This window comes from Adonisia turfae CCMR0081, assembly GCF_011009555.1.
Classification (GTDB): domain Bacteria; phylum Cyanobacteriota; class Cyanobacteriia; order Phormidesmidales; family Phormidesmidaceae; genus Leptothoe; species Leptothoe turfae.
On sequence record NZ_QXHD01000004.1, the window covers coordinates 3295821 to 3401074 of the forward strand.

82 protein-coding genes and 2 pseudogenes (1 of these 84 only partly in view) are annotated in these 105254 nt (G+C 47.2%); 47 read left to right on the top strand and 37 right to left on the bottom strand.

Annotated features, from left to right (window positions below):
• The 4 genes from xerA to DXZ20_RS18445 form a co-directional block, all read right to left on the bottom strand.
• Nucleotides 1-177: the start of a site-specific tyrosine recombinase/integron integrase gene (gene xerA, locus DXZ20_RS18430; protein ID WP_163699735.1), read on the bottom strand. The gene continues 945 nt to the left of window position 1, outside the view; the window shows 177 of its 1122 coding nt (coding positions 1-177); the start codon lies at nt 175-177; its stop codon lies off the left edge, out of view.
• Nucleotides 178-258: 81 nt separating this feature from the next.
• Nucleotides 259-2415, bottom strand: a complete 2157-nt coding sequence (locus tag DXZ20_RS18435; RefSeq protein WP_163699737.1) for an ATP-binding protein — start codon at nt 2413-2415, stop codon at nt 259-261.
• Nucleotides 2412-3635, bottom strand: coding sequence for a Pvc16 family protein (locus DXZ20_RS18440; protein ID WP_163699739.1), 1224 nt, complete (start codon nt 3633-3635; stop codon nt 2412-2414). Before DXZ20_RS18440 ends, DXZ20_RS18435 begins: the two co-directional genes overlap by 4 nt.
• Before the next feature lie 237 nt (nt 3636-3872).
• Complete coding sequence (locus DXZ20_RS18445) at nt 3873-4082, bottom strand: Nif11-like leader peptide family natural product precursor (protein WP_163665486.1); 210 nt, start codon at nt 4080-4082, stop codon at nt 3873-3875.
• 611 nt (nt 4083-4693) lie between these two features.
• Between DXZ20_RS18445 and DXZ20_RS18450 the strand changes: the two genes are divergently transcribed.
• The 12 genes from DXZ20_RS18450 (at nt 4694) to DXZ20_RS37585 (ending at nt 25161) form a co-directional block, all read left to right on the top strand.
• Entirely contained in the window at nt 4694-5116 is a 423-nt protein-coding gene (locus DXZ20_RS18450; RefSeq protein ID WP_163665489.1) for a GPW/gp25 family protein, read from the top strand.
• Between the two features lie 81 nt (nt 5117-5197).
• Nucleotides 5198-7447, top strand: a complete 2250-nt coding sequence (locus DXZ20_RS18455) for a putative baseplate assembly protein (protein WP_163699741.1) — start codon at nt 5198-5200, stop codon at nt 7445-7447.
• A gap of 11 nt (nt 7448-7458) precedes the next feature.
• Nucleotides 7459-8514 (top strand): phage tail protein, encoded by a 1056-nt coding sequence (locus DXZ20_RS18460; protein WP_163699743.1) that lies wholly within the window; start codon nt 7459-7461, stop codon nt 8512-8514.
• Nucleotides 8515-8595: 81 nt separating this feature from the next.
• Entirely contained in the window at nt 8596-9894 is a 1299-nt protein-coding gene (locus DXZ20_RS18465; RefSeq protein WP_163699745.1) for a hypothetical protein, read from the top strand.
• 5 nt (nt 9895-9899) lie between these two features.
• On the top strand, nt 9900-12191 hold the full coding sequence (locus DXZ20_RS18470) for a WD40 repeat domain-containing protein (protein WP_163699748.1): 2292 nt from the start codon (nt 9900-9902) through the stop codon (nt 12189-12191).
• Between the two features lie 54 nt (nt 12192-12245).
• Entirely contained in the window at nt 12246-14816 is a 2571-nt protein-coding gene (locus tag DXZ20_RS18475) for a COG1470 family protein (RefSeq protein ID WP_163699750.1), read from the top strand.
• 64 nt (nt 14817-14880) lie between these two features.
• Nucleotides 14881-16296, top strand: coding sequence for a cache domain-containing protein (locus DXZ20_RS18480; RefSeq protein ID WP_163699752.1), 1416 nt, complete (start codon nt 14881-14883; stop codon nt 16294-16296).
• 230 nt (nt 16297-16526) lie between these two features.
• Nucleotides 16527-18203, top strand: a complete 1677-nt coding sequence (locus tag DXZ20_RS18485) for a tetratricopeptide repeat protein (RefSeq protein ID WP_250565823.1) — start codon at nt 16527-16529, stop codon at nt 18201-18203.
• A 280-nt stretch (nt 18204-18483) separates the two neighbouring features.
• Nucleotides 18484-19608, top strand: a complete 1125-nt coding sequence (locus tag DXZ20_RS18490) for a hypothetical protein (RefSeq protein ID WP_163699756.1) — start codon at nt 18484-18486, stop codon at nt 19606-19608.
• Nucleotides 19609-19667: 59 nt separating this feature from the next.
• Nucleotides 19668-21587 (top strand): hypothetical protein, encoded by a 1920-nt coding sequence (locus DXZ20_RS18495; RefSeq protein WP_163699758.1) that lies wholly within the window; start codon nt 19668-19670, stop codon nt 21585-21587.
• Nucleotides 21588-22207: 620 nt separating this feature from the next.
• Nucleotides 22208-24595 carry a hypothetical protein gene (locus DXZ20_RS18500; protein WP_163699760.1) on the top strand — a complete coding sequence of 796 codons (2388 nt, stop codon included), beginning with the start codon at nt 22208-22210 and terminating at the stop codon, nt 24593-24595.
• A 278-nt stretch (nt 24596-24873) separates the two neighbouring features.
• The gene (locus tag DXZ20_RS37585; protein WP_250564996.1) at nt 24874-25161 is read left to right on the top strand and encodes a hypothetical protein; all 288 of its coding nucleotides are present in this window, start codon (nt 24874-24876) and stop codon (nt 25159-25161) included.
• Nucleotides 25162-25257: 96 nt separating this feature from the next.
• On the opposite strand, the pseudogene DXZ20_RS18510 reads toward DXZ20_RS37585, so the two are convergent.
• Nucleotides 25258-25488 (bottom strand): annotated as a pseudogene (locus DXZ20_RS18510) (AMP-binding protein); the annotation flags it as partial.
• Between the two features lie 730 nt (nt 25489-26218).
• Between DXZ20_RS18510 and DXZ20_RS18515 the strand changes: the two are divergent.
• From DXZ20_RS18515 to DXZ20_RS37590, 3 genes and pseudogenes are all read left to right on the top strand, one after another.
• Entirely contained in the window at nt 26219-26467 is a 249-nt protein-coding gene (locus tag DXZ20_RS18515; protein ID WP_163665511.1) for a hypothetical protein, read from the top strand.
• A gap of 120 nt (nt 26468-26587) precedes the next feature.
• Nucleotides 26588-26905 (top strand): LexA family protein, encoded by a 318-nt coding sequence (locus DXZ20_RS18520; protein WP_163665513.1) that lies wholly within the window; start codon nt 26588-26590, stop codon nt 26903-26905.
• 10 nt (nt 26906-26915) lie between these two features.
• Nucleotides 26916-27299, top strand: a pseudogene (locus DXZ20_RS37590) (Y-family DNA polymerase); the annotation flags it as partial.
• Here DXZ20_RS37590 and DXZ20_RS38260 read toward each other — a convergent pair.
• Nucleotides 27255-27380, bottom strand: coding sequence for a hypothetical protein (locus DXZ20_RS38260; RefSeq protein ID WP_284681762.1), 126 nt, complete (start codon nt 27378-27380; stop codon nt 27255-27257). The pseudogene DXZ20_RS37590 and the gene DXZ20_RS38260 overlap by 45 nt on opposite strands.
• A 48-nt stretch (nt 27381-27428) precedes the next feature.
• Here DXZ20_RS38260 and DXZ20_RS37595 point away from each other — a divergent pair, with 48 nt between their 5' ends.
• Nucleotides 27429-27719, top strand: a complete 291-nt coding sequence (locus DXZ20_RS37595) for a DNA polymerase Y subunit UmuC family protein (protein WP_250566266.1) — start codon at nt 27429-27431, stop codon at nt 27717-27719.
• Entirely contained in the window at nt 27716-28189 is a 474-nt protein-coding gene (locus DXZ20_RS37600; protein ID WP_250566144.1) for a DUF4113 domain-containing protein, read from the top strand. Before DXZ20_RS37595 ends, DXZ20_RS37600 begins: the two co-directional genes overlap by 4 nt.
• A gap of 178 nt (nt 28190-28367) precedes the next feature.
• Here the strand turns inward: DXZ20_RS37600 and DXZ20_RS18530 are convergent, their stop codons facing one another.
• From DXZ20_RS18530 to DXZ20_RS18540, 3 genes are all read right to left on the bottom strand, one after another.
• On the bottom strand, nt 28368-28880 hold the full coding sequence (locus tag DXZ20_RS18530; RefSeq protein ID WP_163699762.1) for a hypothetical protein: 513 nt from the start codon (nt 28878-28880) through the stop codon (nt 28368-28370).
• Between the two features lie 226 nt (nt 28881-29106).
• Nucleotides 29107-29286: a DUF4278 domain-containing protein gene (locus tag DXZ20_RS18535; protein WP_163665517.1), complete on the bottom strand. Its 180-nt coding sequence runs from the start codon at nt 29284-29286 to the stop codon at nt 29107-29109.
• Between the two features lie 322 nt (nt 29287-29608).
• On the bottom strand, nt 29609-31108 hold the full coding sequence (locus tag DXZ20_RS18540; RefSeq protein WP_163697845.1) for an ISKra4 family transposase: 1500 nt from the start codon (nt 31106-31108) through the stop codon (nt 29609-29611).
• A gap of 164 nt (nt 31109-31272) precedes the next feature.
• Between DXZ20_RS18540 and DXZ20_RS18545 the strand changes: the two genes are divergently transcribed.
• From DXZ20_RS18545 to DXZ20_RS18555, 3 genes are all read left to right on the top strand, one after another.
• Entirely contained in the window at nt 31273-32517 is a 1245-nt protein-coding gene (locus tag DXZ20_RS18545) for an AAA family ATPase (protein ID WP_163699764.1), read from the top strand.
• 71 nt (nt 32518-32588) lie between these two features.
• Nucleotides 32589-33050: a DUF4058 family protein gene (locus DXZ20_RS18550; protein WP_163699766.1), complete on the top strand. Its 462-nt coding sequence runs from the start codon at nt 32589-32591 to the stop codon at nt 33048-33050.
• Nucleotides 33051-33115: 65 nt separating this feature from the next.
• The gene (locus DXZ20_RS18555; protein ID WP_163699768.1) at nt 33116-34495 is read left to right on the top strand and encodes an IctB family putative bicarbonate transporter; all 1380 of its coding nucleotides are present in this window, start codon (nt 33116-33118) and stop codon (nt 34493-34495) included.
• Nucleotides 34496-34730: 235 nt separating this feature from the next.
• Here DXZ20_RS18555 and DXZ20_RS18560 read toward each other — a convergent pair whose 3' ends face one another.
• On the bottom strand, nt 34731-35201 hold the full coding sequence (locus tag DXZ20_RS18560; RefSeq protein ID WP_163664420.1) for a nuclear transport factor 2 family protein: 471 nt from the start codon (nt 35199-35201) through the stop codon (nt 34731-34733).
• Between the two features lie 221 nt (nt 35202-35422).
• Here DXZ20_RS18560 and DXZ20_RS18565 point away from each other — a divergent pair, with 221 nt between their 5' ends.
• The 3 genes from DXZ20_RS18565 (at nt 35423) to DXZ20_RS18575 (ending at nt 39257) form a co-directional block, all read left to right on the top strand.
• Nucleotides 35423-35965 carry an OsmC family protein gene (locus tag DXZ20_RS18565; RefSeq protein WP_163664422.1) on the top strand — a complete coding sequence of 181 codons (543 nt, stop codon included), beginning with the start codon at nt 35423-35425 and terminating at the stop codon, nt 35963-35965.
• Between the two features lie 264 nt (nt 35966-36229).
• Nucleotides 36230-37399, top strand: coding sequence for an acyl-CoA dehydrogenase family protein (locus tag DXZ20_RS18570; protein WP_163664424.1), 1170 nt, complete (start codon nt 36230-36232; stop codon nt 37397-37399).
• A gap of 241 nt (nt 37400-37640) precedes the next feature.
• A complete protein-coding gene (locus DXZ20_RS18575) occupies nt 37641-39257 on the top strand; it encodes an ABC transporter substrate-binding protein (protein ID WP_163699770.1) in 1617 nt (538 codons plus the stop codon).
• On the opposite strand, the gene DXZ20_RS18580 is transcribed toward DXZ20_RS18575, so the two are convergent.
• A complete protein-coding gene (locus DXZ20_RS18580; protein WP_163699772.1) occupies nt 39258-40523 on the bottom strand; it encodes a PAS domain-containing sensor histidine kinase in 1266 nt (421 codons plus the stop codon).
• A gap of 222 nt (nt 40524-40745) precedes the next feature.
• Between DXZ20_RS18580 and DXZ20_RS18585 the strand changes: the two genes are divergently transcribed.
• From DXZ20_RS18585 to cynS, 5 genes are all read left to right on the top strand, one after another.
• Complete coding sequence (locus DXZ20_RS18585) at nt 40746-41522, top strand: response regulator transcription factor (RefSeq protein ID WP_163699774.1); 777 nt, start codon at nt 40746-40748, stop codon at nt 41520-41522.
• Between the two features lie 249 nt (nt 41523-41771).
• Nucleotides 41772-43412, top strand: coding sequence for a CmpA/NrtA family ABC transporter substrate-binding protein (locus DXZ20_RS18590; RefSeq protein ID WP_163664432.1), 1641 nt, complete (start codon nt 41772-41774; stop codon nt 43410-43412).
• A 36-nt stretch (nt 43413-43448) separates the two neighbouring features.
• Nucleotides 43449-44288, top strand: a complete 840-nt coding sequence (gene ntrB, locus DXZ20_RS18595; RefSeq protein WP_250564935.1) for a nitrate ABC transporter permease — start codon at nt 43449-43451, stop codon at nt 44286-44288.
• Nucleotides 44285-45184 (top strand): ABC transporter ATP-binding protein, encoded by a 900-nt coding sequence (locus DXZ20_RS18600; protein WP_163699776.1) that lies wholly within the window; start codon nt 44285-44287, stop codon nt 45182-45184. The genes ntrB and DXZ20_RS18600 overlap by 4 nt, the downstream gene beginning before the upstream one ends.
• A 60-nt stretch (nt 45185-45244) precedes the next feature.
• On the top strand, nt 45245-45688 hold the full coding sequence (cynS, locus tag DXZ20_RS18605; protein ID WP_163664436.1) for a cyanase: 444 nt from the start codon (nt 45245-45247) through the stop codon (nt 45686-45688).
• Nucleotides 45689-46051: 363 nt separating this feature from the next.
• Here the strand turns inward: cynS and DXZ20_RS18610 are convergent, their stop codons facing one another.
• Entirely contained in the window at nt 46052-46735 is a 684-nt protein-coding gene (locus DXZ20_RS18610) for a TetR/AcrR family transcriptional regulator C-terminal domain-containing protein (protein WP_250565824.1), read from the bottom strand.
• A gap of 203 nt (nt 46736-46938) precedes the next feature.
• Between DXZ20_RS18610 and DXZ20_RS18615 the strand changes: the two genes are divergently transcribed.
• Both DXZ20_RS18615 and DXZ20_RS18620 read left to right on the top strand, forming a co-directional pair.
• On the top strand, nt 46939-47997 hold the full coding sequence (locus DXZ20_RS18615; protein ID WP_250565825.1) for an NAD(P)-dependent alcohol dehydrogenase: 1059 nt from the start codon (nt 46939-46941) through the stop codon (nt 47995-47997).
• Nucleotides 47979-48596 carry a gluconokinase, GntK/IdnK-type gene (locus tag DXZ20_RS18620; protein WP_163699777.1) on the top strand — a complete coding sequence of 206 codons (618 nt, stop codon included), beginning with the start codon at nt 47979-47981 and terminating at the stop codon, nt 48594-48596. The genes DXZ20_RS18615 and DXZ20_RS18620 overlap by 19 nt, the downstream gene beginning before the upstream one ends.
• 134 nt (nt 48597-48730) lie before the next feature.
• Here DXZ20_RS18620 and DXZ20_RS18625 read toward each other — a convergent pair whose 3' ends face one another.
• Nucleotides 48731-50305, bottom strand: a complete 1575-nt coding sequence (locus tag DXZ20_RS18625; protein ID WP_163699788.1) for a carotenoid oxygenase family protein — start codon at nt 50303-50305, stop codon at nt 48731-48733.
• Between the two features lie 97 nt (nt 50306-50402).
• On the opposite strand from DXZ20_RS18625, the gene DXZ20_RS18630 reads away from it, so the two are divergent.
• Nucleotides 50403-50747 (top strand): hypothetical protein, encoded by a 345-nt coding sequence (locus DXZ20_RS18630; RefSeq protein ID WP_163699790.1) that lies wholly within the window; start codon nt 50403-50405, stop codon nt 50745-50747.
• Nucleotides 50748-50751: 4 nt separating this feature from the next.
• On the opposite strand, the gene DXZ20_RS18635 is transcribed toward DXZ20_RS18630, so the two are convergent.
• The 5 genes from DXZ20_RS18635 to DXZ20_RS18655 form a co-directional block, all read right to left on the bottom strand.
• Complete coding sequence (locus DXZ20_RS18635; RefSeq protein ID WP_163699792.1) at nt 50752-51249, bottom strand: TIGR03943 family putative permease subunit; 498 nt, start codon at nt 51247-51249, stop codon at nt 50752-50754.
• Nucleotides 51250-51255: 6 nt separating this feature from the next.
• Nucleotides 51256-52062 carry an ABC transporter ATP-binding protein gene (locus DXZ20_RS18640; RefSeq protein WP_163699794.1) on the bottom strand — a complete coding sequence of 269 codons (807 nt, stop codon included), beginning with the start codon at nt 52060-52062 and terminating at the stop codon, nt 51256-51258.
• A 77-nt stretch (nt 52063-52139) separates the two neighbouring features.
• Nucleotides 52140-53009 (bottom strand): ABC transporter permease, encoded by an 870-nt coding sequence (locus DXZ20_RS18645; protein WP_250565826.1) that lies wholly within the window; start codon nt 53007-53009, stop codon nt 52140-52142.
• A 291-nt stretch (nt 53010-53300) separates the two neighbouring features.
• On the bottom strand, nt 53301-54350 hold the full coding sequence (locus DXZ20_RS18650; RefSeq protein ID WP_163699797.1) for an ABC transporter substrate-binding protein: 1050 nt from the start codon (nt 54348-54350) through the stop codon (nt 53301-53303).
• An 84-nt stretch (nt 54351-54434) separates the two neighbouring features.
• Entirely contained in the window at nt 54435-55997 is a 1563-nt protein-coding gene (locus DXZ20_RS18655; protein ID WP_163664452.1) for an amidohydrolase family protein, read from the bottom strand.
• Nucleotides 55998-56368: 371 nt separating this feature from the next.
• On the opposite strand from DXZ20_RS18655, the gene DXZ20_RS18660 reads away from it, so the two are divergent.
• The 3 genes from DXZ20_RS18660 to DXZ20_RS18670 all read left to right on the top strand — a co-directional run bounded on the left by DXZ20_RS18660 (nt 56369) and on the right by DXZ20_RS18670 (nt 64689).
• Complete coding sequence (locus tag DXZ20_RS18660; protein WP_163699799.1) at nt 56369-57847, top strand: amidase; 1479 nt, start codon at nt 56369-56371, stop codon at nt 57845-57847.
• A gap of 479 nt (nt 57848-58326) precedes the next feature.
• Nucleotides 58327-62937, top strand: a complete 4611-nt coding sequence (locus DXZ20_RS18665; protein WP_163699801.1) for a PAS domain S-box protein — start codon at nt 58327-58329, stop codon at nt 62935-62937.
• A 12-nt stretch (nt 62938-62949) separates the two neighbouring features.
• Nucleotides 62950-64689, top strand: coding sequence for a two-component system response regulator (locus tag DXZ20_RS18670; RefSeq protein ID WP_163699803.1), 1740 nt, complete (start codon nt 62950-62952; stop codon nt 64687-64689).
• A 79-nt stretch (nt 64690-64768) separates the two neighbouring features.
• Here DXZ20_RS18670 and DXZ20_RS18675 read toward each other — a convergent pair whose 3' ends face one another.
• From DXZ20_RS18675 to DXZ20_RS18700, 6 genes are all read right to left on the bottom strand, one after another.
• Entirely contained in the window at nt 64769-65902 is a 1134-nt protein-coding gene (locus DXZ20_RS18675; protein ID WP_163699805.1) for an aromatic ring-hydroxylating oxygenase subunit alpha, read from the bottom strand.
• A 147-nt stretch (nt 65903-66049) separates the two neighbouring features.
• Nucleotides 66050-67060: a fatty acid desaturase family protein gene (locus tag DXZ20_RS18680; RefSeq protein ID WP_250565827.1), complete on the bottom strand. Its 1011-nt coding sequence runs from the start codon at nt 67058-67060 to the stop codon at nt 66050-66052.
• A 188-nt stretch (nt 67061-67248) separates the two neighbouring features.
• Nucleotides 67249-67896: a transglutaminase-like domain-containing protein gene (locus tag DXZ20_RS18685; protein WP_163664462.1), complete on the bottom strand. Its 648-nt coding sequence runs from the start codon at nt 67894-67896 to the stop codon at nt 67249-67251.
• Nucleotides 67897-68046: 150 nt separating this feature from the next.
• Nucleotides 68047-68790 (bottom strand): metal ABC transporter ATP-binding protein, encoded by a 744-nt coding sequence (locus tag DXZ20_RS18690; RefSeq protein WP_163699809.1) that lies wholly within the window; start codon nt 68788-68790, stop codon nt 68047-68049.
• A 113-nt stretch (nt 68791-68903) separates the two neighbouring features.
• Nucleotides 68904-69860: an alpha-tubulin N-acetyltransferase gene (locus tag DXZ20_RS18695; RefSeq protein ID WP_163699811.1), complete on the bottom strand. Its 957-nt coding sequence runs from the start codon at nt 69858-69860 to the stop codon at nt 68904-68906.
• A gap of 402 nt (nt 69861-70262) precedes the next feature.
• A complete protein-coding gene (locus DXZ20_RS18700; RefSeq protein WP_250564939.1) occupies nt 70263-71123 on the bottom strand; it encodes a metal ABC transporter permease in 861 nt (286 codons plus the stop codon).
• Nucleotides 71124-71570: 447 nt separating this feature from the next.
• Between DXZ20_RS18700 and DXZ20_RS18705 the strand changes: the two genes are divergently transcribed.
• Nucleotides 71571-73226, top strand: a complete 1656-nt coding sequence (locus DXZ20_RS18705) for a right-handed parallel beta-helix repeat-containing protein (protein WP_163699813.1) — start codon at nt 71571-71573, stop codon at nt 73224-73226.
• 15 nt (nt 73227-73241) lie between these two features.
• Here the strand turns inward: DXZ20_RS18705 and DXZ20_RS18710 are convergent, their stop codons facing one another.
• From DXZ20_RS18710 to DXZ20_RS18730, 5 genes are all read right to left on the bottom strand, one after another.
• Nucleotides 73242-74099, bottom strand: a complete 858-nt coding sequence (locus DXZ20_RS18710; protein ID WP_163699815.1) for a transglutaminase domain-containing protein — start codon at nt 74097-74099, stop codon at nt 73242-73244.
• 111 nt (nt 74100-74210) lie between these two features.
• Nucleotides 74211-75161 (bottom strand): alpha-E domain-containing protein, encoded by a 951-nt coding sequence (locus tag DXZ20_RS18715; protein ID WP_163699817.1) that lies wholly within the window; start codon nt 75159-75161, stop codon nt 74211-74213.
• Nucleotides 75162-75224: 63 nt separating this feature from the next.
• Nucleotides 75225-76670 (bottom strand): circularly permuted type 2 ATP-grasp protein, encoded by a 1446-nt coding sequence (locus tag DXZ20_RS18720; protein WP_250564940.1) that lies wholly within the window; start codon nt 76668-76670, stop codon nt 75225-75227.
• Between the two features lie 416 nt (nt 76671-77086).
• Nucleotides 77087-77611: a zinc ribbon domain-containing protein gene (locus DXZ20_RS18725; RefSeq protein WP_163703540.1), complete on the bottom strand. Its 525-nt coding sequence runs from the start codon at nt 77609-77611 to the stop codon at nt 77087-77089.
• 124 nt (nt 77612-77735) lie between these two features.
• Nucleotides 77736-79088 carry an AAA-like domain-containing protein gene (locus DXZ20_RS18730; RefSeq protein ID WP_163664476.1) on the bottom strand — a complete coding sequence of 451 codons (1353 nt, stop codon included), beginning with the start codon at nt 79086-79088 and terminating at the stop codon, nt 77736-77738.
• A 1262-nt stretch (nt 79089-80350) separates the two neighbouring features.
• On the opposite strand from DXZ20_RS18730, the gene DXZ20_RS18735 reads away from it, so the two are divergent.
• The 6 genes from DXZ20_RS18735 to DXZ20_RS18760 all read left to right on the top strand — a co-directional run bounded on the left by DXZ20_RS18735 (nt 80351) and on the right by DXZ20_RS18760 (nt 87159).
• Entirely contained in the window at nt 80351-83443 is a 3093-nt protein-coding gene (locus DXZ20_RS18735) for a peptidase domain-containing ABC transporter (protein WP_163699819.1), read from the top strand.
• 116 nt (nt 83444-83559) lie between these two features.
• Complete coding sequence (locus DXZ20_RS18740; protein ID WP_163699821.1) at nt 83560-84894, top strand: beta-barrel domain-containing protein; 1335 nt, start codon at nt 83560-83562, stop codon at nt 84892-84894.
• Between the two features lie 152 nt (nt 84895-85046).
• Nucleotides 85047-85385, top strand: coding sequence for a HetP family heterocyst commitment protein (locus DXZ20_RS18745; RefSeq protein ID WP_163664482.1), 339 nt, complete (start codon nt 85047-85049; stop codon nt 85383-85385).
• 381 nt (nt 85386-85766) lie between these two features.
• The gene (locus tag DXZ20_RS18750; RefSeq protein WP_163699823.1) at nt 85767-86534 is read left to right on the top strand and encodes a peptidylprolyl isomerase; all 768 of its coding nucleotides are present in this window, start codon (nt 85767-85769) and stop codon (nt 86532-86534) included.
• A gap of 56 nt (nt 86535-86590) precedes the next feature.
• Nucleotides 86591-86785, top strand: a complete 195-nt coding sequence (locus tag DXZ20_RS18755; RefSeq protein ID WP_163699825.1) for a hypothetical protein — start codon at nt 86591-86593, stop codon at nt 86783-86785.
• A gap of 35 nt (nt 86786-86820) precedes the next feature.
• Nucleotides 86821-87159 carry a HetP family heterocyst commitment protein gene (locus DXZ20_RS18760; protein ID WP_163664487.1) on the top strand — a complete coding sequence of 113 codons (339 nt, stop codon included), beginning with the start codon at nt 86821-86823 and terminating at the stop codon, nt 87157-87159.
• Nucleotides 87160-87331: 172 nt separating this feature from the next.
• On the opposite strand, the gene DXZ20_RS18765 is transcribed toward DXZ20_RS18760, so the two are convergent.
• From DXZ20_RS18765 to DXZ20_RS18795, 7 genes are all read right to left on the bottom strand, one after another.
• Nucleotides 87332-89677, bottom strand: a complete 2346-nt coding sequence (locus DXZ20_RS18765; RefSeq protein ID WP_163699827.1) for a GNAT family N-acetyltransferase — start codon at nt 89675-89677, stop codon at nt 87332-87334.
• A 386-nt stretch (nt 89678-90063) separates the two neighbouring features.
• Entirely contained in the window at nt 90064-90261 is a 198-nt protein-coding gene (locus DXZ20_RS18770; protein WP_163664491.1) for a hypothetical protein, read from the bottom strand.
• A gap of 418 nt (nt 90262-90679) precedes the next feature.
• Nucleotides 90680-90955: a hypothetical protein gene (locus DXZ20_RS18775; RefSeq protein ID WP_163699829.1), complete on the bottom strand. Its 276-nt coding sequence runs from the start codon at nt 90953-90955 to the stop codon at nt 90680-90682.
• A gap of 284 nt (nt 90956-91239) precedes the next feature.
• A complete protein-coding gene (locus tag DXZ20_RS18780; protein ID WP_163664495.1) occupies nt 91240-91488 on the bottom strand; it encodes a hypothetical protein in 249 nt (82 codons plus the stop codon).
• A 318-nt stretch (nt 91489-91806) separates the two neighbouring features.
• Nucleotides 91807-92649, bottom strand: coding sequence for a hypothetical protein (locus tag DXZ20_RS18785; protein ID WP_163699831.1), 843 nt, complete (start codon nt 92647-92649; stop codon nt 91807-91809).
• A gap of 680 nt (nt 92650-93329) precedes the next feature.
• Entirely contained in the window at nt 93330-95084 is a 1755-nt protein-coding gene (locus tag DXZ20_RS18790; protein ID WP_163699833.1) for an ABC transporter ATP-binding protein/permease, read from the bottom strand.
• 64 nt (nt 95085-95148) lie between these two features.
• Nucleotides 95149-95541 (bottom strand): YybH family protein, encoded by a 393-nt coding sequence (locus DXZ20_RS18795; protein ID WP_163664501.1) that lies wholly within the window; start codon nt 95539-95541, stop codon nt 95149-95151.
• 157 nt (nt 95542-95698) lie between these two features.
• On the opposite strand from DXZ20_RS18795, the gene DXZ20_RS18800 reads away from it, so the two are divergent.
• From DXZ20_RS18800 to DXZ20_RS18820, 5 genes are all read left to right on the top strand, one after another.
• Entirely contained in the window at nt 95699-95896 is a 198-nt protein-coding gene (locus DXZ20_RS18800; protein ID WP_163696637.1) for a hypothetical protein, read from the top strand.
• A gap of 240 nt (nt 95897-96136) precedes the next feature.
• On the top strand, nt 96137-98737 hold the full coding sequence (gene amt / locus DXZ20_RS18805; protein ID WP_163699835.1) for an ammonium transporter: 2601 nt from the start codon (nt 96137-96139) through the stop codon (nt 98735-98737).
• A gap of 424 nt (nt 98738-99161) precedes the next feature.
• The gene (locus DXZ20_RS18810) at nt 99162-100649 is read left to right on the top strand and encodes a tetratricopeptide repeat protein (protein WP_163699837.1); all 1488 of its coding nucleotides are present in this window, start codon (nt 99162-99164) and stop codon (nt 100647-100649) included.
• Between the two features lie 142 nt (nt 100650-100791).
• Nucleotides 100792-100974, top strand: a complete 183-nt coding sequence (locus DXZ20_RS37605) for a hypothetical protein (protein WP_250565828.1) — start codon at nt 100792-100794, stop codon at nt 100972-100974.
• Nucleotides 100975-101256: 282 nt separating this feature from the next.
• On the top strand, nt 101257-103131 hold the full coding sequence (locus DXZ20_RS18820; protein WP_163699839.1) for a DEAD/DEAH box helicase: 1875 nt from the start codon (nt 101257-101259) through the stop codon (nt 103129-103131).
• 18 nt (nt 103132-103149) lie between these two features.
• On the opposite strand, the gene DXZ20_RS18825 is transcribed toward DXZ20_RS18820, so the two are convergent.
• Nucleotides 103150-104190, bottom strand: a complete 1041-nt coding sequence (locus DXZ20_RS18825; RefSeq protein ID WP_163696094.1) for an IS5 family transposase — start codon at nt 104188-104190, stop codon at nt 103150-103152.
• Between the two features lie 72 nt (nt 104191-104262).
• On the opposite strand from DXZ20_RS18825, the gene DXZ20_RS18830 reads away from it, so the two are divergent.
• A complete protein-coding gene (locus tag DXZ20_RS18830) occupies nt 104263-105006 on the top strand; it encodes a hypothetical protein (protein WP_163699841.1) in 744 nt (247 codons plus the stop codon).
• Nucleotides 105007-105254: the final 248 nt, after the last annotated feature.

Below are 105254 nucleotides of genomic sequence, written 5' to 3' on the forward strand. Positions count from 1 at the left end.
CAAAAATTCCAGATGATTGGCATAGTAAGGAATGTGCCAGCAACTCAGGGTCGCACTCCACCGACAGTCCCCAATCAGTCGCACCAGCCGCATCAAATCATCATCCCGATCACACAAGAGTTTCAGGCGCTGCTGATTACGATGAATCGTCTTTTCAACTCTGATGATCTTAGTCATGGTCGCTATGGCTATCATTCAACCAGTTTCTCCACTCCTAGAACCAAATAGAACAAAAAAGAATACACTGCATCGTCGGCTTCACCCAATCCTGCACCCATCGTCCTTGTGTCCATCAGAGATCACTTCCCAATCCTTTACGGCATGTTGCTGACCATTCCACTGAAAATCAGCTTTGTAGATCTGCCGCTCCAACTTCTGATACTCCGTCCTCATCGCCGCCAAAACCTGTCTCATTCCCACCTGATTACCCTGCTCCGTCGCCATAAACGCCGCATTAATCGCAACAGTATGGATCGTCCCCCCCGTAATATTAAACCGCCCTAAATGTTCGTAATCAATAACACCTGTCGGTATCCTATCCGGAAACACCTTCCGCCACAATTCCTGCCGATACGCCTGCGACGGAAACGGAAACTCCACCAAAAACCTCAGCCGCCTCAAAAACGCATCATCCAACGCCTCCCGTAAATTCGTCGCCAACACCGCCAGTCCCCGATACGCCTCTATTCTCTGCAACAAATAATTAATCTCCACATTCGCATACCGATCATGACTGTCCTTCACCTCACTGCGCTTCCCAAACAACGCATCCGCCTCATCAAAAAACAAAATCGCCCCACCTTCTTCGGCAGCATCAAACAACCTGCGCAAATTCTTCTCCGTCTCCCCAATATACTTACTCACCACCGACGACAGATCAATCCGATAAAGGTGTAGGTTCAACTCATTCGCAATCACCTCCGCCGCCATCGTCTTCCCCGTCCCACTCGGCCCCGCAAACATCGCACTCACCCCAAACCCCCGATTCATCCGCTCCCGGAAGCCCCAGTCGTCGTACACACGCGAACGCAACCGCACCTGATCCACAATCTGCCGCAGAATCCCCATCGCCTCATCCGGCAACACCAACTGATCCCAGGTAGCCTTCACATCAACCCGCTGCGCCAGGGATTCTAATCTTGGGCGAGTACGGTTGAGGCAGGCATTCCAGAGAAGGGGTGATGGGGTAATGGGGTGATGGGGTGATGGAGTATCTGAATTTTGAATTTTGAACTTTGAATTTTGAACTGTTTCCTCTTCTTTTTGAATTTTGAATTTTGTAGAGCTGTGCTCTTCTCGCAGAGTAGTTTTAATTTCCTCTCCCAACTTGTTACTTGTTACTCGATACTCGTTACTTATCTCTTCAATTTCCGACACATTCAAACAAAACTGCCCCGCCAATACCCCCGCCATCTCATCCGATCCCTCACCCAACATATCCTCCCAAACCTCTCTCTGTTCCATCGCCGTCGGCTTCCCCACCTCCTGCACGATCGCCACCCGATGCGTCGGCAACCGCACCTCCCGACTATCCACAAACACCAACCCATTACAGCCCGCCAAAAAACGGCGCAACGCCACCCGACCTGAGCTATCAGACCCCAGCTCCTGCGTATCCACATACAGCGCCACCGCCGACAAAAACGTCTCCCGTTCCCACCGCCGCAAAAACTCCGTAAACGCCGTATCTCCTGTCGGAATCAACTCTCCCATCAAACAATACAGCCCCATGCCAAAGCCCCGCGCCACCGCCCGCGCCACCAACACCTTCGTCGGCTCACTCATTCCCAACAGTTGCACCACCGGCAAAGCCTGGCCTCGCTCCGTCCTCGCCAACCGCTCACCCAGAGCTTCCACCACCGCCCGCTGGCTGGCCGACAGCCGCACCGCACCACGCCCCAAGGGCGTCACCAATCCTTCTAGCCGATGGTCCAACCCCGCCGAGCCCATAATATGATTCACCACCCGCTCATCCGCCCGCAGCATCGTCTGCGGCAACGGCTGCGGCTGGGGAGAATGCAGCTCTACTAACCGCCAGTAGCGCAGCGGCGCATCCACCGTCATCACATCCCACTGCACCTGATCAAACAAATTAAAACAAAGGGCAAACGTCGGAAACGCCCAACCCCGATTCCCCTGGGCCTGATCGCACAGGTCCGGTATCTGCGGGTCCACCTCCATGGCCACACACAGCAGCAAAATGCCCAGATCCAGGTCCGTTAAGTTAAACCGATAGCCCAGCTCCAACGCCGCCGGTTTCGGATCCATCGCCGCCGATTTTGCAATGGCCGCTTCTGCTTCCTCCAGCATTTCCGGCGTGATGGCATCTTCCCCAATGGCCCGCCGCAGCCGCAGCCGCAACCCGCGACACACCGCTAATAGATAGGCCCGATTCTGTTCCGCCCAGCTGCTCATGGCACAGTCACCCTCACCTGCTGCAATGGATCGACCCGCATCGGTACCGCCGCCACATCCACCGGCAAACTATCCACCCCATCCACCCGTAACCGCACCGGATAGTCCCCCGGCGTCATTTCTCGAATGCGAAAGGTGAGGCGAGATGCCCCTGGATTATCGTCGTCCGTGGAGATTTCATAAGGCGCAATGGTGCGATCTCGCCAGATCAACATCACCCGCTGCTCCGGATGCACCGCTGGCCTACAGCTCAACGACAGGGTTAAATTCCCCGCCGAGATTTCCAACGGATCCAATTCTGAAATGGTGGGGGCCACTGCCAAGGGAAACTCATTGCTAATTCGCATCGCACTGGACGCCCGCACCACCCCCACCGCCACGGTCCAAAACCCGGCCAGTCGGGCCTCGGGGGGCAACACAATCTCCGCCGAAGTGGGTGACACCTCAGGTACTAGCTCAATCGCCTCAGGCAACAACGGATGGCGCAGTTGCACCGTCACCGCCTCCCCGTCAAAATGTTCTCCCCGAATCATCACCCGATCCCCCAGCCGCGCACTGGGCTGTCGGTGGGGCAAAATCACCCCGGTAATCTGGGGTGGCAGTCCCGGTATGACAAAGGGACCACCCTCCACACCACTGCGGTTTAATACGGGCATTGCTCCCGCTGGCAACCCACCGGTATCAATCATAATTACGGCGACTTTAAAGGCGATACAGGGCCGATAGGGATGTTGTAACACCTGCCACACCTTCGACATATCCTCAAAGTCCAGGGCCACAGGCGTAATTTGAATCTTTTCAATCTGTCGATGTAAATCGCTATCTGGGAATTCTCTTGCGGTCGCGATTTCAATCTCGTCTGGGTGCAGGGTGATGCCATCCGCCAAAAACTGAATCACCCGCCCCAACAACCCATGGCTTTTGGCCTCGCTACCATTTTCCCCATAGGCTACCGCTAAATAATAAAGATCCAGGGCAACAGCAGTTTTCTGCGGCGTTCTCACCTTCGCCCTGGGATGGATCGGCTGTTGGTGGCCCAGCTCAAGCTTAGGCATCGCATGGTAGAGCAACAGATTCACCCGATTACTGTCACCATTGCCCTGAGACTTTTCCAGGGTCTGTGCCGTCACCGTCGCACTATCAACCACATTACGCAGACCCTGGTTAATCAGAGACTGCAATGTGGTAGTGACCGCTGCAATGGCCAACGAGTTACTCATAACAAGATAGAAAAATCACCTCGGGCTGTTTTACAACAGAACAATCCGTAGGATGGGTAACACCCATGGAACACGTTTCGGCATGGAACCAATACCAACCATTACCCACCACCAGTGACAAACAATAGCAAGAGATATTATTTGTAGGCCATATCACACGATTGATGGGTCGTGCCCACCCTTCGGGTTATTGGCCAATATTCAATGGGGGGTTAATATCACGGTTTCATGCCCGTCCTAAATCCCTGGAATCTCCGATAGCTCGCAATCAAGCTCTTCCACGGAAAACCGCATCATGTCTTGCCATTCATTCAACGTAAACGAAAAACCCCGTTGATTTGCCATCATCACAAATGACTCAGCATTGGGAGCTAAATTAAGAGAATCTCGCAAATTAGGATTCGCTTGAGCTTCACGATAAAGCTTTACAACCTGCTCTTTAGCCATATTAGAGGGGGCTCCTTTAAATATTTTAGTAAGAAAATGAGCGCAAAGCCACGATGATTTGTTCGCAACAGATGATTTGTTCGCAGTAGCTGACTGTTATACTAGCAAGCTTCATGACTATACCAACACACAAACCAGGATTCCATGATTTTTGTTGCAAATATCTGCAATATTGATCGCTCAAAGTTACAGACACTCTCCATTTTTTAACTTATCTAACAATTAACGGCTGAACGGTAATCAAATAGAGTCAATTCCAAAACATCTGTAAAAGAAATGCTAGTTATCTAAAACATGTCTATTATTAGGAAAAATCTCTAAACGAAATCAAGTAATCGCCATCCTGTAATACGTCACTGTTTTTCAGTTAGCGAGAAGTCTACATCCTTGTTCTTATCTGGTTTGGACATAACTGGTTCTCCTTGAATAAGGGGAGCCATTGCCGCCATTGCCGATGTTAATAATCTTCCAGATGTGTATATACGGTAGCTGCTTAAGGAGAGGTAGTTGTTAAACATCAATTCAAACTTTACATAACTCAGTATTATGTTTTGTACTATTCCTATTCCCTTTTGAGATATCCCATGTAATTGTTAGTGGATGCATGCCCTATGGCGTCAGTTCAAGACCCGTCACAAAAACGACGACACATCCTAGGCGAAGGCTGGGGATTTCCCATGCGATTAACCAAGCAAGGAAGTTTTCAGCTAAGTCATGACTATCGCAACCTGGAAGAATCTATCGTTATTATCTTAGGAACGCGCATCGGAGAACGACTTTATCGACCTGATTTTGGTTCTCGACTCCATGAACTTGTTTTTGCCCCCCTCAACGATGACACCTTGTTATTGGCTCAAATTTATGCCCGTGAAGCCTTACAACAATGGGAGCCCCGCATCAAAATTGATGCGGTGACGGCGGATCCTTTGCCAGATGCGTCTAGTTTACAGATTACGGTGCACTATCGTATTCGCAAAACTCACCATCGTCGCAGTTTGGTTTATCCGTTTTATCTCACTCCGGTTGAGGGGTAATAAAGTAAAAATTGAACAGTAAAAAGTAAAAATTGAAAAAAAATCTTCCTCCCCCTCTCCCCCGCCCCCTAAAGCTCTACAATGGAATTCGACTTCCTCCCAAAGCTCCCCAACTCCAACCTTGACGACCGTCAGTTCAAAGAACTGGTGGAAGAATGTTTGTTGCGCATTCCCCGCTACTGTCCGGAGTGGACCAACCATAATCCCAGTGATCCGGGGATCACCATGGTGGAGTTGTTTGGCTGGCTGACGGATCAAATGATGATGCGGTTTAACCAGGTGCCGCGACGTCACTATGTTGCTTTTTTAGAATTACTGGGCATTCGCTTACAGCCGCCGGTACCGGCGCAGACGACCCTTACCTTTTATTTATCTGCCAGTTTGCCAGAGCCCTATACCATTCCAGCCTCAGTGGCCGTGGCCACCGAACGGACGGAGACGGAAGAGGCAATTATTTTTAGTACCGACGGTCCCCTCACCGTGGGGCTACCCCATATCCGTCATCTTTTAACGGCAGAGACCGACGAACTGCAGCCGACAACACTACAGGATCGTCTGTCGGTACGCTGGACTCGCCAGCCCAACGGTCGTTGGACCGGGGCAGAGCAGGAGATTTTTAGCCCCACACCCCAACCTGGCAATTGTTTTTATGTGGTGCTTGATGCTGACCAAGCGCTAGACGGCAACGTTGTTGCGTTACAGATAGAGGGCGAGGCGGCTACACCCACCGGCCTGTTGCCCGCAGCACCGCCTCGTCGTTGGGAGGCTTGGAATGGTGAGACCTGGGTCTCTACGATATTGATGCAGGAAACTGACGATGACACCCACGGGTTTAGTTTTTACAATTCCGGCAGTGACAGTGCAGTGCAGCAGGGGGAAATTGTCTTACATTTGCCCCAACATTTTCCAGCCACAGACTTTGCTGGTCGTCGGGGAAGGTGGATTCGGTGTGTCTGCACTGAGCCGATGGTAGGAACAACGGCCTATGGCAGTTCTCCTCGCTTGATTAGTGTGGCGGCGCGGTCCACAGGGGGCACGGTCAATGCCCACCAATGTGAGACCATCCACAATGAACTGCTGGGGGAAAGTAATGGCCAGTCAGGACAAACGTTTCAGTTGCAAAGTACGCCGATTTTGCCGCGCCAGGGTTCAGAGTCTTTGGTGGCCACCTTAACCAATGGTCTACAGCAAGTGTGGCAGGAGGTATCTGACTTTGCTGAGTCGGGACCGGAAGATCTCCACTACACCTTAGATTCACTAACGGGTTTAATCCAGTTTGGTCCCTTGATCCGTGAACCGGCCCAGTTAAAAACTGCCACCCAGCTACGCGCCCACCAACAGTCTTTCCATGCTTCTGGTGCGGCGGCTGTGTTGGCCGCTTCTCCCCAATTGCTAGAACGACAGCATGGGGCTGTGCCCCCTAGAGGGGCGGTGCTGACTATGCGGGCCTATCGCACCGGCGGCGGCCAACAGGGCAATGTGCAAGCCAATACACTGCGGGTGATTAAGTCGGCTGTACCCTATGTGGCATCTGTGACCAACTATCGGGCTGCCCTCTATGGCGCTGATGCGGAATCCCTGGAGTCCGCCGTATTGCGGGTACCCAAATTGTTGCGCACTCGCGATCGCGCCGTCACCGCCGAAGATTTTGAAGCCTTGGCCTTAGAAGCAGGTGCAGGCACTGTGGCCCGAAGTCTCTGCCCCCATGCACTCAACGACAAACCTGGCATCATTACTGTTGTTGTTGTGCCCAAAACCAACCTGGGGGACCTTGACACGGGCCTAGGTATTTCCCCCGAAGCGCTGGGTCTCACGCCAGAGCTAAGCCAAACCGTGCTCAACTATCTCAACGAACGGCGTCCCCTGGGGTTGCAGGTAAAGCTTGTGTCTCCTAATTATGTGGGGGTGAGTGTGACCACCGAAGTGGCTCTGGATCCTAGCTACAGTTCACCGGAAGCGGAACAGGCCATACTACAGGAACTACAGGTGGCCCTATATCGATTCTTAAACCCATTGACTGGTGGCCCCCAGGGAGAAGGCTGGCCCTTTGGTACCCCCGTCTATCCGTCAGATATCATTACGCTATTGCAAACCATGACCGGGGTACGATATCTGGGCGCAGTGACCCTATACGAAATTCGACAACAACGTCGGCAGCAGGCCGCAGACCAGAGCACAGACCAGAGCACAGATCAGAGTACAGACCAAGAAACGGAATGGGTACGGCGGCTGGCTCCAGACAACGTCGTCACCCCCGATCTCCTGGGTCTCATCTGTTCCTGGAACGACGCTCAGCTGTCTACTGGCCATACCATTAGGGTCATTCGTTAGGGGGACGTACCATGGCACAGACCCAAACTGGACGCATGATCGACCTTGAGTTGGTGCCCTTGCAGGAACCAGATCTTGCCTCTGGCTCGGCAATTAGCTTTTCCCCCTCTAGCACATTGTCTCGCATCGCCACTCCCCGCCCCCTGCCATCCTCCCTCACAACCCAGCTACAGCTACAACCAGGAGAACCCAATGAGTTGGTGGTACGAATAAAAAATCGAGGGGAGGCGAACCTCACACTTCAGTTTACGATCATGGGAGATATTCCCTCAGGCTGGTGCCAGATTCACACAGAAGGCTCGACACTGCCTGCGCACCATCAAATGGAGACGGTATTTTACTTTGTTAGTCCAACGGATTTTTTTGAACGCCCCCTCTCCCCCAGTCAATTACCCCTACGCTTAGATTACAAAGGCCAACTTAAAGTCACCGCCAGTTCCCAACGGGGTGATGCCGAAGAACATCTCACCCCCTTTCAACTCTTAGTACGTCCCCCCAGTAAATATCTAGACCTTCTACCCGATATTTACCACCGCACCGATATTGTCGGTCGATTTCTCAAAATCTTTGAGACCACCTTTGAACCCACCGTTGATATTCTGGACCACCTGTGGGCCTATCTAGATCCACTGACCGCCCCGCGCGCAATGCTGCCGTTTTTGGCCCATTGGGTGGGTTGGTCATTTCAGGTGCCCCTGGGCCTGGAACAACAACGGATGCTAATTCGCTACGCCATGGAGATTTACCGATGGCGCGGTACCCGACGAGGATTACGGTTTTATTTACACCTGGCCAGCGGCTTGCCCCTGGATGAACATATTCCCGACGAATTCCAAAAAGCCATTGGCATCCACGAGACCTTTAGCCCAGGCCATGTATTGGGCCAAGCCGTCATCGGCACCTCAGCAATCTTAGGAGGCAGCCGTCCCTGCCACTTTTCCGTACGACTACGCCCCCCTGAGAACCATCCCCTGGATGAATCCTTAATTCGTACCATCATTGACCAGGAAAAGCCTGCCTTTTGTAGCTACGATCTTGTGATTGAAGCTGGGGTGGACAGTAGTTGAAGTAAAAGTAACAAGTAGCGAGTAGCAAATCAGACTCTCTCACTCCTACCTCTTACTTTTTACTTTTTACTTCCTCTCCCCATGCCCCTCCAACCCCTCCAACGTCTCCACGTCAACGACGGTTTACTGATTACGGCCAACCTGTGGCAGGTGGCCCACAGCTACCATCAAACCCGTCAGACCATCCACTATCAGTCGCTACACCAGGGAGGCATTGTCGATGGCCTGGGGGTGTGTGTAGCTGAGATTCCAGAGCAAGCATCCAGTCGCTATCGCCATCCGCGATGGTTGACGATTCAACCAGGGCTGGCGATAGATGGCCAGGGTAACCCCATTGTTGTCTCTTGTCCTGAGAGTTGTTATCTGTCGGCCCAGCCCACCGAAGAAACCACAATTTATATTGTGCTCAAGCATTCGGAACAGGCCTCCCAAATGGAAGCAGAAATCGTTCAGGATGCGTTTCAGATTATTGAAAAAGATGTGCCTGCTGAGGCGAATGAGGTAGAGCTTTGTCGGGTACGATTGGGGCCAGGGTTACAGACGCTCACTAACCCAGACAATGTCTTTTCCCCTGATGTTAATCAGCTAGATTTACGTCATCGCCAACCGGTTCAGGCTCGTTCATCCCTCACCTGTGGAGTCGATTTATGGTCATCCTCGTCTAACAATGTGGCTCAGTTTCAGGCGTTATTTGCCGCCTTACCGAGTCTCGCCCCCAGACTCCAGGGGCACATGGTGGATACCCCCCTAACAGGGGACCTCAGCTACATTGACTACGATGAGTTTTGTCGTACACCCCGTCCCCATCAGCACCGGCTGGCTGACTATTTGCAGCAGGGCGGGGTGTTGCTCATCGAGGCAACCGTGGATCATGACGTCTTGGACCTGTATCAGGCCGAGCTAGAACTGCAGCAGGCCATCGCCGCTACCCCCGCCCACAGTGCTCAATCATTACGAGAAAGTGCTCAAGCAGAATTAAGTACCCTGCAAACTTGCATTGCCGACGAAGTGGCTAACCTGGCCGCACCCATTCACACATTTCTAGAGATTGAAGGACTGTCAGCCACCGTTAGCACAGCAACAGCGGCGGATAGGGTGCGTCAGGGAGAGTTTTCCCTGGTGCAGACCCAGCCCTTTCACTTTAGCCATTTGCCAACGGTGCAGCGACGACCCATTGGGCTATATCACTGGGGTGGGGTGGTGCTGTTAATGGGGCCATTACTCCAGGCCTGGGGTGCCAATAATGACCTATATCTCGATCGAGAAGAGATTCGTGCGGCCCAGGAATTTGGCGTTAATCTCCTCACGTTTGCTGCCCGTCATCGTCAGCTCCACCAGTGGCTGATGGCCGATTCATCCCCTCGTTCTCAACCAGTCTAAGACCCATGGCTACCCAGATTTTGACCCAGCTATCTACCCAGTCTCTTCAAGTTGGCGACGGCCATGACCAGTTTGAGGTGATGGTCAATAATCTCAGTAATCGTTTTGCCACCTTTACCCTGGAGCTATCGGCACCTGGCATTAGGCCTAATGCCAGCCCTGATTGGTATCGCCTGACGCCGGATATCTCTGCCAAGATTCCAGCTGGGGATCAGGCTAATTTTATTGTTAATCTATTGGCCTTGCCCCCCATTGCCGGTGGCTTCACTGGCAAGATGAAGCTCAATGTGAATGTCACCTGTTTAGAACTAGGAGAAAAAGATCGACAAAGTATCAATTTAGAGGTTAAAGGCCCAGGCAGTATTCCCTTGGAAATCTCCATGGCGACAACGGAATTTCAGGGCAAACCAGGGGAGCTCATTGACATTCCGATAGTGATTAAAAACTGTCAGCGTAATACGGCCAACCTGCAAGTAGAGCTAACGGGTTTAAACCAGAACTGGTTAATTGATGGCCATAAACGACGGCTACAGCTGCCGCCCCAGGGCCGATCTGAGCTGTTATTTATCTGCCAACTGCCCGATCTCAGTGAAGCGATCCACGGAGACTATGGGTTTCAGGTGGAGGCGCGTCAAATTCAGGCTCAGCCGGTACAGCAGGCGGCTACCCTGACCGTGTTACCCGTGGGTTCTTTGCTCTTTGACTGTGACCTGGCGACGGTGAATCCCAAGCTGCATAAAGACCCTAGGGAGATGGATGAGGTCGATGACGTTGAGCTGTGGGGGGTGCGATCGCACCTCCCTTCCTCTCCCACCCATAACCCCCGATCCAGATCTACCAAAGCCTCTAAATCCAAAACCTACAGAATCACCCTGGACAACGCCAGCAATGTAGTACAGTCCGTCAGACTCAACATAAACCGCATCGATATCCCCTGGTTCAAGCGATTGCAGTCATTCCTACGACGCACCGTTCCCACCCCAGCTCGCACCACCCCCCATTGCCTGCACCTAAGACCATCTCAGGTTGATCTCAAACCTGGAGAAGTCACCACCCTAGCCTTAAACATCAAACCCAAGGTCCCCTGGTGGGGATGGCGACGCCGACAACAGTTTCAGCTCCACCCCCAACTGCAAGAAACTATCGTTGACCCTCCGGAACATCAGATTCGGCTTGCGGTCCCCCCTAGAGTTCCATTTTGGCTGCAATGTTTAGGACTGCTCTTAATGGCACTAGGTCTAAGGTGGTTCTACCAACATTTATCTGACCATAAAGGCCCCGTTAATAGCGTGCAATTTGACGGGCAAGCCAGCATGGTCATTAGCGGCTCCAATGACAATACCATTGGCCGTTGGCAGCTCTTTCGCCAACTCCGAAAGAGTCAACTCCAACGGTTAAATAAGCTGCCCCCGAACAAAGCAATGCAAGAAAAGGCGGTGCGAGTCGTTCACTACCGTCCTCGTAACAACAATATTCTGGCAGCTGGGCTAGAAAATGGAGAAATTCAACTGTGGGATTTACTCGCGGAAACCAATAAACCAATGGTCTTCCAGCCAGACGATCGCGTCTTTGACCTACAATTTAGCGCCGATTCCCGCAGTTTGTTTAGCGCCCACGGTAGTGGGCTAGTTTTACGCTGGTATCTACCAGACCTAGACAATCGCCCTAGACTTTCGACACCGGCTCAACAACAACAGTTTAACTTTGCCGTTCAGGCCATGGCCCCCACAAGCCTTGCCCCTGAGAAAGGGATCCTCTTCAATAAAACAACTGCACCGGAAGATCCCTTAGCCCTGGTCATTGGCGGTCGCCGCAATCAGCTCAAGCTATGGGATCCCCAAACTGACCAAATCAGCTCTATCCCCTATGCTACAGGTCAAGAAGACAATTACATTACCAGCCTAGACACCGCTGACAATAAGCCAACGCGCCTGGCAGTTGCCGATAACCAGGGTCGCATTAGTCTCTGGAATCTTAACCAGTGCTGGACCGACAATGCCAATTGTTCACCCACCGACCAGTGGACAGATGGTCACCAAGAGCGTCCCGTCAATGCCATCGCCCTCACCCAAGATGCCTGTTATCTCGTCAGCGGCGGTGCCGATGGTCGAGTCATCCTGTGGCGTCTCAACCCTTCAGGTTTAGTAATGGACAAAAAACAAATTGCCAAGTTTTCAAAACCCATCAACAGCGTCGATATTGCCCAAAAGGAGAACACACTAGCCATTGTCAGTGGCAACGACACCCATCAAGTCAATCTGCGCCAAACAAAAGCCGACAACCCCGCCTGCCCCTAAGATCCATACTCGTTACTCGTTACTTTTTAATATTAACTCCCCCTTCCCTCCGCCATGACTCGCTATTCTGTTCCAATGGCAGCATTGCCCACAGTCGCCCTTCAACAGGAATCTACCACCGATCCAATTGGTGTGGTAATCTCGTCATCCGGACAGGACCAGGTACTCCCAGGGAATTGTTTTGACATCAACGTTACCATTAGCAATCAAGGAGATAAAAGTGCCGTTATTGACATTTTCCTAGATGAGTTACCTGTCGCCATTCATCCCTGGTGTCCCCTTACCCAAACTCAGCTAGCCTTAGACCCAGGGGAACGAGAAGACGTCACCTTTCACTTTGATGTCCCCCCCAACGCCCTGACAGGCAGTTATCACTATTGGTTAGTGGTGGACGCACCAGCACATTATCCTGGGAAAGCGCCCCACCGTTATCAACATCATTTAAACGTGCTGCCCCCCTCCCAGGACAGCCCCCAGGAGAACACACCCACCTTTGCGGTGGAACCGGTCACCACCCACCTCAAACCCATCAAGGTGCTTCCCGGCAACCCCCTCCAGTTTCAAGTATATGTCTACAATCGTTCAGATCGGGTCGATCGGTTTCGACTGTTTTGCCCCGACCTACCCGAAGACTGGGTCACCATTAATTATCCTCAAGGATTTCGCACACCGGGCTTAGCCGTTGTTGAAACCCAGTTAGATCTCAACCCAGACATGGAAGGGGTGATTTTACTCACCCTCACGCCTCCAGTTAGGGCTCTGGCCCAAACCATGTTGGTCACCCTCCAGGTAAAATCTGAAAACAATCCTAAGCTTAAGCTACTGGATGTTCTCTATCTACAGATTGAGCCGTTTTACGAAGTAACCACCCATTTTCGTACCCTGGTCAGCCGCATTCAACAACAATCAGGGCTGTACAGCATCCAGACAACAAACCAAGGCAACACCGAGAGAACCCTGGATTTTCAGGTGATTGGGTTAGAAGGTGGAAATCTTTGCGAGTATACCCTCCGACCAGACTCCCTGACCCTCGCCCCCCAACAAACCCTGGTGAGTGAGGTCATCGTCCAACCCAAAAATCCATGGAAACAACCTCTGTTTGGTGGCGGTCGCGTCATCCAATTTGAAGTCATTGCCACAGACCCCGACAAAAAGCCATTGGTCGAGAACCCAATGCAGGGGCTACTGATGTGGGAGGCTCGCCCCTGGTGGCAGATTTTGCCCTTTATCCTGTTATTAATTGGCTCCTTTATCGGCTTAATGTGGCTGGCCTGGTGGTTGTTTATTCATCCGCCTGCCCAGGCTAAGGTACTACGCTTTGCCACCGAAAGTAGCGCCTATGAGGCCATTAATGGCGATACAGTGTCTGTGGGCTTTGAAATTAGCCACCCTGGCCGTATTCAACAGCTAGAAATTATGGGTCAGTCGGCGGAGGGGGATCTGTTGAGTGGTCCCCTAATCTATGACCTGAGTGGTAAAACCTTACCGCCAGAACTGGAATCTTTTTGCATCGAACGGAGACAGTCTCTGACCTGTCGCAATGTTCGCACCGATGCTAGACGGGCCGGAGAGTACCAATTTATTCTCAATGTGATTCCTAAACCTGGACGCAATGCCACCCCCACCCAGGCCCAGGCTCCTCTTGTTGCGATCGCACCCATCCCACGACCCAGCATCTTAGAGTTGGTGCCATCCCAAATGAACTATGTGGAAGCCCCCCCGGTTCAGCCTTCGGATAATCAGACCGCTGCCACAGCTGTTTCGAGTAATGCAGACACTGATGAAGCGACCAGTAGATCAGCTAACGAATCAGACAGTAGCGATCGCAAGCCACTACCATCGCTCGAAGAAGATCCCTATGTTGTCAGGGTAAACTGGAACATCAGCCATCCCGAACAACTTATGGGCCTGCAGCTAATTGTGCGAGATGCCCAAAAAGCCGTTGCACTGCCTCCCCAAATATTTAATTTTCAAGAGGGCATCCCCGATGAACTAGAAGATTTTTGCGACATTAACCAAAACAGTATTTTAGCGTGTAGCAACGTGCCAACAGGCCTGAAGCAAGCTGGAGCCCACACAATCGAGTTGGGTGCTATTCCCAAAACAACATCCTCCACAGAAGAACCGATTTTAGCCACCACAGATCCTATTCAAGTACAGGCAAGGCCACCTCAGGTGATTCAGTTTACCCTTAATGGAGACCCTATCCTGGCCGAGAAAGCAGACTATTTATTACCTGTTGACGAAGGGGAGGGCCTCATGGAAATTGTATTGGGGTGGGAAGTGGAAAATAATCCAGGAACTCAAGTGATGTTGATGCCCGCCCCAGGCAATGTGGAAACCCAGGGAACTTTATTTGTGCCCTTAAGTCCTGACCCCGGTAAAAATGTCTTTTCACTACAGGTAACCAATTCAGCCGGAGAATCACTAACGCGATCGCTCACCATTACCACCTATGATCCCACACCTGAAAACCCCACCATCATTGTTAATACTGGGGATGGCGACCAGGCTGCCGATGGTGCCAGCGAGGGTGGAGGAGAGGCTGGCCAGAGCAGCGGACCACCAGTACGCTCTCGCCCAGGAACCGTTTCTCCTGTGGAACTACCTCCCCAATTTGAGTGATTCTCGACTGACGTTTAACGATCTGCATTGGTCATCATAATTTATCAACATCTTTAGAAAAATCATGTCAACGTTAGAGCCATTTCCATTCGAATCCTACGGGGAATCGCCAACCCGCGCCTCCCAAGGACCGGCTATTTCCATCCGATGGATTTTGCCTTTATTGGTTGTTGCTCCAGTAATCATTGGCATTGCTCTAACGGGTTGGTTCGCCTATAGAAGTGGCCGAAGTGCCGTTGAAGAAACCGTCAACCAAATCACTACAGAGGTTGCAAATAACATCCAGACAGAAGTCATCAGCTACCTTGAAGTATCCATCGTGGCATCAAAAATGTTAGTGGCTGAGGTCAATAGTGAGGTCCTTAACATTCAAGATATGGCTACACTCACCAACTATCTTGAGGAAACTCGAGAAGTCTTCCAAACGACACAAACGAGTGAGAATATTGCCAACCTTTTTTATGCCAATGAAGCCGGAAAGCATGCCACCAGCCAGCCAGACTCCACCAGCTTCGATCGACGGGAACGCCCCTGGTATAAAGCTGCTGAAAAAGCTCGAAAAGCCATCTGGGCAGAAGTCTATAACGATAAAAAAACCTCCGAATTAGTCTTGACTCGGTCAATTCCCATTGATAATCAAGCCGGGAATCTAGAAGGTGTTTTTGGAATTGACATCAAGCTCAATTCCCTGAGTAATTTTCTTAAAGAATTAAATGTGGGCAAATCAGGTCAGGCATTTATTTTAGAAATGGTAGATGATCAGCAGTCTACAGGAGAACTTATCGCCACCCCTGAGGACGAGGATCTATTTGTAAAACAGTCGGGAAGAAATAACACCATTAGTGCTAAAGAAAGTACAAATAAGTTAGTTAGAGAAACAGCAGACTATATTCTGGATAACAACAACGGTCTTCGACACCCAAATTGTAATTCAAACAGCCTTTCTAATGAAGAAATAAATAACCTAAGAAATGACAATTGTGAATTTAATATTGATGGGAAAAAACATCTAGTTCGTGTCAACTACCTTGGAGATAAAGATATCAACATTAAGTGGCTGATTGTAGTCACCATTCCTCAGCAGGATTATATGGGGGCCATCAATGGCATTGTCCGAAAGGCACTATTAATCGGAGTTGTTATTACCGTGCTTGCCTCACTGCTGGCGTTAGTAGGCGCAATGTATATTATTCGCCCCATTAAAAAGCTAAACCAGGCTGCCGATGATATTAAACAACATCAGTTTGATCCTCAAACCCTGGCAGATGTGAGGCAGCGTCCGGATGAGTTTAGTATCCTGGCCGATGTATTTGACGATATGGCAACGGTGGTGGTGAGTCGCGAACAAAGTTTGGCAGATCAGGTAAAACAGCTGGAGACAGAGAAATTACAGTATCGGAGCACAGGAGATAAACGTTACTCTTTGGATGTAGCATTGCGCCATGCGAAACAGGTACGCAGTCGATATAGCCAGCGGTAACCCCACCCAGAACCCATCCCAAGAGGGGGAAGTAATCGATTGGTGGCATAGGGTTTGTCAACTCTTTTATTTAGTGAGAAAGATATAATTATCGTTAATAATACGCCCCTCAGCATAGCCCAGGCATTTTACAATATGTTCAAACTATAGACTTTTACCCAATGTCCAATTTACTGCAACTCAGGTTTGTAACAGGTTTGGCTACGCTTCGTAGTGCCACTTGCTGTGCAATGTCAGTGGCAGTAAGCTGTCTATGCTTATCTGTTGCTTGGGCGCAGGAATCACCATTGGGAGAAGCGATTGAAGATTTTGAATACTGGCAGGATCTTTGTCAACTCCACATTAGTGCGGCAGAGGATAAGGCTGCTGAAGAAGAAGAAAAAGAAGAATATGCTAAAGCGCTGATGGCCTGTGAACAGGCGATTGCCCTCGAACCTGAAGATGCCAACATCTGGGTGCTACATAGTAGTATATTACTCAATACTCAAAAATATCCAGAATCAATTTCATCGGCCAATCGGGCCTTACTCTTCGACCCAGAACATTCGCTAGCCATTACCTATCAGTGTGTTGCCTATAGCGCCCTCAAACAAACCGAAACTGCCTTAGATCATTGTAATCAGGCCCTGCGGATCAATGGTAACTGGGGTAATGAGAATCCGGCCCTTGCCTGGTTATATCGCGGTGTCATTCTGGCCCAAGAAGAAGAGTATGGGCGCGCACTGGTGGCTTATGAACGCACGCTACTGTTAGAACCCGAGTATTCCTTTGCTTTGGCCCGTAAATGTGACGCCCATTTTGCATTGCAACAGGCCTCTCTAGCACTAGAGTCATGCAATGCAGCATTGGGCGTCAATCAAGACTGGGGCGAAGCTAGTCCGGCTATGGTGTGGACAACCATTGGAAAAACCCATACCCAGTTGGAACTATATAATGAGGCAATTGCTGCCTATGACCAGGCCCTCAATCTGGATCCCATGAGTGCCGTAACCTGGGTGGCCCAGGGACAGGTATTAGCACAGCTCAAGCAGACTGAAGAGTCGTTAGTTTCCTTTGTGCAGGCCGTAGGTATCAAGGCAGATTTTGCAGACGCGTTGTTGGGCCAATGTATGGCTTTAAATCGGTTAGCGGTGGACGCCGAGGTGAAAGAACAAGGGAAACTATATGAACAGTCTTTAACCGCTTGCGAAGCAGCATTGGCAGGGGATAGTGACTGGGGAGAGAATAGCCCTGCTAATGCATGGCATGAGCGCAGCATTGCCTTAACGGGTACCGGTAAATACGACGAAGCCCTGGCCTCGATTAATCGGGCGGTGGGAATAGATCCGAGATATGTGGAGGCTTATAACCAACGGAGTATTGTTTATTGGTATTTAAAGGATTATGGTCGGGCTTTAGAAGCAAATCAGCAGGCTTTGGCCATTGATGCGACCTATGACCATGGTTGGTTTACCCGTGGGTTAATTTTTCGGGCACAAGAACAATATCTCCAAGCATTGGAAGCCTATAACCGGGGGTTGGGGTTAAACCCTTGGAATGATTGGGCCTGGACAAATCGCAGTTTGGTTTTGTGGGAGTTGGGGGATTATGAGGAGGCTATAGTCTCGGCAGAAGAGGCTCTAAATCTAAATGATGATTCGGTCCAGGCTTGGTATAACAGGGGAGCAGCTCAGTCGGCCTTGAAAGACTATCGTAGAGCAATTGAGAGCTACGATGAAGTTCTGGATAGGGATGAGAAATATGCCGGTGCTTTGACGGGGCGAGGGGTGGCACGGTTTCATCTAGGAGAGCATGAGGATGCGATGATGGATTTACAAATGGCGTTGGCGTTGAATCCGGAGGATGAGTTGGCGCAGGAGACTTTGGAGGCGTTGAGTCTGGAGGGACAAGGGGAAGGTGATAAGTAAAATGAATGGGTGAAAATGTTGAGAACAGGGCGTCACCGTTTAGTGACGTTGGAAATTTACACAGAATCTATGTCAACGGGAGGGAGAGCTTGAAGTTTATGCTGGAGGTGATGGAGGGAATGGGGGGTGCACATATACTCCCGATTTAGCGGTATATGTGCACCTTTTGAGTAATGACACAGTGAAAATAAACGCACTAGTGTCGTTTGTTACCAATGTTATAGGCAACTGAAGAAAGCCTATAACAATTATTAAAGCCCAAATTAAAAAGGTTTGAAATATGTATGAACAAATAGAGAAACCAAAAGAGAATAAAAGTCGGGCTGTTGCTAATTCTGTTGCTCAAAAGAAGAGTTATGGGAGGCAAGGTTTTGGGTTTGTGGATAATCGACCTGAAGCAGTTGCTCAACGGAAAATGCAAAAGATGATGAATAAAAGCTCTCGCAGGTATCAGTTAAAGGATATTCGACACAAGACAAACGACAGAGCACGAGTAAAAGCAAGACAAAAACACATTGCCAATGAAGTAATCCAACGTAAGCTTGTGTTTACTGACGATAAATCAGAGGAGACTTCGTTGAGTTCCATTTTTCAGGCAGCGCTTGAAGCTAACTATGATGCCACGGAAAAAGCGGTGGCGTATTTGGCAAGTCAAGCTAAAAGTTCAAAGGTATATACATACGCCAACTGGCAAGCTGCGGTGAATTATGCAAATGACTATATGTCCCCTACCAAACGATTCCTACGCAGTCGTATGAGAAATATGAAAAAGAAAAGTAAACCAAGAACTAAACGATTCTTATATGACTTGCAGAGTAAAAAAAACTATGGATTCGATGATCCTGTCATTAACATCGGGCGACTAAAAGGCCGTTTTCGCCCAGGGTGGGGTGGGCAGCCATTCTGGTCATCAAGTAAAGATGATTATGGCGGTTCGGTAGTCAAGTCCGACTATGACTCTCTTATTGTAGAAGTAGGCAAGGATAAGAAACATAATGAGCAAACTATTGCTAAAGACATCCTTGTATGGATTGGCGATGGGACAGAACCAAAGGGGTACAGTGAACGCATGATTCGTACAATGTCTACTTTTATACAACTAACTCAAATTATCGAACCACATGAGAAGCGCTTTCCTGGTGCAGACAAGTGGGCTCGTGCATCTTTGACCCGAATCCTCAATGGTGGGTCTAGCTTCAAGATAGAATTCAATCGAAAAAACGGGAATTTTATACCTGCTAGAGCTAAAAAGGCTGGTAGTGATTACGGGGGGCAACAAAGCATGCGAGCCTATTTAGAATTAGAAAAAAAGAAATCAGATCCGAAAGATTGGAAGGATGTCGGCAGTAAGAGTATTGAAAAAACGCTTGATGAACTGTCTGATTCATCTGATGAAGAAGACTAGGGCAACTAAATAAGTATGCCTATAACAACCACGAAAGAAAGTTAAAAAAGATTTGAGATATGTATGAGCAAGTAGTGAAGTCAAAAGAGAATAAAAACCAATCGGTGGCTAATAAGGTTTCTCAAAAGCAGAGAGGTAGTGAGTCTACTTTTCAATTTAAGGATATTCGACCTGAGGCAGCTAGCCTAAGAAATTTCCAAGAAATAGCCAATAATAGCCCACAAGCTAATCGAGCAGTTCAATTCTTCCCTGAGACATGTCTACATCAGTCCCCACTACAAGCAAAAAAAACACCCTTAAAATCTCAACCTTCAGGCAATCGAGTTATCCAAAGAATGAGTGTAAGCATTCCCACGTCGTATGACGATCTTCAAAATGGGTCGAAAAACCTTCAAAAGAGTTTCGGAGAAGAACCCAGTCATTTGTTTGATACTGATTTAAGTAGGTTACGTCCCGATGAAACACTTACCATTTTTTCGCATGGTTCACCCAACGACCTGGGTGGATATAATGCCAGTACCCTTGCCAATATTATGTTGAAATTAGGATTTAAAGGTTGTGGCATGATTCGCATAGTAGCTTGTAGCACAGGGATAAATCCTAGAGGTTTTGGTCAGCAATTAGCTACTCACTTACATTCTCTGCTTCGTATTCAGCGCGAAAATTTTAAGGAAAATCCTGTTGTTCCTATAATTCCAGTTCTAGCCGTTGGAGGAATATTATGGAATGTTAATGATAAGGATTGGGTTGTAATCCCCCCGAATCTAGAAGCTGATCCAGAAGTACTTGAGCTTCAAGAAAACATGAAGACAGAATTAGCGGCCCTAGTAGGTAGGCCAGACTCTGAGGAGAAGGCAGAGGAAGTGAAAGAAAGATTCCAAAATGTGATTGCTCATTTAAAATACAGAAAGTCGAGAAAATTGGTTAAGCCAGCTAGAGCTAGTCGAAGTATTGGCTATGGTAGAAAAGGTTTGCAATCTAAGCCAGAAGTAGAATGGGAAGATGCCTCCTTCAATGCATTTACACCTGGTATATCGTCCAATTCTAATAAGCCCCCAATAGATAGATCACAATCGGCAAGAAAAGCTACTATAATAGAGAAAATTAGAGGTTATTTTCTTAAATATCCTCCCTTGCAGAGAAAATATGCTCACATCGTAGATCACATAGAGGATTTGTCGTTAAGCTACCTCTATAGCACAGGATATGTATTGAAAGAACAGGCAGAAAGGTACGAAGAAATTTATGCGCAATTTGAAGCATGTCCTGTACTCCGAGAATTATTTGAAAGAGAATCTACATACCGATACACCGATACAGAATTGCGAGAATATAAAGCCCGAATTAGATGGGCTAAAGGGATTATTGAATTAGAGGGTAGATATAAAAAGATTAGAGGGTTAGATAGGGAATTGCCCCGAGAAGTACGCGACATATGTGATGATTTGGCAAAGTTAAAACTACTATATACTCTATTGAAAAAGACACTTCCGCTCTGCGATGAGTTAGTATGGCTTGTGTTGGAGCGAGTTGTTACATCAGAATTGTACGAAGTGGTGGTGATTAAAGCATATAAGAATGAAGATGAATTAAATAAACTAAAGCCGTTAGTAAAGCAGACTATAAGGCTTTGTAATATGATTCAAAATATCGAAGGAAGAGGAACTTTGGATGGAGACCTTGACCAGCAATTCACTCAACTTAAAGCAGAACTAACCAAACGTGCCTTTAATTATGAAGCTCTAGTCGAGTTGGAACTATCACTGAGATATTTTCAGAGAAGGGTAAGTGAATTAAGAATTGCTCAAAGTGAAGTAGCTTTGAGACGACTAATTCAGGAGATGGCGAGAGGTAATCGAGTTTTACTTGCCTTTTACGGAACAGAATTGAATCAATTGGGAGGTATGAATGAAGGTGAATTGAATGATTTGTATGGTAAAATGAGTAGGATTGAGCCGCTGCAACAACCCTTGCTTTAAAATAGATAAATAATGAGACAAAGAATAATTACAATTTACGTGCACGTCAATATATGTGTGAGATAGAAAAATAGGTATATGACCTTAAGGAAGAAGTAACAAAGAACGTGTGGCATGGAATTCATTCCATGTTGCACAGCAAGTACACTTCAACAGAGACACGAAGTGCGACATGAGTATAAACAGGGCAACAAATAGCCCATAACAAAACCTAAAAGCAACTGACGCAGCTTTTAGCCCAATTGTTACGTCGCATTTTGTCGTAGCCCGGTAGGGTTCGATACATCGCACCGCTTCAACCCATTTCGCTCCTGACGATCCTCTCCTCGCTCCACAATCAATCTCTACAACCAAAGCCCCAAACCAAATTGGTGCGTTACGCGAAGTATCGCTAACACACCCTACCCGTATCTGAAGATGGCTAAATAACTCGAATTGTTGATCCCTTATTTTGCAGGCTACCCATGATAAGTATGCGAAGTTAGAGAAACCATTAACAGATACGGAAGTGTTGGATTGGGTATAGATATTTCTTAAAAGGAGATCGATTCTATAATAAGTGCTTCTTAGGGACCCATTATCGTCTGGAACAATATCTGTTATTTACTGAGGATGGCTAAATGATCCTAAATCCTGTAGCAACCACCATTCTCCGACGCCACTTACGCAGGTTGCCGTTATCTCAGCGCATATCACAGTATCAATCCCTGATGACGGTGAGTTGGCTCCAGACCGCTCTAGAGCAGATTAAACCAGAGGTTTTACCAGAAGAACCTCTCCCCGAGAACGTGAAGATACAAGATACCATTCAACCCCTGCCACCCTACTATCGTCAATACCGCTGTACCCAAGGCGATCCCCTCACCTGTCAAGAACATATTAGCCAGCCTGGCGAACCCACTAGCCTCATCTGTACTCAATGTTACTTTCCTGCATGGCTCGCTCCAAAACAACACCTTATCGGCAAACGAGGTGAATATGAAATTATTAAACCTCTGGGTCGCCGAGGCATTAGCCGCCTTTACGAGGGCATTAACCTAGACACCGAAGATCCCATTATTATTCAAGAATTTCTTCTACCCTCACGATATTTTAATCAGGAAGAACAACGAAACTACCAAGAACAGTTCCTTGGCCTTGCTGGCATTACCCTGGCCGATGGGCGCTCCCAAGATATTAGAATTGTTGACCCTTTTGATACCATTGTCGATCAATCTGGAGATCGATGCTACTTAATCACCCTTGGCTTCAATCGTACCGCCACCCTAAATGAGTACTGCGCTCGCCATGGTCCCTTTAACGATTCCATGGTACGAGACCTGCTGAACCAGGCTCTCCAAACCCTTATCTTTTTACACCAACAACGATTCGCCGTACCTACTGGTCAGGCTCAACAGGGCGTCATTCACGGTAATCTAAATCTCAATAGTTTGCTATGGGCTGCCAATACAAATGACAGTCCTCCCCAGGGATTTGTCTATCTTACCGACTTTCATATCTGGACCAATCTGTTTGACCCGGCCAGCCTCGAACGGGGTGATTTAGGTGCCCAGGATGAACTGAGTATTCAAGATGATTTACAATCCCTTGGGAAAGTAGCATTTTGGATACTACATGGCACTACCGTAGATGATCATGGTTATCCCCTTAATCCTCGACTTAATCGCCACTGGCCTAAGTCTGTCGATAAAGAGTTAAAACAGTTTATTTGTCAGTTAATTGGCATTGAATCCACTTTTGAGAGTGCTGAGATAGCCCGTAATGAATTACTCAAACTCCCACCCAAGCCAGCCATTAATCAGATTGAGAAACGAGCAGCAGAAATATTGCCTACTCAAAAGCCATGGTACCGGCGAGTTATGCCCTGGCCCTTGCTCAGCTTTCTAGCATTAGCTGCCCTAGGTGGTCTAGTTTGGTGGTTCTTATGGCGATCTCAACGCGCACAGGTTGCACAACGTGTCCCCTCTCCCTGTTGCCTCAAAGATGTGGACGGTATTCCCTCAGGTGAGTATACCTATGCCATCCCAGATTCGGCCTATTGGCAACCACTGTTTCAACCCACACCAAATAGTCAGGACCGCACCACCATCATTGATAACACACCAGGGCTGTTAGACCAAATCACCCAACAACAATCTAAGCTCTCTTTTAAGAGATATCATCCCAAAAATGACGATGAGACCAATCTTGCAAATACATCGATAGATGATGCAATTACAGCAGTTCGAACGGATCAAGCTGACTTTGCTATCGTACCCATGCTCGCAAAATTACCTATTGATGTAACGGCTACCATCATCGCCTACGATAGCCTGGTACCCATTGTGGCATTTAGCTACTCTAAAAGAGATGACAGCTTACCAACAGCCCTGCGAGGCAAGATGACCATAGCCGAGCTAGAGAAATTATATACTAACGAAATCAATAATTGGGACAAGTTAAGTCCTGTAAACTTAGCTGTCAAACGTTATTGGCCCGACGATAAGACCAATCAAGAGATTTTTCAGCAGCTGTTTGTTGCTGATAGAGAAAATGGACCAGAGGCTAACGCATTAATTAACAAAAGCCAGTCTGCCGCCGAAACTCTGCCAATGCTGCCAATGTTCCGTCGCATTTTGCAGGATTTCGAAAGCAATGACACCGGCAGTATCGCGATCGCTCCCCTAAGCCAGGTCTTTGGTCAGTGCGCCGTATATCCTCTTGCTTTTGAGAAAAACCGTCAGGCTACAGCACCACTGATATTTGATACAGGGGCAGTTGTCACGCCGGAAAGTGATTTGTGCGATCGCAAAGGCAGTTATTTTCCCCATGAACATGTCATTCGAGAACGCACCTATCCCTTGGCCTATCCCCTGGCCATTGTTTATCCTCTAGACAACACCCGATCAGCGATCGGAAAAAGTCTGGCAAAGCTCTTATTAACCCAAGAAAGCCAAACATACCTAACAGCCTCAGGCATGGTATCCGTTTATCCACAACAAAAGTCAATCACCTCGACCTTTAGATAGTCGTCCCTGAAAAACCTCAAAGCAGGCTCCGACTGGAAACTGATTTGTTGGATTCTTGAGAAAGAAACGGACTAACTTTCGTAAATTAAACCCACACGCCTGACTGACTGACATAAATGCCTATAACCCAGCATACATAAGGGTCAGCCAGAAAATGAGCAAAGCGCATGCAAAGCTGAAAATACCAAACCATCAGCTTGAGATGCATGTCACCCTCGACCCAACTGTATGATTTACTAAAAATACTCTTTTCATATCGGGCATTAAGCTTGAGATGCATGTCACCCTCGACCCAACTGTATGATCAATTGTTAACCTTCTTACGTCAACACAGCTGTTATAAAGACTTTCGGCATTTGAAAACGTTGGCTTGGATGGTCAGTGCGCTCATCTGTAGTGGCCAACTTAACCCCGCCGCTTGGGAGCCGTATGTCCCCAGTCGGACAACTCAGGCTCAAAGCTTTGAACGTCGATGGTCTCGCTTTTTCATGAATCGAGTCATCGATATCAAGGGATTGTATCTACCTCTGGTTTTGTTAGCACTCACTCACTGGCAGTCTCATTAACTGTATCTGGCGTTGGATACGACAGTGCTGTGGAATCGCTATTGTATGATTCACCTGTCGGTGGTCTGTTGTGGACGAGCGGTACCGCTTTTATGGCAGGTCTTGGTTACGTCGGGGGGGATAGGCTGGGACTGCCACCACACCTGCATATAGACAGCCCATAAACGCGGCAATAAACTCTAACCCAGATGGGTAAAGTAACAGAGCACGATCCCCCACATTCACCCGCTGCCCCAGATAGGCTGCAATATTTTGAGCTTGTTGATCTAACTCTTGGTAGGTAAGTGTGCCGGATTCTACTTCACCGTCTTGTAACAAACATAAAGCCAACGGAGCAAGACGCCGGTTTCCATTAGTTCGACTTCGAGAGAAGTCATGAGCATAACTCTGCAGTAACTGAAATCTCACAAAGCTTGCGTTTCCATTAGTTCGACTTCGAGAGAAGTCATGAGCTTGGTTTACGCCATGTGCGCGTAACCCGAGTTAAGTTTCCATTAGTTCGACTTCGAGAGAAGTCATGAGGGCCGGGTCCTAGAACCCTTATTCTGAGAGCATTATAGACCCCACTTTTCGTAGGGGGCAAGCTCATTCCCAAATACTTAAGAATCATTGGCAATTACCACCTGTGGAAAACGTCTAAAGCTCTTATGTGCCAATGCATTCGTGGGGTTCAACCAAAAAATAAGGGTTTCAGCGATCGCCTGACCCCCACGAATCGTCAAGCAAAGTAACTCAAACCCTATAAAATCGATCAGAAATCTGTCCTAACCATTTCAGAACGCCCAAAATACCAATTTCCCTACCCCCTTGACTAGGCAGATCCTCAATGTATACCCTATGCCTAAGGTCCTCACCGACCCCACTACAGAGCACATAATTTAGCGCCACCGGCTGGTGCTGGTAACACCAAACCGGCGGCTTCACCCCCACGTTGCGGCGACAACCTGGGAGCGCAGGTTTATGGTACCTGTTGCCACCCCGGATTGCATATACACACGGGGTGGCTACTTTATGCGCTCTGGTTTCCTACCCGTTATCCATATGGAGATCAGAGCCCATGTTTATCGACCCAACCCAGGGCGCAGGTGCGCCCACCGATCCGCCTAATCGTGAAGAGCGATTACCCGAGTATCAGTACGAGGATGTACGACTGATGATGCTTGGCCCCCTAAACGCTGTGCAAAATACCATTGCTACCCTATTCAAACTCAACTATGCCGAACCCAACGACTGGAGCCGTCCTCTGGCAACCGGTCGGCCCAATGAGGTGATGGCTATTTTGACCCGTCGAGTACGAGTAGATTAGGAGCAGGGGAGCAGGGGGGCAGAGGGGCCGCAATATGCCGATCTCCCTTTCTCCCCTCTCTACCCTTGGCAGAAAGCCACTGCATTTGATACAAATGAACTATCGTCATCCATCGTTCCCATGGAATTTCCTATCCCAGGTGATGCCATCGAGCAGCGCCTTGACCTCAACCAGTACCTGATCAAACGCTCAGCCGCCAAATTTCTAATGCGAGTGGCCGACAATATGGCCACCCATGACGATGTCCAATCCGGCGATTTACTCATCGTCGAACTGACAAGTCAGCGCTTACGCTATCGCTCCCTTACCGGTCAACCCGGCACCCTAGTCGTCGCTGTCCAAGACGGCGAACTGATGGTCACCCGTTTAAGCACTGACGAATCACGTCCCATAGACCTCTGGGGTGTTGTCACATCCCTAATCCGTCAGTTCTCATGAGGGTAACAAAATGTTAGCCCTTGTAGATTGCAACGCCTTTTTCGTTTCCTGTGAAAGAGTCTTTCGGCCAGACCTGGAAGGTAAGCCAGTAGCGGTATTATCCAACAATGATGGCTGTGTTGTTGCCCGTTCTGCCGAAGCCAAAAAACTGGTTCCCATGCAGGCAACATTGTACTCCATTCGCCACCTGGTACAACAAAAATGCCTGCACGTTTTCTCATCTAACCCGGTTCTCTACAAAGACATGTCTCGCTGGGTGATCGAGACCCTACAATAATTTAGCCCTGAAGTAGAACAATACTCCATTGACGAAGCCTTTCTCGGCCTGGGTGGCTTTACCCACCTGGATTTAACCGACTATGGCCACACCATTCGCCGCACCGTCAAGCAGTGGACCAATATTCCAGTATCTGTCGGCATCGCCCCCACCAAAACCCTGGCCAAGATCGCGGCCCATGTAGCGAAGCGATCGCAAACCGCCAACGGCGTCCTTAACCTCGAAACCATAGACGATGTAGACGGCTTGCTAGCAACTATCGATGTGGGCGAAGTCTGGGGCATTGGCCGTCGCAACAAAGCGAAGCTGCTTCAGGCAGGCATTAAAACCGCACTCCAGTTAAAGCAGGCACGAGATGGCTGGATCAAAAAACGATTTGGCATTTTTGGCCTGCGGACAGTGCTGGAACTGCGGGGCACCCCCTGCTTTGCCATGGAACCCGTGGCTCCGCCCAAAAAAATGCGCATTGTGTCACGATCCTTTGGCCACTTGGTCACTGAACTGTCTGATTTGAAAGAAGCGATAGCGAAGCGCTGACTTGTCAGTTCGCCACATACACCACCCGCTGTGCCGAAAAACTTCGCCAGGATAATCTGCTAGCCGGTTACTTTACCGTCATCATGCGCACCAGCTATTACCGAAAGGAGAACCAATATTCAGCCGCGCGAACGGTGCAGCTAGACCCACCCACTAACGACACGGGCCGATTAATTCAGGTTGCTATGCAGCTGGCAGAAATGGCCTACGAGCCCGGCTATGACTATCTCAAGGCAAAGGTGATTGTGCAGGCCGATGAAGTCCAAGGTAGCCTGCTGGGTGGACCAGTCCATAATGAAAAGCGAGCCCGACTAATGGCAACGCTGGACCAGATTAATAGCAAGCTATCTCCGGACGCGGTGAAATATGGTGCAATGGGGCTGGCTCCGACATGGGGCATGCGGTCAGAGTATTTCTCCCAGTGTTACACCACCCATTGGGATGAGTTACCCCTGGTGACCATTGAGTAATGCTTTCCATTCCCACAAAAAAGCCCCTACCCTGTTGGCAGAGGCTTGGAGTATGTATGTAGGAGAGTCTGATGAGAAAAAAGGTGCCCTGAAAATAATGAAGCTTCACAGATTAACGGAGTCTGTACCGGGCACCCAAGCCTGTTAGAGCTTAGTACCGCAACAGCTCAGCAATCTGTTAGCGGATAGACTTAGTACGAGCATCCAGAGCATCTAGCCGAGCTTCCTGGATGTTGTCGATAGCTTTTGTCCGGGCATCCAACGCTTCCAAACGAGCGGCTTGAATATCCTCAACCGCTTTGGTTTGGTTGTTGAGGTGCTCAAGACGTAGCTTGTGAACGCTGTTCTTAGTGCGAGCATCCAGAGCATTTAGACGTTCAGCTTGGATATTTTCAACAGCTTTAGTACGAGCATCCAGAGCATCTAGCCGGGCTTCTTGAATGTTATCGATAGCCTTGGTGCGGGCATCAAGCGCATCCAGACGAGCGGCTTGGATATCTTCGATGGCCTTAGTCTGGTTGTTGAGATGCTCAAGGCGTAGCTTGTGGACGGAATTCTTAGTGCGACGGTCGAGTGCTTCGAGGCGGGCTTCTTGGATATTGAAGTTAGCGGGCTCAATGGCGGAGGCAACGGGTGCGATCGCAGCGGAAGCAACGAGAACAGTTAAAGCGGAAAGAAGTGTGCGTTTCATGGTTAAAGCTCCTTGGGAATCAGTGAATGAACTTCATTGATTACAAGAATGCCGGGGCTAGCTGAACGCTATCTGACCGATACCTGAAGGTTGGTTAAGGCGTTTCTGAGATTGGCTGAGTAACTGTGGTGACGGGCATCACAGGTGTCTCAAGAGCCAATAAAAAAGCCCCTGACACTGCTGTCAGAGGCCGTTCACTGTGCTGTATCGAACGTTGGAATTTGGCTTAGCCGCTGTAGCGAATGCCGCGATAGGTGAGGCTACGAGCAGCAGACTGAGCAGGCATGGCCTTGGGGGCTCTCATTTTGAAGGTGCGACCCATAAAGGACAGCTCAGTATTGGTTTCGATGGTTTCAATAGTCTGGGCAGAGGGAGTGTAGGATGCACCAAGATGAGTGAGTTTCATAGATAAAGTCCTGATAGGTGTGTGAGTGTGTCGGTGGGCGTTCGAACTCCGAGGGGGTGGATGAACGTTGTTTTGTTTGTTCTGAGTAGGGAAACAGCGGGCTGCCTATCAATTCCGATGGACGTTTTGTGATCGTTGTTACAGGTGGATGTGCGATCGCTCACTTTCGAGCCATCCCTTTTCTGCCTACGCGATACTACAGCCTCGCTTCAAATAAGAAGCCCTCCACGGACACTAAGGTTCACGGAGGGCTTCGGGTTAGATATAGAGGGTGCCTAAAATTAGGAAAGTAATAGGGTGCGGCTCTTTTTAAGTAAAGCAATTAAGATGCCAACAATCTTTCAGGATCTTGAAACTTGCTGACATGATTGCGTTTGAATTCCTGCAGTTTGTGAAACTCCCAATACTCATCGAAATCATCACTGGCCCTGAGCGCTCTAATTCTGAGGACGGCCTCAGCTCGGTCAAGTCGCCAACGAGCCCCAGTAATGGCCATGCGGTCATTAACCAAATGTCGGCAAGCCCCTTCAATCACGCCTGAGGCAATCGGATAGCCCTGCTCTAAATACTGGTCATAGTGCAGAAAGGGGCGATACTTCAACAAATAGTCGGCACATTTATCTGCGTTCTCTCTCTTCTTTTTGGATAAATTTTGCAGGGTGGCACTACGTCGAATCCCTGCTGCTACGTCACTGGCTTGGCCGTTGAGGATCCGTAAGGCTCGCTCCTGTACCCACCGTTCTGCCTCCTCACTGCCGGAGGCATGAAAGCAAAAAGCGGCTTTCCAAACATATTCCAACACATGAATGAAATCGATCACAATCGTTACCGCCACAGAGTGTTGTTTGGCGGTGGCTTTAATCGTATTCAACTGATGGAGTTCACCATCGACCAGCACGACCCAAGTTCTTTGATGCTCAGGGTCTCTACTAATGGCCTCATCAAAGGCACTGGCAATCATGCTCTTGGCATCTTGCCTAACACTAGCCCACACCCGTTTGTCACTGATAGACGGTCGCTTGGGCGGCTCTCTCTGGTCACCAATAATATCGTCAGGTTGACGGGAATAGGGGGGCACATGATAGACGGAGGCCACCATCGCCATCCGCTTGCGATTGCGTTTTTGACCGGGACTTAAGCGAGTCTGATGCGATTGTGCCGATTGTTGTGCTGCTTTAGCCGTCGCCTCTCTGAGATCATCGGGATGCATGACGATGCCTTTGCTATCGGTGGTGAGTACCAATAAATCATCCGCAGCCGCAGTCTCGGTCCCACTGCGTTGGGTATAGAAGTCCTCAAAGTCCTGAGCCACTGACACCGTCACCTCTTCGCATTGACGCTTGCCAACCTGTCCACCCGTGGTTTTGGCAATGGTTTGACTGGTTTCGGAAAACGATACTTTCGAGGCCTCTTCGGCCACACGCCGTCGCAACTCATCAGAATACTTATCAGGGGCCAAATTGAGCTTCCCGTCGCTCGGATAGAGGGCACTCACATTAGGCGTTTGCGTGCTGTAGCCCACACGGGGGACGACCACTCCACCGAACAGAGTTTCGAGTTGGCGCTGGGTCCGTTTGCGACGATGCGGTCGCTTTTCTCCATCGGTCCCATAGACTTCGCTTTGATAGCTCTCTTGTTGGTAGCGTAAGTCTAGATGTCCTTGCAATAATCGTCTGAGCAGTTCGGTGCCATGCTCATTGATATAGCGTTCTATCTCGCCATGTTCCCAGTCTTGAGCATCCTCTGAACTCAACGTCTTGATAAGCTCCTGATACTGCTCGTAGGCCTGTTCAAAGGTCTTTTGTTCTATGGTAGAAGACATGACTGATGAGAATGTTCGTAGAACAAACCAGGTTATAACCTATCTCTCAAAAAATGGATAAGTCTATACTCTGACTTCCTAATACATACCAGAACCTACTGGAGTCCATATTCTTCATGACAAAATTTTACTTTGAAAGAGCCGCACCCTATGGAGATACCTGCATGAGTAATCCCAGGGAAATTTTCAGAAAGTCTCGGGACAATATCCGCCGTCTAGGCCTAACCGAAATCCCGTTTACGGAAAGTCCCATTGACCTAGAAAGCCAAACACTAACCAAAATTTTCACGGGTAGAGAAAAGGAACTGGGTCAGGTATTTAACCAATTCCAGGGGCGTGAACGACGTCGAATTTTGATCTATGGCCGCATTGGCATTGGCAAGAGTGCATTTCTATTAGAAATCCTATCTGTGCTCAGGCAAGAACTCACCAAAACCCTCACCAGCTACATTTCATTACCCCCTGACCTCGACCTGGCCACCACTGCCCTGATTGCTCTAGCCCAGGAAATGCCTGATGATGATTGGGCACAGCAACAGCTCTATAAAATGGGTATCCCCACCGCCAAAACCCAAAAGGAACGTAGCTCTGAAGCTGGTGGCAACATGGGACTGGTGGGTAAAATCAGTGAAAAAGACCGACCCATAGAAGCACCAGAATATCCCTCTATTAGCTTGGATATTCTCTTAGATAGAGCGAAAAAGAAATATCCCAACGGGGTTGTTATTGCCATTGATGATTTAGACAAGCAAAATCCTAGCCGGATTCGCCAGCTTATGTATGACGCCCAGGGAATGCTTAAAGGTCCAGCCTGGTACCTGCTGACAGGCCACCCAATTAGTATGACCGGGGATTTATTAACGACAGAGCGGGGGCTATTTGACCTACGCCTGGAGTTGAAGGAATTGGACTTTGAGACCACCTATAAAATGCTGATCAACTATCTCAGTAGTGTGCGTATCGATAACGATTGCACTGATCCAGAAGATCCTCGCTGTGTGTTGCCGTTTTTGCCAGAAACCGCTGCTCAGTTTTGCAAAGTTTCTCTGGGGAAACCTCGGTTGTTTAACCGTCTCGGTAATATTGTGCTCTCCACCGCCGCAGATCTGGAAGCGGAGATGATTACGCCAGACATTCTGAAACAAAGTTTGCAAACGGCCCTACCTAAGTTACAGGAACGGGCTGCCCTGACATTTAAGGAAGAGCGGGTACGACTATTCTTACAACAGCGGGGCAGCATTTCTGATGAAACTATTACCCTTGACGATATGGAACAGCTCGGCGTGCGTGACTTTGCCGAACTGCTACCAATTTTAGAACGCTTAGAATCTGCCGATTTGGCCCATCAGCCTAGTCAAGACGATACCAAAACCTTTGAGCCATTGGCTTTGCCACCTGATGATGAGTAGCGTAACTGGCAGTAGCTCAAAGGCACAAGGCAATCACAAGGACTTGACCCTACGAAACAATGCTTTTTAGGATGCCTAGTAGATTGTCTACCTGCATTGAGCTACTATCACCCATCAACAAACAACCAGGGCGGGGGCGACAAACTTACGAAAATAAGCGGGAGCGGGTACTCAGTAGCTCGACTAATTTAGTCGAGATCGATTTATTGCGAGCCTATGAACCCATGCCAGTCTTTGGAGATGGCCTGCATAGTCATTACAGGGTTTTAGTCAGTCGTAGTGATTTAAGACCCCAAGTAGAACTCTATAAATTTAACGTAACGGAGCAGGTGCCATCCTTTCAGCTACCGTTACGACCAGACGATCAGGCTCCCATAGTCGATCTACAGCGGTTATTAGATGAAATTTACGAGCGCTCAGGATATGACCTAAAGCTGGATTACCAGCAAGACCCTGTGCCATCTGTAAGTGATGATGAGGCAGCTTGGTTAAATTCTTTACTTTGTGAGCAAGGATTACGCTCCCTGTCTTGAGAGAACGACCGTTGCCCGCTACTATAAGGCGCATATTTTGTGGTCGGCTCTAGGACAGTGCCTCAATGATTGACTCAGTGCTGCGTACCCTTACCTTTGGTCAGCTTTCGCTACAGCAGTGGCGAGAGGTGAGCCTTATCCATTGGCTGCTGACGCCATTACGTAAATGGCGTCAGGGTAGCGGGCTACTGCCCCATGGTGACCTGATAGCAGCTGCTATCGTAGCGGTGCTGCTGGTACTGTCTCCCTATACCTCCACCACCCTCATTGGTATTTTGCTGGTGGCCTGTGCAGCGCTGTGGTTTCTCCTCACAGTCAGCGATGAGGCCAACGGTTGGCTCACGCCTATTCATCTGGGGGTCACCCTTTACTGGGCCACCATGGTATTAGCTACGGCCCTGTCGCCGGTCAAAGCTGCCGCCGTTTCTGGGTTGATTAAGCTCACCTTGAATCTGTTGCTGTTTATGCTGCTGGCACGGATACTGCGGCAGCCAAAGTTGCGTACGGGGGTGGTCTCTGTCTATGTGCTGGCGACTTTACCCGTAGCGGTCTATGGTATGCGCCAATATTTCTTTGGAGCTGAGGCCCTGGCCACCTGGGTGGATCCGACCACTAATTTATCTGGGGCAACTCGAGTTTATAGCTATCTAAAAAATCCTAATTTGTTGGCAGCCTATCTGATGCCTGCAGTTGCCATGAGCGTTAGCGCCTTTTTTGTATGGCCCCGCTGGCTACCTAAGGTGTTGGCAGCCATTGCTTTTTTTCTAAATCTTGCCTGTTTGGTGTTGAGCTACAGCCGTGGCGGTTGGATAGGGCTGTTGGGATTATTTTTTGTGCTGGCAGTGCTGCTGGTGTACTGGTGGAGTGAACTGTTTCCATCTTTTTGGAAGAAATGGGCACTACCGATGTTGTTGGGGTTAATGGCCGGTTTGGTTGTATTTGCCGTGCTGTTTGTTGGCCCGGTGCGTGAACGGGCTATGACCATGTTTGCCGGTCGGGGAGACAGCAGCAACAACTTCCGCATTAATGTGTGGGAAGGGGTGATGGATATGATCCGGGCGCGGCCTGTCATTGGCATTGGCCCTGGTAATGAAGCTTTTAACAGAGTTTATCCGTTCTACCAGCGTCCTAACTACACTGCTTTGAGTGCCTATTCAATTTTTCTAGAAACCCTGGTTGAGGCCGGCATTATTGGCTTTACGGCTCTGTTGTGGATGTTAGGAACAACCTTATATCAAGGGTTACACCAGCTACGGCGTCTGCGGATGGATATGAATGGGCAGGGCTATTGGCTAATTGGCGCGATCGCAACCTGTTCTGGTATGTTGGTCCACGGTTTAGTCGATACCGTCTGGTATCGTCCCCAGGTCAGCACCCTCTGGTGGCTGTGCATGGCCATTATTGCCAGTTTCTATGTGCCTCGCCAGCAACGCTACGAAGAATAGGGCTACGTTATGACGTCCCCAGAGCCCATGGGCCTGAGGACGATGAAACATCCTGGATAGGATTACCGGAGGAGACTAGTTCTGTTCGTCAGATCTGTTCTCACAGTGTCTTCTTTGTGATGGGGGTGATTATTAACAATGGCAACAGAATCCCTGGTCTATGGGGAGTTCCCCTAGGAATATTGGCAGGCACCCTGCGGGGCAGTGCCCCATTATTATAGTTGGTGCGATCGCACTACTCTGGAGAATCTATCAGCCCCGGGTGATCGTCTGGACGAGGACCGGGCGCAGGCCAGAAAAAGCGACGTTCTTCTTCAGTAATGGGCTTATCGTTAATGCTCGCCTCTCGGCGACGCATTAACCCATCCTCGTCAAATTCCCAATTCTCATTACCATAGGCGCGATACCACTGACCGGCATCATCGTGCCATTCATACTGAAAGCGCACCGCAATCCGATTCTCACCAAAGGCCCACATCTCCTTAGTCAAACGATAATCCAGTTCCTTATCCCATTTTCGGGTCAAAAACTCTCGAATCGCATCTCGTCCCTGAAAAACCTCAGCCCGATTGCGCCAGTGGCTATTTTCTGAGTAAGCCATGGAAACCCGCTGTGGATCTCTACTGTTCCAGGCATCTTCTGCCATACGAACTTTTTTAACAGCAATCTCATAGGTAAATGGGGGGACCAGTTTCGAAGCTGACATGGGCAAGAATCCTGAGTAATCAGTCAAAGAGTGAATTCGGAGTTCATTCTCCCTATATATACCCCTCAGCGTGCCAGGTAGATGGGACGAACTTTTGGAAAACTAGGATTTTCTTGGGGCTCTCAGTGCTCTCTATTTTTATCAATCAATAACATTGACCTTTCACCTCCCAGGAGTTTCTTGTATCTTAAGTAGAGTGATCATTCTACTTGGATAAAATCATGGCCGAAGCAACTACCGTAACCGCTGAGGTAAAGGCACCGCTTACCCCCATTCCTCAAGACGGTCTAACAGATTTAGCCGCTAAGAATAAGGCCAACCCTGCCGATAAAACCCTAAAAGTTAAAACTGTCTGCACAGGCAAGTTTCGCAGCCTTAACTACGCCCGTGATCTGGACGCATTTGCCATTGATGAACCGCCTGTTCTTTTGGGAGATAATACCGCACCCAACCCATCTGAGATTGTGTTGGGAGCCCTGGGTTCCTGCTTGGTGGTGGGCATTCAGGCCAATGCCGCTGCAAAAGGCGTTACCTTAACTAAGCTAGAAGTTGCCCTAGAAGGCGATATCAACATTGTTAGCACCTGGGGGACTGGAGAACTGGCCAAGCCTCAGGCTGGGTTTACTGATGTCCGCGTTAAGGTAGACATCGACGGTGATGCTGACCGGGCAGTGCTAGAGGAAATGGTGACCCATGCGAATACATGGTCACCGGTGTCTGCGACATTAAGCAACCCTATGCCGGTATCGGTTTCAACGGTTTAATTGGAACTGTTGGATTAAATTTATCTAAAGTCGGAGTTTCTCACGGTAGAAACTCCGGAAACTTCTCTTTAACCTTTTCGTCTCTGGCTTAGGGCATTTCTTGCGTATATTCGTTTGGGTAATGTCGATTCTGGCAACCAATACAATATTTTGGCATCGTTAGGTCTCCATTAGGTTTTCAAGCTTCAAAAATCTAACCCAGCGATCATCACATACCGCTTTATCAGCCCAACTCAATACATCGGCCTTTTATAGAGCATCGCCATGCAAACCATTTCAAAATCATCGAATCATAAGGCATCTTCGGCAACCTTAGATTCAGATCCGGCCATTGCTAACCTACGCACTGTAATTAATCAAGTGCTGACACCTAAGGTGCAAGACATTGATCTCAAAGGAGAGTATCCGGATCAGATTATGCACCAGCTAGGGACTACCCATGCCTTTGCCCATGCAGTGTCCACCGACTACCAGGGGTCGGGTAAAGGATTGAAAACAGCGATTCAAAGCATTGAAGAAATTTCTAAAGACTGTCTTTCAACCGGATTTATTACCTGGTGTCAGGTGGCCTGCACCTGGTACTTAGAAAACACTCAGAACACGACGCTGAAAGCAGAGATGCTGCCTAAAGTCGCGACGGGTCAGGTGCTAGCCGGTACTGGGTTATCAAACCCCATGAAGCATTTTGCCGATATTGAGAAAATTGCCCTGACGGCAACGCGTGTGGACGGTGGCTACATCGTCAACGGCCTGCTGCCCTGGGTGTCTAATTTGGGGCCTGGCCACTATTTTGGGATTGCCGCCAAACTGGCTGATTCGGAAGACTACATGATGGCGCTTGTTTCCGATGCGCTAGAGGGGATGTCGCTGCGGCTTAATGCTCACTTTATTGCCCTGGAAGGGACAGGTACCTATAGCTGTGTATTCCGCGATGCCTTTGTTCCAGATGAGTGGGTTTTGGCATCTCCCTGTGAGGAGTATGTCGCCTGCATTCGCCCTGGATTTATCTTGACCCAGATGGGTATGGGGTTAGGATTAGCCGATAGCTGTATTGAGCTGATGCGTCGGTCTAATAAGCGTCTGGGTCATGTAAATTGCTATTTGGATGATCAAGTTGAAGACCTGGCTGATGCTTTGCACATGGCTCGGTTGCATACCTACAGCCTGGCTGACCAGCTGAATGAATGTACAGGGTTGGCTGATCCACAACTGGATCGCGAGATTATTCAAGCCCGGGTAACCGGTGCAGAACTCTCGTTACGGTCTGCTCAAGCGGCCATGCTGCATGCGGGAGCCAGAGCCTATGTGCATGGTAGCCCAGCAGAGCGTAAGTTGCGGGAAGCTTATTTTGTGGCGATTGTGACTCCCGCTCTCAAGCATCTGAAGAAGATGTTGGCTGATATGAAGCAGCAACCCGCTTTATCGGTTGCCTAATAGTCTCAAATTGGGAGGGTGAGAATTGATTGCCCTCCTGCAGGCTGCTTGACCGGAGGGGACATTCAAGTTTAGGCAATATAGCCTTTGAATGCATCACTTAGCCGACCTTGCAGGCAGTGGACACTGAGGGTTGTAACGAAAATCAAAGTCTGTAAAACGGTATCCGTTGATACTAAAATAAGATAGATTAACCGTTCTAATAGATGTAATCAGGCTTTAGTTCTACCCAAAAATTAATATGAAATCGGTCACGGATCAGTTCCGCCAGTGGGATAGTCTTTCTTGCCAATATGGTGGGACTAGTACCATTCCGCCACGCTGCGTTGTTTGTGGAAGTTATCATTCTACTCAGGACCACTGGCGTTTGATGGCTGAGTCGGAGATGCCCCAAAATCCGGCTGATTTGATCGATGATATGGTTAAGATGCGGCTTTATCAGCCAGAGGCCATTGAGACTGCTGATGCTATTAGTCAGGCAGAGCTACGAAAGGCTCTGTTTGTGAGTAAGGTGGGCAAGGGTAGTCCCAAGCGAGAGCGGCTGGTTCGAGATTTAATTGACCTGGCAGGCGGTTTGGATCAGGCGTTTGGTGCAGCCTTTGGGCCTAAGGCTGGAGAGTTTTTTAGTGATGCTCAGCGCATCAGTCAGGTAACTCGGCGTAAGTTTTTACAGAACATTGCTGTGGGGGCAGCTTTGGTCACTTTGGCCAACTGTGCCGATTCAGCCGAGGTTGCTGATGATCCTCAAGGGTCTGTTGCTAGTGCCCCTGCTGGCGCGTTGGAGAAAACGAGTCTGAAGCTAGCGTTTTTGCCGATTACCTGTGCGACTCCGATTATTATGTCGCAGCCGTTGGGCTTCTATGAGAAGCATGGTCTCGATGTGGAGCTGATGAAGTATGCTAGCTGGTCGGTGGTCAGGGATGCTGCGATCGCAGGTGAACTGGACGCCTACCACATGCTGGCTCCCATGCCCATTGCCATGTCCCTTGGTTTGGGTTCCACCCCCTTCTCAGTGAAGCTAGCCAGCATTGAGAACAACAACGGCCAGGGTATTGCCGTTGCCAACAAACACCTGGGCAATATCAACGGTCCTGCTGACTTTAAGGGCATGACCATCGGCATTCCCTATGATTATTCCAACCATAACCTGCTGTTACGTTACTACCTGGCCACTGGCGGGTTGGATCCAGATAACGATGTGAAGCTGTTGATTTTGCCCCCGCCAGATGCGATCGCAAAAATGGCCACCGGTCAAATCGATGCCTTTATCCTGCCCGACAACTTTACCCAGCGAGTGGTGCAGGATGACATTGGTTTCATTCATCTCTTAACCAAAGACCTGTGGGAAGGGCATCCCTGCTGTGCCTTTGTAGCTGCTCAGAATTGGATTGATGAACACCCCAACACATTCCGCGCCCTTAACAAGGCCATTATTGACGGGGCTACCTACGCCAACAATCCAGCCAACCGTAAGGAAATTGCAGCGGCTATTGCCCCTCGTGAATATCTGAACCAGCCCTTGCCAGTGCTGGAAGCTGTCATGACCGGTCAGTTTGAAGATGGTCAGGGCAACACCTTTGACATTCCCGATCGGATTTACTTTGACCCCTACCCTTGGAAGAGTTTTGCCAGCTGGATTACTACACAGCTTGTACGCTGGGATTACACGTCGGCGGATAAGATTGCCGATGGTGGTCGAGAGTTTTTCTTGACGGATCTAGCACGGGAACTCGCCCTAGAACTGGGTGTGGATTCACCCGAGGAAATCACCCGGATCGAAAAGATGAAGTTTGGCGATTTTGACCCAGACAAAGCCGATGAGTACTTGAAAGAGCAGGTTGATAAGTTTGGCGTTTAATTAACCCGGATGACGGATCTCGGAGTCTCGTCTAGGATAGACTCCGAGATCGGAGTGGGTCTCAACAACTGGCAACGACAATGGCAAAATCACCTTAAACGTTGTCCCTGTGCCCAGCTGGCTTTTGACCTGAATATTTCCCTGTTGGAAATCAACAAACTGTTTGACAATACTTAGGCCTAATCCAGTACCTGGAATGTTGCTGACATTCTTGCCTCGGTGAAATGGTTCAAATAGATGGGGATAATCTTCCGGCGGAATTCCTAGCCCGTTGTCTTTGACTACAAAAACTGCCTGTTCCTTATGGCGGAATAGAGACAAATAAACAGATCTGCCATCCAGGGTGTAGCGAACAGCATTAGACAGAATATTGGTCAAAATTGAACGCAAAAGCGTTTGATCTAGTTTCGCGATCAAAGGTTTGTGTCTGCCAGTGAATTCCAACTGCCCCGTTTGTGAGGGCAGTTCTGTCAGCAGGTTGCGACAAAAGTCGACGAGATTTAGGGGCTCAGGGTTGAGGCATAAGCGCTTGGCTTCCAATTTACCAAGCACTAAAATATCGTCGATCATCTGAGTCATGCGCTCAACATTCTCTTTAATAGTCACAAGATATTGATTTTTCTGCGACTGCGATAATTTTTCGTCATACCGATTTAAAGAGGAGACTGACAGCGCAATATTATTCATTGGATTGCGAAATTCATGGCACACCATGGAGACAAATCTGGACTTGAGGTCACTCAACTCCCGCAATCGCTCATTGGCCGCATAGAGCTCGGCTGTCCGCTTTTTTACTTTGAGTTCTAAATCTTCGTTGGTCTGTTGCAAGACCGTCTCAGCCCACTTGCGTTGGCTGATATCGCGAAAGGTCACCACCGCCCCAATCAGTTCGCCATGATCGTCGCGCATGGGCGTACTAATGTATTCCACCGGGAAACAGGTGCCATCCTTGCGCCAAAAGACTTCATCGGTAACCCTTTGCACATGCCCTTGTTGGAAAACTTCATAGATCGGACAACATTCCCTGGGATAGGGACTGCCATCAGCATGGGAATGATGGAGAACTCGATGCATCGACTGACCGATCAAATCCTCCATCTCCCAATCGATCATGGCAGCGGCAGCTGGATTCACAAAGGTAACATTGCCCTGCAGGTCTAACCCATAGACCCCCTCGCCCACGGCGTTGAGAATTAGCTGATGTTGACGACGTAGAGCCTCAAGTTCGTCATGTTCTGAAAGGCTAGCGGCATCACGTGGTTCCATAAAGCTGTTCAAGACTGTAGTGCACTACACCACGACTGGTTCCTAAAACCCTTAAACCTGTTAGTTAAGCATACAAAATACCCTCAGCAGAGGGTAGGCCCTTGCTGATTTATTGGAGCCATCGGTCTAAAATGATTGGTTAGAACGGGTTAGATTTGTTTTTCCTGGAGGTCAGCAACGGCAAGAGTATTATCTTAATTTCCATCTTAGATGGTAGGGGCCATGGTGAAAACGATTCTGGTCATTGAAGATGAGGCCCAAACAAGAGAAATTTTTCTCCGCTGTTTGAAATTTGAAAAGTTCAAAGGCATTGGCGCAGAAAATGGGTCTACTGGCGTTAGACTAGCGACAAAACATCGTCCTGATCTGGTGGTTTGCGACATTATGATGCCAGACATGAATGGCTATGAGGTGTTGACCTCCCTTAGAGAGAACGCGGTGACAGCTGCAATTCCATTGATCTTTTTAACGGCCAAGGTAACAATGGCAGACCTCCGACAGGGTATGACCTTGGGGGCAGATGACTATTTGACAAAACCCTGTACGGTAGAGACTTTTTTGGATGCGATCGCATCCCGCCTAAAGCGTCAAGATGAACTTAAACGCGGGTTACAAGCAACATCTTTTATGGATGCCCAGGGTCAGGATCAGGCTACTGCTGAAACAATCTTTCCTGAATGTCCGCGACTGAACGCTGTTTTCGAATTTATCGAAGCTCATTATCAAAAACCCATTAACTTAACCGATGTAGCTCAGGCTGTGGGCTACTCTCCTGCTTATTTAACGAATCTATCCCAAAGCCATACAGGTCGAACGGTAAAAGCTTGGATTATTGCCCGGCGCATGGCTCAAGCTCGACAATTATTGTCCAATACGGCTGAGTCCATTAAACAAATAGCCAACTATATCGGCTACACCGATGCTGGCTATTTCACTCGACAATTTCGCAAGCTCCATGGCGTGACGCCACAGGTTTGGCGGAGTGGTCCCAATTCGTAACAATCGCAACAAAACAACGCTATAAACAGCCAACAGACTTAAAAAGTCCTAGTTTTGCAAAAAATAATCCAATGTAATCCCTAGAAGTGATTGGTATAAATTTTACTATCAAATCCCGCATATAAACTTAGTTCGTGTCCAAGTGTGGAGTTCTATGGCAAAGGACATTATCCATTTTCCCTTGGACGCCGTTTAACTTACGTGGATAACCAATAGTCTCAGTCAACGCTAGTTAAGGTGAGTAATCCTATGGTTTTAACCTCCGCACAAACTGATCAAGGGTGGAACAATCTAAATTGCGATCGCGGCAATCTCACCGATTTTCAGACGGCCTGCGTCATCTGTGGTGGAGCTCATCTGACCCATTCCCATTGGGAATTCTTACAAACCATGCCCCAGGACCCAGTGGAGATGGTGGATGACCTGATGAAGATGGGGCTGTATAAGGATCAGCAGCTGCGAGCTGCCGATAATGTCAACGCCTACGAGCTCCGCAAGACTCTGTTGCTCAAAGCAGCGGGCAAAGGTGATCCAAAGCGTGAAAAATTGGTGCTGGCCCTGGCAAGACAAGCGGGCGGGATTGAAAATGCGTTTGCAGCGGCCTTTGGCCCCCAAGCCGGACTGTTCTTTACCGATGCCATTCGCAACAGCCGATTTACCCGTCGAGAGTTTCTTAAGAACTTAGCCATTGGTGCGGCACTAGTGACCCTCAGCAACTGTGGCCCTAATTCCCAGCAAGCGGCAGAAGAAGAAGATGCCGCCGCTCCGGTGGATGTCTCCAACCTGGAGAAAACGGATCTCAAGATTGGTTTTATTCCCATTACCTGTGCTACACCCATTATTATGTCCGAGCCTTTGGGCTTCTACGCCAAGTATGGGTTTAATGCCGAGGTTGTCAAGATGCCCAGTTGGGGGGCCGTACGAGACTCTGCCATTGCTGGAGAATTGGACGCTTATCATATGCTTGCACCGATGCCAATTGCCATGACCCTGGGCCTAGGGTCTGCATCCTTTGGTGTCAAACTCGCTAGCATTGAAAATATTAATGGACAGGCCATTACAGTTGCCGAACGCTATAAGGGACAGATCAACGGTCCAGCGGACTTTAAGGGCTTTACCATCGGCGTCCCGTTCCCCTATTCCATGCATAATCTGTTGCTGCGCTACTATCTAGCAACTGGGGGTATCGACCCCGATGTGGATGTTAAGATTCGCCCCGTGCCGCCACCGGATAGCATTGCCCAGTTGATTGCTGGAGATATTGACGCTTACTTAATGCCCGATCCCTTTAATCAGCGTGCCGTCTTTGAAGGGGCTGGGTTTATCTTTAAGCTGACTAAAGACCTATGGCCAGGTCATCCCTGCTGTGCGTTTGCCGCTAGCGATCAGTGGATTGATGCCAATCCCAATACCTTTAGAGCGCTGAATAAGTCCATCATTGAAGCGGCTGGCTATGCTCGTGATCCGGCGAATCGTCCTGAAATTGCTAAGGCAATCTCCGAGAGAGCATTTCTTAATCAGCCAGTTGAGGTGGTTGAGGCTGTGCTGACCGGTAACTTTGAGGATGGTCAAGGTAACACCCTGAGTGTGCCGGATCGAATTGACTTTGATCCATATCCCTGGCAGAGTTTTGCCAACTGGATTTCTTCGCAACTGGTGCGTTGGGATTTACAAGGGGATGGTAAAGCTAATCAGGTTATTACCAGCGAAACCTATAATCAGATCGGGAAAGATATTTTCTTAACTGACTTAGCTAGAGAGTTAGCTCAGGAGGTGGGGCTTAACCCACCGGAAGATATTTACCGCACTGAGACCCTTGAATTCGATACCTTTGACCCTGCTGATCCAGCAGCTTATGTCAAAGAGCAAATTGATAAAAATGGTGTTTAAGTTCAGCGGTCAGATCTTGAAGGAGGTGCAGATTACATGGCCTTAAGTAAGCCAGCTTTAAATAAAGTTAATGGCGTTGACAGTAGGTCCCCATGGCTTAATGAGAATGTCAAGGCGTTGGGACTATTTGTTATTTCGCTCATTCTTTTCTTAGTGTTTTGGGAAGTTGGTGCCAACCTGAAGTTGTTTGCTAAAGGGATGCCCACTGCTTCTAAAACGTTGCAAGAACTATGGTGGTGGACTACTCATCCCTTTTTTGATAATGGCCCCAACGATTTAGGCATTGGGTGGAATTTATTAATTAGTTTGCGACGTGTGGCAATTGGTTACATTTTAGCCTCTGCGATCGCAGTTCCCCTGGGCATTCTCATTGGCATTTCACCCATTGCCTACAAAGCCTTTAACCCTTATGTACAGCTCCTAAAACCAGTCTCGCCGCTAGCCTGGTTACCTTTAGGGCTCTACATATTTCGAGATTCCGAAAAAACGGGCGTCTTTATCATTTTGATCTCCAGTATCTGGCCAACGCTGATTAATACAGCCTTTGGTGTCGCCAATGTAAGTCCAGAGTATCTAGATGTCTCCAAAACATTGGGAGCATCAAGGTTGCGGACCATCTTTAAGGTGATTATTCCAGCTGCTCTACCCAATATTGTCTCCGGTTTACGGATCAGTATGGGCATCGCCTGGTTGGTGATTGTGGCGGCTGAAATGCTTTTAGGGACCGGGTTAGGCTACTTTATATGGAATGAATGGAATAATCTCTATATTCCGAATATTCTAGTTGCGATTTTCATCATCGGTCTGGTTGGGCTCATCTTAGACAGTATGTTTGGTGCCCTAGAAAAATTTGTTGCGTTTGGGCGTAAAGCATGAGCATTGCTTCCGTCAATTATTCCAATAATGGTGCCGTATCTCCTGAACCTGAATTTCCTTCGGCCCAGCTTTCCATTCGGAATGTTACCAAGGTGTTTGCAGGCAAACGGGATATCTTCAGTAGGTTGTCAGGTAAGACAACCCGAGATTTTGTCGCCATTGAAGACATCAGTTTAGACATAGAACCTAATACATTTGTCTCTATCATTGGTCCTTCGGGCTGTGGTAAGTCGACATTGCTCAATATGGTGGCCGGGCTATCCCCCGTTACTGGGGGTGAAATATTGCTGAATGGTCACCCCATTCAAGGGCCTGGTCCTGATCGAGGCATGGTTTTTCAGAACTATGCCCTGATGCCCTGGATGACCGTTGAAGAGAATATTCGGTTTGCGGTTGAAACCGTTTTTCCCAAGCTGTCACCCAAGCAAAGGACTCGCACCATTAAAGAGCAGATCCAGTTAGTGGGGCTGGTAGGGGCGGAGAAAAAGCATCCCCATGAACTTTCAGGAGGGATGCGGCAAAGGGTCGGCATTGCTCGTGCTTTGGCTATTAATCCTCAGATTTTACTGATGGATGAGCCCTTTGGAGCCCTGGATGCCTTAACTCGTGGCTTCCTACAGAGTGAAGTTGAGCGCATTTGGGAACAACACCGGAAGACAGTCATCATGATCACCCACAGTATTGAGGAAGCCTTACTGCTGTCGGATCGCATTGTGATGATGACTCGGGGGCCAGCTGCTCGCATTGACGAGATCCTCGAAGTCCCATTCCCCCGACCTCGCGATCGAGAAACCATCGATCAGCATCCGGCCTACCACGATCTTAAGGCCGAAATGGAACACCATCTGTTCCGTGAAACCCGTGCTGTTGAAGAGTCTCGTATCCAGGTTAAATAATTAGAGCTGCGTTAAGCGTTATTCCTGTTTAAGTTTTGCAATCAAGAGGTGATTTTTGCGATGGCTATTTCTGAAATCTCTGCCAAGTTTCTCGCAGCCAAGAAAGCCAAAGGGGTATCATTTGCCGATTTGGAAGCCAAGCTAGGCTACGACGAAGTCTGGATTGCATCAGTACTGTATCGTCAGGCTAGTGCTTCAGAAGAAGAAGCCACCAAAATTGTTGAAGCTTTGGGCCTGGGAGCAGAATATGTTGAGTATCTCACTGAGTGTCCTGTAAAAGGTGGTCTAGACCCACTTGTGCCCACTGACCCCCTGATTTATCGCTTCTATGAAATTATGCAGGTTTATGGCATGCCGGTTAAGGCAGTGGTCCATGAGAAGTTTGGTGATGGCATCATGAGTGCGATTGATTTCTCCATTGATGTGGAGAAGGAAGAAGATCCCAAGGGCGATCGGGTGAAGGTGATCATGTGTGGCAAATTCTTGCCCTACAAGAAGTGGTAAGACAAACATAAATGTTAGGGGTATACAGCTAGCTGTGCGCCCCTAACGCATGCATATTCAGCAAGAGTTGTTGTGTTAGCAGCCTTAGCTGGAGTCTTTCATGGCTTTGCCTACGGGGAAGGGATCTGATTATCATTTTGATCATCTGTTGTGATGGGCTAGTGTTGTTACCAGAGTAAATATTTCTATCCCCTCTACTCTCATTTTGCTTTCTTTCGAGGGCTGACTATTACCCAATCATAGTGGCGCTTCTCCCTGGACCAGAAGCGCCACTTTTTTAGTAGTACTAAATTAGTACTACTAACAGCAAATCTGCATTCAGTGTGTTGTTAAGCTTTCTCTAAATTCAGCAGTAACGTGTTCCTAAACTAAACTATCAGAGGTTTTACGAAAACTATCGAGGCTATTAAGCAGCAACTCTAGACCAAACTCAAAGTCATGAATGCCGTTATACCGACCATCCATGACATAATGCGTGAGCTTGTTCAAGTAAGGATAGGTGTCTACTGGGAGCATGGCAACATGCTGCTGCGCTGCCTCTACATACTCTGCTTCTTCAAAGGGAAAATTCAACTTCTGTAGGGTAAAACCATAAATATGGCTATCGATGGCATTCCACACATGATCCGCCATTTCAAATGAAAAGCCCGCCTCCACCAGGCAGCCCAGGGTGGCATCCACATAGCGCAACATTGCTGGCCCCACATTGGCCCGTGACACTATAGCCATGGTTGCCCAAGGGTGACGCAACAAGACCCTATGGGCTGATATCGCCCGACTGCGCATCGCTGTTTTCCAGTCCACTGCCACATCAGGCACCTCTATCTCACTGGCAACAATATCCACCATGCCGTCTATCAAGTCATCCTTATTGGCCACATGGTTATAGAGCGACATAGCCTTCACCCCCAGCTGCTGGGCAAGCTTTCGCATCGAAAGCGCATCGATGCCATGGTCATCGGCCAATTGCATGGCCGCTGCTAATATCCGTTCGCGGTTTAACGGAAACGATGGGGATGTATCTGTGGCATTCGTCTTTTTGCCCATTTAGCTTTTCTTTAGATCAACCCTAACCCTTCACCATTCAGCTGTTTTTAAACATTTGGCTCGATGCACATCTTGACATACTTACAGCGTAAGTTAAACTTACAGTGTAAGTTGAGAATTTGAGACACTCAGCGCTGATATTGGCTATGCAGCCTGCGCTGCGCTCATCTGCAAAACGACTCTTCGCATGGGAGAGACCCATTATGCAAACGCTAAAGACCTCTGCCTCCGTTCAAGGAAACACGTTGGAAAGTGACAAAATGAAGGCCATTGTCCAAGACGAATATGGTTCGACCGATGTCCTGCGACTAGAGGATGTGGACAAGCCAGTTCCACAGGATAATCAGGTGTTGGTCCGTGTTTATGCATCATCTGTCAATGCAGGGGACTGGCATTTGATGCGTGGCACGCCATTTTTAATCCGGTTAATGTTTGGCGGAATTTTGAAGCCCAACATTAAAACCCTTGGGGCAGATGTGGCAGGATCTGTAGAAGCCGTTGGCAATGATGTGACGCAGTTTAAGCCAGGGGATCAGGTGTTTGGAGATGTGTCCGAATATGGGTTTGGTGCGTTTGCTGAGTATGTCTGTGTGCCACAGGATGCCTTGGTGCTAAAACCCTCCACCGTACCTTTTGCCGTCGCTGCCGCCATGCCTGCTGCTGCCATGGCTGCGCTTCAAGCCCTGCGCGATTGTGGGCAGATTCAACCAGGGCAGAAGGTTTTAATCAATGGTGCGTCTGGGGGGGTGGGGTCGTTTGCGGTGCAGATTGCTAAGGCATTTGGCACTGAAGTAACGGGAGTGTGTAGTACAAGCAAGGTGGAGATGGTGCGATCGCAAGGTGCCGATCACGTCATCGACTATACCAAAACCGACTGCACCCAAGCAGAGTCTCAGTACGATCTCATTCTTGATGCTGCCGCCTATCGCTCGGTATCTGACTTTTTACCTGCCTTAAAACCGGGCGGCACCTATGTCATGATCGGGGGTGCCACCGGATCATTCTTTCAGGCAATGCTGCTGGGGCCTTGGTTAGCAAAGCGCAGGGGGTGCAATGTGAAATGTCTGGAGATGAAACCCAATCATGATGATCTGGTCACTGTGGGAGAGCTGATGGTTGCTGGCAAGATTATGCCTTTTATTGATCGTACCTTTGGCCTGGATGAGGTACCTGCCGCCATGCGTCACGTTGAACAGCGTCAGGTGCAAGGAAAAGTTGTCATTAACATCGGGGAAGAGAGCCCATGCACGACTGCCCGCTAGTCTGGATAATTATGGGTGTTGCTGGTTCGGGTAAAACGCTAGTGGGGCGGATGCTGGCTGAGCGTCTAGAAAGCGACTTTTTAGAAGGGGATCGGCGGCACCCGTTATCCAATATTCATAAAATGTCTTCGCAGCAGCCTCTCGACGATGGAGATCGTCAGCAGTGGCTGTTAGAAATTCAAGGGGATATGCACCGGGCAATTGCCAAAAACCGCGAGACCGTCATCACCTGTTCTGCGTTAAAGGTCGCCTACAGAGAACAACTTTCCGCTTTAGATCGCGTTCAGCTAGTGTGGCTTGATGTGCCCAAGGCAGAGCTAGAGCGGCGACTGCTCAGGCGGTCAAATCACTATATGAAGCCTGAAATGTTGGCGAGTCAGTTCGCGACCTTGGAACCCATTGCTCCAGACGAGACTGTAATTACGGTCGATGGCCGTTTGTTGCCCACCAGGATTGTTGACGAATTGTTGAACCAGGCCACGTGGTTGTTTCCAGATTTAGAAAAGCCTTGGTGGAAGAGAGCTGGAGGAGACGACTCAACTAATTCTGATGTGGGTGACGCTGTCATGTATTCAGACATTTATGGCGATGATTTCTAACATCTCAAGGGCGATCGCAACGGTGAGTTTTAACCTGATCGCATACGGTGCCATGTGCTCGCCCTAGGATACCCTACGCTACCCAACAACAGAATATTTCATACAGAACAGGGGGCAGGTACAAGACCGTGCCCCTACCGTGGCCCGTAATAGTTGGGTACCCATGACCCATGCAGACCTGGCACCAGTCGATGATTTAACCACAACCGACACACTGGACCGGCTGCTAAATCTTTTGCATTGAGGATCACCAACGATGAACGCTCCTTGGCATGGTCGTAAACCATGCCAACCAACCATCCATCCTCCTCGTCCCCACCGGCAGGGACAAACACCGGTTCATCGGTAAAACTGAGACCATCTTCCATCCAGATTTGAGACTTTTGGGTATGCAGATCCACCTTGAGATAACCAACGGGGGGAGACGACTCCCCCACACGGTTGCTATAGGTCATGTAAAGATAGCGCACAGCCTGGGTTTCATACTGAGGGTGGCAACAGGGGTACTCAATGCAATAGTTCTCAAGAACAACCTGGTGATTGACGGTGCCTTGCTGGGGCTGAATGGTTGTTTGCCAAAGATAGGTGGGAGCAATGACATCAAAGTCCGGCGCATACCCCTGCCAGCTACTCAAAAATCCCTGTTCCAGCCCGGCCTCTGGCCAACCGGCACTATAAACCACCACAGATCCATCTGGCTGATCATAGGCACAGGCCTGGTGAATTGAAAACCAGGGGCTGGTCTCAACAATTTGTACTGGCTGCCCTGCCATCGGACCATCGGGACGGGGCACTAAATGTATCCGCGTTGGCTGATTTGTTTGTAGTTGCAAACAATCCGCCGGGGACTGACGACCCAGGATAAAGGGTAACGGGTTAAAGGTAAGGCGGTTTTCAACAAAGACATAGTATGTGGGTGTGAGGGCAAAATCATGGGGATTCACCATGGCCCCAGGTATCTGAAACTGGGAGCGGGTGCATTCTTGCCATTGTCGGTCATATTCCACAATGGCAATGGTGAGGCCCTTGAGCTGGGCGGCCCAGTGCCATAGGATAATGCGATCGCGCACCGGATCACCATGGGGATGGGCCGTCGTTGCCCACTGTCCCTGAGCAAAGCGTTGTAAAGTTTGCCAACGGGATTTTGGTAATGACTGAGAAACCAACTGCCCCTGGACATTTTGGGAGCCGATGGTGTCCAGCGTATGGGGATTCACCTGATACGGTAGTCCAGCCTCGTACATCGCTAGCAGTCTGTCGCCCCAAGCCACTGCGTTTACATTGGCCGGGTTTTTCAGATAAAGCTCCAACAGATTGTCTTGAGGTTTGCGAGTCCCAAAGGTGGAGCGAAACAAAAAGCGATCAGCCTGTTCTTCCTGTACAAACTCCGCCGTTTGCACAAACCTGGAATCAAAAAACACCCGCCCATCATCACGAAAGGCGATCCGACAGAGATAACCATCGCCATCTAAAAAATGATTGACTCGTTGGTTACCCCGCTCAAACCCACTGGGACCATTGTGAAACCAGGTGGAGTTTAACAATGCCTCCGGTAACAAACCTTCAATTTCGGTGATTTCGTAGGAAAATTCTGCTCGCTGGGACCGAAATGCACCAAACCATGCCGCCTTTTGCGCCTGCCTTAGACGATCATCACGTTTACCCCAAACAATCTGGTCAGCATTAACAGGTCCCTGGTCTGTAATCATATTTGAAAGTGTGCATCCACCGATTGCTTATGTACCAGAATAAAATATAGCGCTACCGTAGAGGTGTAGATACCATGACCGCTAAGGAAATATCTCTATGCTACCGTTATTGCCCACCCATCCTCTGGTGCTCAAGGTGATCAAAGGGGTCTCCTGCACATTAATCGCTGGAGCATTGGGACTCGTGGCAACCAAGCTGAGCGGCATGATTGCAGAACATACATTATTAGAGAGAGTTTTTTGGATTGGTGCAGCCGCATTGTTGTTTCATATTTTAGAAGGTATAGCTGCGGGTATTTTGGCCCATCGCTTAAAGGAAAACCCAGTTAAAGCGGGCATGTATACCTTTTGGACTGGGATTGCAGGCATTACAGAAATCTTGCAAAGACTGGAAGATAGCCGCCAGGTAACAACAATTGAGTCAGGAATTAGGATCAAATAATTTATCAAAAAACACCGTTAATGTAGGCTTTCTTAGGTTCAGGAATCGATTGAATTTGCTTAGGAATCACCACTAGCGTGGGGCGATTACGCACATCCACTGTGCCAAAGACTCCCTGTACCTGTAGCCAGGTATCATTTTCAAAGTCATCAGCGGTATCGATGTGGATCGCTAACCCCAGGGGCACCGTATCCGCCAGGCAACAGCGAATGATACGGCGAGCCAGGACAAATTGGTTAGGAGCCCCTGGAAACTGACGATGAACAAAGCCAACGATGTCAACGGGCTGTCCTGGAAAAATATCTAACGGTTCTCTCACGGACGTAATCAAGCGTCGCCATTGCAAGACATTACGTTTGAGGGGATCGGGTTCTTCCCCAGCAGGCTCGGCATAGGACCAGATGTCGATGGCGGCTTTGTTTTCGTCTGCTTCGGCGGTCTTCGCCTGGGTTCCAGTGACCCACTGGGCCAGGTTTTTCAATAGGGGAAATCGAGTAACCATAGCTATTTATTTAATGCGAGTATCCAACATCTCTGCCAGTTCTTGCTCTTCAAAGGCTTTGACCACCTCAGAACGCAGATGATCCACAAACAGATTGCGATGATACTCAAACCCTTTGCTCATCATGTCGCGGGGACGGGACATCTCTACTGGCACCATGGCCAAAGTGCGGCCTGGGTTGGCGGTTAAAATCAACACCCGATCCGCCAAGTAAACGGCTTCATCAATGTGGTGGGTAACAAAAATAACGGTCTTACCAGTGCCTTGCCAAATATCTAGCAAGAACTTTTGCATTTGATGACGGGTTTGGACATCCAGGGCAGCAAAGGGCTCATCCATTAGCAACACATCGGTGCCAAGACAGAGAGCTCGGGCAATGCAGGCCCGCTGTTGCATCCCCCCCGAGAGCTGATGGGGATAGCGGTTTGCCGCTTTTAACAGCCCCACCTGTTGTAAATACTCCTTGGCTCGCTGGTGGCGTTCCCGTTTTCCTAAGCCCTGTAGATTTAACCCAAAAGCAACGTTATCAATCACCGACAGCCAGGGAAATAGAGACGCCTGCTGGAAGATCATAGAACGATGGGGAGACGGTTCTGTGATGACCTCACCACGAAATCGCAGTGTCCCCGATGTGGGTGTTTCCAAACCAGCAATCATGCTTAGCAGGGTACTTTTGCCGCAACCACTGGGACCAATAATCACTAAAAATTCCCCCGGTTCTACGGAGAAACTGATGTCGTCAATGGCTAAATTGGCTTCAGAGCTGTCAGGATTCCAGATTTTACTGACGCGATCGCAAACAATCTCACCCATCCATAAACCCTCCTGTACACCGTTTCTCAACTCCGTTGAATAAACCTCGCTGGATGGATGGGCCAATGCCCACCCTACTATATTTGCGCCGATCCTTTCCACCACAGCACCCGTTGCTGCACCTGCCGAAATCCAACATCCAACAGGTAGCCCACCACCCCAATCACAGCCATGCCTAAAAACATCAGCTTGGCATTAAACATTTGCCGACCTACCATCACAATGGCTCCTAGCCCGGTATTCACCCCCACCATCTCAGCTGCCAACACCGCCATCCAGGCCGCAAAAAAGTTAATCCGCAGGATAAAAAACAGATCTGGAATCACCGCCGGTAAAATCACATTAAACATCACCTGACGACGGCTGGCACCCAGAACCCGTGCCGTATTGATATACAGCTGATTGACATTGTTAATAGCATTAACCGTCGCCAGGGTAAGCAAAAAGAAAATGCCAATAAACACCACAAAAATGGCCGCATTATCCCCAATACCAAAGGCCATAATGGCAAAGGGAATCCAGGCAATAGGAGCAATGGGAGCCAGCAGCGTAATCACTGGTAGGGTGAGTTTACCAAAAATCTTAAAGTAACAGGCCAGACCACCCACCCCAATGGCGGCAATAAAGCCCAGCACCAGACCGGCCACTACCCGCTTGAGGGTGGCCACAATGGCGGTAAGTAAAACAAAATTGCCACCCGTGCGCTCCACACCAATTCTGGGCGCAAGAAACTGTTCCTGATTACCAATTTCAGCAATAAACTCGTGGGGTGGGGGCAAAATCAAAGTGTTCACCCACCCAAGCAAGGTTACTAATTCCCAAATTCCAATAAACAGACCCAGCGAGAGACACCACCACATAGCTGACGTGGCTACAGTCTGCCACCAGCGACTGCGCGTTTTAGAAACGCGAGGTTCGGCTAGACTGACAGAAGATTTTAATTGCATGTTTTTAAGAATTGAGGAGTCAAGTTTGGGCATATACCGTTAACAATTAAGGCATCATTAAACAACAACCTCATGACTTGAATTTTATGCTCCAAAACTTCTGCAGAAACCAGTCCGGAACATATATAATCGACCCCACCGTAACTCCAAACTTAATGCCATTAGGAATAACCTAGTACGTTGGGTTGTAGGGCGGCGTTCCGGCCCTGCCCAGGGGGTTTGGGGAACTCGGAGGGACCCCAAGCAGCCGGTTTTGCATCCAGTCAATATCCTGAACCATCACTGTGAACTTTAAACAGTCACCTTCACCTTCACCCGCTCCCAAAGTTCAGGGCTTTCAGCAATCACATCTTCCAACAAAGAGAAATTAACAAAGTTATCATCCAGATCCATATTAATGTAATTCAACTCCTTCATACTTTCCGCACGCTCATACATAAAGTTACGCTTATCCCGTACATCCACACCGGGAGGCTGAGCCTGGGCAGAGGCCAACAGGCTCTCCATGTCGGTCTTATAATACTTATCGATGGTGGCTTGAGCTGCCCCTTCAAAGTTATTTTCAATCTCATACTGAGCTTCAAAGAAGACTCGAATAACGTCTTTCACCATCTCGGGTTCGTTTTCAATGATTTCGTTACGAACGGCGAGAACACAGTCAGGATAGCCACTGCCATAAATATCAACACCATTACCCAGAATATTGCCGTTGGTCTGGGTTTTAGCTTTGGTGGCATAGGGTTCAATGTGGCTGACAGCATCCACCTGACCCGCCAGATAAGCGTTTAACAGTTCAGTTGAGTCACCCAGGTACACCATTTCCACATCGTCGTAGGTCATACCTTCTTTCTTTAAATAGTCATAGACGATGACATCCAGAGTGTCGGCCTGGAAGGTGGCAACTTTTTTACCCTTCAGATCAGCAAAGGATTTGATTTCGGGCTTAGCGACAATGACTAAGCCTTCGACACCACTGCCAGCAACAACTTGGAAAGATGCACCCTGGGTATAGGCTGCGATCGCATTAGTAAACGGAATCACCGCCATTTCCACCTGGCCCGTGGCCAACTGCACCGCCACATCAGCAGGCATCGGCGTCAGAGCCGCTGTTCCCTTAAACCCATACTTGGCAAAGAGTTGTTTCTCAGCAGAGTAAAACAGAGGCATATTACATAACCCCGCCCCATGGGCAAACTTAATCTCACGACCATCCCAACCGCCTGAGCCTACAGGCTTTTTACCCGGTGCGCAACTACTGAGGAAAGATAACAAAGCAGGCGTCATCGCTGCACCCAGACTCATACCCAGAAAACGACGACGGTTAGTACGGGAATGAAACATGATAAAAGTCTCCTTAGTTTAATGTATTCATCAGATAACGAAGCCAATGGACTGAAGCAAGAACAAGAACTTTAGAATAAAGCGTCACCCCAACGATGGGTGATAGCTCTGGCAACTGGTGCAGTAAAACGACTTATAAGCCTCTGGTCTAAACCAGCCGTCATAGACCTTTTTCACATAGGGAAAGACGTCTTTAGCAAGCTCTCGACGGCGTAATTCATCCGGTGTGAGGGGAGCCTTGAGCATTTCGGCCAACTCATCCAGCAACGCATCCTTGTCCACATGGGTAAACGTGCCATTCTCTAGAATTACCTCACCTGCCACCATGACAGCATCAATACCATGGGGGCGACTCCGGTGAATAACAGCTTCCAGAACAGGAATGGTGTCATCGAGATAGGGATAGGCCAGATGCTCCCAATCCATCACCACCAAGTCTGCAGCTTTACCGGGCTCTAATACACCTACTTCATTGGCAAAGCGCGTAGTATGAGCGCCATTTTCTGTCGCCATTTGAAATACCTGGGATGCTGCGGGCACCAGAGAATCCATACCGGGGACTCGATGCAACTTGAGAACCAGCCGCATTTCCTGGAGCATATCGCGGTCATCATTGATGCCTGCCTCATCCAAACCCATGCCCACTCTAACTCCCTTCTGAGCATAATGATTAAGAGGAGCAACACCACTTTGTAGGCGGAGGTTAGAACTCGCATTGTGGCAGATCATCGTCCCTGTTTCGGCAATGAGATCAATGTCTTCTTCCGTCAGCCACACACCATGCCCCAGGGTTAAATGGGGACCTAAAACACCTAATTTGTGAAGATGCTTCACTGCGGATGTACCTGTACGACGATGGGCATACTCCATCTGATAGGGAGTTTCCAGGAGGTGCATGTGCATGCCAACACCATACTTATGTGCATACTCTGTCTGGGTAGTAATGGCATCATCGTCACACCAGTGCAGATTGGCAGGCGCTAACTGTAGGCGAATGCGATCATCGGCAGCCCCTTCCCACTTTTTCCAAAGTGTTTCAAAGAACCAGAGAAAGTCTTCCAAAGGTACTTCGTGGGGCTTGAGCAGGGCCTCCATATCCGCCGCAATACTGGGAGGTAATTTAGCGACAAATTCATCGTTAGATTCATAAACAAAATGGTTCTGCGTACGCACACCAAAACAGTAGGATGCTCGCATACCAATGTCTTCATAGGCTTTGAGTATCTTGTCTGTAATCTCTGGCCACAGGGTGGCAGGTCCTGGCAACCAGCCATGGATATGTTGCACCGTTGTAATCCCTGACTCCACCATTTCAAAAGCAGAGTAGAGAGTATCCAGATAAAAATCCACTTGCCTGGCAGACAGACGACTGGCAAACCAAAGCTCTAGGGGATAGTCCAGCGACCCTAGTTGAAAGGGAGTTAACCCCACATGGTGGTGACTATTAACAAAACCTGGCATCACCACATGGTGAGCTGATCCCAGCATCTTATCAGGTTCATATTTTGCGGACAGTTCCTGATACGTCCCCACGTCTATAATGGTACCGTCATCTACAAAAACAGCACCATCTTCAATAATCTCAGCCTTTGTGCGGCTGATAGCTTTGCAAATAATATATTTACCCCGGATGAGAGTGGATGGCATGGCAGAATTCGCTGAGACAACGAACTTCGAAAGAGAAGTCTAATAAGGCCCCAACTGCTACAGCTAACTGTAAAAAACTAAGCTAATACTGCTCTAGAAAGGGCTTCAGGGAATGTTGCGCTAGTGCCCAAAACACCTTAATGTAAAGCCTAAACCACGCCAAGCTTAGACCGAGCTATGAAAGAAATCATAAGTGAACTGTTTTTGAAAGAACCGTATAAAACAATACGCTTCTCTGAGAATTTCAGTGATTTTTTGTAAACATTACTAAAAATGGGTGTTGCTGATCTTCGGGATGATTTTATCTTTCAAATTCAGACGATTAGCGAGGTCTACCGATCAATTTACCCCCCAAATCAGCACGACAAAAAATGATACTCCCACGATCACCCTTAGATAGTTTGAGTGTTCAAGCAATAGCTGAAAAACTAGCAACAGGGGAGTTAAGCATTACAGAATTATTACAGGCTTGTTTTCAGCGAATTGAGTTACGAGAATTTCAGGTACGTGCATGGACATATCTTGATATGGACCATGCACAACAGCAGGCAACTGTGTGGGAACAGAAATTGCAACAGGAGGGAAGCCAAATCCTGGAAACTTTTCCACTGTTAGGCGTCCCCATCGCGGTAAAAGATATCTTTGCCACATTAGAGATGCCCACTGGCTGGGGAACAGAAATTTATCGTAATCGATATATGGGTTATGATGCAGCAATTGTCTCAAAACTCAAGGCAGCGGGGGCAATTATATTGGGCAAAACCGTTACCACAGAGCTGGCCACAGCCGCCGCAGGACCGACAGCCAATCCCCACAATTTGGCCCATACTCCTGGTGGTAGCTCCAGCGGTTCGGCAGCAGCGGTGGCAGATGGAATGGTGCCAATTGCCATGGGCTCACAAACCATGGGCTCAATTTTACGTCCGGCTGCCTACTGTGGCATATTTGGATTCAAACCGAGTTTTGGGCTTATTTCTCGCTATGGCATGATGCCCGTTGCTCCGGTCCTCGATCATGTAGGAGTCTTTGCCCGTTGCTTAAATGATATTCACCGATTGTTAACTGTATTAATAGGTGCAGATAGTCGAGATCCAGATTGCCAGACGACTAAACAGACTTTTGCTTTTAAAGCAACATCACTATCAGTTCGGTCAACAAAAGATTTTCAATCAATCCGCTTGGGCCTGATCAAAACATCTCACTGGCAACAGACAGAGAGTATTGCTCAATCTCGATTAATGCAAGCTATTACAGTGTTGAGACAGGCTGATATTCGAGTGGATTTGGTGGCGTTACCTGCTAACGTTGATCCCTATTGGAATATTGTTCAAACCCTATGTGCCCATGGCTTGTACCAAAACCATGGTGCTCTTTTATCCAAGGCTCCCGATCGGTGTTCTCCCTTGTTACGAGATTGGTTGCAATGGGGAAAATCTATTTCTGCTGATACTTCCCAGCAAGCTTGCCGATGGCGCTATCGCTATCGTGAACAATTACGCCCTATCTTTGCCAAATACGATGCCGTGTTAAGTCCGGTCACTCTGGGACCTGCACCTTTGGGACTGGCCAATACAGGTTCACCCATATTTTGTGGACTGTGGACCCTATGTGGGTTGCCAGCTCTAAATATCCCTCTAGGCAAAACGGTGGATGGTTTGCCACTGGGCTGTCAGTTGGTGGGCTCCCTCTATAATGATCAAAAACTCCTAGAAATTGCCCATCAATGTTGGGCGATTTTAAGTCCTGTTTTTGGAGAGATTACGCTGCCTCCCGTGTCATTCCTGACAGATGAAGGTATAAAACAATGTCAGAGTCATTATGGGTTTGAATTCTCTCCAGGGTATAGCTAAATTTAGCAATTGGGCAGATTGTTGAACTTAAACAACAGCGTCGCCAGAATGGGTTGCCTTTAGTGCTGGATCCGGATAAGGGATCACTATGAAATCGTTTGATCAGCGTTGTATCTAATTAGCTTTTGCCTGGGGTTATATAACTTTTTGTATAAAAATACTCGCCTTAAAAGCAATCAAGATTGTGGGAATACAATGGTTGATGCTACATAAATCCCTGAAATGGGAAATTATCAGTCAAGGTGCTAAATGAGCGTTTTCTTGCAAGATTAAACAATTCCTAGATTTAATCCGCTCACAATCTTAAATTTATCAGTATAAAGAACCTTATAAGCTTTTGTGCCTTGCACTACAATGATTTCAGGTCAAAATCTGTTACACAATTTTCAGCCCTTCCTGGGTGGGGATTAGATGTCAAGTCAAGTGTTTAAGTTATTCAGCATTTAGATTTTCTTAGTGTCGCCTACCGAGGCTCGGCTATGTCAGATCAGGCTTTACCGTCTATTCCAGGCTATATTCTGACCACAAAACTCTATGCAGGCAGTGGCACCGTCGTTTATCAGGCCGTCAGAGAGAATCATATTGTCAAACCTCTCGCTTTCGTCCCCTGGCACCACAACTATGCCCTGATAATGGCAGATGTGGGCGCTATCTCCCTACGGGACTATATACAGAACCACGGTCACCTTCTGAACCAGTATCGGATACTACACAAGGACATCAACCCGGCCAACATCCTCATCCATCCCAATACCCACCAAATCTGGCTAACCGACTACAACTGCGAACTCGAACGGCAAGTAGAAGAACGCACCCGAGCACTGCAGGCAAGTGAAAAACGGTTGCGGCTTGCTATGCGTGCGGCCAACCAAGGCTTTTATGATCTGAATCTACAGACGGATGAAGCCATTGTCAGTCCAGACTATGCCTTGATGTTGGGATATGATCCAGCGACTTTCTGCGAAACCGAGGCAAATTGGCAGTCACGTTTGCACCCAGATGATCGAGAACGGGTGAATCAAGCTTACTTGACCTATAAAATCGGTCAAACTCCCCAGTACAGAGCTGAATTTCGGATGCAGACTCGGCAAGGAAACTGGAAATGGATTCTCACCATGGGACAGTTCATGGAATGGGATGAAACTGGAGAACCGACAAGACTGCTGGGCACCCATACAGACATTAGCGATCGCAAGTTCACTGAAATTCAATTGGCAGCGCAGAATGCGCTTCTAGCAAACATTGCCCAAGGTCAGCCCCTATTGGAAGTGCTGAATGCTTTGATTTATCACATAGAACATAGTTTGGAGACAGTGCTCTGTTCTGTCTTATTGCTCGATAAAGAAAATCGACTTCGTCACACAACGGCCCCGAGCTTACCCACTGCTTATACCCAGGCAATTGATGGCGTGTTAGTTGGTGAAGGTGTGGGGTCTTGTGGGACAGCAGCCTTTCGTAATCAAACAGTTATTGTGGCCGATATCGCCACTGACCCCCTATGGTCTGCTTACAGAGACTTGGCATTAACCCATGGTCTCAAAGCTAGCTGGTCAAGCCCAATTCAGGCCCGTGGTGGCCAGGTTTTAGGGACATTGGCAATGTATTACAAACAGGTGAGATCACCGCAAACCCATGAATTAAAAATGATTACGCAGATGGCCCATATTGCAGGTATTGCCATCGAACGTCACCAAGCAGACGCTCAACTGCGCCAAAGCGAAGCCACTCTACTCAAAGCACAACAGGTCGCTCACGTCGGTAACTGGGAGTTTGACATCGCTAGCCAGACTATCACCTGGTCACCAGAAATGTTCCGCATCTATGGGTTAGAGCCAACCGCATCAGCGCCGTCCTATCCAGACTATCTACAAATGCTGCCGGCTGAGGCTTGCCTGCAATTACAGAGTTATGTCGAACGGGCACTCGCTAAAGGCACCCCGTATACAATTGAATACAGTCGAACTCGATCCGATGGGTCGCTGAGCCATCACGAGTATCGTGCCGAGGTAGAACAAGACGAACAGGGACAGGCAATTCGTTTACTTGGTACGGTCCTTGACATCACTGACCTTAAACAAGCTGAACTGGCCCTACAAAATCTGGTTACGGGAACAGCCGCAACCATTGGTCAGGATTTCTTCCCAGCCCTGGTTCATCACATCAGTGTAGCCCTCGACGTTCCCATCGCCTTAATCACTCAATTTGTGGATCAAGAGCTGCAAAGTCTGGCCTTTATTATTGATGGTGAACCGCAACCGAATTTTGCCTACGATCTTCCAGAAACCCCCTGTCGTGATCTTGTTGTTAACTATTCCTACCATTGTCCCAGTGGTGTTTCTGAGCATTTTCCCAATAACCCTATGCGAGAGAAAGCCGTTGAGAGCTATCTAGGGGTAGCCCTGCGCGATCGCCAAGGTCAAGTACTAGGAAGCTTGTGCATCTTTGACCGACAACCTTTGCGGGATCCCAAACGAGCCAAACAGATTTTAGAAGTCTTTAGTGGCCGAGTTTCAGCTGAACTAGAACGCCAGCGTGCAGAAAATGCCCTCCAAAATCTGATTGAAGGCACGGCGGCATTAACCGGTCCTGACTTTTTCCCAGCTCTGGTTCAACACATTGCCACCGCTTTGAATGCGTCCCATGCATTTGTTACCGAAATTGTTGAAGGCAATCAATTGCGCTATTTGGCCGCTTGGGGGGATGGCCAGCATCTACCGAACGAGATTGTTGAGGTCGAAGGTACCACCTGTGGAGTTACCCTTAGGGCAGGGGTGTATCACTGTGAGAGAGAGGTCATAGCTTGCTTTCCTCAAAATCCTAGACTGGTGTCGATGGCGGTAGAAAGTTACATGGGGGTGGCGCTACAAAATCGTCAAGGTCAAGCACTTGGAACACTCTGCATTTTTTCACGCCAGTCCATAGTCAACCCGGAACACTCCCAGGAAATTCTACGAGTGTTTGCGGATCGGGCTGCTGCTGAGCTTGAGCGACTAAGAGCGCAAACAGCCTTAGAACAACTTAATCAAAAGCTGGAACAGCGTGTAGAGCGACGTACCCAAGAATTAGCGCGTTCTGAGCAGGACTTACGCACCATCTTTAACAATGTCTACGATGGCATCATGATTCACGATTTAGGGGGTACCGTCCTTGACGTTAACGACCGATATGTGGAGATGCTGGGAGCGACGCGAGAGCAAATTCTGGCTGCCAGCATCGCTGATTTTATGGCCCCAGAGGCTCCTATCGAACAGATTTTGGAAATAACTCAACAGGTGGCAAAGGGTAAAGATCTGAGGGTGAAATGGAAGGCCCGTCGATTGGATAATGACACTACGTTTGATGTGGACGTGTCCTTAAAGAAATTAATGTTAGGTAACCGTCCGGTCATTATCGCATGTGCCCGTGATATCAGCGATCGCCAACGTGCTGAAAGCGCCTTACATTTAAGTGAAGCCCGTGCTCATGCAGCCTTTGAGCAGGCCGCTGTAGGCATTGCTGAAAGCAACTTAACCGATGGTAAAATCACCCGCACCAACAATTATTTTTGTCAAATGACCGGCTATACAGCCCAAGAGCTTGAGTCTTTGACATCGGCTGATTTAACCTATTTTGAAGATCTCAACGACTCACAACAACAAATAAAACAACTCTTCACAGGCGCAATTGATAGTTTCACCCTTGAAAAGCGTTATATCCGTAAAGATGGCTCCTACTTTTGGGCGACCACAGCCGTTACCCTGATCCAAAACCCAGCAGAAGACTCCCCTCGCTGTTTAGCAGTTATTCAGGACATTAGCGATCGCAAAGCCGCTGAAACCCAACTCCAACGCACCAATGCAGAACTGGTCCGCGCCACCCGTCTCAAGGATGAGTTTTTAGCCAATATGAGCCATGAACTGCGCACCCCGCTTAACGCTATTCTAGGATTGTCTGAAGCGTTGCAGGAGAAAGCCTTCGGTCCCTTGACCAAGCAGCAACTTAAATACCTGAAAACCATTGAACACAGCGGCACCCATTTACTAAACCTGATCAACGATATTCTCGATGTCGCCAAAATTGAAGCAGGACAACTCGAACTAGAGTTAAGTGTCACCAACATTGAGAGTCTGTGTGAATCTAGCTTGGCACTCGTTAAACAACAAGCACTCAAAAAACGCATTTCCCTCACAACAACGATCCCTCCCAACTCCCCCACACTGGCTATTGATGCACGACGCATTCTACAGAGTCTGGTGAACCTACTCAATAACGCCATTAAGTTCACCCCTGAAGGGGGATGTGTGGCCTTGGCGGTGCGTTATCATTACCAGGACGATCCGTCGAAACCATCTCACTTACAAAAACCATCTGAGGTTATGCAAGCTTCCCATGCATGGAGTTGGGAATCTGGCCCCCTCACCGCTAGACACTACCTCAAACTCAGTGTGGCGGATACGGGCATTGGTATTGCTCAAAAACACATCACTAAACTCTTCAAACCCTTTTCCCAAATTGATAGCACCCTCAATCGAAAATATACGGGCACCGGTTTAGGCTTAGTTTTAGTCAAACAAATGGCCGAGTTGCACGGGGGAACCGTTAGTTTAACCAGCGAAGTTGGCGTGGGTAGCTGTTTTAGTATTAATCTCCCCTATGAGTCTGTTGCCCCCCTGATTGAACCTGGCCAATCACCTCATCAGATCAGCCCGCTAAGCCTGCCTGTCTCTGGTCAACAAGACAACTCACCCCTGATCCTATTGGCGGAAGACAATCAAGACACCATTAGTTTAATGGTGTCCTACTTAGAGACCATCGGCTATCGACTGATGGTGGCTAACAATGGTCTAGACGCCCTTGAATTAGCCCATACACATCATCCTGATTTAATTTTGATGGATATCCAAATGCCAGACTTAGATGGTCTCAAATCGATTCAGCGGATTCGTCATCAAGATTCAACCCTCAAATCCGTTCCCATTATTGTCCTAACCGCCCTGGTCATGGCGGGAGATCAAGAGCGTTGTCTAGCAGCTGGTGCGAACGAGTACCTCGGTAAACCCGTCAAGCTCAAACAACTAGCCCTGACCATTCAAAAATTGTTAGTTCAATAAGGTGGTCATTGCATGAAAATACCGATTATTCTTGTTGTGGATGATGAGCCCAATAACTTTGAGGTAATTGAGGCACTGTTGGCAACCGAAAATTACGAATTACAGTCTGCAACCAGTGGTAAAGAGGCCCTTGGGATCCTTCCTTCTGTGCAACCGGATCTGATTCTCCTGGATATTGCAATGCCTGAGATGGATGGCCTAGCGGTCTGTCAAAAGATAAAAGCAATGCCCCAGTGGCAATCTATTCCCATCATCATCGTGACGGCTGTGACAGGCAAGCTGGTTTTAGCCAAATGTTTAGAGACTGGCGCAGATGATTTTATTAGTAAGCCCGTTAGTGGGTTAGAACTTCGAGCGCGTGTGCGTTCAATGCTGCGTATTCGCCAACAACATCAGCAATTGTCCGCATTCAATACCCACCTGGAAGCAACCGTACAGGAACGAACAGAGCAGTTACAAACCATGATTGCTCAAGATAGCTTAACCAAGTTACCTAGCCGAACCAATCTCCTGGAAAAATTAGCCGAATGTTTGGATAGGAAAGACTCAACCTTGGCCGTTATTATTCTCGACTGCGATCAGTTCCACTTGGTGAATGGTTCGTTTGGCCATGTGTTTGGGGATAAACTTCTAGTTGCGATCGCCCAACGATTACTAAAAAAGATTCGCCCCAGCCATATCCTTGCACGTCTTGGTGAAGATGAATTTTGCTGGGTTGTCAATCCAATTTCTGAGGCTAATGCCACCGCCATTGATTCAGTGATCCAAACAATTAGTAACAGTTTCCATCAGCCGTTTCTGGTGGAAGGGTGTGAAATTTATATGACCGCCAGTGTGGGGATTGCCTTTAGTCAGGAACCCTGTCAAACAGCGGCACAACTGCTCCAGGCTGCCGATACTGCCATGTATCAAGCCAAGCTTAGAGGTAAGGGAAGTGTTCAAATATTTTCCCCGCAGATGCATGTTCAAATCCATGATCGATTGACTCTAGAAGCAGATCTCCAACGAGCATTGAATAATCAAGAGTTCACGGCATTTTATCAGCCCATTATTCACCTTGAAACTTTGAAGATAGTTGGTTTTGAAGCGTTAATTCGTTGGCAGCATCCTGAGAAAGGCATTCTGCCACCGGGTCTCTTTATCCCATCCATAGAGGCCTCAGGTTTAATTGAACCTGTGGGAATTTTAATCTTCCAAAAAGCTTGTCAGCAACTGCAAGTTTGGCAGCAACGGGGGTGGCCAGAGCTAACCATGAGTATTAATGTCTCACCCCGACAATTCAACTCTCCAAATTTATTAGATAGTATTGATCAAGTGTTGGCTGAAACCCAGGTAAATCCAGCCTGTTTGAAGCTTGAAATCACGGAAAGTGCCATCATGGGAAGTATTGATAATGCGACTGCTCTGACAAAAGAGTTGCAAGCTCGACAGATGCAAGTGAGCATTGACGACTTCGGTACAGGGTATTCATCTTTGAAATATTTAAACTGCTTTTTAGTCAATAATCTCAAAATTGATCGTTCCTTTATCAAGGAATTTACCTCAGAAAGGAATCATTATCCAATTGTGAACACAATTGTAGCGCTTGCTCAAGAATTAGGGTTATCGATTATTGCAGAGGGGATTGAAACACAACAACAGCTTTTATGGCTCCAGAACTTAAAGTGTGACTTTGGACAGGGCTATTTTTTCTCTAAACCACTGCCAGCCAGTGAAATAGAAAAAGTGTACTTAAATCGGGACAGCGATTAAATAAGTCCCAGCGTTGCTGAGCCTCGGGAGGGTTTAACCTAAGAAAAAGCTGGTGTAAAGCCAGCTTACCAGATCGATATCAATGACCCGATAACCGCATAACATAATCATCAAACTCCTTGATATACACCTCCAACGGAGCATGCAATAAACCTGATTTATCCGAACCAAAATTCGCACCTGCCTGCATCCGCTCAACCATTTCCTTATCTTCAATGGTCGCTATTTCAATCACATTGACAATCTCTTTCACAAACTTATCAGGATCAGGTATTGTCTGCATCGCATGGTGAGAGAAAGAAACTCCCCAACGAGCATTCGTCTGGTCAACAGATTTGGGTTCAAGGGCCATCCACCAAACAAAATTTGGTTCAACCGCAACTAAACCATTCGGGAAAACACCCGCCACATAAAACCGTCTATGTTCATTTTCATCTAGCTGGGGGTTATAAATAGCTGGCTGATGTTCATGGGTATACGAATTACTGTGAATCGTAAAATTGGGATCGCCAGTCGGGCCATATTCAACTAACTTGGTTGGGTTAGCAGGGCCAATAGACTTCGTATGGGTGTAAGTGGTGTGATAACTCTCAATAAAGTTGTGGTAGATCAGCTTCCAGTTAGCATTCCACTGTTCCTCATGTACCACATGCCGATCTTCATAACGATCTAGCTCAAAATTCTTAAGTATATAGCTAAGATTTTTCAACCGCTCAGACACTGGCAGCAAGTCTTGTCGTAGAGCAACAAAAACGTAACCAAGATACTCTTCTGTCGCCAGGGTTTCCAAGGAAAGTCCATCAATGTCGCCCGCCCTAAACCCTTCCCGCTCAGGCACACCGACTAACTCACCATCTAATTTATAAACCCAGCAATGGTAAGGGCACACAATACTTTTTGTGGACCCACAGCCCTCTAACAGTTTGACGTAACGGTGTAAACAGTAGTTTGCCATTGTCCGAAGGTCACCATCTTGCTGACGCATGACAATAATAGGCCGTGACCCTAAGGATGCCGTCATATAGTCCCCGGGATTGGGAATCTCCCCCGAACGCCCTACCATCACCCAATCGTTATCAAAAATGCTGGTCATCTCATGGGCAAACAGATCAAGATCCGTGAAAGTCTTTTGCTGACGTGCCAGCATCCGACTTGGAATGTTGGGGGCCAGGGACTGATTTAATGTGTAGTTGAACTGTTTAGAAGGGCTCATAATGTATCGCTTCTTTTCCCGTAGTACCGTCTGTGCACAAAGAATATCAAACGAACCAAATACTGCGATAGTGACTATACGGGGACTGCATACAAATAAAGCCCCTGGTTGGGGCTTTAGATGGGTGGATAAAAAGCAATAACAGGCCTAATGCTTCGTTGAGAGCCCCCCAGCCATAGGAATTAAAATGAAGCGATTCATCAATCGCCGCACCGCCTGGGTATAGCCCTGTTCGAGTTCCATTGCGGGCATCCCATGATCATCCAACACAGTCTGAAGCCGATCATAGGCCTGGGGCAGCTGATTAAATGGAATCGATGGAAAGGCATGGTGTACAGCATGGTAGTTGAGACCTCCCACTAACCAACTAAACCAGTGGCTCGTCTGTAAATTTCGAGAAGAATATAGTTGCGTCAGTTGATGACCGCCCACTTGCTGCCATAAACCATAGTGTTCTAAATGTGCTCGTGTTTGGGCAATCACGCCAACAACTCGTTCTAGGCAAAGCCAAAATAACAAATAACGCCAAATACTCGTGTGGGAAAGAATAACAACCGCAATTAAACAAGCCTGAACAATTCCTATGCCCAAAAAATCAGCAAATAACTGAAATCTCAATCGGGGTAATAAATCCTGACATCTGCGGCCACCCATGAGGGTTTTAAGGATGATTCCTAAACCACCCAAAATCAGAATATCTATCAGCCACTGGTGGCGCATGTACCACTGTACGAAGGGCGATGCATCCTGATATTCCTGGGTAGTCCATTGAATGCGCTCTGGGTCGCGTAAATCTAGACCATTCCAACCGTGGTGTAACCGATGCAGCTTTGCATAAACACCGACGGGCCAGAGCATCGGCCAAGATATGATTCGTGCCAGCGTCTCTTCCACAACAGGCCAGCCTAGAAGTGTATGGTGAATCGCGTCATGGGTACAGATCAGCCAGAAGGCATAAAACACACCTGCGACAACAGTCCATCCCCAGAAACTGAGGCCAGCAGCATGGGTCCAGGCCAAGGTTATACAGCCTATTACAGCAACTCCCAATACACCAAAGCGTAAGAACCCTACCCAGAAATTGACGGCCTGCAAATCGGTAACGGCTGCTTGTAGAGCCTTGTTGGAAACTGTCGGTCGCAAACAGGCCTCTGTCATAGTGATATGTTTTTGATTAGGTAGACTCACCATTGTACCTAGCCCCATTACTATTGACGCTTGGCAACAACAAACCATGGGGCCATTGGCTTGAATGAATAGCCCATGGCGCTGATGGTTTTGCCTATCTTACTAATGTAACGGTAAAAAATGAAGAAATTATGAGGTTTAGTGGGAACACAAAGGCCCTAAAAATTAGAGGGATGAGGTCTGAGATTTTGCCATAGTCCATACTTTGCTGCCATCTCAGGAGAAAGATCTGGAAGCTTTTGCAGCAAGCTATGCCAAGTTTGGTAATTATTTAAAGCGTCTACAACCACTGCCAACGGGGCTGGCAGAATCGCAGGAAAATCAGTCTCTTCTGTTAATCGCGGGCTAAAGGCGAGTTTTTCCTGAGGGGGCATAAACCGTGCATCTATCCCCCCACGGTTTCCCCTCGGGTCAATGCGATACCAGCCGATTTCAGGTAAATAAACGGCATTTAACCCGTGGAGACAATAGGGTGCACCCTGATCATTGACACTTAGGCGTTGATAACAAAAGCCAGTCGGAATGGCATTAGCCCGCAGCAGGGCAGCGAGCAGATGGCTTTTGGCATAACAATAACCCGTCCGATGCCGCAGCACATCGGACGCGCGACAGGTCACCGGGTTTAACTGATAGTCAAAACTGTGACGAATTTCATCCCGCACCCATTGAAAGCAGACCTGGGCAATTTCCGTCGGTTTTCCATGGCCTTTTGCGAGAAAAGCGGCCAGCTCCACAATGGACGGGTGTTGCCAATCAATAATGTTGGAGGTCTGCAAATAGGCGGTTATCGCTGGTTGATCACTCATCTCGACCTAGCCCTTAAAACAGTACATCTTAAGGATGGTAACGGAGATATTAGATAGCTTAAATCAGCCGCTTTGAACCCATCCATCAAATGAGTTAATGGGGTCTGCCCATGAACATGAGCTTGCCCTACAAAAAATTGGCGGAGCTGGTTAACTCACTAATCGCATGGCCTGAGGCGTGCCAAAGCTCGATTGAGAATTCATACCAAAGGCGCGTTGGATATTGTCCATGGTCATCACTGCATGGGGGCGATCGTTGGCCAGCAGTTGCCGATTGAGTAATAGCAATCGATCATAGCGATAAAGATCATCACCCCATTCATGGCTACATACCAGTATTGTTTTTCGTTGGGCACTGAGTTCGGCAAAAATATCGACCATCACGGCCTCAGTCTTCTTATCAATGCCAGTGAATGGTTCATCGAGCAAAAAGAGTTCTGCCTGCTGAGCTAAGGCACGGGCCAGAAATACACGCTGCTGCTGCCCGCCGGAAAGCTGACCAATGGGACGATCTTTGAGAGATAGCATATCTACACGATCAAGGGCTTCACTGGTCATCCGCTTAGCATCAACGCCAGGGCGACGGACCCATCCTAAGGCTCTAGTCTGGGCCATCATCACAACATTCCAGACAGTCACAGGATAGTCCCAATCAATTTGCGATCGCTGCGGTACATAGGCCACCCGTCGCCGCTGTCGTCGCAGAGGTCCACCACAAAATAGCACCCGTCCCTGGCAGGGGGTTAGCCCCAAAATGGCTTTGATTAGAGTGCTTTTACCTGCTCCATTGGGGCCAATTAACCCCACCAGCTCCCCCGGTTGCAAATGCAATGTAATTGCATCCAATGCCGAAACGCCCCGATAGTTAACGGACAGGTTTTCAACCTCTAGCATGGGTAGAAATGATAATCGTTATCGTATGGCAATCGCAACTATAGCAAATTTTTGAGGGCATGCCATGGTAGAGGTTGATTTATTCCTTTAGATATTGGTAGATATCGGGTAAATCAACTGGAAAATGCATAGGATGGCACCCCCAACGCATTGCCCAGTAAACCTAAACGGTAAAGGTTGGCCAACGGTTCCTGAAATGAATTAGCGTTAATTCCCAGAAAATAACGGCTGCGAACATTTGCCAATATCTCTAAGGGCAAATGCCCTGCCACGTTAGATAATTCTGGTTCCGGTGACCACAGGGGGCTGTGGCAGATAATCTCTTGAGCCGAAAAAATCAGGTCATCCAGGGTATTGATTTGCAAAATCGTCGTAATATCAGATGCCGTAGCTCCATAGCCGTAGGCAAAGGCAGCAGCCAGGGCAATGTTGAGGAAGCCATGCACTTCTACGGAATTGCCATCGGGTAGCAGTTGCCAACTGCGTAAGGGCTGATGTAGACCACCAGTCGCCTTCAAGGGAATCTGCCCATTGGCACAGGTTACTAGCAAATGGGCTAATGTATCAATGCTGGGGCAATCGGCAGCAGTTGGCCCACCCATGCGCACCTTAATGGCCGCGCGGCTACCTTGCAATACTGCCAAATAGTCGGGTAGGGTCGCATCCAGGGGTACCTCAAAAAAGAGATCGCTGTGGGGTGGCAGATGGGGAAGCAGGGGTGCGATCGCATCTGCCCCTGCCAGCTTAAATTCAAGGGCTGAAATCGTAAACCGGTTTTGTTTTTTTAGCCATGGCGCTAAATTCTCTAGCGCTTGAGCCGAAGGCTCTAAGATGACGCTCAGTGGCCAAAAGGCTGCTGCGTATTGTTGCTCTAATTCATCTAAACAGTTTTCAAACTGAGATAATTGAGATAAACATAAGACAAATCGTCCCAGCATCCAACGATGGGAACTGTCGCTATATCGCTCATAGGCGGTGATGGCTGCTGCCATACCTAGGCTCGTAGAAGAAAGCAACCCTGCATAGTCAATCAATGTTGAGAGCAGTAATCGAAGGGAAGGAGCAGTCATCTTAAATTAGTGAACAACCAGAAAAATAAATTTAATGACTTGTAACAAGTTTTCAGAGGGCGATATTCAGAAAGAAAAATCTTGAAAAAACTAGTTTCATTATAGTCTCTCCCATCAAGATGAGGTGTCGATATATGATTTGGACAAGAAATCATGAAGAGATTGCCATCAATGTCTGAAGGCACTGATGGCAATCCACTGTAATGTCGATACCAACTCAGCTTGAATTGTTGTTAGAGATAGTTTGTTATGGCCTCGCTCCCTATCAATTCTCAAGCCTTGAGATATTGATCGTTGTCGATTCATTCCCTAAATCAGCAATGAAGCAATGACAAAGAGGTATTCTCTGATCGAATCTTCCTACCATGGAGATGGCATAGAAATGGTCCAAAAAATCGGGTATCAATTTAAGGTGTTGTTTTGGCGCTTAGAAACCCAAAAACGGTGGGTCAATATTCCCTGGCTAGGGCTAAATAGCAATGTCAATAAAAAACAGCTAAATAGGGTCAATGTAATCGCCGGCCCCGACGGAATATCAAGGTAATAGCTCACATACATACCCACCAGGCTAGAAATCACACCTAGGCCTGAACCGACCATCATCATCCAGTGAAGTTCAGTCGTTAATAAAGAGGCGGCTGCCGCCGGGCTAATCATTAAGGCCATCACCAAAATAACTCCCACCGCCTTCATGCCAGCCACAATCGCCAGGGTAATCAGGGTCATCAATCCCACATTGATCCGGGTAACCGGCAAACCACTCGCCTCTGCCCCTAACGGATCAAAGGTAAAGAATAAGAGTTCTTTATAGAAAATTTTGACAGCAACTAGAATGATGACGGTAATCCAGCCAATCTGCCAGACATCACCCATTGAAATACTCAGAATATCGCCAAACAGAAGCCCTTCAAGGCCGATACGACTGCGTAGGATCGTCAGCAGGGTAATGCCCAACGCAAAAAAGCTGGAAAAGGTAATGGCCATGGCCGTATCTACCTTGACCTTGGATTGGGCCTGAATCCAGGTGGTCACAAACGTGCTGATAATGCCAGAGATAAAGGCTCCCAGCAGAAGGGGGATGGTCAGGAAATTTGCGATCGCAAGCCCTGGCAGTACCGCATGGGCAACCACATCCCCCAACAAGGCCATCCGCTGCACAATTAAATAGGTACCGACGACTGGGCAAAGAATTCCGATGAGCACACCAGCCAGTAGTGCCTGACGCATAAAATCATAATTCAGCGGATCAAATAGCCAATCCATAATGGACCTCAAAACTGCACCATATCAACCACACTAATCCCTTATCCGTGACTATAATGTCTGTGAAGCTGCCCTGACCTATATCAAAGGGACATACAGCAAACCCTGTAAACATTAAGCAACCAAAATCAAGCAACCAAATTTGGGTTTTTTAAGGGACATCTACCACTACAGTGCCCAACAGTGCCCACGTCCTTAGAAAGGTCCGCCATGACACCTCAAATTTGAGGATTCTATCGAGCAAATCCCAACGGTTAGTCGGTTTCATAGACTGGTTCCTACTCTAAATCAGCAACAGCAAAATTTATCTGTGGAGACGTCTATTTTCTCTACTGATATGCATTAAGAACACCAGGATCTAGTAGATAGCCTGGCAATTTTGTCTACAAAAATCCTACTCTTCTGCAACGCAAGCCTGTTCACAATCGTCTAGGACTTAGCCATTGTATGTTTTTTTATATACTTGTCGCCATCTTGTCAGGGCTTGAGACCTCAGCCTATCCCCACATCAGTCACCCTACAGAAATTGTCAGTTCCGTCACAATCGCTGACAATAGCACCGCCAGATCATCCACCACTATTGACATCACTAACCTTCCTCCGGAAGTTTTTGAAGCCAATCCAGGGCTTGATAATGCTGTTGCTAATGACGGTCGAGATGACTCCACAACAATTCAGGCAGCCATTAACTGGCTTACGGCAGAAAGTAGAGCCGATAACACGGCCACACTCTACATTCCTGAAGGTGTTTTTGACCTGGCCAAAACCCTTAACGTCAACAGGGCCAATATCGTATTTAAGGGGGCCGGTCGTGGACGCACAGTTTTACAAAATAGAAGCTCATTTAAGGTGGGTACCCAAGGACTACCCGATGGCGAAACAGTTTTTGATTCCATTGATCAAAATGCCTATTTGTTTAGTCTCAAGAAAACCGCTAATAATGTCTCCTTTACAAATATGACCTTAACCGGGCCAGAGATTCATGGTGCAATTTTTAGTGGGCGTAATCAAGGCCTGGTGCTCAAGAACCTGGAGTTCAAAGACTTTTTGTGGAGTTCCGTTAGACTGTTTCAGGTGAAGAATGCAACCATTCATGACAATATATTTATTGATGCGGGTGGCCAAGGGCATGGGGACAGTGGCATCACCAGCGGCTCGATTTTTGCAACGTATCTCAAAGACTCCGAAATTTACAACAATGACATTTCTAAAAGTGGCCAGCGTAACATCAATGTATATGGCATCAAAGGCCGACAGTTTAGAAATGTAAGAATCTCCAACAACAGCATCAAAACAGACTTTTCCATTGAGCTGCCATTTGAAAACGATCGTTTTGTTGAAATTGATCACAACTATCTCAGTGGCACCATTTCAATCCCAAAGTTTGGCGGGGGCAACATCCCTGAGGATGGCTTCACATTTCACATTCACCATAACTACTTCACTAGCTCCTATTCCTTAGAATGGGCTCGCAATGGTGCTGAGATCAACAATAATGTTTTTGTTTTTGACACTGACAAAGATCGTGGCAATTTAATTTCAAACTTTGGTGAAGAACCCGCCAACGGTCCCACAAAATTCCATAACAATCTGATTGTGAACCCGGGCAGGGGGGTGGTTTGGCATAAAGGCATCTATAACAACTTTTCGTTTTACAATAACGAGGTGATCGCCAATCAAACTGAAACCCCCAGAAAAGCGGGCTTATTTGGTTTCCATAAAAAGACAGACTTCAGCACCATTGAGATTAAAGACAACCTCATTCGGGTCAACGGCATCTCGCGTCCGCTCATGCGTAACCAAGACAGTTATCGTGCTGTCATTGAGAACAATAAACTGATCAATATTGCCGATGTGAATGATTTTAATAACCCTGAGACAGGGTCACCCCAAGGTCTGCTCGAACCCTTGAACTTTAGGGTAGGCGTCAATGGGGAGTTCACAGTGAATGGAACGGAATTGAGTGCTACCCACAGTGAGACAACCACGGCCATGTCTCAGGACGACCCTGGGATGCCAGGATCCCCCAGAGGGGGGCAATGGTCCCCCAGGCAGTTCGTTGCATCGTGGCTGAAGTGGGTGGGTGCCATGGTCACAGGCTAGGTCACACTTTGCGGCCTAGCCATCCACGACATTTAACCGGATGTTTGCCGTTAGGGTGCTCTGACCCAAATAGCCGGACTGTAGTCTGCCGGTGATGGGAGCGGCCTGGGTCGGTTCCACTGCGGCTGCTAGGGCAATATGACCATCGGCAACGGCCAAACCCAGGGTCGGGTCAAAGCCCCGCCAGCCACCGCCGGGTATGTACACCTCAGGCCAAGCGTGTAACTCATGGGTCGTTTGGTCAGCATCGCCCCGTTGATAACCGCTGACAAATCTTGCCGCCAGCCCCACCGCTCGACAGGCAGCCATAAAGAGCACGGCAAAATCGCGGCAAGACCCTCGCTGTTTGGCCAGCACCACACCCGCTGGCCAGGGTGGGCCATGGTGGCGGGTTTCATAGGTACAGGTTTGGTAAATGGTTTGGGTAAGACCGGTCAAAAATAGGCCCACATTGCCGTCCACCTGATGCAGCTGCTGTTGAGCCCAGTCAATCACAGCTGGGCTATGGGTACAGGGGGATGTCAGATAAGGGGCAACTAGACGCTGCACAGACTGGGGATAATCTAGGGGAGCCGTCATTGCCCAGTCTGGAGAAAGATAGTCAAAGGGATTAGACCGCAGGGTTTCTACATCACATTGACTGGTGATGGTCAAGGTGGCGATAGGGGTATCGGCAAACTGTACCTGGCGACAAACATTGCCCTCTAAATCAAGCCAGTCAGTAGATTTGTCAGGTGTAGGGGCAACCTTACAGGTGAACTGATGCAGACGTTGACTACCGTCTACCCGTGGTTGCAGTCGCAATAGATGCAGTCCTAGCTGTACAGGTTCAACATAGTGATATTGAGTTTGATGGACAATGCGATAGCGCACAGCGGGTTTTGGGGTGAGCGTTGGTTAAGGGCTAATGGGTTTTTAACCAGGGTTATCAACACACCATTGTAGGGGCCTTACATATAACGTCCCTACAATGGTCTATCCCCATTAAGCCAAGACCGAGACTCCAAAAAAATTTTCGGTAATGGCACTACCCACATGGTTCAGGTCATCCTGGAGGTGATCCAAAAATTCGTGGAGCCCGGTTTGGAAAATCTCATCTAGGGTGATGTATTCGAGGTGCGATCGCAACTTGCCCAAACGCCGCTCACTACTGAGCCGCCAGGTACCTATGGGTGAGCCTGAGATTTTATTCAAAGACTGCTCAGCCTGTAAAATGCAACAGCGAATAGACCGGGGAAATTCGGGATGCAGCACCAAAAAGTCCACAACGCCTCTGGGATTAATGAGATGCTGACATTTGCGGTACATCTCGTAGGCACTGGCGGAGCGCAATAGGGCAATCCACTGGAGGTTATCTAAAGAGCTGCCCACCGCCGCTATCGATGGCAGCAGAATAAAATACTTCACATCTAAAATCCGGGCTGTTTTATCCGCTCGTTCTAAAAATCGCCCCAATCGGCCAAAGTGCCAGCCCTCATTGTGGGACATGGTGGCATCCATCACCCCAGCAAAGAGGTGACTGGCAAGTTTCACCTCAGGGTAAAATGCATAGAGTTCAGCCACTTCATCGGACTTAGCCGCAGCTTCCACCATCAGGTAAAACTCATTTAGCTGTTCCCACATTTCCGATGAAATAATCTCTCGCACCGAACGGGCATTCTCCCTGGCCGATTTCACGCAGGCACGAATGGAATTAGGATAGTCCGCATCAAAGGTGAGAAACCTCAGCACATTTTCAGCCGTCGCTGCACCATAGCGCTCTTTAAAGATCGCCTGATCACCCGTGGTTACCACCAGTGGCTCCCACTGTTGTAGCGTACCCATGGGGGTATCAAGCAACAGATTCAAGTTAACATCTACAAAACGGGACACATTTTCCGCCCGTTCCACATAGCGGTTAATCCAATAGATGGAATCAGCAACGCGACTTAGCATAGTTGTTTTTAAGAAAAGTGTAGGGTGGGCACAACCCACCAAAAGGGGAAAAAATATACCTACTTAATTCGCCGCTGCCACCACCCACGTATCCTTACTCCCTCCCCCCTGGGATGAATTCACCACCAGCGACCCTTTCTTCAAAGCCACCCGCGTTAACCCCCCTGGATTCACGTAGATATCTTCTCCGTTCAAAATAAACGGGCGCAAATCCACATGGCAGCCTTGAAACTGACTGTTAACCAAAGCCGGTACCCGAGAGAGGCAAAGGGTGGGCTGGGCAATATACCCCCGAGGATTCGCCTTAATCTGGTCAGCAAAGGCATCACGCTCCGGATCGGTGGCATGGGGTCCCACTAACATACCGTAACCTCCCGAGGCATTGGTGGCTTTGACCACCAGCTGATCCAGATGGTGGAGTACATAGTCCTGCTGCTGGGAATTTTCGCAGAGATAAGTAGGAACATTGGGGATGATCTGCGCCTCATCGAGGTAATAACGCACCATGGCGGGCACGTAACTGTAGATCATCTTGTCATCAGCAACACCGGTACCTGGAGCATTGGCGATCGCAACCCGCCCCTGACGATACACGTCCATGAGCCCTGGCACCCCCAAGAGAGAATCAGGGTGGAAGGTCAGAGGATCTAAGAATTCATCATCAATGCGGCGGTAAATCACATCTACCCGCTGCAACCCTTTAGTGGTCTTCATTTGCAAATAGCCGTCTGCCACGACTAAATCTCGACCTTCCACCAGTTCAATGCCCATCTGTTGAGCTAAAAATGAATGCTCAAAATAAGCAGAGTTATAGATACCGGGAGACAATAGAACCACTCGCGGTTCGGGCATTCCGTCGGGTGCCAGGTGCAATAGGGAGGCTAGTAGCTGACTGGGATAATCGTCCACTGGGTTAATATTGAGGGCCTCAAACAGGGCTGGAAACGCCCCTTTCATCACCCGTCGATTTTCTAAAACGTAGGAGACGCCAGAGGGACAGCGGAGATTATCTTCAAGGACATACCAGTTGCCGTTGCGATCGCGAACTAAATCAGTCCCAGTGATGTGACACCAGATCCCTTTCGGCGGCTTTAAACCCAAGCAAGGCTTCAAAAAACCCGTTGCAGACTCAATCACCTCCCTGGGAATAACACCGTCCTTGATAATATTTTGACCATTATAAATGTCGTCCAAGAAACAATTTAACGCTTTAATACGCTGTTTTAAGCCTGTTTCCAGCCACTGCCACTCATTGCGAGGCACTACGCGAGGCACTACATCAAATGGAAAAATTCGCTCTGTTCCTTGATTATCGTTATAAACGTTAAACGTTACGCCCAGCTTAAACAACATATTCTGAGCCATCTGTTGGCGCAGCATCAGCTCATCAATGGAAATGTCACTGATACGCTTCACCAATAGTGCCGCCTCGGGTCGAGGCACCCCTCGTCTGACAAATAGCTCGTCGTAAAAATCTCCGGGATCGTAGGAATTAAACACAATCAGCATTCTCAAAGCGCATATTCCACTGATTAGCGGCTATCGGTATCGCAAATTGTAAAAGTCCATACATCTGGCAAAAATTTAATACCAGGTTAAGCCATTAATGGGTAAAACAGCGTTCAGTTATCACCATTACGTTTTTCCATGAAGAACAATAACGCTTAAAACTTTGAACACCATTGTAAATTGTTATGGTAATCATCGAGAGAATACCACAGTCATCCAAGCCCAACCACCAGAGGGCATTTGAGAACAGAGGCAAACGGCCTGCCACATAACACCGTCTGGAAATTGAGAGAGTCCAGGCTGACAGAGGATGTAGAATACGAGACTATCCTTTTATACACATTCTGTAAAAACAGTTGTTCAATCCTCGTTTAAACAGAAAGGCTGTGACTATAAAAGACCTGGAAAAATCTCCTTCAGCTTAAGGCGTGACCACAACTAGAGCAAAAATTATCCCCAGGGGCAACTTTGGCACCACACTGGCTACAAAACTGTCGAGTAGCTGCAGGTTGAGGCGCTTGATTAGCCGCATTCATCTTTAATTCCATATTCCCCATATGCATTTCCATCGGGGTCATCGTCATTTGCATCGTCCCCATGGTCATCGGTGGCATCGGCGGCATAGATGAGGTGGGCATAGCAACCGTTTGCCGCATCGACAACTGCTGTGCACCGACCATAGATACCTCACTACCTGCCAGGGTAATGCTATTACCCTGGATATACACACAGGTTTCACCCTGGGCAGTAAACAACTTAACGATAGCCCCAGCGGTATTTTGATATCCCTCTGGCGGTGCAATCCAAGGCCCCGTAGTCATGCTGCTACTAGCCTGTTGCTGTTGTCCTGGCATTCCCATAGTCGTGGTGACAGTCGTTTGATCTCCCTGATTATCTAAATAAACATGGTGACCAGGGTTGAGTTCACATACGTAGGCCATGATGATCTGATTAGGTAGGGCTATCATTAAATGATGCCTCCCCAGCCGGGAACATGAATAAACATCAGAAAATCTTAATCCTGAGCTATACTCAGCTGTTGACCGCTATTAAATTATGAAAGACTTACGAAAGTTGCGCACTAAAGTACAAACGATATAGCTCACAGCTAGGTATTACCTGATTACCCTGTAGCTGTATGAGTCCCATACTATCTAACTCATAGGCCAACATCGGATCAACCTTGGTACTCTGCTCCGCAGTCATGACGTCTTTGAGAGCAGCGATTAACTCAGGACGCAACTGCAAAGCCACTAAGTAACCACGCAAATGATCTTGGTAAATGCTGGCCAGGGTCGGTGCATCGCGTAACAATTGCCTTACAGTAACAGCGCCCTGACAAAGGTTATAAAACGCCAGCTGCACGAGATAGGGGTGGCCACCTGTCATCGCTAACAATGAGGAAAGCCAAGTTATATCGGCATTACCTTCCGAGTCATGTAGTTTATAGCGACCTGCCAACTGCTGCATCTGATTCAAGCTAAAATAGGGCAACTTGATTGGCAAGCCGACGTTGCATAAAGATTGGCTGATATCGAGAAAACTGTGAAACTCTGAGCAATAAGTTACCACTAGTCGGAGATTTTGCATTGAAACAATGCGCTTCGCCCGTTCGTGCCATGATCTCAAGACTGAGAAAAAACAACGAGCCATGTCAATATGCTGCAAGAGCAGATCTGCATCATCCACAAATAATACCAGCGGTTTTTTAAGCTGCCTAAGGATATATTGCTCAATATACAGGGTAGAACTTAAACGAGCACCCATTTCTACATCCCAATAATCATCAAGTTTAGGCTCTAGATCCAGCTGATAGCTGATGTTGGCACAGAACCAACGTAGAAATTTAGTCTGGTCCTCTTTGAGACGACCATCAATCTCTTGACAGTCCAAGTAAACAGTCCGATAGTTTTGAACGGCTGCATGCGATAGCATTCTGAGCAGCAATGAACTTTTACCCATTCTCCTAGGAGCTTTAATGCGCACCATTCCTCCTGGCTCACTTATCTCTTGGCAAGCCATGTCTTCAATCGTTGGATGACTAATATATAGCGCTGAACCAACGGGAATAGAACCAGCAGGAAACTTACTTTTGAAGCATAACTCTGTTAAATAGACTTGCCTGCCAAGGAGAGATTGACTGTCCTCAAGAAACTGTTTTTGGTGAGGGGCTAAGGATTGTGGTTCAAGGATCGGACGCAGTGTAACTTTACTAATGGGAGTTTCAAAGGTATCCGACAACAAATGCCATAGCTCAAACGCCACTTTTTTTAGATAAGCCGCATCGTAATGCAATTCCTCTGCCATACTGGCATAGGTTTCTCCTTCCCAAGACTGGCGTAAAATCAGTTCCTGCACGGGAAGCAACTGCTTTTGCCCTGTTGCATTAAGCACATGAACTATCTCATCAGGGGTCATAGGGCTCCTAGAGATATGGGTAAGCCATAGGGCATATACGCACTATCATATATCGCTTATGTGGATAACTTTTGTGTACTAAATTAATTTTATTAGAGTTTTTCAAGAAAGTAACCTTTTGGGTGTTGACAAGAATCAGACTTAGTGAATGCATGCCCCTCAGGCACCCTGACGTGCCTGAGGGTAGAATAAGATTTCAGATTTTATTAAAAAATGTCACAAACCGCACTGAGCCATCATCATAGTTGTTGGTTTTTGTATTGAATCTTATTTTTTAAAAAAAATACGTTTGCGCTATCTAATGGAATAAGTAACCCTTCAAGAAGAATACAAGTAACTTTTGTCAGATGGAAAAATCTCTTAGTTTATATACACTGAGTTGAGACAAGAGTACGGTGACAGTGCGATTGCTGAGCAATTACTATACACAATCAGTCAATGTGAGAGCTCTCTCGCAGTTGAGTAAGTACGATGTGCTCATGATTTCATTCAGTCTCTGTAGTTCGTCAACCGAAAAGCGATGGGAGCATCAATATGTCTAAGGAATATTGAAGTGAAAATCAAAGAAGAGCCTGCTTATTAATCTCCTAAGACTTTCCATGGGAAGAGAGTAATTCGCTTGATCTCATTTAATCTAACCCTTTGAATATCTTAGGCAGTTGTTAAAAACCCAGTTATTGGGCAATAGTGCTTATGATTTTAAGCAATTAGGCGTATTGTGCTCTACCACCAACAATACGGACATACTAAAAAAGCCTTCCCCCGTCTGAGGGAAGGCTTTTTGCGAAGATTGCAATACATACTACATGCTTCGATAAAGCGTCAGCTTAATTATTTATTTAAATTTAATAACAACTTAAATTCAATATTGTTTTTTGTTAGCGTCTCATATATATACTGTTGCTGTGGTGAGTGAGATTATTGCGCATATTATGGCAATAACCCACATTTTCTTATAAAAAACTTCAATTTAACCTAAAACGGTAATAATAAAAAATGATTTTTCCCTGTCAGCTTCACCATAGTCGGAAAGGATTTTTCTTTCTAGAAAGTACCTTACAATATTTATCTACGTACGTTCATTCAATTTTCAATTCATTTCCTAATACACAGATGTTTGTTCCATACAGCTGTGGTCCAAGGGTAATCGGTAGCTAACCTAAAGCTGCTTAGTCCCGCAACTAGATTTCTGTTGCAGGAAATCTAAGAATTTTAGTTCTAAAACTTCCTGGTTTTTACCTGCACACGTTTGGATTTGGGTGATGAACTACTCCTCAGTACCTTTTAATATTGCTGCATTAATTAATGTAGCTTCTGCTATTCCGACTGCTTTTAATCAAGCCTTCCAAATTTGTACATACAAGATAGGCGATGAATTCTTTGCCTATGGGGAAGGTCCTCAAGGTTCTCCGTTATCCCATGAAGAGGGTGCAGGGCTTTATATCATCTGTGATGGTCGTGCTCGTATTGTTAGTGATGCAGAGGTGATGGGTGGCACCCCTGTGCAATCTCTAAAGCGCGGTGATACATTTGGGGTGGAGCCAATATTAAACGATCACAAGCTCACATATCGGGTCGTAGCCGCTGAAAATGTTGAAATTGCTTGGATGTCGTTAACCACTTTCCAACGTTGGATTAATCAGCTACCAGATTTAAAGACATATCTACTTTCCCAAGCCCAACACCGCGAAAAGCTAATCTTCTTCAAGACGATGACCTCTTTCCAAGAGCTCAGTAGTTATGAGTTAGATCCGTTTGTCGGTGCCTGTCAACAGCAACAGGTCCCCTGTCAACAGCGATTAGTTGAATTAGGCAATGACTCTCATTTTTGGTTGAGATCAGGCCATATTCAATCATCTCGCCATGGACATAATCCATTGTTGCCGGGAGATAGTTGGGGGTATCCCCAACCGATTCCGACTGATTGGGTTGCCCGAGAAGCGTTGTCAATCTATAGCCTCCCCAAAAAACAATGGGCTCGATTCCCGTTTTTACACCCCGTAGAATCTACGTTATCCAATGGATTCAAAACAAATACGGTAGAAACACCATCATTTAAGAACAGGATATCTCTTGAAAATGTGTTGAATTCCACATCCACATTAAATTCAGTTACGCCTCCTGCCCATAGAATGGGCTTGCCTGAGAACATTTCTGAGCAAGGTCTAGTGGAGTTTCCTCAACCCCGTTATCGAGGACGCCACCCCTGGCAAGGTTTTCCTTTTATTGAGCAGCAAAGTACAGCAGATTGTGGTGTGGCTTGCCTGGCTATGGTAGCCCAGTACTGGGGTAAACAGATCAGTCTTAATGTTCTACGAGAACTGGCAGGGACTAGTCGAGAAGGGACGTCCTTAAAAGGGCTAGTCAGAGCTGCTGAAAAAGTAGGCTTTGAGACTAGGCCAGTTCGGGCGAGTTTAGATCGTCTGCATGAAAAACAACACCCATTTGTAGCCCATTGGCAAGGAGACCACTATGTTGTGGTCTATCGAATTCAGTCTAAACGTATTTTAATTGCAGACCCAGCCAAAGGTCGTAAATGGATACAGCAGAAAGAGTTTTTAGAAGGATGGACTGGCTATGCTCTGCTCCTGGACCCCACTGACCGGCTACAAGCGTTGACTGCTGAGGGTCAGCAATCGATGGGTAATCTGATCAGATTACTATGGCCCTACCGCACTCTCATTAGCCAAATCATTCTCACTTCATTGCTAATTCAGATGGTTGGTTTGGTAACTCCCCTGTTTACTCAGGTGATTCTAGATCGTGTGGTAGTACAGCGTAGTATCGTTACACTCAATGTGTTTGCTATGGGTCTATTGCTCTTTGGTCTCTGGCAAATTGGGTTAACGGCTGTACGTCAATACCTCCTAGATTACTTTTCAAATCGTTTAGATCTTTCATTAATCAGTGGTTTTGTACAGCACACATTAAAACTACCCTTAAAGTTTTTTGATTTTCGCCATGTGGGGGACATCACAACACGAGTTGAAGAAGGACAGAAGATTCAGCTGTTTCTCACACGGCAGCTGGTTATTGTTTGGCTAGATGTCGTGATGATGGTTGTCTATATTGCCTTAATGGCCTATTACAACTGGCATTTAACGTTATTGGTTTTAGCATTTATTCCATGCATTGCCCTACTAGCTATTGGAGCGACACCATTATTGCGACGGGTATCACGCAAGATCTTTAATGCTGATGCTAAGGAAAATTCGACTTTAGTAGAAATGATGGCAGGTATTGGCACCATTAAAGCTGTCTCTGTGGAACAAGAAGCTCGCTGGCGTTGGGAAAATGACTTAATTCAGCTACTCAATGCTCGATTCCATGGTCAAAAACTGGCCAATGCATTGCAAGCATCGAGTGGCGTTATTCACTCATTAGGGAGTACGGCTTTAATCTGGTACGGGGCCTATCTGGTGATCCAGGATCAGCTAACCATTGGGCAGTTTTTTGCATTTAACATGCTGATTGGCAGTGTCATCGGCCCCGTACTGGCTCTCGTAGGGCTCTGGGACGAATTCCAAGAGGTGACAATTTCCATAGAACGGCTCAATGATATTTTTTCTGCTAAACCTGAAGAAGCCACCCAACGTTCTATGTTGGAGTTGCCATCTATTCAAGGTCACATTAAGTTCGACAATGTAACGTTTCGCTATGCAGAGGATGACGAGCGTAACATTCTACAGAATATTTCTTTTGATGTCCCTGTTGGAGAAACCGTTGCCATTGTAGGACGTAGCGGCTCAGGTAAATCAACACTCATTAGCTTACTACAGGGGCTGTATCATTCGAGTAGTGGCCGTATTCTGGTTGATGGCCATGAAATTCGTCATATTGCTCCCCATTCATTGCGATTGCAACTCGGGGTTGTCCCTCAAGAATGCTTCCTATTTTCTGGGACTATTCTAGACAACATCACCCTACATCGCCCCAACTATACCATTGACGATGTTGTTGAAGTCGCTAAGCTTGCCGAAGCCCACAGCTTTATTCAAGCATTACCCTTGGGATATAACACCAAGGTAGGAGAAAGAGGGGCCACACTTTCTGGAGGGCAGCGACAGCGCATAGCCATTGCACGAGCTTTGCTAGGACAGCCACGTGTCTTGATTTTAGATGAAGCAACCAGCTCACTAGATACCGAATCCGAGCGACGTTTTCAACACAACCTAGCCCAGCTAAGTCGTAACCGCACCACCTTTATCATCGCTCACCGACTATCGACCGTACGCCAGGTCGATCGCATTCTTGTTCTAGATCAAGGAATCCTTGTGGAACAGGGCAGCCATGACCAGCTGATTGCGGAACGGGGCTTGTACTACTATCTAGCCCAGCAACAGCTAATGCTCTGAGTCGCCAGCCCAGTAATGAGCATCAGTTACTAAGCGTTATTCTTTCTTTTTTATCAAGAGACGGGTCGCTATGGTCACGACCCTATCCAAAGCCCCCTTTTTTGGAGTGCAGACCCATGACACACTTATCTAGCATTACCGACACTGCGCCCACATCCACATCATCGCCTGATTCAGCCATCACAGCCTGGTCACCCGCGGTGCAATCCACCCTGGACCGCCCACCATCGCAGCTGCCCTACCGTCTGCTGACAGGTGGTATTACCTTTTGCATTGCATTTGGCATTTGGGCCTATGTGGGAAAAATTGAGGAAGTGAGTTCTGCCCGCGGACAGTTGATCCCCCAGGGAGAAGTCTATAAAGTGATGCCTGTTAAACAGGGTAAAGTGTTAGACATTTTAGTCAAAGAAGGTGAGCCAGTGCAGGCTGGCCAAGCCATACTGAAGCTAGATGATCAGCTTGACCGCAATGAAATCGAACGACTGGAACAAGCCCTAGAAGCTGCCCAAGACAAACTTAGCCAAACCCAAGCCTTGGTGGCAAAAACCCGTTTAGAGATTCAAACCCGACAAGCAGGTGTCCAGGCCAATAGCCTGACCTATACAGTAGCTATTGAGCAGGCTAAATCCAAAGCCACGACGACACAAGCACTAACAACACAAATTCAGACAGAAATTACGGCCCATCAAGAGCGTATTCAGCGGCTGCATTCTCTACAAGAGCATGGAGCAATCTCCCAGGAATATTTCTTTAATGCTGAGCAATCTCTTCTATCACGACAGCAAGCCATGACCCAATACGAGGGTGATTTGCAAGGACAGCTGTCAGAAATCAAACGTTTAAAGGCAGAACAAAAGCACCAACAGGCAGACGGTAAACGTCATGTATTAGAAGTTCAGCAGCGCCTGCAACAGCTAGAAGTAGAAACAACTCAGCTGAGAGCTAACATTCTTGAAATCAAAACTCAACTGCGGGGAGCCTACGCTAAATTAGGCCATAGAACTCTGGAAGCACCGGTGGATGGTGTCGTTCTTAACGTCAAAATTGCGAACCCTGATGAGGTTGTAGATGCAGGCCAACCGATCGCAGAAATCGCGCCAAAGGAAGCTCCATTGATATTATTTGCTAAGCTAGCTAATCGAGATGCTGGCTTTGTACAAGCTGGCATGACTGCGCGGATCAAGTTTGATGCCTATCCTTTTCAAGACTATGGCGTAGTCGATGGAACCGTGGTGACCGTTGCCCCTGATGCCGTCAAGGATGAGAAATTAGGAGAGGTCTATGAAGTTGAGATAGCTCTCTTGAGCCATTATATGGAAACTGAAAAAGGACCTAAAAACTTCAAGCCTGGGCAAACGGCCACCGTTGATATTAGTCTGCGTCGACGTCGAGTCATCAACATTTTGATCGATCCTTTCAAACAGTTAAAAAAGGGTGGAATCAATTTATAGGCTCTAGATTGTAGATGTAATAAAGATTTTCATCAAGGCATTTTAGACGCTTGACAGCTCCTTAAGCTCACTAATGTGAGCATGTCCGTGAAACAAATACTCAGTTCACAATAGAGATTCAATCATTTAACAACAGATAGAGGATATCAAAAATGGATAAACAGTCAGATGATGTCATGACAGCCATTTTAGATGGTAAATACTCATGGGCCTGTGTATTATGGCTACGGGGCAAGGGATATAATCCTAAAGAATACATTCCCTGTCGTACCTACAATCGCTTACTCAAACAGCAGCAAATTGCCTGCAAACAGAACAATAATTCAGCAGGTAGCCAACATCAAAACTCTACCCATGGGACAGGCTCACACATTACAGACCTATCTTATTTAAAGGACAGTCATCAGAACGACCGGTCTGTCCGAGGTGGGTTTAGAAGCGTTTGTTCACGGTTCAAACTGAATTCTTCCAAACCACTATCTCTCCATTAGAATTCATTGATAAGGGGCTAATAGGCAACACTTACTCCAAAATAATTGAGCGTATAAACAGGCAACGATTAATCTGGTTGATTTTCATCAAAAATAGGTCAAACCCTTTATTCAAAGGCTTTTTGAAAGCTCAGCTGAATAAAGGGTTTATTGCTTTTTGTAACAATTGTTACCGTTGGCCAAAATGGCCTGACATCTACCTAAAACCAAGCTATTCTCAAGAAAACTTAGAATTCACGGCCCCATGATTAAATGGATGATCGGTCATCACCATTAACCATAGATGTGGGCTTAGCATTCTAAATAGGAAAAACTCATCAGTTTTACACTTCTCAACGAGAGAAACCATTAAGCTGACTATACACTGGAAGACTCTGACATATGACAGATTTTTCTAAGGCTGATTTCACCTCAGAAGAGATTGTTAGTTACCTTAAACAAACAACTCAACTTAAAGGTATTTACCAAAAACTACTGAGTCAAAAAGTAATCCAGCATGGGGCTCGTATTAGAGATATAACAGTTACCCCTTCAGATGTTGAAGCTGAAGCGGAGCGTCTTCGCCGTGAGTATCACCTAGAAAAAGCGACTGACACCTTTGTTTGGCTAGCTGACCACTTAATGGGCGTTGATGATTGGGAAGCAGGCATATATTCAAACCTTTTAGAAAAAAAGCTAAAGGAAAGTTTATTTGCCTCAGATGTTGAGAAGTATTTTTCACAAAAGCGACTTCAGTTTGATCAAGTTTTGCTCTACCAGCTGCAAGTCAAAGAATCCCACATTGCCACAGAAATACGGTATCAGATTCTGGAAAAGGAAATCACATTCTATGCTGCGGCCCGTGTATATGATATCAATTTAGACCGTCAGTTGCGATGTGGCTATGAGGGTAAGCTGTGCCGATGGCAATTGGAGCCCCATGTGGCCGCTGCCATTTTTGGCTCCCCCCCAGATAGCGTTATTGGCCCAATTGAAACAGACTCTGGCTATAGTCTGTTTATGGTTAAAGCCTTTATTGCAGCTCAGTTAACACAGGAGATTCGACAAGAGATTATTCAGGAGCTTTTTGATGAATGGTTGGCACAAGAGATTAACCATTTAGTTTATAGTGACTTGGATTCAAATCTATTGGATCCAGCCTTCACATAACCATGTGTCGAGACGATTGATTTAATAAGTACCCATGTAATTAGGAGAATTGGACCATGAAACGACAAAATTTTGTAAAAAAGCGTATTATTACTGCTAACGGGCAGGTGGTTGCAGAGGCGAGTAGCACTGTTATTATTTCGGATAATTTGACCCCAGAGAAGACAAGTTATCAGCAATGGGTAGACGTAGACATATCTCCCAACCAGTCAAGTAGCTGTGCCAGTAGCCATTCTAGCGTGACGGAATAGCCTGGAAACGACTACTCACACACTGGAGGGAATCGATGAATAAAGCAGAGTTTGATGAAGTGATCGAGGCCATTCTTGATGGCAAATATTCTTGGGCTTGCGTTTTATTTCTTTATGGTGAAGGCCATAATCCACTTCAATATATGCCCTATCGAACCTATCATCGCTTAATGAAAGCAAATCGACATCAAGAGAGAGCGTTGCAAGAATCACTAACTATGCCTCAATGCTCTACAGGGCATCAAAACACTGGGCAAAAAATTACCGACCTCAAATACCTAAAGACCGTTGATACGTCTCAAATCAATATTAGAGGTGGCTGGAAACAATGGTTAAGCCAAACCGTTTCGCCCACATTGAAATGGAGTAACTAAAGTATCAACTCACCGGGTATCAACTCCATCACAGGTCCAGGCATCAGAACCTTACTGATGCCTGGCTTCTGGCTACATACATCTGAGGCTTCATCAATTAACCAATACTTCCCGACTTTAAGTTGATGCTCAACTCACCAGTTAGGATCAGCTGTGTAAGGACAATTATTGACTATTGTTTGACACAGCTGACTTTAATAGTGACATTATCTCGTTCCTGTAATGCGGTACGCAATGCGTGTTTAGCATCTGTCAGCGATGAATTCATGCTAATGGCTATGCGATAGGAGTCAATGGCAGCCTGTAGATCACCCAATTCCTTTTGCGAATTGCCCAAGGTGTAAGCCCTATCAGCATACCTTAATTGCTCAGATTGAGAGAGTTTGCCTTGATGATAAAGTATAGTCGCTATGCCTATATCTGCAGTTGGATCAGCAGGGTTAAGATTTAGTGCTTTTTGATAACAAGCAATGGCTTCATCCCAGGATTCCTCACCTTTTAACTGCAGCATTAGAGCCAGATGAGAGTAGGCATCCAACAGCTCGGGTTGCATCAGCGTGGCTTGTCGATAGTATGAAATCGCAACCTCCAACTCTTGCTGTTTCTGATATTTGTTGCCTAGCTCATAGTTAGCCAACGCATATTGATTATTTTCTGACGGTGGTAACTGCTTCTGGTCATATAGTATATTTGCAACAGCAACCTCAGCTTCCCGATAGGCGGGTTTCAGCTGCCACGCCCTTTGATAGCAAGCAAGAATATTATCGTTGTCTACGTCACCCTGGATCTGAAGGGTGAGTCCCAAATAATAAGAGGCTTCTGCCAAATCAGGCTGCATGGCAATGGCTTGTTGATAGTATGCGATCGCAACACTCAAATCACCTACCTGACGTCGCTGGTCTCCTAAATCCATATTGAGGTTTGCATAATGCGAATATTTTTCAGAGGACAATTTACCTTGCTCATACAGGGCATTTGCCCAAATCACATCAGCCTCGACACATTCAGGCTGTAGGTCTTTAGCTTGTTGATAACAATCAATAGCGCCATCCCAGTCACCTTGCTGCTGTAATAAGTAGCCAAGATTATGGAAAATTGCTGCCGTAATCACAGGTACCGTAGGTAAATCAAGCGCTCGCCGAAAGGTCTGGTCAGCCCCATGTAAATGCCCCTGGGTTTGATAGAGCGTCCCTAAACTAAACCATGCCTTGAGATTGTCAGGTTGAAGCTCTAACAACTTTTTAAAAGATGTTTCAGCCCCTTGCCAATCTCCAGTGCGCTGACAAATAACACCTAATCCATAGAGAGCTTCAGCATGCTCCGGCTGTGTATGCAAAATTTGACGATAACACTGCCCAGCCTCAGATAAACGGCCCGCCTGATGATAAATTGAGGCAATTTCCAGGGCTTGAGGCAATGTCCTTATATCAAGCTGAGGCGATCGCTGTGACTCACCTCGACGTTGTAACGTTAAGATCTTAATATGCTGAGGCTGAGCACCCAACGAAAACTTATAGGCCTCATTTCCCATCAAAAAATCATACACCTCAAATTGGTTTTGAATAGCAAACTGAATACTCAATGCATGCAAAATTAAACCCGACGAGAGATTTTTAACCGCCTCATCACGTCCCCCCAACCAAAAAAGCATCGACTTCTTCTGCCAATCTATCAAATTGGCAATGGCACCCAGGGGTTGATTGTTTCGCCATAAAACTGGCAAATAAAGACAATGATATTCAAAACAACGTCGTAAACTCAAATCAGCATTTTCTAAAATGTTGCGACAGTGCTCATTGCCTTTTCGACCCGACCAGCTTTTTTCCCAAAAATTCAATAGAACTTTAATATGCTGATCCAGTGTTTCAGCTGTCGGTTGCGTTACCCTGAACTCACCATTTTGACTAACTTTTCTTAAAAGGCGTTTGACTTTTTGACGTGTATTCGAGCTTAATTTCTCTTGAAGATAGATATCCCAATCCTGAGGCAACAGAATATGGGGAACAATATTGTTATCTATAGAGTCAACATCACTCGTGTGATGAAGTTCCTGAACAAGATAGTTTTCTTTAGGAAAATCTTCTAATAATAACTTTGATCGAGTATCTGCTGTTGAAAGATTAGCAATGGTTAGAGTTGACCATGCTGTGAAATGCTGTAGCAAATAATTAGCAAAAGCAGAAGCCACATCTTTTTCATAGTTTGGAAGACAGATAAAAGGAATATGCATCGCATCTGTCACACCAATAATTGATAGTTCGTTATATAGCTGACCTGGTAGCTTTTCATCAGTATTAATAACGAGGGGAAAGAAAGCTACATAATTTTGATTGGGTTCAGTTTCCTTTGCAGCTAAAATCATCCAAGGTTGTTCATATGCTTCATGGCAATTAAGTCGACCATTTAGCCAAACCCAAGAAATAAAAAAAAGAGATTTAGGATCAGATTGGTATACCCATTCCCACTCTTCTTTTATTTCCTTAAATTGATCAAGCGTATCAACAACGTCAATTCTCATAGCTATATTGGACTTGTCGGCTATTGGCTGTATACAGTTGGTAGGCCTTGAAGCTTACTGGCTAACGATATCAGGTCAAAAAAGAACCACTGCATTCATCTGAAATCATCATCATCTGAATTACAGTGATTCTTTTAGGGGACTGAGTAGAGCTCTGACATCTAAGCTAATTTGGGCAGCACAGAGGTCTTGTTCAACCTACCTAAACAGTTAAATTGACCTATCCTATGCAACTCCTGAGAAAATTAGAGCGTTGTTGAATCTCGACATGAAACAATCCGTTAAATCTTAACTGTTAGCAAGTTTTACGAACGATTCACTCTCTAAATCAACAACGCTAGAATCGGATGCCAAATGCAAAGTAGAATAGAGGTGCTAATTACTAATTAGTCAACACTAACTTTAGTAATCGCAGTGGCTTTTGCATTCCCTTTGAATGCATAGGCACTAGCTTTTGAAGACGCATTCACCTTTACAACATCGATTTTAATTTTGACGCCACGACGACGGCGACGGCGATGAGAACCACCAACGATATCGGAAGATACAGTTGTTTCAAGATAGCTCAAATCAGAAATATACATTATCTTTCTCTCCAAGTTTTGTAGTATGCTCACCAACCATTTTTTGATTGGTGAGCATACTATATCTACCTGTCCTAAGAGAATGTTGCCAACTTGGCAGGAGTTTTTTTATACGTTGCCGTTACTAATCTTTGGTATAGCTCTTTACCTGTGAAATCTAGGCTATTAGCCCGTTTTATAGAGCACTTCATCTTCTAAATCAGTAAGGTTTTGATTCCTAGCCTCTGAGTTGTGAGTACTATCCTTAGGCAAACGTCTCGTTTTAAGGTGATATTCTCTTTATAGCTTTGTTACCCATAAAAATAAGAGTCAGTTACTTGACTGACTCTTAAACTTACTAGCCATGTTCAGATGAAAAAGACTAGATTTAATATTGTGACACAAGGACAATGACTTCTGTTCAACCTTAGAAATCAGCTTACAGCTGAACAGAAGCAGAGGCGCGTGCCCGACCACCACCCACTGCAGTGGCACTGGCTAAAGCACTCCCCCTCAGGGCTCTGGCAAAAGCACTAACACGGCGAGTACCATGGGGGCCAACATAGGTTGTAAAATCGACGTCGAAATCAGCATCAAACTCGGCATCTAAAGCAACGTCGACACCCCGAGAGCTGCGACGAGAACCACCATGAATATAAAGCTGATTTGATATATCCTTGAAAAAATCAAGGTCTGAAATTATCAACTGACTCATTTTTTTCTCCTTATCGGACGATAAGTTGTTACAACGATGAGAAATGAACCTCGACAGACAGATAGTACAAACAGTGAAACGATCTTGCCATTTCCCCACTCGTTGTGAGAATACAACAGCAATGGGGCATCTGTAAGTTAAGGCTCACCAAAAGAACAATATGGTGCCTGATCTTTTGGTGAGCCTTAAAGGTTCCCATCCTTGCAAATACTAGGATTGTTGAATGGTAAAGCTGATCAAATTAGAAATAGATCAAAGATCCACTCCAATAGAATCTGCTAAACTTAACGACGACGACGACGTCTGCTATTGCTAGCATACGATGTGGAGCTAGCGTAAGAACTGGAGCCAATACCAGCCGCCGCATTAGTTTCTACATAAGCATCGGTTCTAGTGTATTTACCCAGTGCATCTGCAGCCGCATCAGCTGTAGCTTTAGCAGATCCACCGCGATGACGACGGCGACGACGACCACCTAAGATATTTGTTGTTTCAGAAACAGTACCTAGATAGCTTAGATCGTTGATATTCATGAGTATGGCTCTCCAAAGAAGATGTCTAAAGCAACCTTTTGTTGCTGTTGTAGATACAATATTGTTTTTTTTGAGAAAGATGTGGCCATTTTGGCAGATTCTTGGAAAAATATCGTATTTAGTTCGGCAGCTGACATTTTTAGCAAGTGTGGCCATGTTTGCAGTTTTGACCAATATCAAACTCAGTTAAGTTACCCCAAAACACATTTTCCCCCTCAACGACCTTAAAGCAAAGGAGCGTTAAAGGGGGAAAAGACAAAGAGAAGAGATGTTTAAATAATGTGAGACAATCTCTTAATCAATTAAGATCTCCTTAGACTAGCCATGGAGTCTTTTTTTAAATGAGAAGCCAGTTAAGCCTAAGAGTGGTGCAATTAAAGCTAATACACCAGTGGGTTCTGGCACCGACTGTTTACAGTCTTGCTGGCTGGCAGCCGTTGCCACACAGGCAGAACTGGTTTTAACTTCCACCAGTTGTAGGTAGGTATCTGTGTCAAAGCTACGGCTATAGGATCCTTCCACAAAGGCATCGACAAACTCACTTTGTCCGCCAAAGGATGTGTCAAAGAACGTGTCAAATGTCAGCGCACCGCTCGTCTGTGGTTCAGTGAAATTATCGTCTGAGCCAAGTGTGGATAAACGTCCACTGAGTGTAAAGGTATCCAAAAGAGATAGAGAATTGGATTGAGTACCTCCATAGAGGGCGAATGAGACTTCACCAGTCGCCTGGGCAGCTTCAACATCAGGACGATCAATCTCTGTTTCGAGCAGCAGCGAGGCAATAAAGTCAAAGCTAAAACTGTTGCCAGAGGCGACAAAGAAGTCACCAATGACTTCAGAAAAGCTTTCACCAATGCCAAAATAGTTGTTGCCGTCGTCACCTATCGCCTCGCTAAATGCAACATTACAGGCACCAGGATTTCCTAAATCGAACAAACATGAATCTGCACCAGCCGCATCATTAAAAGCTGCAGCATCTGCAATAGCATCTACCATAACTTCACCATCTTCGGCGATGGCAATAGTATCCGTATTTGTATCTGTTGCGCTACCAAAGAAATCTTGATTAAAGGTTACTTCTAGTAAGCTTTCTGAAAACGCAAGACTAGCGGCCTGACCGGGGGATGCGATCGCAACCACCCCCGACGTAACAGAAGCCATCAAAAGCCAAGAGGCTTTACCTAAACATCGATTCATGGAATCTCCTGACATAAATTAATTTAAAAAGCATGCGTAATGACGCAATTACGTCATTTGAATTGGTATTTGCCACAGGGAATTTCTAAAAACAGACAGCCCGTTCCTGATCTGACTTGGCAGATGTGTTGGGGTATTTGCCAGTTCAATCGCTTAGTAATCTGTTGTTCTCAACGATTACGTCTGTTTTTAGCAATCGAGCCAGGCTAAAGATAACAAGTTGTTCAAATACGTCCAGGCAGTTGTAGACAAATAAGTCTTCGTTGCTTCTGCATTAATCCAACAGAATTATTTAAATTGAGATGCTCAACAGCTCACTACAATGAGTGACAGATTGGTTATGCACCCCTCTGTCGCGATGCGACTATGCAAACTATGGCACCCTAAGATATCCTACCGACTAAAACAGTGGCAGATATCTAACTTGACACCCGGTAGTCACACTCTAATGGAGACTTAAATTAGGTTGAGACTATAGTGTTTTAGCGTTTAACTGTTGATTAGCACCTAAGTGCTTTCCCGTAAGTACATTTAACTGTATTGCCAGGGTCCCTAGGCAAAGCCAAAATAAAGTCTGTGGTGACTTTAATAAAGATTACTCAGTAAAGTTGCCCTAACCCACCTGTCCATAGATATTTGCTGACTTAGACCACGGAATCAAGCAGCGATTGTAGCTGCCATGTATGATCTTCTGACAGTCGTAATATAGATTGATGGTATGCTTCCAGAGATTTGCGATGGCCAACACTAAGGTAAGCGGTTTTGGTAGCCGCTAAATGACCATACAGTTGTTGTTCATTGTCACGATCAAGGGCACTGGTGGCTTCATCGAGAATTGTATATTTTGGCTGATGCAGCAGCACTCGGGCAAAACTCAGTCGCTGTTGTTCCCCGAGGGATAACACATCGCTCCATTCTTCTTCAGCATCAAAGCCACCAAAGCGTTCATCTAAGTCAGGCAAGTTAACTTGCTGAAGTGCTGTTTTGAGCTGGGCATCATTTAACTCAATATCGGGATAGGGATAGAGCAACTGCTGCCGGAGGCTACCTAAAATCATGTAGGGCTTTTGCGGTAGAAATAGCAAGTACTCCAGTTCGGGGCGCTCGATGGTGCCGTTGCCAGAGTTCCATAGACCTGCGATCGCACGCATCAGCGAACTCTTGCCACAACCACTGGGGCCAACCACCAGTAGGGAACTTTGGGTATCTAATGCCAACGAGAGATCTTCAATTAGCGTGCGCTGATAGTTAGGCGTCTGCAATGTCAAATTCTGTAGCGTCAACTCTACACCAATCTCACGATTGATAATGGGGTGAGCAACAACTATTGCCGACTCTGCCTGCTCTATTTCCTCTTGAGTATGCTCCTCTGGTGAACTCTCTGGCTCCTCAATGTGGCCAAGGGATGTGGCAAAGTCATAGAGACGATCAATCCCCGCCCCAAACGCAGTCAAGGATTGAAAGCGGGCAACAATCAGGTTAAGAGAGAAGAAAACGCGAATAAATGCCCCCTGGGCTTCGCTGACCTTACCCACTTCGATTTCACCGTTGAATATGCCAGGGGCAACCACCAGCGCCGGTAAGATAAACGGAATAAATTCATAGGCATTAGTCACACCATTCAGTCCTAACTCCCAGCCCAGCAGACGCTTGTAATTATCAAACGCCGCCATAAATCGGTTATTAACCTGGGTCGATTCTTGAGTCTCACCTTGGTAAAATGCGATCGCTTCAGCATTCTCGCGCACCCGCACCAGACTAAACCGAAAATTAGCCTCCCGCTTTAACTGTTCAAAATTTAGACGAACCAGGGGCTGACCAAACACACCCACTGTGACCAGGGTGCCGACAATGGCATAGCCCACCAAAAAGAGTACCAGCTCTTTAGAAATTCCCAACAAGACGCCACTAAAGGCAATAATTTCCAAAATTGAATCAGACAGCACCAGCAGTAAGGTCAGGGACTCTTGGGTAAAGTTCTTAACATCCTCAGCAATCCGCTGGTCAGGGTTATCAATATCAGGATCAAACTGATTAATGCGATAGAACGCTCTGTCAGCAAAGTAACGCTCTACAAAGTTGCCAGTCAGCCAGCGTCGCCAGGCCAGACCCAGACGGTCACGCAGGTAGGTGTAACCTGCCAGCAGCGGCGCATAAACGACTAGAACACTGATAAAAATGACAACGGTTTGCCAAAATCGGGATTCATTTTTGGCAGACAACGCAGAGATCAGCTCCCCCCGCTGATTATTGAGGACAACGCTAAGACCGGTATAGGCCAGGAGAAGTACAACAATGATGAGCAGCAGTCCTCGGGCTTTCCACTTTTCATTGCTGAACCAGTAGGTTTTGGCAATGGTCCAGAAACGTTGAAAGATTTGGAGGTTAAAGCGTTGCATAGAGGAGAATTCATAGCCAGATCCGGTCTTGTTAGTGTAAAGGGTTTAGCGGAGCAGTGGCTATTTACTGGGGCTTTTCATTCCAGATCTGACGATGGATTTTCCAATCTCCCTGCTCTTTTTGCATGAGCCATAGGCCCCGAAACTTAATTTGCACCGATGGGCTGCCATCGTGGGGGTGTACGGTCACCATGGCGATGCCAGTGACGTAGCCAAAGTCTCCCATAACCTGGATTTCTTCGGCGGTGAGTGTGGGAGCCAGATCTTTATCGGCAACCTGCTGCGCATATCCTGCTGCAATACTGGCTCTACCGTAATGGTCAGGAACATGGGGCGGCATTTGTATAGCTGCTTTGGTAAACATGGCGGCATAGGCATCGGAATCTTTGGCCCTGGCGTTTTCGGGATAGATGTCCTCGAATATTGTTTTGATTTGGTTGCGATCGCTAACCGACATAATTCCCTCTCTAATGATTCTTGCAGGTGTAGAGATCTCTTCCGCTGTAACTTACTTGCCTAATCCGCTTAAGTTTTACCCTCTGGTATACATCTCAAACGTCAGCAGGTTATAGCCTTGAGAACGTGCCCAACATAGAAAGACCTTGACCCCCAACATGCAACTATTCGATCTTACGTCCTATCCCTACGCTTCCGCTCGTCCTGTCATGTTGGGAACACGGGGGGCTGTGGCAACTTCTCAACCGCTAGCCGCAGCAACGGGGGCAGAAATTTTGAGGCGGCGCTGGTTGTATTTTGTGAGCTTGTGGGCCGCAATAGAACAGGTAGTGCCAAAATTTACACTACTGAGTTGACGGTACTGAAATTTATGTGCTCAAGTTTCGCTAGACTATCGGCATTTGAGTACCTAGCGTACAATTTGTATACAGTATATTGATGTAAATCACAGATAGAATGAGATGCAAGTCATATTGCAATCAAACCCAAGATGCATTTGCGTCTGTCTGTCGTTGCATTAACACTGACACTTATTATTTCCAAACGTTGCATCTGCTCAAATCAACCAAAGCTATATTTCTTTATTGACTGATTAAATGCACGGCAAAATAGATATATTGTGGCTGGTGTGCAGCGCTGGTCTGGTTTTTTTAATGCAAGCAGGGTTTCTGTGTCTGGAGGCCGGAGCAACTCGCCGTAAAAATAGCATTAATGTTGTTATTAAAAATATTGCTGATCTCAGTGTCTCAGTCCTCATTTTCTGGACCATTGGGTATGGTCTCATGTTTGGCCAATCCTACGGTGGATGGTTAGGTAACAATAGCTACTGTCCACCCCTAGAACAACTATCTGCCTGGTTTAATGCATTTTTCCTCTTCCAGGCCATGTTTTGTAGCACAGCTGTGACCATTTTATCGGGGGCAGCCGCTGAACGGATTAGTTTCAAAGGGTACATTGCTATCTCCGTAATTATTTCAGGTCTGATCTATCCCCTATTTGGTCACTGGAGTTGGAATGGATTGTTCCAGGGAGAAATGCTGGGATGGTTGGGGCAGCAAGGCTTTATTGATTTTGCGGGTTCCACCGTGGTGCACAGTGTGGGGGGGTGGAGCGCCCTGGCAACTATTTTATTTATTGGCCCCCGCTTGGGCCGGTTTTCTAAAAAGCGATCGCACCAGAGTATCTCAGGTTCCGACTTTCCCCTTTCGTTTCTCGGCACAATGCTGCTCTGGTTTGGCTGGTTTGGCTTCAATGGGGGCAGTGCCCTGGCGTTGAATGATAATGTTCCCAACATTTTGACCCATACCCTATTAGCCGGGGCCGCTGGCATCGTTACCCCCATACTCATAGCCCTCATTCGCCAAAAGACCCTGACCGTTAGTACAACCATGAACGGGGCCCTGGCAGGGCTAGTCGCGATTACGGCCAACTGTCACGCTGTATCCACAGCTGAATCTCTCCTGATTGGTGGCGTCGGCAGTTTGTGCATGTTATGGCTCACCAAACTGATGGAGCACTGGCATATTGATGACGCCGTTGGTGCAATTCCCGTCCATCTAGGGGCCGGTATATGGGGCACCTTAGCCGTCGCTATTTTTGCGGATCCGGTCATTCTCAACACAGGTCTGAGCCCACTAGAACAGCTTAAAGTTCAAGTATCTGGCATCCTAGCCTGTGGCCTATGGAGCTTTACAGCAACACTATTGGCTCTGGTACTTTTGGATCGTTGCTTTGCCCTCAGGGTTACTGCTCGGCAAGAGTATGTGGGACTTAATATCACTGAACACCAGGCTAGAAACCCACTACAGGATTTTTATACAACCATCAGTCACCATGCACGCACGGGTAAACGAACGCGACGCATACCAGTCGATACCTTTTATGAAGAAGGGCAACTGTCCCAGTGGTATTTTCAGGTAGTCACAACATTAGAAAAAGCAATTGAAAAAACAGAAGCAATTTTTGAAACAGCGGGTGAAGGAATTTTATCCGTTTCTGTGGATCAGCTCCTGATTCAAACCACAAACCCTTCAGTTGAGCGTATCTTTGGCAACTCTAAGTCAGAGATGATTGGACACAATTTTTCACACTTTGTCTATTTGGAAAACTGTACCTGGGACAATAAAGTAGTCTGTCTCAAACGGTTACTGCAGCTAACCAGCGACAGTCAACAACCCCATGAAATTTTAGGGAGACATATTGAAGGGCATTTATTTCCCCTGGAAATAACCGTTACCCAGACACAGGTTTTTGACGATCTTTTTTATACCATCATGATTCGTGACATCACAGCGCGCAAGGTGGCCGAGGCTGAACTACGCTGTTCTGAACAACGCGAACGAAATAAGACTATCGAGCTGACTAACACCCTGAATAAACTGAAACAAACCCAGGTCCAGTTAGTGCACAGCGAGAAAATGGCAGGCTTGGGGCAGTTGGTAGCGGGCATGGCCCACGAGATTAATAATCCGGCAACCTTCATACAGGGTAATCTATCCCATGCCGCTGACTATGCTCAGAATTTGATCCAGTTAATATCCCTTTATCGCCAGGGATACCAAGCCTTATCACCCCAGACCCAGACTCAACTACAGGCTCAATCTGTTATTGACGATCAAGAAATTGATTTTTTGCTAGATGATTTTCCAAAGCTAATTAATTCTATGCAGGTTGGTGCAGAACGTATTGGTGACATTATAAAATCACTGCAAACCTTTGCACATCAAGACAAAGCAGATTTCAAAGCGGTCGATCTCCATGCGGGGTTAGAAAATGCATTACTGCTTTTAACCCATCGTCTAGACTCAGCCCATACGCCCGTTGTTATCGAACGCCACTATGGACAACTACCTAAAGTGCCATGCTATGCCAGAAATTTAAACCAGGCGTTTCTCAATGTTTTGACCAATGCGGTGGATGCCGTAACGATGCCTGCCTGTGCTCAACCTAAAATTGCGATCGCAACCCACGCTACCGATCAACTTGTCACTATTACTATAAAGAACAACGGACCAGGCATTCCTCCAGAAATTAAATCCAATATCTTTAACCCATTTTTTACCACCAAACCCGTCGGTGAAGGGACTGGCTTAGGCCTGGCGACAACCCATCAAATCATCGTCAACCAGCATCATGGAAAGATCTATACTACAACAGGAAAGGAAACTACCTTTGTCATCGAAATTCCGTTGCCTTAGAGAAATTTGGTTACATGTAGGTGGTAAGCTTAGCTTCGCAGAGAATCGTTTACAACGAGAGAGTGCAGCCTTTGATAAATTTAGTAATCTCGTAGGATGGCGTGTGGGAGTTATGGGACCAATGACGGATGTAGATTTTAATTCTTCCAAATTTGAGTTTGGACAGGATGACTAGCTCTGAAGATACAAAGGTGGGGAGGTTAGATCTCCTATGCCCGTTGCCAACCGTTATATCTGCCCAACTTTTCCAAATCGGTTAGGGTGGGCAAGCATCAATATCGGTAGGGGTTATAACAGATATCCATAGGTGTTTGCCCACCCTACGGTTGTTTTTCTCCATAGAGTTAATAAAATAAGACCAATGGGGGCAAACTCCTGATAGGGTCCATAGGATGGTGTCAAAACAACTGGCATAAAAACAACAATGAGCTATCAGCAGGCAGTGGATTGTGTTGAGCGGGGCGAACTACGTACAGCATTAGCCCTATTGGATCAGGTGATTTTAGCCAACTCGCAACAGACAGAGGCATACCGACTACGGGGACGGACACGGCTTCAGGTGGGAGATAGTGCGGGAGCGATCGCAGATTACACCAAAGTCATCCAACGAGAACCAACGGCGCAGGCGTACCTGGGACGAGCCCTCGCCTATGTCACTACCGCCACACCGTCATCAGCCATTATCGATGCCCAGCAAGCATTAAAGCTAGATCCTCAGCTAGCAGCAGCGCAACAATTATTAGGTAAAATGTATCGTCAGGTGGGTCAGCCCCAAGCAGCAATCAACGCCTATAAGGCAGCCACTAAGTTATATCTGGCACAAAAGGATAAAACGAATGCAACCGCTTGCTTGGAGCAGGCGAATCAGCTACAGACAGAGTTAAATCAGCCAGGCACGCCGACCGTTAAGGTATCCCAGACGCCAGGAAAGACCTCTGGAACACCAGCTCCCATGGTGTCACCAACAGAATTTTTGCAGCGGGCGAGAGAAAAAGTGACCCAAGGTCTATTCAGACAAGCATTGGAAGATCTGAATTGGTTGTTGGAGATCGATCCGAATCATCTAGAGGCCCTGTGCGATCGTGCCTATCTCCAAGCCCAGCTCCATCGTTACGAGGCAGCAACACGAGATATGACCAGGGTGCAGCAGCTAGCTCCCGAAGATCCGATGGTTCAGGTGCAACGGGCCAAAATTCGGCTGGCATTGGGAGATGCCTACGGGGCAATGACAACAATAACAGAGTTGATCAAAACAGAGGCGACAGCAGAGCGGCTGACGATACGGGGGCAAGCCTATCAACAGCTGGGAGATATGGACAATGCGTTTAAGGATTATTCGAATGCGATCGCAATAAAGCCATCAGCTGAACTATATGATGCGCGAGCATCGGTACAGTCTGGGAAGGAGGCGTTGGCGGATTATCGGCAGGCGGCATCATTATGGCTAGATCAGGGGAATTGGCGAGCGCAGAAGGTAGCCGCGAATCGGGCGGAGGCAATTCGTCAGGAGTTGGATCAAGAAAAGGCGGAGGTCGAGGCGGAGCGGTTAATTCGGGTGCCGATTAAGGCGATGCGGTCGGGGATGCCGGTGATTGAGGTACGGTTTAATGATCGACACTCGTTTGATATGTTGATGCAGCAGGATTTGCCTCGCACCATTATTACCGAGACGATGGCATCGATGTTGGGGATTAAGGGGACTCCAGGAGGATTTTTGCAGATTCCAGGTGAGACGGCGGTTCCGATCAGTAATGGTTGGGTGCGATCGATTCGGGTGCAGTCGGCAGCCGCGATGAATGTGCATGTTGCGATCGCGCCCAGCTTTTCAGCCGGTCTCCTCGGCCAAGATTTCCTGGCCTATTACAATGTCCGCATCCTGGCCAACGAAGTCGAACTCTACCGTCGTCAGTAATAGTTGTCAGGTCGTTTGGGGGGATGGGGCATCGATGCAGCTCCAGGGGCATTTGCAGATGGTTTCGGATTTAGTAGCTCATGGATTGAATTTGCAGGCGGCACTGGATGCAATCTGTTGACAGTTTGATCAGGGTAATCGGGTGTTTTTGGAGCAGACGGTGCCACGGCATGTGGCGTTGGGGGTAAGTGATCTTGGCCATGATGTGCAAGTTGTTGCGGACCCAGGGATATTTGGGAAGGGGCAACTGATTTTGCGGTTAGAAAATGGCGTGTTGGTGGCGAGATCGGAGTCACAGGCGGATGGGATGGCGATTGTTTTGTGAGGTTGTGGTATTAGAGGGACATAGGTTGCTTTAGATGCTTTTAGGTTGGTTACGATCTCTAGTTGACATGATTAGCCTTTGGAGCCTTATTTCTAGTTGATCGTAATGACTTATGCACTTGGGGTTGGAGTGATGCAGTGGAGAAGGCAATATCACTGCTAATGAATTGCCGCATCAGATTTTCAGCGGTAGATATTAGTTACCCCATAATACATATTGCGATATTTGCTTATTAAAGTTACAAAGGAAGCTGAAAAATCAAAACTGTGATCTTAAAAAAATATGGCTATCGATTTTGGAAAAATCAGCATTAGTAACACCAGTAACACTGCTCTTCATCCTAGAGAAATATTTACAGCTCTTCCAAATAAGCAAGAGGGTAAGTTTGAGTATCCGAGAGATGTTCAAGCACAGGTTTGGGATAACTGGTTCTCACGAAGAAACGAGAAAGATCTTGTTATCAAAATGAACACAGGCAGTGGGAAAACTATTGTTGGATTACTAATTCTGAAGAGTTGTTTGAATGACAGGAAAGGACCAGCGGTTTATGTAGTACCTGACAACTATCTGGTGAAACAAGTTGTCAGTGAAGCTAAAGATTTAGGCATCGAAGTCGCCGAAGATACAGATTCTCCCAGATTCCTATCTGGCAAAGCTATTTTAGTTGTTAATATCTACAAGCTTGTAAATGGGGTATCAGTTTTTGGTGTTGGTGATGAGGGAAGAAAAATACCTATCGGCAGTATTCTTATTGATGATGCACACGCTTGTTTAGATATAATTGAAGATCAATTTATGGTCACCGTTAGTATTCAACACGAAGCCTACCAAGAAATTTATAGTTGTTTTAAAGAGTCTCTCCATGCTCAATGTGACACTAAAGCATTTGAGCTTGAGAATCGCGATCACGATGCTTATATGCAAGTACCTTTCTGGGATTGGCATCGTAAGATATCAGATGTATCGAAAATATTGATCAAATATAAAGGTGAAAGTTGGTTAAAGTTTACATGGCCTCTAATTAAAGAATCATTGACATTGTCAAGATGTGTTATTAGTTCAGAAAAAATAGAAATCACGCCACACTGCATACCAATTAATATAATCCCTAGCATCACTAATGCTAACAGAACAATATTCATGACAGCTACTTTGGTAGATAATAGCGTTTTATGCAGTCATTTCAATATCACAGAGGATTCTATCAGTAAAGCTGTTACACCTGACACCGCAGGCGATATAGGTGACAGGATGATTTTGTTGCCACAAGTAATTAACACTGAGCTAACTGATGATGAAATCAAGAAGTTCTGTAAGCAGATTTCACAAGATGTAAATGTCGTTGTTATTGTCCCATCAAAGTATCGTGCTAAGTATTGGAAAGACGAAGCCGATCTAATCTTAAATAAAAACGATTTATATGAAGGCGTAGCTCGTTTAAAGAGAGAGAAAGTAGGACTGACGGTATTGGTGAATCGATACGATGGAGTAGATTTACCTAAGGATGCCTGTAGATTTCTTGTAATTGATGGCCTCCCTATTGTTAGCAGATTAATCGACAAAGTTGAAAGTGGCATCATTATGGGTAGCTCAGGAAAAGCCGCTCAATTAATTCAAAAGATTGAGCAAGGAATGGGTCGTGGTGTAAGGTCGAGCGACGATCATTGCGTTGTCTTTTTAATGGGTCGCAATCTCACTAGCCAATTATATTCAGGAGGTGCAATAGAAAAGTTTTCACCAGGAACAAAAGCTCAAATCAATCTCTCAGAACAAATTTCGGATCAGATAAGAGGAGGGGATTTACCACAAATAAGAGAAGTTATTATGTACTGCTTGCATAGAAGGCAAGAATGGTTATCTAAGAGTAAAGGAGCTTTAGCAGCACTTTCATATGAAACGAACAGTATGCCTGATACTGTTGCACTAGGGCAAAGAAGTGCCTATAATTCAGCTTCTGTCAACAACTATACTGATGCAATAAAACAGCTTGACAATGTCATAAAAATAGTGAAAGAAAAACCGTTTAAATCATATTTAAGGGCACCTCTATTTATTGATTTTTTGAGGAATCGAGTCTCAAATAAGACTGTTATCCAGCCTTGTTTCTGGAAATCAGAATATGAAATAAACACCCCCCATGCATTGTGTCCGTTTTAGAGCTGAATATCCCATCCTTTAGGCAAATACTTCAGCCATGTCTTGTTTTTGCCAGAAGACATACCGCTTGAGATTGTAGGTCAAGTTTTTGAGGCCGAGCATGGTTTTGGCCCTGGCTAACCCAATGGTGCGAACAACTTTGCCCCCCATCTCATTGACCATCGACCCAAATACATGTTCAACCTTGGCCCGGGTTTTTGAACGCTCACGATTGTCCGCTATCTGCACCTCTGTTAGGGGGCGATTGCGATAGGCTCGTTCGTTAATATGGCTCTCAAAACCCATCATCTCTAACACGGTGACAATCGCTATCGAGAGATAGGCGCTATCGGCCCAAATCTCATCATCAGAATTGTCCGCATCTAGCAGTTGACCCAATACCTGAGAATCATGAACCGAGGCATCGGTGACCGTATACCGACGAATAAACCCATGCCCCGCATCCCGATTGATATGGTTTTTATACCCGTAATGAGACGTGCCATTCTTTTTGGTCCAACGAGCCTCCACATCCTTTTGGGATAGCTTATGAGGCTTGTCCTGCCAATCCTCAGGCACCTTGCCTGCTTTGACCTCGGCATTATCGTCTCGACTATTCCGTTGTTTAGGCACTGGCACTAAGGTGGCATCGACGATTTGACCACATTGGGCTTGGTAGCCCGTTGCCTTCAGATAGGCCCCAAACTGCTCAAATAGTCCTTCCACTAACTCGGCCTGGCGTAAGCGCTCCCGAAATGACCACACCGTTTTCGCGTCTGGCACCGCATCTTCCAGGCCCAGATGTAGAAATCGCATAAATGACAACCGGTCATTCACTTGGTATTCCAGCTCATCGTCACCAATGTTGTAGAGCTGTTGCAGGATTAACAACTTAAACATGAGGATGACATCTATCGGGCGACGACCTGCTTTACGCTTACGGGATTTGACATACACGCTTTCTAACAGCGGTCGAAACTCATCCCACGGAATCAGCTCGTCCAGGCAGGTCAACAGGTCTTTTTTTGATTCCAGCTTTTGATGACGGATCTCAAAATCCCAAAATCCTTGTTGTCCCATCAGAAGTCTCCCTGTCAACCCTAATCCGTAACCATGATCTCATATTGAGACTCTATTTTTGAATTAATCGAGGTGCCCTTAAAACAATGCTTGGCAGAATACACAAATCTCTATGATAAGGCTGAAGCACAGAAAATATTGATGTCAGCAGCTAGCGATAATTCAAGAGTCATTAAACCCATGCAAGGCATTGCATATCATAAACTTGAATCGGATGCTATGGATCAAGCCAGAATATGTGGAGAATACTTACGAAACACATTTGATGATCCTAACAAAGTTGTCATTGAGGTAAATGGGTTGCTGGAAGTGTTGGTATTCAAACCTGAAACATCAGAGATCTTTGAAGAGTCATGGAAGCAAATTGCCCGTTACCTGGGATTTCATAGTCAACGTCCAGAAGCAGAATGTAACAAAGGGCCAGATGTGTTCTGGGAAGTTGGAGCATTACGATATTTTGTCATCGAATGTAAAAATGGAGTAACATCTGAAAGAATAAATAAACGTGATTGCAATCAGCTCAATGGCTCCGGTGAATGGTTTGCGAACCATTATGATAAGACGTGTAACTTTACTCCTATTATGATTCATTCATCAATTCAGATAGAGCACGCTGCCTCACTTAAAGAGAACACGCGAATTATTGACAAAGAGAAACTACATCTATTACGTAAAAATATCTCTGATTTCATAAACTCTATATGCTTAGAGAACAATATGCATGATGACAAAGTTATTAGAGAAAAGTTGATATTTCATAAATTCAGAGCTGATGATTTTCTTGAAACATATACTTCTCCTTTTTCAGAAAAATAGTTGATTTTCCTGTCAATTTTCCCTCATCTTAGAATCCTACTGATGTTGGGCACTTTCACAATCTCCTTGAGCTGCTGCCCATTCCAGTCTGGCTCAAAAACTTCAAAGCAATGTGCACTGGACTGTCAGTGCACATTGCTTTGCTGCTGGTGCCATTCCAATGCTTCCCCTGATGCCCAAATGGTTCAACACGGCTGGCCCTTGCCAGCCTGAAATCCATTACATGTTACCGCCCACCGCACGGTTCC

What these genes read in the sequence shown, in the direction of transcription:
- DXZ20_RS18770 (WP_163664491.1), bottom strand. Translation starts at nt 90,261, where the DNA reads ATGTATATTTCTGATTTGAGCTATCTTGAAACAACTGTATCTTCCGAT.
- DXZ20_RS18540 (WP_163697845.1), bottom strand. Translation starts at nt 31,108, where the DNA reads ATGTCTTCTACCATAGAACAAAAGACCTTTGAACAGGCCTACGAGCAG.
- DXZ20_RS18440 (WP_163699739.1), bottom strand. Translation starts at nt 3,635, where the DNA reads ATGAGTAACTCGTTGGCCATTGCAGCGGTCACTACCACATTGCAGTCT.
- DXZ20_RS18475 (WP_163699750.1), top strand. Translation starts at nt 12,246, where the DNA reads ATGACTCGCTATTCTGTTCCAATGGCAGCATTGCCCACAGTCGCCCTT.
- DXZ20_RS18495 (WP_163699758.1), top strand. Translation starts at nt 19,668, where the DNA reads ATGTATGAGCAAGTAGTGAAGTCAAAAGAGAATAAAAACCAATCGGTG.
- DXZ20_RS18760 (WP_163664487.1), top strand. Translation starts at nt 86,821, where the DNA reads ATGAATAAAGCAGAGTTTGATGAAGTGATCGAGGCCATTCTTGATGGC.
- DXZ20_RS18445 (WP_163665486.1), bottom strand. Translation starts at nt 4,082, where the DNA reads ATGGCTAAAGAGCAGGTTGTAAAGCTTTATCGTGAAGCTCAAGCGAAT.
- DXZ20_RS18780 (WP_163664495.1), bottom strand. Translation starts at nt 91,488, where the DNA reads ATGAATATCAACGATCTAAGCTATCTAGGTACTGTTTCTGAAACAACA.
- DXZ20_RS18650 (WP_163699797.1), bottom strand. Translation starts at nt 54,350, where the DNA reads ATGTTTCATTCCCGTACTAACCGTCGTCGTTTTCTGGGTATGAGTCTG.
- DXZ20_RS18570 (WP_163664424.1), top strand. Translation starts at nt 36,230, where the DNA reads ATGCAAACCATTTCAAAATCATCGAATCATAAGGCATCTTCGGCAACC.
- DXZ20_RS18520 (WP_163665513.1), top strand. Translation starts at nt 26,588, where the DNA reads ATGGAATTTCCTATCCCAGGTGATGCCATCGAGCAGCGCCTTGACCTC.
- DXZ20_RS18800 (WP_163696637.1), top strand. Translation starts at nt 95,699, where the DNA reads ATGCAACTATTCGATCTTACGTCCTATCCCTACGCTTCCGCTCGTCCT.
- DXZ20_RS18620 (WP_163699777.1), top strand. Translation starts at nt 47,979, where the DNA reads ATGCACGACTGCCCGCTAGTCTGGATAATTATGGGTGTTGCTGGTTCG.
- DXZ20_RS18630 (WP_163699790.1), top strand. Translation starts at nt 50,403, where the DNA reads ATGCTACCGTTATTGCCCACCCATCCTCTGGTGCTCAAGGTGATCAAA.
- DXZ20_RS18795 (WP_163664501.1), bottom strand. Translation starts at nt 95,541, where the DNA reads ATGTCGGTTAGCGATCGCAACCAAATCAAAACAATATTCGAGGACATC.
- DXZ20_RS18530 (WP_163699762.1), bottom strand. Translation starts at nt 28,880, where the DNA reads ATGAAACGCACACTTCTTTCCGCTTTAACTGTTCTCGTTGCTTCCGCT.
- DXZ20_RS37585 (WP_250564996.1), top strand. Translation starts at nt 24,874, where the DNA reads ATGTCACCCTCGACCCAACTGTATGATCAATTGTTAACCTTCTTACGT.
- DXZ20_RS18550 (WP_163699766.1), top strand. Translation starts at nt 32,589, where the DNA reads ATGCCTAGTAGATTGTCTACCTGCATTGAGCTACTATCACCCATCAAC.
- DXZ20_RS18455 (WP_163699741.1), top strand. Translation starts at nt 5,198, where the DNA reads ATGGAATTCGACTTCCTCCCAAAGCTCCCCAACTCCAACCTTGACGAC.
- DXZ20_RS18600 (WP_163699776.1), top strand. Translation starts at nt 44,285, where the DNA reads ATGAGCATTGCTTCCGTCAATTATTCCAATAATGGTGCCGTATCTCCT.
- amt (WP_163699835.1), top strand. Translation starts at nt 96,137, where the DNA reads ATGCACGGCAAAATAGATATATTGTGGCTGGTGTGCAGCGCTGGTCTG.
- DXZ20_RS18730 (WP_163664476.1), bottom strand. Translation starts at nt 79,088, where the DNA reads ATGACCCCTGATGAGATAGTTCATGTGCTTAATGCAACAGGGCAAAAG.
- DXZ20_RS18515 (WP_163665511.1), top strand. Translation starts at nt 26,219, where the DNA reads ATGTTTATCGACCCAACCCAGGGCGCAGGTGCGCCCACCGATCCGCCT.
- DXZ20_RS18435 (WP_163699737.1), bottom strand. Translation starts at nt 2,415, where the DNA reads ATGAGCAGCTGGGCGGAACAGAATCGGGCCTATCTATTAGCGGTGTGT.
- DXZ20_RS18735 (WP_163699819.1), top strand. Translation starts at nt 80,351, where the DNA reads ATGAACTACTCCTCAGTACCTTTTAATATTGCTGCATTAATTAATGTA.
- DXZ20_RS18490 (WP_163699756.1), top strand. Translation starts at nt 18,484, where the DNA reads ATGTATGAACAAATAGAGAAACCAAAAGAGAATAAAAGTCGGGCTGTT.
- DXZ20_RS18640 (WP_163699794.1), bottom strand. Translation starts at nt 52,062, where the DNA reads ATGGGTGAGATTGTTTGCGATCGCGTCAGTAAAATCTGGAATCCTGAC.
- DXZ20_RS18745 (WP_163664482.1), top strand. Translation starts at nt 85,047, where the DNA reads ATGGATAAACAGTCAGATGATGTCATGACAGCCATTTTAGATGGTAAA.
- DXZ20_RS18645 (WP_250565826.1), bottom strand. Translation starts at nt 53,009, where the DNA reads ATGCAATTAAAATCTTCTGTCAGTCTAGCCGAACCTCGCGTTTCTAAA.
- DXZ20_RS18465 (WP_163699745.1), top strand. Translation starts at nt 8,596, where the DNA reads ATGCCCCTCCAACCCCTCCAACGTCTCCACGTCAACGACGGTTTACTG.
- DXZ20_RS18685 (WP_163664462.1), bottom strand. Translation starts at nt 67,896, where the DNA reads ATGAGTGATCAACCAGCGATAACCGCCTATTTGCAGACCTCCAACATT.
- DXZ20_RS18535 (WP_163665517.1), bottom strand. Translation starts at nt 29,286, where the DNA reads ATGAAACTCACTCATCTTGGTGCATCCTACACTCCCTCTGCCCAGACT.
- DXZ20_RS18700 (WP_250564939.1), bottom strand. Translation starts at nt 71,123, where the DNA reads ATGGATTGGCTATTTGATCCGCTGAATTATGATTTTATGCGTCAGGCA.
- DXZ20_RS18610 (WP_250565824.1), bottom strand. Translation starts at nt 46,735, where the DNA reads ATGGGCAAAAAGACGAATGCCACAGATACATCCCCATCGTTTCCGTTA.
- DXZ20_RS18555 (WP_163699768.1), top strand. Translation starts at nt 33,116, where the DNA reads ATGATTGACTCAGTGCTGCGTACCCTTACCTTTGGTCAGCTTTCGCTA.
- DXZ20_RS18580 (WP_163699772.1), bottom strand. Translation starts at nt 40,523, where the DNA reads ATGGAACCACGTGATGCCGCTAGCCTTTCAGAACATGACGAACTTGAG.
- DXZ20_RS18625 (WP_163699788.1), bottom strand. Translation starts at nt 50,305, where the DNA reads ATGATTACAGACCAGGGACCTGTTAATGCTGACCAGATTGTTTGGGGT.
- DXZ20_RS18450 (WP_163665489.1), top strand. Translation starts at nt 4,694, where the DNA reads ATGGCGTCAGTTCAAGACCCGTCACAAAAACGACGACACATCCTAGGC.
- DXZ20_RS18790 (WP_163699833.1), bottom strand. Translation starts at nt 95,084, where the DNA reads ATGCAACGCTTTAACCTCCAAATCTTTCAACGTTTCTGGACCATTGCC.
- DXZ20_RS18500 (WP_163699760.1), top strand. Translation starts at nt 22,208, where the DNA reads ATGATCCTAAATCCTGTAGCAACCACCATTCTCCGACGCCACTTACGC.
- DXZ20_RS18485 (WP_250565823.1), top strand. Translation starts at nt 16,527, where the DNA reads ATGTCAGTGGCAGTAAGCTGTCTATGCTTATCTGTTGCTTGGGCGCAG.
- cynS (WP_163664436.1), top strand. Translation starts at nt 45,245, where the DNA reads ATGGCTATTTCTGAAATCTCTGCCAAGTTTCTCGCAGCCAAGAAAGCC.
- DXZ20_RS18575 (WP_163699770.1), top strand. Translation starts at nt 37,641, where the DNA reads ATGAAATCGGTCACGGATCAGTTCCGCCAGTGGGATAGTCTTTCTTGC.
- DXZ20_RS18635 (WP_163699792.1), bottom strand. Translation starts at nt 51,249, where the DNA reads ATGGTTACTCGATTTCCCCTATTGAAAAACCTGGCCCAGTGGGTCACT.
- DXZ20_RS18665 (WP_163699801.1), top strand. Translation starts at nt 58,327, where the DNA reads ATGTCAGATCAGGCTTTACCGTCTATTCCAGGCTATATTCTGACCACA.
- ntrB (WP_250564935.1), top strand. Translation starts at nt 43,449, where the DNA reads ATGGCCTTAAGTAAGCCAGCTTTAAATAAAGTTAATGGCGTTGACAGT.
- DXZ20_RS18615 (WP_250565825.1), top strand. Translation starts at nt 46,939, where the DNA reads ATGCAAACGCTAAAGACCTCTGCCTCCGTTCAAGGAAACACGTTGGAA.
- DXZ20_RS18820 (WP_163699839.1), top strand. Translation starts at nt 101,257, where the DNA reads ATGGCTATCGATTTTGGAAAAATCAGCATTAGTAACACCAGTAACACT.
- DXZ20_RS18715 (WP_163699817.1), bottom strand. Translation starts at nt 75,161, where the DNA reads ATGCTAAGTCGCGTTGCTGATTCCATCTATTGGATTAACCGCTATGTG.
- DXZ20_RS18680 (WP_250565827.1), bottom strand. Translation starts at nt 67,060, where the DNA reads ATGACAGAGGCCTGTTTGCGACCGACAGTTTCCAACAAGGCTCTACAA.
- DXZ20_RS18755 (WP_163699825.1), top strand. Translation starts at nt 86,591, where the DNA reads ATGAAACGACAAAATTTTGTAAAAAAGCGTATTATTACTGCTAACGGG.
- DXZ20_RS18740 (WP_163699821.1), top strand. Translation starts at nt 83,560, where the DNA reads ATGACACACTTATCTAGCATTACCGACACTGCGCCCACATCCACATCA.
- DXZ20_RS18560 (WP_163664420.1), bottom strand. Translation starts at nt 35,201, where the DNA reads ATGTCAGCTTCGAAACTGGTCCCCCCATTTACCTATGAGATTGCTGTT.
- DXZ20_RS18565 (WP_163664422.1), top strand. Translation starts at nt 35,423, where the DNA reads ATGGCCGAAGCAACTACCGTAACCGCTGAGGTAAAGGCACCGCTTACC.
- DXZ20_RS18825 (WP_163696094.1), bottom strand. Translation starts at nt 104,190, where the DNA reads ATGGGACAACAAGGATTTTGGGATTTTGAGATCCGTCATCAAAAGCTG.
- DXZ20_RS18470 (WP_163699748.1), top strand. Translation starts at nt 9,900, where the DNA reads ATGGCTACCCAGATTTTGACCCAGCTATCTACCCAGTCTCTTCAAGTT.
- DXZ20_RS18655 (WP_163664452.1), bottom strand. Translation starts at nt 55,997, where the DNA reads ATGCCATCCACTCTCATCCGGGGTAAATATATTATTTGCAAAGCTATC.
- DXZ20_RS18545 (WP_163699764.1), top strand. Translation starts at nt 31,273, where the DNA reads ATGAGTAATCCCAGGGAAATTTTCAGAAAGTCTCGGGACAATATCCGC.
- DXZ20_RS18810 (WP_163699837.1), top strand. Translation starts at nt 99,162, where the DNA reads ATGAGCTATCAGCAGGCAGTGGATTGTGTTGAGCGGGGCGAACTACGT.
- DXZ20_RS18695 (WP_163699811.1), bottom strand. Translation starts at nt 69,860, where the DNA reads ATGACTGCTCCTTCCCTTCGATTACTGCTCTCAACATTGATTGACTAT.
- DXZ20_RS18690 (WP_163699809.1), bottom strand. Translation starts at nt 68,790, where the DNA reads ATGCTAGAGGTTGAAAACCTGTCCGTTAACTATCGGGGCGTTTCGGCA.
- DXZ20_RS18590 (WP_163664432.1), top strand. Translation starts at nt 41,772, where the DNA reads ATGGTTTTAACCTCCGCACAAACTGATCAAGGGTGGAACAATCTAAAT.
- DXZ20_RS18775 (WP_163699829.1), bottom strand. Translation starts at nt 90,955, where the DNA reads ATGAGTCAGTTGATAATTTCAGACCTTGATTTTTTCAAGGATATATCA.
- DXZ20_RS18480 (WP_163699752.1), top strand. Translation starts at nt 14,881, where the DNA reads ATGTCAACGTTAGAGCCATTTCCATTCGAATCCTACGGGGAATCGCCA.
- DXZ20_RS18460 (WP_163699743.1), top strand. Translation starts at nt 7,459, where the DNA reads ATGGCACAGACCCAAACTGGACGCATGATCGACCTTGAGTTGGTGCCC.
- DXZ20_RS18670 (WP_163699803.1), top strand. Translation starts at nt 62,950, where the DNA reads ATGAAAATACCGATTATTCTTGTTGTGGATGATGAGCCCAATAACTTT.
- DXZ20_RS18725 (WP_163703540.1), bottom strand. Translation starts at nt 77,611, where the DNA reads ATGGCCTACGTATGTGAACTCAACCCTGGTCACCATGTTTATTTAGAT.
- DXZ20_RS18750 (WP_163699823.1), top strand. Translation starts at nt 85,767, where the DNA reads ATGACAGATTTTTCTAAGGCTGATTTCACCTCAGAAGAGATTGTTAGT.
- DXZ20_RS18765 (WP_163699827.1), bottom strand. Translation starts at nt 89,677, where the DNA reads ATGAGAATTGACGTTGTTGATACGCTTGATCAATTTAAGGAAATAAAA.
- DXZ20_RS18675 (WP_163699805.1), bottom strand. Translation starts at nt 65,902, where the DNA reads ATGAGCCCTTCTAAACAGTTCAACTACACATTAAATCAGTCCCTGGCC.
- DXZ20_RS18705 (WP_163699813.1), top strand. Translation starts at nt 71,571, where the DNA reads ATGTTTTTTTATATACTTGTCGCCATCTTGTCAGGGCTTGAGACCTCA.
- DXZ20_RS18720 (WP_250564940.1), bottom strand. Translation starts at nt 76,670, where the DNA reads ATGCTGATTGTGTTTAATTCCTACGATCCCGGAGATTTTTACGACGAG.
- DXZ20_RS18585 (WP_163699774.1), top strand. Translation starts at nt 40,746, where the DNA reads ATGGTGAAAACGATTCTGGTCATTGAAGATGAGGCCCAAACAAGAGAA.
- DXZ20_RS18660 (WP_163699799.1), top strand. Translation starts at nt 56,369, where the DNA reads ATGATACTCCCACGATCACCCTTAGATAGTTTGAGTGTTCAAGCAATA.
- DXZ20_RS18785 (WP_163699831.1), bottom strand. Translation starts at nt 92,649, where the DNA reads ATGGCTTCTGTTACGTCGGGGGTGGTTGCGATCGCATCCCCCGGTCAG.